This is a genomic window from Glycomyces sp. NPDC048151 (genome assembly GCF_043202775.1).
Lineage (GTDB): Bacteria > Actinomycetota > Actinomycetes > Mycobacteriales > Micromonosporaceae > Glycomyces.
Map to the genome: position 1 here is coordinate 1 of NZ_JBIDBB010000011.1, position 110,844 is coordinate 110,844.

108 protein-coding genes, 1 tRNA gene and 2 pseudogenes (1 of these 111 only partly in view) are annotated in these 110,844 nt (G+C 71.5%); 61 read left to right on the plus strand and 50 right to left on the minus strand.

Annotation, left to right across the window (positions count from 1 at the left end; all coding sequences use genetic code 11):
- Positions 1-257, minus strand: a pseudogene (locus tag ACGGCP_RS23905) (CPBP family intramembrane glutamate endopeptidase); the annotation flags it as partial.
- A 125-nt stretch (positions 258-382) separates the two neighbouring features.
- On the opposite strand from ACGGCP_RS23905, the gene ACGGCP_RS23910 reads away from it, so the two are divergent.
- Positions 383-1,282, plus strand: coding sequence for an aminoglycoside phosphotransferase family protein (locus tag ACGGCP_RS23910; protein ID WP_392970159.1), 900 nt, complete (start codon positions 383-385; stop codon positions 1,280-1,282).
- 124 nt (positions 1,283-1,406) lie between these two features.
- Here the strand turns inward: ACGGCP_RS23910 and ACGGCP_RS23915 are convergent, their stop codons facing one another.
- The 3 genes from ACGGCP_RS23915 to ACGGCP_RS23925 form a co-directional block, all read right to left on the minus strand.
- Positions 1,407-2,342, minus strand: coding sequence for a sigma-70 family RNA polymerase sigma factor (locus ACGGCP_RS23915; protein WP_392970162.1), 936 nt, complete (start codon positions 2,340-2,342; stop codon positions 1,407-1,409).
- A 10-nt stretch (positions 2,343-2,352) separates the two neighbouring features.
- Positions 2,353-3,537 carry an NAD(P)/FAD-dependent oxidoreductase gene (locus ACGGCP_RS23920; protein ID WP_392970165.1) on the minus strand — a complete coding sequence of 395 codons (1,185 nt, stop codon included), beginning with the start codon at positions 3,535-3,537 and terminating at the stop codon, positions 2,353-2,355.
- An 84-nt stretch (positions 3,538-3,621) separates the two neighbouring features.
- Positions 3,622-4,437 (minus strand): SDR family oxidoreductase, encoded by an 816-nt coding sequence (locus tag ACGGCP_RS23925; protein ID WP_392970168.1) that lies wholly within the window; start codon positions 4,435-4,437, stop codon positions 3,622-3,624.
- A 161-nt stretch (positions 4,438-4,598) separates the two neighbouring features.
- Between ACGGCP_RS23925 and ACGGCP_RS23930 the strand changes: the two genes are divergently transcribed.
- Positions 4,599-4,913 carry a winged helix-turn-helix transcriptional regulator gene (locus tag ACGGCP_RS23930; RefSeq protein WP_392970171.1) on the plus strand — a complete coding sequence of 105 codons (315 nt, stop codon included), beginning with the start codon at positions 4,599-4,601 and terminating at the stop codon, positions 4,911-4,913.
- Here the strand turns inward: ACGGCP_RS23930 and ACGGCP_RS23935 are convergent.
- Positions 4,910-5,644, minus strand: a complete 735-nt coding sequence (locus tag ACGGCP_RS23935) for a carbon-nitrogen hydrolase family protein (RefSeq protein ID WP_392970174.1) — start codon at positions 5,642-5,644, stop codon at positions 4,910-4,912. The genes ACGGCP_RS23930 and ACGGCP_RS23935 overlap by 4 nt on opposite strands.
- A 79-nt stretch (positions 5,645-5,723) precedes the next feature.
- Between ACGGCP_RS23935 and ACGGCP_RS23940 the strand changes: the two genes are divergently transcribed.
- Complete coding sequence (locus tag ACGGCP_RS23940) at positions 5,724-6,209, plus strand: cupin domain-containing protein (RefSeq protein WP_392970177.1); 486 nt, start codon at positions 5,724-5,726, stop codon at positions 6,207-6,209.
- On the opposite strand, the gene ACGGCP_RS23945 is transcribed toward ACGGCP_RS23940, so the two are convergent.
- The 8 genes from ACGGCP_RS23945 to ACGGCP_RS23980 all read right to left on the minus strand — a co-directional run bounded on the left by ACGGCP_RS23945 (position 6,206) and on the right by ACGGCP_RS23980 (position 14,540).
- Positions 6,206-6,847 carry a response regulator gene (locus tag ACGGCP_RS23945; protein WP_392970180.1) on the minus strand — a complete coding sequence of 214 codons (642 nt, stop codon included), beginning with the start codon at positions 6,845-6,847 and terminating at the stop codon, positions 6,206-6,208. The genes ACGGCP_RS23940 and ACGGCP_RS23945 overlap by 4 nt on opposite strands.
- Positions 6,837-8,102: a sensor histidine kinase gene (locus ACGGCP_RS23950; RefSeq protein ID WP_392970183.1), complete on the minus strand. Its 1,266-nt coding sequence runs from the start codon at positions 8,100-8,102 to the stop codon at positions 6,837-6,839. The genes ACGGCP_RS23945 and ACGGCP_RS23950 overlap by 11 nt, the downstream gene beginning before the upstream one ends.
- Before the next feature lie 5 nt (positions 8,103-8,107).
- On the minus strand, positions 8,108-8,842 hold the full coding sequence (locus tag ACGGCP_RS23955; RefSeq protein ID WP_392970186.1) for an ABC transporter permease: 735 nt from the start codon (positions 8,840-8,842) through the stop codon (positions 8,108-8,110).
- A 19-nt stretch (positions 8,843-8,861) separates the two neighbouring features.
- Positions 8,862-9,770, minus strand: a complete 909-nt coding sequence (locus tag ACGGCP_RS23960; protein WP_392970188.1) for an ABC transporter ATP-binding protein — start codon at positions 9,768-9,770, stop codon at positions 8,862-8,864.
- A 167-nt stretch (positions 9,771-9,937) separates the two neighbouring features.
- Complete coding sequence (locus ACGGCP_RS23965; RefSeq protein WP_392970191.1) at positions 9,938-10,759, minus strand: RICIN domain-containing protein; 822 nt, start codon at positions 10,757-10,759, stop codon at positions 9,938-9,940.
- 32 nt (positions 10,760-10,791) lie between these two features.
- Entirely contained in the window at positions 10,792-11,496 is a 705-nt protein-coding gene (locus tag ACGGCP_RS23970; protein WP_392970193.1) for an RICIN domain-containing protein, read from the minus strand.
- Positions 11,497-11,563: 67 nt separating this feature from the next.
- The gene (locus tag ACGGCP_RS23975) at positions 11,564-14,191 is read right to left on the minus strand and encodes a hypothetical protein (RefSeq protein ID WP_392970196.1); all 2,628 of its coding nucleotides are present in this window, start codon (positions 14,189-14,191) and stop codon (positions 11,564-11,566) included.
- A gap of 16 nt (positions 14,192-14,207) precedes the next feature.
- Positions 14,208-14,540 (minus strand): hypothetical protein, encoded by a 333-nt coding sequence (locus tag ACGGCP_RS23980; RefSeq protein WP_392970198.1) that lies wholly within the window; start codon positions 14,538-14,540, stop codon positions 14,208-14,210.
- 254 nt (positions 14,541-14,794) lie between these two features.
- On the opposite strand from ACGGCP_RS23980, the gene ACGGCP_RS23985 reads away from it, so the two are divergent.
- The 8 genes from ACGGCP_RS23985 (at position 14,795) to ACGGCP_RS24020 (ending at position 24,251) form a co-directional block, all read left to right on the plus strand.
- Entirely contained in the window at positions 14,795-15,145 is a 351-nt protein-coding gene (locus tag ACGGCP_RS23985) for a hypothetical protein (protein WP_392970201.1), read from the plus strand.
- A 15-nt stretch (positions 15,146-15,160) separates the two neighbouring features.
- The gene (locus ACGGCP_RS23990; RefSeq protein WP_392970204.1) at positions 15,161-15,463 is read left to right on the plus strand and encodes a hypothetical protein; all 303 of its coding nucleotides are present in this window, start codon (positions 15,161-15,163) and stop codon (positions 15,461-15,463) included.
- Entirely contained in the window at positions 15,460-15,810 is a 351-nt protein-coding gene (locus tag ACGGCP_RS23995; protein ID WP_392970207.1) for an ABC transporter permease, read from the plus strand. The genes ACGGCP_RS23990 and ACGGCP_RS23995 overlap by 4 nt, the downstream gene beginning before the upstream one ends.
- A 22-nt stretch (positions 15,811-15,832) precedes the next feature.
- The gene (gene eccD / locus ACGGCP_RS24000) at positions 15,833-17,164 is read left to right on the plus strand and encodes a type VII secretion integral membrane protein EccD (protein ID WP_392970209.1); all 1,332 of its coding nucleotides are present in this window, start codon (positions 15,833-15,835) and stop codon (positions 17,162-17,164) included.
- Between the two features lies 1 nt (position 17,165).
- Positions 17,166-21,113, plus strand: a complete 3,948-nt coding sequence (eccCa, locus tag ACGGCP_RS24005; protein WP_392970212.1) for a type VII secretion protein EccCa — start codon at positions 17,166-17,168, stop codon at positions 21,111-21,113.
- Between the two features lie 147 nt (positions 21,114-21,260).
- The gene (locus tag ACGGCP_RS24010; protein ID WP_392970215.1) at positions 21,261-22,640 is read left to right on the plus strand and encodes a metallophosphoesterase; all 1,380 of its coding nucleotides are present in this window, start codon (positions 21,261-21,263) and stop codon (positions 22,638-22,640) included.
- 35 nt (positions 22,641-22,675) lie between these two features.
- Positions 22,676-23,377, plus strand: coding sequence for an alpha/beta fold hydrolase (locus tag ACGGCP_RS24015; protein WP_392970218.1), 702 nt, complete (start codon positions 22,676-22,678; stop codon positions 23,375-23,377).
- Positions 23,378-23,441: 64 nt separating this feature from the next.
- Positions 23,442-24,251, plus strand: a complete 810-nt coding sequence (locus ACGGCP_RS24020) for an isocitrate lyase/phosphoenolpyruvate mutase family protein (protein WP_392970221.1) — start codon at positions 23,442-23,444, stop codon at positions 24,249-24,251.
- Here the strand turns inward: ACGGCP_RS24020 and ACGGCP_RS24025 are convergent.
- Positions 24,248-24,880, minus strand: coding sequence for a TetR/AcrR family transcriptional regulator (locus ACGGCP_RS24025; RefSeq protein ID WP_392970224.1), 633 nt, complete (start codon positions 24,878-24,880; stop codon positions 24,248-24,250). The genes ACGGCP_RS24020 and ACGGCP_RS24025 overlap by 4 nt on opposite strands.
- Positions 24,881-24,942: 62 nt before the next feature.
- On the opposite strand from ACGGCP_RS24025, the gene ACGGCP_RS24030 reads away from it, so the two are divergent.
- The 11 genes from ACGGCP_RS24030 to ACGGCP_RS24080 all read left to right on the plus strand — a co-directional run bounded on the left by ACGGCP_RS24030 (position 24,943) and on the right by ACGGCP_RS24080 (position 34,140).
- Complete coding sequence (locus tag ACGGCP_RS24030) at positions 24,943-26,202, plus strand: MFS transporter (RefSeq protein WP_392970226.1); 1,260 nt, start codon at positions 24,943-24,945, stop codon at positions 26,200-26,202.
- Positions 26,199-26,813 carry a hypothetical protein gene (locus ACGGCP_RS24035; protein WP_392970229.1) on the plus strand — a complete coding sequence of 205 codons (615 nt, stop codon included), beginning with the start codon at positions 26,199-26,201 and terminating at the stop codon, positions 26,811-26,813. The genes ACGGCP_RS24030 and ACGGCP_RS24035 overlap by 4 nt, the downstream gene beginning before the upstream one ends.
- Positions 26,814-26,829: 16 nt before the next feature.
- Positions 26,830-27,402, plus strand: a complete 573-nt coding sequence (locus ACGGCP_RS24040) for a DUF2165 family protein (RefSeq protein ID WP_392970232.1) — start codon at positions 26,830-26,832, stop codon at positions 27,400-27,402.
- An 849-nt stretch (positions 27,403-28,251) separates the two neighbouring features.
- Positions 28,252-29,001 carry a LuxR C-terminal-related transcriptional regulator gene (locus ACGGCP_RS24045; protein WP_392970235.1) on the plus strand — a complete coding sequence of 250 codons (750 nt, stop codon included), beginning with the start codon at positions 28,252-28,254 and terminating at the stop codon, positions 28,999-29,001.
- Positions 29,002-29,013: 12 nt separating this feature from the next.
- The gene (locus tag ACGGCP_RS24050) at positions 29,014-29,715 is read left to right on the plus strand and encodes an HAD family hydrolase (RefSeq protein WP_392970238.1); all 702 of its coding nucleotides are present in this window, start codon (positions 29,014-29,016) and stop codon (positions 29,713-29,715) included.
- 114 nt (positions 29,716-29,829) lie between these two features.
- A complete protein-coding gene (locus ACGGCP_RS24055; RefSeq protein WP_392970240.1) occupies positions 29,830-30,489 on the plus strand; it encodes a 4'-phosphopantetheinyl transferase in 660 nt (219 codons plus the stop codon).
- A gap of 236 nt (positions 30,490-30,725) precedes the next feature.
- Positions 30,726-32,075 (plus strand): fatty acid--CoA ligase family protein, encoded by a 1,350-nt coding sequence (locus ACGGCP_RS24060; RefSeq protein WP_392970243.1) that lies wholly within the window; start codon positions 30,726-30,728, stop codon positions 32,073-32,075.
- Entirely contained in the window at positions 32,072-32,806 is a 735-nt protein-coding gene (locus ACGGCP_RS24065) for an SDR family NAD(P)-dependent oxidoreductase (RefSeq protein ID WP_392970246.1), read from the plus strand. Before ACGGCP_RS24060 ends, ACGGCP_RS24065 begins: the two co-directional genes overlap by 4 nt.
- Positions 32,800-33,075 carry an acyl carrier protein gene (locus ACGGCP_RS24070; protein ID WP_392970249.1) on the plus strand — a complete coding sequence of 92 codons (276 nt, stop codon included), beginning with the start codon at positions 32,800-32,802 and terminating at the stop codon, positions 33,073-33,075. The genes ACGGCP_RS24065 and ACGGCP_RS24070 overlap by 7 nt, the downstream gene beginning before the upstream one ends.
- Positions 33,072-33,827 carry an AfsA-related hotdog domain-containing protein gene (locus ACGGCP_RS24075; RefSeq protein ID WP_392970252.1) on the plus strand — a complete coding sequence of 252 codons (756 nt, stop codon included), beginning with the start codon at positions 33,072-33,074 and terminating at the stop codon, positions 33,825-33,827. Before ACGGCP_RS24070 ends, ACGGCP_RS24075 begins: the two co-directional genes overlap by 4 nt.
- Positions 33,828-33,831: 4 nt before the next feature.
- Positions 33,832-34,140, plus strand: a complete 309-nt coding sequence (locus ACGGCP_RS24080) for a YciI family protein (protein ID WP_392970255.1) — start codon at positions 33,832-33,834, stop codon at positions 34,138-34,140.
- Positions 34,141-34,204: 64 nt separating this feature from the next.
- Here the strand turns inward: ACGGCP_RS24080 and ACGGCP_RS24085 are convergent, their stop codons facing one another.
- Both ACGGCP_RS24085 and ACGGCP_RS24090 read right to left on the minus strand, forming a co-directional pair.
- Positions 34,205-34,654, minus strand: a complete 450-nt coding sequence (locus ACGGCP_RS24085) for a PaaI family thioesterase (RefSeq protein ID WP_392970258.1) — start codon at positions 34,652-34,654, stop codon at positions 34,205-34,207.
- 65 nt (positions 34,655-34,719) lie between these two features.
- Entirely contained in the window at positions 34,720-35,274 is a 555-nt protein-coding gene (locus ACGGCP_RS24090) for a TetR/AcrR family transcriptional regulator (RefSeq protein WP_392970260.1), read from the minus strand.
- 63 nt (positions 35,275-35,337) lie between these two features.
- Between ACGGCP_RS24090 and ACGGCP_RS24095 the strand changes: the two genes are divergently transcribed.
- Positions 35,338-36,306 carry an alpha/beta hydrolase gene (locus ACGGCP_RS24095; protein ID WP_392970263.1) on the plus strand — a complete coding sequence of 323 codons (969 nt, stop codon included), beginning with the start codon at positions 35,338-35,340 and terminating at the stop codon, positions 36,304-36,306.
- 53 nt (positions 36,307-36,359) lie between these two features.
- Here the strand turns inward: ACGGCP_RS24095 and ACGGCP_RS24100 are convergent, their stop codons facing one another.
- Positions 36,360-37,649 (minus strand): PHB depolymerase family esterase, encoded by a 1,290-nt coding sequence (locus ACGGCP_RS24100; RefSeq protein ID WP_392970266.1) that lies wholly within the window; start codon positions 37,647-37,649, stop codon positions 36,360-36,362.
- 190 nt (positions 37,650-37,839) lie between these two features.
- Positions 37,840-38,472 carry a LysE family translocator gene (locus ACGGCP_RS24105; RefSeq protein WP_392970269.1) on the minus strand — a complete coding sequence of 211 codons (633 nt, stop codon included), beginning with the start codon at positions 38,470-38,472 and terminating at the stop codon, positions 37,840-37,842.
- Positions 38,473-38,674: 202 nt separating this feature from the next.
- On the opposite strand from ACGGCP_RS24105, the gene ACGGCP_RS24110 reads away from it, so the two are divergent.
- Positions 38,675-40,480 carry a hypothetical protein gene (locus ACGGCP_RS24110; protein WP_392970272.1) on the plus strand — a complete coding sequence of 602 codons (1,806 nt, stop codon included), beginning with the start codon at positions 38,675-38,677 and terminating at the stop codon, positions 40,478-40,480.
- 49 nt (positions 40,481-40,529) lie between these two features.
- On the opposite strand, the gene ACGGCP_RS24115 is transcribed toward ACGGCP_RS24110, so the two are convergent.
- The 3 genes from ACGGCP_RS24115 to ACGGCP_RS24125 all read right to left on the minus strand — a co-directional run bounded on the left by ACGGCP_RS24115 (position 40,530) and on the right by ACGGCP_RS24125 (position 43,965).
- Positions 40,530-41,072 carry a hypothetical protein gene (locus tag ACGGCP_RS24115; protein WP_392970275.1) on the minus strand — a complete coding sequence of 181 codons (543 nt, stop codon included), beginning with the start codon at positions 41,070-41,072 and terminating at the stop codon, positions 40,530-40,532.
- Between the two features lie 70 nt (positions 41,073-41,142).
- Entirely contained in the window at positions 41,143-41,970 is an 828-nt protein-coding gene (locus ACGGCP_RS24120; RefSeq protein WP_392970278.1) for an SAM-dependent methyltransferase, read from the minus strand.
- Positions 41,971-42,252: 282 nt separating this feature from the next.
- Complete coding sequence (locus ACGGCP_RS24125) at positions 42,253-43,965, minus strand: cellulase family glycosylhydrolase (protein WP_392970281.1); 1,713 nt, start codon at positions 43,963-43,965, stop codon at positions 42,253-42,255.
- Between the two features lie 269 nt (positions 43,966-44,234).
- Here ACGGCP_RS24125 and ACGGCP_RS24130 point away from each other — a divergent pair, with 269 nt between their 5' ends.
- Complete coding sequence (locus ACGGCP_RS24130) at positions 44,235-44,717, plus strand: MarR family winged helix-turn-helix transcriptional regulator (RefSeq protein ID WP_392970284.1); 483 nt, start codon at positions 44,235-44,237, stop codon at positions 44,715-44,717.
- A gap of 103 nt (positions 44,718-44,820) precedes the next feature.
- Here the strand turns inward: ACGGCP_RS24130 and ACGGCP_RS24135 are convergent, their stop codons facing one another.
- Entirely contained in the window at positions 44,821-45,918 is a 1,098-nt protein-coding gene (locus tag ACGGCP_RS24135; RefSeq protein ID WP_392970287.1) for an NAD(P)/FAD-dependent oxidoreductase, read from the minus strand.
- A gap of 159 nt (positions 45,919-46,077) precedes the next feature.
- Between ACGGCP_RS24135 and ACGGCP_RS24140 the strand changes: the two genes are divergently transcribed.
- Genes ACGGCP_RS24140 through ACGGCP_RS24150 form a run of 3 tightly spaced genes read left to right on the plus strand, consistent with a single transcriptional unit; the run spans position 46,078 to position 48,452 of the window.
- Positions 46,078-47,259, plus strand: coding sequence for a MalY/PatB family protein (locus ACGGCP_RS24140; protein WP_392970290.1), 1,182 nt, complete (start codon positions 46,078-46,080; stop codon positions 47,257-47,259).
- A 33-nt stretch (positions 47,260-47,292) separates the two neighbouring features.
- Positions 47,293-47,742 (plus strand): MarR family winged helix-turn-helix transcriptional regulator, encoded by a 450-nt coding sequence (locus ACGGCP_RS24145; protein WP_392970293.1) that lies wholly within the window; start codon positions 47,293-47,295, stop codon positions 47,740-47,742.
- Entirely contained in the window at positions 47,739-48,452 is a 714-nt protein-coding gene (locus ACGGCP_RS24150; RefSeq protein ID WP_392970296.1) for a VOC family protein, read from the plus strand. Before ACGGCP_RS24145 ends, ACGGCP_RS24150 begins: the two co-directional genes overlap by 4 nt.
- On the opposite strand, the gene ACGGCP_RS24155 is transcribed toward ACGGCP_RS24150, so the two are convergent.
- Positions 48,449-49,168, minus strand: a complete 720-nt coding sequence (locus ACGGCP_RS24155) for an SDR family NAD(P)-dependent oxidoreductase (RefSeq protein WP_392970299.1) — start codon at positions 49,166-49,168, stop codon at positions 48,449-48,451. The two genes, ACGGCP_RS24150 and ACGGCP_RS24155, sit on opposite strands and share 4 nt — an antisense overlap.
- Positions 49,169-49,308: 140 nt before the next feature.
- Between ACGGCP_RS24155 and ACGGCP_RS24160 the strand changes: the two genes are divergently transcribed.
- The 3 genes from ACGGCP_RS24160 to ACGGCP_RS24170 are packed head-to-tail and all read left to right on the plus strand — an operon-like array spanning position 49,309 to position 50,727.
- Complete coding sequence (locus ACGGCP_RS24160) at positions 49,309-49,938, plus strand: TetR/AcrR family transcriptional regulator (protein ID WP_392970302.1); 630 nt, start codon at positions 49,309-49,311, stop codon at positions 49,936-49,938.
- Between the two features lie 53 nt (positions 49,939-49,991).
- Positions 49,992-50,540, plus strand: coding sequence for a MarR family winged helix-turn-helix transcriptional regulator (locus ACGGCP_RS24165; RefSeq protein WP_392970305.1), 549 nt, complete (start codon positions 49,992-49,994; stop codon positions 50,538-50,540).
- A complete protein-coding gene (locus ACGGCP_RS24170) occupies positions 50,533-50,727 on the plus strand; it encodes a hypothetical protein (protein ID WP_392970308.1) in 195 nt (64 codons plus the stop codon). The genes ACGGCP_RS24165 and ACGGCP_RS24170 overlap by 8 nt, the downstream gene beginning before the upstream one ends.
- Here ACGGCP_RS24170 and ACGGCP_RS24175 read toward each other — a convergent pair.
- The 5 genes from ACGGCP_RS24175 to ACGGCP_RS24195 all read right to left on the minus strand — a co-directional run bounded on the left by ACGGCP_RS24175 (position 50,724) and on the right by ACGGCP_RS24195 (position 54,479).
- Entirely contained in the window at positions 50,724-51,170 is a 447-nt protein-coding gene (locus tag ACGGCP_RS24175) for a hypothetical protein (protein ID WP_392970311.1), read from the minus strand. The genes ACGGCP_RS24170 and ACGGCP_RS24175 overlap by 4 nt on opposite strands.
- A gap of 84 nt (positions 51,171-51,254) precedes the next feature.
- On the minus strand, positions 51,255-51,680 hold the full coding sequence (locus tag ACGGCP_RS24180) for a DUF1232 domain-containing protein (RefSeq protein WP_392970314.1): 426 nt from the start codon (positions 51,678-51,680) through the stop codon (positions 51,255-51,257).
- A gap of 45 nt (positions 51,681-51,725) precedes the next feature.
- On the minus strand, positions 51,726-52,286 hold the full coding sequence (locus tag ACGGCP_RS24185; protein ID WP_392970317.1) for a GNAT family N-acetyltransferase: 561 nt from the start codon (positions 52,284-52,286) through the stop codon (positions 51,726-51,728).
- On the minus strand, positions 52,276-53,769 hold the full coding sequence (locus ACGGCP_RS24190) for an APC family permease (protein WP_392970320.1): 1,494 nt from the start codon (positions 53,767-53,769) through the stop codon (positions 52,276-52,278). The genes ACGGCP_RS24185 and ACGGCP_RS24190 overlap by 11 nt, the downstream gene beginning before the upstream one ends.
- Before the next feature lie 38 nt (positions 53,770-53,807).
- Positions 53,808-54,479 carry a GPP34 family phosphoprotein gene (locus tag ACGGCP_RS24195; RefSeq protein WP_392970323.1) on the minus strand — a complete coding sequence of 224 codons (672 nt, stop codon included), beginning with the start codon at positions 54,477-54,479 and terminating at the stop codon, positions 53,808-53,810.
- A 242-nt stretch (positions 54,480-54,721) separates the two neighbouring features.
- Between ACGGCP_RS24195 and ACGGCP_RS24200 the strand changes: the two genes are divergently transcribed.
- Positions 54,722-55,945, plus strand: a complete 1,224-nt coding sequence (locus tag ACGGCP_RS24200) for a serine hydrolase domain-containing protein (protein WP_392970326.1) — start codon at positions 54,722-54,724, stop codon at positions 55,943-55,945.
- A gap of 144 nt (positions 55,946-56,089) precedes the next feature.
- Here ACGGCP_RS24200 and ACGGCP_RS24205 read toward each other — a convergent pair whose 3' ends face one another.
- Positions 56,090-58,465, minus strand: coding sequence for a xyloglucanase (locus ACGGCP_RS24205; RefSeq protein WP_392970329.1), 2,376 nt, complete (start codon positions 58,463-58,465; stop codon positions 56,090-56,092).
- A 242-nt stretch (positions 58,466-58,707) separates the two neighbouring features.
- Between ACGGCP_RS24205 and ACGGCP_RS24210 the strand changes: the two genes are divergently transcribed.
- Positions 58,708-60,627, plus strand: a complete 1,920-nt coding sequence (locus ACGGCP_RS24210; protein WP_392970333.1) for a glycoside hydrolase family 3 protein — start codon at positions 58,708-58,710, stop codon at positions 60,625-60,627.
- A 1-nt stretch (position 60,628) separates the two neighbouring features.
- Here ACGGCP_RS24210 and ACGGCP_RS24215 read toward each other — a convergent pair whose 3' ends face one another.
- Positions 60,629-61,189, minus strand: a complete 561-nt coding sequence (locus tag ACGGCP_RS24215) for a DinB family protein (protein WP_392970336.1) — start codon at positions 61,187-61,189, stop codon at positions 60,629-60,631.
- A gap of 153 nt (positions 61,190-61,342) precedes the next feature.
- Here ACGGCP_RS24215 and ACGGCP_RS24220 point away from each other — a divergent pair.
- Positions 61,343-62,308: pseudogene (locus tag ACGGCP_RS24220) on the plus strand (erythromycin esterase family protein); the annotation flags it as partial.
- A 162-nt stretch (positions 62,309-62,470) separates the two neighbouring features.
- Here the strand turns inward: ACGGCP_RS24220 and ACGGCP_RS24225 are convergent.
- Together ACGGCP_RS24225 and ACGGCP_RS24230 are read right to left on the minus strand one after the other, a co-directional pair.
- Positions 62,471-63,595 carry an NAD(P)/FAD-dependent oxidoreductase gene (locus tag ACGGCP_RS24225; protein WP_392970339.1) on the minus strand — a complete coding sequence of 375 codons (1,125 nt, stop codon included), beginning with the start codon at positions 63,593-63,595 and terminating at the stop codon, positions 62,471-62,473.
- A 61-nt stretch (positions 63,596-63,656) separates the two neighbouring features.
- On the minus strand, positions 63,657-64,550 hold the full coding sequence (locus ACGGCP_RS24230; protein ID WP_392970342.1) for an RNA polymerase sigma-70 factor: 894 nt from the start codon (positions 64,548-64,550) through the stop codon (positions 63,657-63,659).
- 9 nt (positions 64,551-64,559) lie between these two features.
- Here ACGGCP_RS24230 and ACGGCP_RS24235 point away from each other — a divergent pair, with 9 nt between their 5' ends.
- The 4 genes from ACGGCP_RS24235 (at position 64,560) to ACGGCP_RS24250 (ending at position 68,446) form a co-directional block, all read left to right on the plus strand.
- On the plus strand, positions 64,560-65,276 hold the full coding sequence (locus ACGGCP_RS24235) for a YqjF family protein (protein WP_392970345.1): 717 nt from the start codon (positions 64,560-64,562) through the stop codon (positions 65,274-65,276).
- 48 nt (positions 65,277-65,324) lie between these two features.
- Complete coding sequence (locus ACGGCP_RS24240) at positions 65,325-66,101, plus strand: alpha/beta fold hydrolase (protein ID WP_392970348.1); 777 nt, start codon at positions 65,325-65,327, stop codon at positions 66,099-66,101.
- Positions 66,102-66,135: 34 nt separating this feature from the next.
- The gene (locus ACGGCP_RS24245; RefSeq protein WP_392970351.1) at positions 66,136-67,170 is read left to right on the plus strand and encodes a S66 peptidase family protein; all 1,035 of its coding nucleotides are present in this window, start codon (positions 66,136-66,138) and stop codon (positions 67,168-67,170) included.
- Positions 67,171-67,240: 70 nt separating this feature from the next.
- Positions 67,241-68,446, plus strand: a complete 1,206-nt coding sequence (locus ACGGCP_RS24250; RefSeq protein WP_392970354.1) for a nucleotide disphospho-sugar-binding domain-containing protein — start codon at positions 67,241-67,243, stop codon at positions 68,444-68,446.
- A gap of 3 nt (positions 68,447-68,449) precedes the next feature.
- Here the strand turns inward: ACGGCP_RS24250 and ACGGCP_RS24255 are convergent, their stop codons facing one another.
- A complete protein-coding gene (locus ACGGCP_RS24255) occupies positions 68,450-69,103 on the minus strand; it encodes a cellulose binding domain-containing protein (RefSeq protein ID WP_392970357.1) in 654 nt (217 codons plus the stop codon).
- Between the two features lie 215 nt (positions 69,104-69,318).
- Between ACGGCP_RS24255 and ACGGCP_RS24260 the strand changes: the two genes are divergently transcribed.
- From ACGGCP_RS24260 to ACGGCP_RS24275, 4 genes are all read left to right on the plus strand, one after another.
- Complete coding sequence (locus ACGGCP_RS24260) at positions 69,319-71,631, plus strand: FdhF/YdeP family oxidoreductase (protein WP_392970360.1); 2,313 nt, start codon at positions 69,319-69,321, stop codon at positions 71,629-71,631.
- A 109-nt stretch (positions 71,632-71,740) separates the two neighbouring features.
- A complete protein-coding gene (gene fdhD, locus ACGGCP_RS24265) occupies positions 71,741-72,562 on the plus strand; it encodes a formate dehydrogenase accessory sulfurtransferase FdhD (RefSeq protein WP_392970363.1) in 822 nt (273 codons plus the stop codon).
- A 331-nt stretch (positions 72,563-72,893) separates the two neighbouring features.
- Positions 72,894-73,754, plus strand: coding sequence for an LPXTG cell wall anchor domain-containing protein (locus ACGGCP_RS24270; protein ID WP_392970366.1), 861 nt, complete (start codon positions 72,894-72,896; stop codon positions 73,752-73,754).
- Between the two features lie 331 nt (positions 73,755-74,085).
- A complete protein-coding gene (locus ACGGCP_RS24275; RefSeq protein ID WP_392970369.1) occupies positions 74,086-75,795 on the plus strand; it encodes a DUF6055 domain-containing protein in 1,710 nt (569 codons plus the stop codon).
- Between the two features lie 48 nt (positions 75,796-75,843).
- On the opposite strand, the gene ACGGCP_RS24280 is transcribed toward ACGGCP_RS24275, so the two are convergent.
- Complete coding sequence (locus ACGGCP_RS24280; RefSeq protein WP_392970372.1) at positions 75,844-76,419, minus strand: TIGR03086 family metal-binding protein; 576 nt, start codon at positions 76,417-76,419, stop codon at positions 75,844-75,846.
- A gap of 244 nt (positions 76,420-76,663) precedes the next feature.
- Positions 76,664-78,904, minus strand: coding sequence for a carbohydrate-binding protein (locus ACGGCP_RS24285; RefSeq protein WP_392970374.1), 2,241 nt, complete (start codon positions 78,902-78,904; stop codon positions 76,664-76,666).
- A 296-nt stretch (positions 78,905-79,200) separates the two neighbouring features.
- On the opposite strand from ACGGCP_RS24285, the gene ACGGCP_RS24290 reads away from it, so the two are divergent.
- Complete coding sequence (locus ACGGCP_RS24290; RefSeq protein WP_392970376.1) at positions 79,201-79,653, plus strand: hypothetical protein; 453 nt, start codon at positions 79,201-79,203, stop codon at positions 79,651-79,653.
- Here the strand turns inward: ACGGCP_RS24290 and ACGGCP_RS24295 are convergent.
- Positions 79,650-80,468 (minus strand): NAD(P)H-binding protein, encoded by an 819-nt coding sequence (locus ACGGCP_RS24295; protein ID WP_392970378.1) that lies wholly within the window; start codon positions 80,466-80,468, stop codon positions 79,650-79,652. The two genes, ACGGCP_RS24290 and ACGGCP_RS24295, sit on opposite strands and share 4 nt — an antisense overlap.
- A 171-nt stretch (positions 80,469-80,639) precedes the next feature.
- On the opposite strand from ACGGCP_RS24295, the gene ACGGCP_RS24300 reads away from it, so the two are divergent.
- A complete protein-coding gene (locus tag ACGGCP_RS24300; RefSeq protein WP_392970759.1) occupies positions 80,640-81,044 on the plus strand; it encodes a MarR family transcriptional regulator in 405 nt (134 codons plus the stop codon).
- On the opposite strand, the gene ACGGCP_RS24305 is transcribed toward ACGGCP_RS24300, so the two are convergent.
- Positions 81,041-82,069 carry a LacI family DNA-binding transcriptional regulator gene (locus ACGGCP_RS24305; protein WP_392970380.1) on the minus strand — a complete coding sequence of 343 codons (1,029 nt, stop codon included), beginning with the start codon at positions 82,067-82,069 and terminating at the stop codon, positions 81,041-81,043. The genes ACGGCP_RS24300 and ACGGCP_RS24305 overlap by 4 nt on opposite strands.
- 258 nt (positions 82,070-82,327) lie before the next feature.
- On the opposite strand from ACGGCP_RS24305, the gene ACGGCP_RS24310 reads away from it, so the two are divergent.
- The 7 genes from ACGGCP_RS24310 to ACGGCP_RS24340 all read left to right on the plus strand — a co-directional run bounded on the left by ACGGCP_RS24310 (position 82,328) and on the right by ACGGCP_RS24340 (position 88,008).
- Positions 82,328-83,149 carry an SGNH/GDSL hydrolase family protein gene (locus ACGGCP_RS24310; protein ID WP_392970382.1) on the plus strand — a complete coding sequence of 274 codons (822 nt, stop codon included), beginning with the start codon at positions 82,328-82,330 and terminating at the stop codon, positions 83,147-83,149.
- A gap of 143 nt (positions 83,150-83,292) precedes the next feature.
- A complete protein-coding gene (locus tag ACGGCP_RS24315) occupies positions 83,293-84,108 on the plus strand; it encodes an SGNH/GDSL hydrolase family protein (RefSeq protein WP_392970384.1) in 816 nt (271 codons plus the stop codon).
- A 47-nt stretch (positions 84,109-84,155) separates the two neighbouring features.
- Positions 84,156-84,560 carry a YchJ family protein gene (locus tag ACGGCP_RS24320; RefSeq protein WP_392970386.1) on the plus strand — a complete coding sequence of 135 codons (405 nt, stop codon included), beginning with the start codon at positions 84,156-84,158 and terminating at the stop codon, positions 84,558-84,560.
- A 161-nt stretch (positions 84,561-84,721) separates the two neighbouring features.
- A complete protein-coding gene (locus tag ACGGCP_RS24325; RefSeq protein WP_392970389.1) occupies positions 84,722-85,282 on the plus strand; it encodes a TetR family transcriptional regulator in 561 nt (186 codons plus the stop codon).
- 191 nt (positions 85,283-85,473) lie between these two features.
- The gene (locus ACGGCP_RS24330) at positions 85,474-86,214 is read left to right on the plus strand and encodes an SDR family NAD(P)-dependent oxidoreductase (protein WP_392970392.1); all 741 of its coding nucleotides are present in this window, start codon (positions 85,474-85,476) and stop codon (positions 86,212-86,214) included.
- A gap of 87 nt (positions 86,215-86,301) precedes the next feature.
- On the plus strand, positions 86,302-86,823 hold the full coding sequence (locus ACGGCP_RS24335) for a hypothetical protein (RefSeq protein WP_392970395.1): 522 nt from the start codon (positions 86,302-86,304) through the stop codon (positions 86,821-86,823).
- A 186-nt stretch (positions 86,824-87,009) separates the two neighbouring features.
- Positions 87,010-88,008 carry a TerC family protein gene (locus tag ACGGCP_RS24340; RefSeq protein WP_392970397.1) on the plus strand — a complete coding sequence of 333 codons (999 nt, stop codon included), beginning with the start codon at positions 87,010-87,012 and terminating at the stop codon, positions 88,006-88,008.
- A gap of 48 nt (positions 88,009-88,056) precedes the next feature.
- Here the strand turns inward: ACGGCP_RS24340 and ACGGCP_RS24345 are convergent, their stop codons facing one another.
- The gene (locus ACGGCP_RS24345; RefSeq protein ID WP_392970400.1) at positions 88,057-89,166 is read right to left on the minus strand and encodes an MFS transporter; all 1,110 of its coding nucleotides are present in this window, start codon (positions 89,164-89,166) and stop codon (positions 88,057-88,059) included.
- Positions 89,156-89,782, minus strand: a complete 627-nt coding sequence (locus ACGGCP_RS24350; RefSeq protein WP_392970403.1) for an HAD-IA family hydrolase — start codon at positions 89,780-89,782, stop codon at positions 89,156-89,158. The genes ACGGCP_RS24345 and ACGGCP_RS24350 overlap by 11 nt, the downstream gene beginning before the upstream one ends.
- A gap of 59 nt (positions 89,783-89,841) precedes the next feature.
- On the opposite strand from ACGGCP_RS24350, the gene ACGGCP_RS24355 reads away from it, so the two are divergent.
- The gene (locus ACGGCP_RS24355; protein WP_392970406.1) at positions 89,842-91,041 is read left to right on the plus strand and encodes an ROK family transcriptional regulator; all 1,200 of its coding nucleotides are present in this window, start codon (positions 89,842-89,844) and stop codon (positions 91,039-91,041) included.
- A gap of 52 nt (positions 91,042-91,093) precedes the next feature.
- Here ACGGCP_RS24355 and ACGGCP_RS24360 read toward each other — a convergent pair whose 3' ends face one another.
- The 7 genes from ACGGCP_RS24360 to ACGGCP_RS24390 form a co-directional block, all read right to left on the minus strand.
- Positions 91,094-92,512, minus strand: a complete 1,419-nt coding sequence (locus tag ACGGCP_RS24360; protein ID WP_392970408.1) for an FAD-dependent monooxygenase — start codon at positions 92,510-92,512, stop codon at positions 91,094-91,096.
- A 114-nt stretch (positions 92,513-92,626) separates the two neighbouring features.
- Positions 92,627-93,223 (minus strand): TetR/AcrR family transcriptional regulator, encoded by a 597-nt coding sequence (locus ACGGCP_RS24365; protein ID WP_392970411.1) that lies wholly within the window; start codon positions 93,221-93,223, stop codon positions 92,627-92,629.
- Positions 93,224-93,302: 79 nt separating this feature from the next.
- On the minus strand, positions 93,303-93,956 hold the full coding sequence (locus ACGGCP_RS24370) for a hypothetical protein (protein WP_392970414.1): 654 nt from the start codon (positions 93,954-93,956) through the stop codon (positions 93,303-93,305).
- Between the two features lie 108 nt (positions 93,957-94,064).
- Positions 94,065-95,270 carry an MFS transporter gene (locus ACGGCP_RS24375; RefSeq protein WP_392970417.1) on the minus strand — a complete coding sequence of 402 codons (1,206 nt, stop codon included), beginning with the start codon at positions 95,268-95,270 and terminating at the stop codon, positions 94,065-94,067.
- Between the two features lie 98 nt (positions 95,271-95,368).
- The gene (locus ACGGCP_RS24380) at positions 95,369-96,994 is read right to left on the minus strand and encodes a cellulose binding domain-containing protein (RefSeq protein WP_392970420.1); all 1,626 of its coding nucleotides are present in this window, start codon (positions 96,992-96,994) and stop codon (positions 95,369-95,371) included.
- A gap of 220 nt (positions 96,995-97,214) precedes the next feature.
- Positions 97,215-97,288: transfer RNA gene (locus ACGGCP_RS24385), tRNA-Gly, on the minus strand.
- Between the two features lie 43 nt (positions 97,289-97,331).
- Complete coding sequence (locus ACGGCP_RS24390; RefSeq protein WP_392970423.1) at positions 97,332-98,000, minus strand: ThuA domain-containing protein; 669 nt, start codon at positions 97,998-98,000, stop codon at positions 97,332-97,334.
- 322 nt (positions 98,001-98,322) lie between these two features.
- Between ACGGCP_RS24390 and tig the strand changes: the two genes are divergently transcribed.
- The 8 genes from tig (at position 98,323) to ACGGCP_RS24430 (ending at position 106,841) form a co-directional block, all read left to right on the plus strand.
- Positions 98,323-99,717 (plus strand): trigger factor, encoded by a 1,395-nt coding sequence (gene tig / locus ACGGCP_RS24395; RefSeq protein ID WP_392970426.1) that lies wholly within the window; start codon positions 98,323-98,325, stop codon positions 99,715-99,717.
- A 210-nt stretch (positions 99,718-99,927) separates the two neighbouring features.
- Positions 99,928-101,169 (plus strand): hypothetical protein, encoded by a 1,242-nt coding sequence (locus ACGGCP_RS24400; RefSeq protein WP_392970428.1) that lies wholly within the window; start codon positions 99,928-99,930, stop codon positions 101,167-101,169.
- Positions 101,166-102,536, plus strand: coding sequence for an ABC transporter substrate-binding protein (locus ACGGCP_RS24405; protein WP_392970431.1), 1,371 nt, complete (start codon positions 101,166-101,168; stop codon positions 102,534-102,536). The genes ACGGCP_RS24400 and ACGGCP_RS24405 overlap by 4 nt, the downstream gene beginning before the upstream one ends.
- A 2-nt stretch (positions 102,537-102,538) precedes the next feature.
- On the plus strand, positions 102,539-103,408 hold the full coding sequence (locus ACGGCP_RS24410; protein ID WP_392970434.1) for a branched-chain amino acid ABC transporter permease: 870 nt from the start codon (positions 102,539-102,541) through the stop codon (positions 103,406-103,408).
- Positions 103,409-104,452: a branched-chain amino acid ABC transporter permease gene (locus ACGGCP_RS24415; protein ID WP_392970437.1), complete on the plus strand. Its 1,044-nt coding sequence runs from the start codon at positions 103,409-103,411 to the stop codon at positions 104,450-104,452.
- Positions 104,449-105,282 carry an ABC transporter ATP-binding protein gene (locus ACGGCP_RS24420; protein WP_392970440.1) on the plus strand — a complete coding sequence of 278 codons (834 nt, stop codon included), beginning with the start codon at positions 104,449-104,451 and terminating at the stop codon, positions 105,280-105,282. Before ACGGCP_RS24415 ends, ACGGCP_RS24420 begins: the two co-directional genes overlap by 4 nt.
- On the plus strand, positions 105,269-105,976 hold the full coding sequence (locus ACGGCP_RS24425) for an ABC transporter ATP-binding protein (protein ID WP_392970443.1): 708 nt from the start codon (positions 105,269-105,271) through the stop codon (positions 105,974-105,976). The genes ACGGCP_RS24420 and ACGGCP_RS24425 overlap by 14 nt, the downstream gene beginning before the upstream one ends.
- A 40-nt stretch (positions 105,977-106,016) precedes the next feature.
- Positions 106,017-106,841 carry an NAD(P)H-binding protein gene (locus ACGGCP_RS24430; RefSeq protein ID WP_392970446.1) on the plus strand — a complete coding sequence of 275 codons (825 nt, stop codon included), beginning with the start codon at positions 106,017-106,019 and terminating at the stop codon, positions 106,839-106,841.
- Here ACGGCP_RS24430 and ACGGCP_RS24435 read toward each other — a convergent pair.
- The 3 genes from ACGGCP_RS24435 to ACGGCP_RS24445 all read right to left on the minus strand — a co-directional run bounded on the left by ACGGCP_RS24435 (position 106,838) and on the right by ACGGCP_RS24445 (position 108,705).
- Positions 106,838-107,305, minus strand: a complete 468-nt coding sequence (locus ACGGCP_RS24435) for a GNAT family N-acetyltransferase (protein ID WP_392970449.1) — start codon at positions 107,303-107,305, stop codon at positions 106,838-106,840. The two genes, ACGGCP_RS24430 and ACGGCP_RS24435, sit on opposite strands and share 4 nt — an antisense overlap.
- A gap of 406 nt (positions 107,306-107,711) precedes the next feature.
- Positions 107,712-108,092, minus strand: coding sequence for a VOC family protein (locus ACGGCP_RS24440; protein ID WP_392970452.1), 381 nt, complete (start codon positions 108,090-108,092; stop codon positions 107,712-107,714).
- 40 nt (positions 108,093-108,132) lie between these two features.
- Positions 108,133-108,705 (minus strand): TetR/AcrR family transcriptional regulator, encoded by a 573-nt coding sequence (locus tag ACGGCP_RS24445; protein ID WP_392970455.1) that lies wholly within the window; start codon positions 108,703-108,705, stop codon positions 108,133-108,135.
- A gap of 105 nt (positions 108,706-108,810) precedes the next feature.
- On the opposite strand from ACGGCP_RS24445, the gene ACGGCP_RS24450 reads away from it, so the two are divergent.
- Positions 108,811-109,194: a DUF4267 domain-containing protein gene (locus tag ACGGCP_RS24450; RefSeq protein ID WP_392970457.1), complete on the plus strand. Its 384-nt coding sequence runs from the start codon at positions 108,811-108,813 to the stop codon at positions 109,192-109,194.
- Between the two features lie 53 nt (positions 109,195-109,247).
- Here ACGGCP_RS24450 and ACGGCP_RS24455 read toward each other — a convergent pair whose 3' ends face one another.
- Positions 109,248-110,844, minus strand: the 3' portion of a protein-coding gene (locus ACGGCP_RS24455; protein WP_392970459.1) for a hypothetical protein. 86 nt of this gene lie beyond the right edge of the window; only the last 1,597 of its 1,683 coding nucleotides appear in the window; its start codon lies beyond the right edge, outside the window — the gene reads right to left on this strand; it ends in the stop codon at positions 109,248-109,250.

Sequence of the window (110,844 nt, forward strand, 5' to 3'; positions counted from 1 at the left end):
CAGAACAGGCCGAACCAGAGCGGGAAGAGGACGACCATGAGGCCGATGGCCCAGGCGGCGAAGATCGGGGCGCCGATGGCGCGCGAGATCGGCGCGCCGATCCAGGCGTAGGCGGCGACGATGAGTGCGCCGGGGACGAGGTGGAGGGCGATGGACAGCGGGATCGAATGGCGGTCGGCGAGCAGGAGTTCGACGAATCGGTTGCGGGGGCGGGTCTGGGTGGCGGCGCTCTGGGCGGCCGGGGAGTTCGTGTTCATGTGGAGAATATTGATCCGCGCGCCTGTCACAGGCCTGTCCCGCCGCTGTCGCCGAACAGGAAGGGCCTGACAGGTGCCGCACGCTGTGGTGGCAAGCGCCGTCCGTCGACGTGTAGGTTGCGGTGATGGCCGACTTGCAGTTGAGCGACATCGTGATCGACGAAGCCCTCGTGCGGGCGATGCTGCGGGAACAGCACCCCGACCTGGCCGGGCTCGAGCTGCGGGAAGTCGACGGCGGCTGGGACAACCGGATGTGGCGACTCGGCGACGACCTGGCGATCCGCATCCCGCGCACGCCGCGCGGGCCCGAGCTCCTCGAGCAGGAGTACCGCTGGGTCCCGGACCTCGCTGAGCGGCTGCCGCTCCCGGTGCCGACCCCCGTCAGGCTCGGCACGCCAGGCGACGCGTTCCCGGCGGCGTGGCTCGTGACCACCTGGGTCGCGGGCGAGCCGGTCGACCGTAAGCCTCTCGAAAACGGCCCCGAATCGGCCGACGCGCTCGCGGGTTTCCTTGCGGCCCTACACGAGACGGCCCCCGAGGACGCGCCCGTCAACCCGCACCGGAGCCTGCCGCTGCCGGACCACGCCGATGACGTGGAGCAGGGCATCGAAGCCTGGTCGACCGAGGCGAACGCGGCCGCGATGCGCCGGGTCTGGAACGACGCGCTCGCCGCCGACCCTTGGAAGCTTGCTCCAGTGTGGGTCCACGGTGACCTGCACCCGGCGAACGTCCTCGGGACCGACGGCACCCTGACGGGCGTCATCGACTTCGGCGACATGGGCGCGGGCGACCCCGCCGCGGACCTTTGCGCCGCCTGGATGCTCCTGCCCGAAGGATCGGCTGAGCGGTGCTTCGAGGCCTACGCCGACGCGGACGAGTCGACCATCCTCCGGGCGCGCGGATGGGCGCTCATGCGCGCGTTCGGGCTCCTCCAGGTCGGCTACGCGGGCGAACAGGGCTGGGCCGGAGGCAAGATCACCTGGAAGGCGGCTGGAGAGGCGACCCTCGCTCGCCTCCTCGCCTAGCGGCGATGCGGCTCGTGGCCGTCTTCGGCGGAGGCTTTTCCTGAGCGGCGCAATGCCAGTTCCCAGCTCGAGGACTGGCCTGCTCGCCCGGAACGGGGTTGGGAGCCGCCCGGCTCGGAAGTCGCTACCAGTGGCCGATGACGGGGGCCCGGTGTCCGCACCGCTGCCACTGCTCGGTGACGCGGGCGAGGCGGTGGGCGGCGGCCATGGAGACGAGGCCCGCGACCTTGCCGCCGCGCGGGTCGAGGACCACCAGGCCCGCCACGCGGTCGTCCACGACCGCGAGCGCGGCCGGGGCGCCGTTGACGATCGCCGAGTGGAACGTCACGGCCCCGCCCACGAGGTCGCGTTTGGCCGGGGTCGGCTTGAAACCGGCGCGGAGCCAGGCGGCGATCCGGTCGGGGAGGGACTCGTGCCGGAGCTTGTCCATGAGGCCGAAGCCGTCGGAGACGGCCGTCGCGTCGTCGGTCAGCAAGGCCACGAGGCGGTCCGTCTCGCCGGAAGTTGCGGCGGCCAGGAACTCCTCGACGATGCGGTGGGCCGCTTCGCGGTCGACGTGGACGGCGTCGCGTCCGGCCGCGACGTGGCGGCGGGCGCGGAGGGCGTGCTGCTGGCTGGCCGCGACCGTGATGTCGAGGATGTCGGCGATCTCGTTGTGGCTGTAGGCGAACGCCTCACGCAGGATATAGACGGCGCGTTCGACCGGCGAGAGCCGTTCGAGGAGGATGAGGACCGCCATGGACACTGACTCGCGCTGCTCGACCGTCTCGGCCGGGCCGAGCATCGGGTCGCCTTCGAGGAGCGGTTCGGGCAGCCACGCGCCGACCGCCCGCTCTTTGCGCGCCTGCGCCGACCGGAGCCGGTCGAGCGCCAGGTTGGTGACCACTTTGGTCAGCCACGCTTCGGGGAGCCTGATGTGGTCGCGGTCGGCCGCCTGCCAGCGCAGGAACGCGTCCTGCACGACGTCCTCGGCGTCGGCCGCCGAACCGAGCAGGCGGTACGCCAGCGAGGCCAGCCGGGGCCGGCCGGCCTCGAAGCGTTCCACGGTGGCGGCGTCCATGAGCGCCACTCTAGGCGGGCACCGTTTCGGCGGCGCGCACGGACGGGGCGGCCATGCCGTGCCTGCGGGCGGGCATCCCGAACGTCGGGTTCGCGACGCCCCAGGTGGCGCCCGTGAGGATGCCGTTCTTGATGCCCGCTGCGGTGCGGCCGCACATCGCGCCCTTGGTCTTGACGTCGCCGCCGACGACCTGCAGGATCGCGTCCTTGCGGCCGAGGCTGATGTGGTTGCCCACGTAGACGAGTCCCTTGCGCTTGACCGTGCGGCCGGTGAGGTCGCCGATGATCGCGGCGGTCGCCTGCTGGCTCGTGAACCCGGCCGATGCGCAGGACATCGGCAGCGGCCGGCCGTTCTCGCCGATGACGAACGCGGCGTCGCCCGCGGCGTAGACGCCCGGGTGGGAGACCGAGCGCATCTGGCGGTCCACGGTGATCTGGCCGTTCGCTTCGACGGCGAGGCCGCTCGCGGCGGCGATCGGGTGGACCGCGAATCCGGCGGTCCACACCGTCGCGTCCGAAGCCAGGAACCCGTGCGCGGTGTGCGCGCCGCCCGCTTCGACGCGGTCGACGGGGGCGTGCTCGTGGACCTCGATGCCGAACCGGTCGAAGGCCCGCAGCAGGTGGCGGCGCGCCTTGGGGCCGAGCCAGCCGCCGAGTTCGCCGCTGGTGGCGAGGACGACCTTGAGGCCGGGGTGGGATTCGGCGATCTCGGTGGCGCCTTCGATCGCGGTCAGGTTGCCGCCGACCCAGAGCACGGTGCCGTTGCCGCACAAGGCGTCGAGGCGGTCGCGCAGGCGCAGGGCCGCAGGGCGCGAGGCGATGTGGAAGGCGTGCTCGCCGACGCCCGGCACGCCGTGGTCGGCGACGGTGCTGCCGAGCGAGTACACGAGCGTGTCGTATTCGAGCGCGTCGAGGCGGTTCCCGTCGTCGATCACGACGGTTTTCCCGTCGGCGTCGACGGCGGTGACCCGGCCGAGTTCGATGCGTACGCCGGTGCCCGCGAAGATGTCCGCGAGCGGCCGGTGCTTGAGCGTCTGCCCGGCGGCGACCTGGTGGAGCCTGAAGCGCTCGACGAAGTCCGGTTCGGCGTTGACGAGCGTGATCCGGAAGTCGTCGCGGTCGAGGTGGCGCGCGAGGTACCCGGCGGCGAACGTGCCGGCGTATCCCGCGCCGAGGACGGTGATGCGGTGCTGCATGGTCTCGCTCCTGTCTGGTTTCGGTTGACTCCCTTTGAACGGGACGGCCGCCGATTCCATGACAGGAGCGAGCTGTGACCTGCGTTACTTGAATGCGGTGGCGTTGCGCTGCGCCCAGTCCGCGAACGACGTCGCCGGGCGGCCGGTCAGCCGCTCGACCTCGCGGTTGTCCGCGAGTTCGGCCGCGTTCGGGCTGCCGAGCGCATCCAGCGCGCCCTCGGCGATCTCGGGGGACCAGACCTGCGTGAACATCGCGAACGCGTCGTCCCGGGTGAGCTCCATGAACTGCACCGTCTCGCCGATCGCCGCAGCGATCGCGGCGGCCTGCTCGCGCGGGGTCACCGCCGCCGGGCCCGTGATCGTGTAGGCCCGACCGGCGTGCCCGTCCTCGGTGAGGGCGACCGCGGCGACCGCGGCGATGTCGGCCGGGTCGATGAGGCGCAGGCCGACGTCGCCGAACGGGGCGGCGATCGCGCGGGCGGTGCGCACCGGCTCGGCCCACATGAACGCGTTGGAGTGGAACGCGCCCGGGCGGACGAACGTCCACTCCAGGCCGGACGCCTTCACGGCGTTCTCGTAGACCAGCTGCGACGGGTCGTCGCGCGTCTCGGCGCGCTGGCTCGACAGCAGCACCACGCGGCGGATCCCGGCGTCCTTCGCGGCGGCGAGGACCGGGGCGAGGTCGTGGTCGGATTCGCGGGTGAGCAGGAACAGGCGGTCGGCCCCGTCGAAGGCCGGGCGCAGGGTCTCGGGGTCGTTCAGGTCCGCCTGGACGTGCGCGACGCCCTCGGGGAACGCGGCGGCGCTGCGGGAGACGGCGGTGACCTTCTCGCCTTCGGCGAGGAGCAGTTCGACGAGCGGACGGCCGACGTTGCCAGTGGCTCCGGTGACGACGATCATTGGTTTCTCCTTGTGTCGGTGGTGAAACCAAAGCTAGGAGGCTTGCGGCGGTTCCGGAAGGACGCACTTCGAAGTAAGCTCATACCGTGTTGGTTGGAAATCAGGTGGCTTGGCCCAGCGTCCGGGGCGAACGTGAGGTGTTTCACCGTCAGTGCCCGGCCGTGCAGGTCCTCGACCACATCACGAGCCGCTGGGGCATCTGGGTCCTGCTCGCGCTCAACGAAGGCGAGCTGCGCTTCTTCGAGCTGCGCGAGCGGGTCGAGGGCGTCAGCGAGAAGATGCTCTCGCAGACCCTCAAGAACCTCACGGGCGACGGCCTCGTGTGGCGGCACGTCGAGCCCACGGTCCCTCCGCAGGTCACCTACGGCCTCACCGAACTCGGCGAGGGCACCGCGCAGCAGCTCGGCGGCATGTTCGACTGGATCCGCGGCAACGCCGAGACGATCATGGACGCCCGCGCCAAGGCCGAGGGCTAGCCGAACCCCATCTCGGCCTTGACGATCCGGCCCGGCCGCTCGTCGGCGCGTGCGGCGACCTCGCCGTCCGGCGACCAGATCGCCGAGTTCCCCACGGCCTCCGGGTAGTCGCTGCCGGGCCCCGCGAAGCAGGCCTGGACGACCCAGATCCCGTAGCCGCGCGCGATCTGCGGCATCCGCCTGTCGCGCCGGGGAAGCCCCCGCGGCGTGTAGAGCGACCCGGCGATGTACGCGTCGATGCCGCCCAGCCCTGACCGCTTGGCGAACTCGGCGGTCGCCGGCGCGTGCTCGAACATCATGGTGTCGCGGCAGATCGCCAGGCCGAGCCGCCAGCCGTCCAGTTCCAACACGACGTGGTCGCGGGCGGCGCGGAAGCGCCGCGACTCCTCCTCGTCGGGGTGGACCTTCCGGTAGGCGACCGCGACGCCCTCGCCGTCGATGCGCAGCGTCGCGATGTACTCGCCGCCGTCCTCCGCAACGGGCGCGCCCGCCAGGGCGACCGAGCCGGTCTCGGCGCACGCCGCGATGATCCCGTCCAGTGCCGGATCCGCAAGGGCCACAGCCGGAGCCGCCATCGCGTACGACGAGAGCGACAGCTCCGGGAAGACCACGAGCCGCGCCCCGGCCTCCCGGATCGCTTCGGCGTGGGCGGCAGCGTTGGACGCGAGGTCGCCCGCCCGCAGCAGCGGCTGCGCGGCGGCGACGGTCAGGGGCCGGGGGAGTCCGCTCATGGTCCGAGCGTATCCGGGACCGGGGATGGAAGTAGGCTCCAGTCACCGTTACCACCCCGCGATCAGAGAGGCCCTTCGCATGTCATACCCCGAACCGAAGTACTTCGGAGACACCGGCGAAGCCACCGCCGTCGTACGCCGAGGCGACTCGCCCGCCGACATCCTCTTCGACAACGGCCACGCCGACTACCTCGCCAAGGGCGCGGCCACCGGCGGCGAGTTCGGGCTCTACCGATGGAACATGGGCCCCAAGAAGGGCGGCCCCGGCGCGCACTACCACAAGACCATCTCGGAGTCCTTCTACATCCTCGACGGCACCATCACCATCTACAACGGCAACGAGTGGGCCCCGATGAGCAAGGGCGACTTCGTGTACGTCCCGCAGGGCGGCCTCCACGGCTTCCGCAACGACACCGACGAGCCCGCTTCGATGCTCCTGCTCTTCACCCCGGGCGCGGTGCGCGAACCCTACTTCGAAGGGCTCGCGACCATCGGCGAGATGACCGAGGAGGAGCGCGCCGCGTTCTTCATCGAGCACGACAACTACTGGGTCGAGGAGGCCTAGCCGCCGAGCAGGCCCCGCTCGTAGCCCGCCGCGACCGCGGCGGCGCGGTCGTTGACCTCGAGCTTCGCGTAGACGTGCATGAGGTGGGTCTTCACGGTGGCCTCGCTGATGAACAGCTCTGCGGCGGCCTCCTTGTTGTTGCGGCCCTTCGCGACCAGCGCCAGCACCTCCAGCTCCCGCTCGCTCAGCGGGCCGGTGCTCGGCGCAGGCTTGCGCACCCGGTCCATGAGCAGCGAGGCCACGGATGGCGCGAGGACGGTGCCGCCTTCGTGCGCGGACCTGATGGCGCGCTGCAGCTCCGCGGGCGAGGCGTCCTTGAGCAGGTAGCCGCTCGCGCCCGCCTCGATCGCGGGCAGCACGTCGGAGTCGGTGTCGTAGGTGGTCAGGACGAGCACCTTGGCGGCCGCGCCGCGCGCTGCCAGGTCCCGGATCGCCGTCACGCCGTCGGTGCCGGGCATCCGCAGGTCCATGAGGACCACGTCGGGGCCGAGGGCGAGCGCCCGTTCGACCGCTTCGCGGCCGTCCGCGGCCTCGCCCACCACCGTGATGTCCTCGCAGCGGTCGAACATGCCGCGCAGGCCGTCGCGCACCACCGGGTGGTCGTCGACGATGAGGACGCGGATCGGTTCAGACGGCATCGGCCACCGCCCGCGGGACCGCCGGGACGATCGCCGACACCACGGTGCCCGCGCCGGGCTCGGACTCGATCGACAGGCTCCCCGCGAGGCGGCCCACGCGCTGCCGCATCGCCGCGAGGCCGTACCCGCTGCCCTTGGCGGCCTTCGTGTTCGCCGGTTCGAAACCGACCCCGTCGTCGCGCACGTCGAGCGCCAGCTGGTCATCCATGTAGGAGAGCGTAATACCGACCCGCGACGCCCTGCTGTGCTTGGCGGCGTTGGTGAGCGCCTCCTGCGTGACCCGCAGGAGCGTCACCTCGACCTCCGGGTGCATCGGCTGCGCGTCTCCGGTGGTCGTCAGCTCCACCGGCACCTCGTGCTGCGCCGACCACTTCGAGGAGACCTCCGCGAGCGCCTCGGGGAGCTGCGCCGTGTCGAGCGTCGGCGGGCCGATGGCCTGCACGGTGCGGCGGGCCTCGGCCAGGCTCTCGCGGGCGAGGTCGGCGGCGCTGTCGAGATGGCGGCGGCGCTGCGCCGCGTCGTCGGTGCCGTCGGCGGCGTGGAGCTGCGCGATGATCCCGGCCAGGCCCTGGGCGACGGTGTCGTGGATGTCGCGGGCCATGCGCTGGCGCTCGTCGAGGATGCCCGCTTCCCTCGCCTGCGTGAGCAGCTGCATGTGGAGCCCGGCGTTCTCCTCCAGGGCCGCCTCGCGGGCGAGGAGCGCCTCCTCGCGCTGCGTCCGCAGCCGCACCAGCTTCTCGTTCAACCCGAAGCCGGAGCTGATCGCGGCGGTCTGGACGAGGACCACCACGGTGTAGATCACGGCGGCCTGGGCGTCCGCGCCGGGGGAGGTGACGATGCTGGAGTTGACCACTATGGAGCTGGCGCCGATCCCGGCGGCGAGCGCGGGCATGGTCTTCATGTACCCGGCGTGGAAGAAGCCGGTGACCACGAAGATGAAGAACATCATGTCGCGGGCCATGAGCGCCGCGCCCAGCGCGAGCATCACGAACAGGTACACGGCGAGGCGGGCGCTCGAGGCCTCGTCCTTCGACGGGATCCGGGTGAACATGAGGTACACCCACAGGGCCGTGGCGGCGGCCAGTGCGAGGGTCTGGAGCTGGTATTCCAGCGGCCGCTGGGAGATCAGCGAACTGAGGGCCGCGCTGAGCCCGAGCGTCGCGTACGGCATCCAGTCGAGGAGCCGGTGGTACAGGGACTCGACCTTGGAGTGCTGTTCGGACAGCTCCTCGGCGGTGCGCGACACCGGCTCCATGACTGCTACTCCCACTTGAAGACTCGGGCGGCGACGGCTCCGGCGCCGATGGCGGTGGCGGCCATGACCAGGAGCGGGATCGCGGCGGGGGCGGTGCCCGTCCAGGCGTCCAGAAGGGACTGCACGCCCGGGGGCACGTAGTCGCCGACCCGGGCGAGCGCGTCGGGCAGCATGAACCGGGGGAGGTACACGCCGCCGAAGAACATGGCCGTCATGAACAGTACCGTCGCGAGGGTGGTGGCGGCCTGGGACGTCGGCGCGAGGGCCGCGACGAGCATGCCGAGCGCGAAGACGGCGGTGATGCCGAGGACGAATGCGATCGCGAAGCCCAACGCGTGCTGGGGGAGCGGCACGTCGTACACCAGCGCCCCGGAGACGATGACGAGCGCGGCCGACAGGAGCGACCCGCCGAGGTTCACGATGAGCTGGGCGAGCAGCAGTTTCACCGGGTGGACGGGGGTGGCGTGCATGCGGCGCAGCACGCCCTTCTCGCGGTAGCCGGCGAGGACCGTGGGGAGGTTCGTCAGGCCGATGACGCCGACGGCCATGACGATGACGGAGGGCGCGAAGTAGTCGATGAACCGGACCCCGTCCATGTCGGGGGAGGGTTCGCGGAGCATCGGCACGGCGCCGAGGCCGAGCAGGACCGCGCTGGGCAGGAGCAGCCCGACGACGAAGGTCATCGGGTCGCGCAGGAACAGCTTCGCTTCGATCTGGACGAGCTTCATGAGGGCGTGCATGGCGTTCTCCTTGGGGTGCTTAGTTGTCGAGGGTCTTGCCGGTGAGGGCGACGAACGCGTCGTCGAGGCTGACCTGCTCCACGCGCAGGTCCGCGGCCACGATGTGGTTGCGCGCCAGGACGGACGCGACGGCCTGGAGGAGGTTCTCGCCGCCGGTGACGACCACGTGCGGGCCGCTGCGCTCGACGCGGGCGACCTCGGGAAGGTCGAGCAGGAGCGCGTCGGGGAACTCGGCGGAGGGTCGGAACCGGACCCGCTGCTCCTCGCTGACGCGGGCGGTGAGCCCGGCCGGGGTGTCGAGGGCGACGATCTTCCCGGAGTCGACGACGGCGATGCGGTCGCAGAGCCGCTCCGCCTCGTCCATGAAGTGTGTGACCAGGATGATCGTGACCCCGGAGTTGCGGACCTGCTCGATGAGGTCCCACGTGTCGCGCCGCGCCTGCGGGTCGAGCCCGGTGGTGAGCTCGTCGAGGACCGCGACGCGGGGGTTGCCGACGAGCGCGAGCGCGATCGACAGGCGCTGCTGCTGGCCGCCGGAGAGCTTGCCGAACGGGGTCTTGCGCTTCCCGCCGAGGCCGAGCTTGTCAAGGAGCCGTTCGGTGTCGGCGTGCTCGCGGTAGAACGACGCGTAGAGGTCGATGGCCTCGCCGACGCGGATGCGGTCGGGCAGGCGGCTCTCCTGGAGCTGGATGCCGAGGACCTGCTTGAGTTCGGCGCCGTCGCGCTCGGGGTCGAGCCCCATGACCTTGACGCTGCCGCCGTCGCGCGACCGCAGCCCCTCGACGCACTCCACTGTGGTGGTCTTGCCCGCGCCGTTGGGGCCGAGGATGCCGAAGATCTCGCCTTCGCCGACCTCGAACGAGATCCCGTCCACTGCACGGAAGTTCCCGTAGTCCTTGACCAGGTCCTTCACTTCGATGATCGCCATTGCGGCCTCCCTGCTTCGTGTACGTCAACACTCGCAGGAACGGCGGTGCGCGGCATCGACCGCGCGGCTGCGGCACCGGTTGATCCGGCGCATCAACCGATCGGTGGATGCGTTCAGCCGCTGTGGGAACGGCGAAGGGCGCCTGTACGGCACGCCCTTCGCGCGGTTCAGGACAGGGTGAAGCGCTGGGTCGCGTCCCCGGCGTCGCAGGAGTCGGTCGCGGTCGGCTCGCCGGAGCTGGAGGAGCGGCCTTCGAGGATGCCGACGCACATGCCGGAGGCGCTGGTCGCGATCGTGTAGACCCCGCCGCCCTGCGGTTCGAGCTCCCAGAACTGGGTCTCGGTGAACTCGCAGCCGTAGGCGGCCATGAGGTAGCCCTCCTGGTCGGCCGGGGCGTCGGCGCCCATGCACGCGCTCCAGTCGGGGAAGTGGAGGTTGAAGACGTACACGCCCTCGTCCCAGGCGACGACCTGGATGGTGGACGGGTTCGCCGAGCCGCACCCGGCGAGGACGACGACGGTGCGGCCCTCGTTGCCCGGTTCGGGGCCGGTGCTCAGGCAGAGGCCGCTGGCCTCCTGCTTCACCTGGTACCAGCCGTCGCCGGGGTAGGTCGGCGGCGGCGGTTCGGCCTCGGTGGGCTCCTCGCTCTCGCGCGGCTGCTCGGGTTCGTCCTCTTCGGATGGTTCAGCGCTGGGGGAGGCGGACGGGCTGGGGCTCGGCGACGGTGACGCGGACGGGGTCGACGTGGCGTTCATTGCGGTCGAGGCCGGTTCAGTCGCGGCGGCGGGCTCCGGGTCGTCCCCGCCGCCAGCGGCCATGACGGCGGCGACGATCGCGACGAGGAGGACGAGCGCGACGACGGCCGCGACGCCCGCCATGGCCTGGCTGGTGCCCAGCCGCAGGCGGGCCTTCTCCCAGGTCTCGCGGAGTCTCGCGGGCAGATCGGTCCCGGCGGAGTGCCGGGGGACGCGCGGATCTCGTGGTGGCACGGATGGTTCCTTTATGGCGGGATGCGGGGGTTTCAGGGGACCAGGAGCGCGAACCGCTGCTCCGGGTCGTCCGGGTCGCAGGGGGCGGTGGCGAGGGCCGCGCCCGCTTCGGCGGCGGCGTCCTCCAAGAGCCCCAGGCAGAGTCCGGAGGCGACGACACTGAACGTGTAGGAGTCGGCTCCGGCCCCGGTGAGCTGGAACCGCTGGAGGTCCGTGTCGGCGCAGTCCTGCCCGGCGGTGAGGTACCCGGCCTCGTCGGCCGGTTCGTCGGCGCCCCAGCAGGCCTGCCAGTCGTCCGCGGCGAAGTCGAGGCCGACGGTGTAGACGCCGCCGCCCTGGGAGGCGAACGCGAGGCCCGCCGGGTAGGTCGCGGCGCAGTCGCCGAGGACCATGACACTGCGGGCCTCGTTGCCCGGCTCGGGCCCGTTCGTGATGCACAGGCCGGTGGCCTCCTGGCGGGCCAGGTACGCGCCGTCGGCCGGGAGCGTCGGCGCGGCCTCGCCTTCGCTTGCGGCAGAGGAGGTCTCGCCGCCCGCACCGGGCGGGGCGCTCTCGTCCCCGCCGCCGGAGGCGACGACGGCCGCGACGATCGCGACGAGGAGGACCACGGCGACGACGGCGGCCGTGGCGGCGACGGCCTTGTTCGCGCCGATGCGGTCGCGGAGTCCTTCGAGGCCGTGCTGGATGCGGTCGGGCAGGTCGCGCTGCGCACGCTGGCGCGGATCGGTCTGGGTCACAGGGGTTTCCTAGCGGTGGGCGGCGGCGGGGCCGGGCGGCCCCGCCGGGGGCGGCGGGCGGCGCCGGCTACTTGGTGTAGTTCTTCCCGGTGTCGAACCGCTCGATGAACAGGTCCTTCGTGTATGTGTCGTAGCGCTGGTTGTTCTTCCACCCCATGTAGTCGCGGATGTCGCCGAGCGCGTCGGTCACGCTGTAGCTGTTCGGGTCCCGGGAGGAGTAGCCGTCGGTCACGTCCTCGACGGACTTGAGCCGCCATTTCCCGGTGTCGGGGTCCTTCTCGGTGAGGCCGGGGAACGCGTCGTGCAGCTCCTCGACCGTGCGCCCCGAATCCGGGTCGCTGACCAGGGTGTTGACGATGGCGTGCGCGAAGTTGAAGTTCATCTCGTCGTTCGTCACGCCGTCGGCGCCCTTGCCCGGGTTGGCGCCCGGGGAGAACATCCCGCCGCTGGCCTCGGTCACGTTCGGGCCCCACTTGCCGACCTCGAACGCCTCCTTCGCGGCGATCTCCCAGACGATCCTGGCGCCCCTGACCGGTGGCAGCGAGGTCACGATCTCCTTGGCGATGGCGGCGCCGCCGCGCAGCCACGCGGACTCCTGCTTGTTCTGCTTCGTCTCCAGCGCGGCGTCGTCGAGCCCGTCCTTGTAGACGTTCTCGTATCCGGCGTCGAGGAACCCGAGCAGCCGCCCGGTGTACGCGGCGTACTCGGAGGCCCCGTCGCTGTCGCCGGCGAAGCGGTTCTCGGCCTCGCCGTCGTTGTGGCCGTCGATGTCGCCCCAGGACGGCAGGGTCGCGCCGTCCAGATAGACCTTGGCGTAGACGGCCTCGCCGAGGGCCTGCCCCGAGGCCTCCCCGCCCAGGAGGAGCTCGAACATGTTCGCGCGGTCGTGCATCTGGAGGTAGGCGGTGCGGTCGGCGGGGTCGAGCGTCCAGTTGACGAAGGTGCTCTCCTCGACCTTGTCGGAGACCATGTCGGGGTCCTGGGCGTACCAGTCGAGGAACGGGATGGTGGCGCTCGTGAGCGCGTTCGTGATCTCGGGGTTGGCCGCGCCGAGCGGCGCCCTCTCGAAACCGGCCGTCTTCCCGAAGCCGTCGGTGAAGAATTCGAATGCCGACTGGTCCCAGTGGCCGCCCGCCTTCTCGTTCGTCATGGTGTCGACGACGGAGAAGTACGACTCGGCGGCGTCACGCGCCAGGAACGGGTCGGAACCGTGCAGTGCGCCGGGGATCCAGTCGATGATCTTGGACGCGGCCGCGCCCCCGTCCTCCCATTTGCGGCCGAACAGGCCGCGCAGCAGGTGCTCGCGGCTCTCGTCGCCGTACTCGGGGTGCTTGACGAACCCGGTGAGCAGGTCGGCGTTCAGGTCGTTGTCGCGGGTGACGACCTCCATGATGGCGGCGAAGCCCTTGTCGGCGTCCTGCCAGTGGCCGAACTCCTCGACGCCGTTCATCTGGTTGTAGATGTTGCGGTGGTCGGTGCCCGCGTCGGACTGGCGGTCGATCGTGTCGGCGATCATCCAGACGAGCCCGGTCGACAGCTCGCGCCCGGCCTGGAGCTTGTCGAGGCCCTGGCCCGCCGCCGCGCCGAGCATCGGGGCGATGCCCTCGAGCATCTCCGTGTAGTCGTACGGCCCGCCCCCGAACGGCGCCTTGCCGGTGCCGTTGAGGTACTCGACGTGCCTGCGGAGGCTCTCGGGGAGCCGTTCGACGCCGCCGCCGAGGCCGGACTGCGACAGCGCCATGAGCCCGCCGCCCATCGCGCCGAGCAGCAGGGCCTGGTCAGCGCCGGAGTAGCCGTTCTCCTTGAAGTACTCCGGCAGGTAGTAGAGCATGTTCTGCTCGGTCCAGCCGTTGAGGCCGGGCCCGTCCATCCCCGCGAAGAACTGCTCGAGGAACGCCAGCTCGCCCTTGGAGAGCGCGATGTCCTCGCGCCCCTGCAGGTGCTCGGCGCGCTCGGCGAGGGTCATCATGGTCTCGAACAGGGCCCGCAGCTCGGGGGTGAGCTCGTCGCCGTTCTTGAGCGCCGCGGCCAAGGCCTCGGCGAGGTCCTTGCCGTCCGCGCCGACCAGCGGCAGGGCCGCGTCCTTCCCGAACACGTTGAAGCCCATCCAGGTCCCGATCCCGCCCGCTGCGAGGGCCTGGAGGTTCTCGGGAGTGGGCCCGCCCTTGAGCATCCCGCCGATGTCGGCGGCCTGGCCCTTGAACTTCTCGTAGAGGGCCTTGGCCTTCTGGTTCATCTCGGCGAGCTTGAGCGCCCCGGCGGCGGCGGTGGCCTGCTCGGCCTGCTCGGCGCGCTCGGCCTTCGTCAGGTTCGGCGTCACGCCGCCCACTTCGGACTCGCGGATGCCGAACGAGTTGCCCACGGCCGCTTCCCACTCGTCGATGAGGGCCTGCCGGGCGCCTTTGAACTCGGTGACCCACGTGGCCCACCGGTTGGTGACCATGGAGCCGTAGACGGCGCCCTGCATGGCCGTCTGCGCGGCACCCTCGAACTTGCCGCCCTCGCGGGCGAGCGGCGCGGCGACGAGGTCGGTGAACTCGACCGCGGAGGCCCGCATCTGGCCGACGACGTCGGAGCCGCGGCCGATGATGCGGCCGCTGTGCGCCTGGAGGTACCCCGACTCGGCCGAGAGGTCGCCCTCCTGGGCCTTCGTGTCGGGCGGGTCGAAACTGCCGATGGTGGGAATGGTCGCCATGGCTTGCCGTCCTCTGTCAGTTCGCGGAGATGCCCGCGGGGGAGGGTTTGGGGGCGGGGATGTCGACGGTGTCCGCGTTCTCGGCGTCGGTCCCGACGCCGTCGGTCACCGACAGGACGGTGGTGGCGCCGACGCTCTCGCCGTGCGCGGCGGTCGCGTTCAGGTCGGTCGCCCACTTCTCGCCGAAGTCCTCGTAGCCGCCGGTGACCTCGGGCTCGCCGGCGGCGTCGATGCAGCGGCCGACCGCGCCGATGAGGTCGGCGCGCAGGGTCTGGAAGCTCTCGGCGAGGGTCATGGTCTCGGAGCCGGAGGCGCTGGCGGGGTTGGGGTTCGTGCCGAATTCATCCATCGGTCCTCCAGGGGGGGGTGCAGGCGCGGATTCCGGTCAGCGTACCGAGAATCCCTGAGTTTTGGAATAACATCAGGTGAACTGTCTTCGTTGCGCCCCAACAGAAGTGACACAAGTTGATCATGTTCCGGGGTAATGCTCCAGGTGTCCAGAGTGGTGGTCGCGGCCCTTTACTTTCGCTTCACCCGCGTGTCAACATGAACCGATACGCTCCCCCGCACAGGCCGTCCACAGCTCCTTAGGAGGCACCCCGCATGGCCGGAATCGGAACGGAATTCGGGCTCTCAGTAGCCAACGCCCTCACCACCAGCGCCAACAACCACGGCACCTCCGTCGAGGGCCTCACCGCCGACCTGCAGGCCCTCATCGGCGAGATGGAGGCCGACGTCGACGCCCAGCAGGGCGAGTCGCTCGTCGCCTTCCAGCGGGCCAAGGCCGCGTTCGTCGAGGCGTACAACCAGATGGCCGAGAAGTACGGCCTCAGCGCCCTCGCGCAGGGCGCCACCAGTGACGACGGTTTCACCACCGACGACCAGAACGTCGGCGGCTACACCGGCGCCGAGGGCAACCTGCCCGGCATCAAGCCCGTCACGATCCAGATCTAGAAGGGACACTCCACTATGCCTGGTTCAGGGTTCGAGCTCTACGGCAACGTCGGCAACCTGCAGGACCTCGCCGGCGTCCAGCACACCTACCGCGGCCGCTTCGAGGCCATCCTCGGCGAGATCAAGGGCCACGTCACCACCGTGCAGGGCCAGTGGGTCGGCGCCGGCACCGACGGCTTCGGCACGTTCAACACCACCACCGAAGGCGAGTTCACCGAACTCCAAGCCGCCTTCAACCGGCTCGCCACCGCCACCGACGACTCCGCCACCAACTGGTCCGGCACCATGACCCGCATCAACTCCCGGTGGGGCGGGTGACCTCGGAGACCGCCGAGACCCAGGCGAGGCCCGCCGAACCCGGCGCCGACCTCGCCCCGATGGCCATGCGGCGCACCGGCCAGAGCGAACGCTACGTGCTCCAGGCCGCCGCCCTGCGCCGCCGCCAGCTCCGCGCCGCCGTCCTCTACGGATCGGCGCGGAGCTGGCGCCAGCGCCAGCCCCTGTGGCCCGCCGCCCTCATCGGCGCGATCTGCGTCGCCCTCGTCGTCGCCGCCTTCGCGGTCGCCAACGCCTTCGAGAAGCAAAAGCAGCGCGAAGCCGAAGAGGAAGCCGAACGCACCGCCCTGAGCGCGCCGCCCGCCGCCGTGCTCGCCGAAACCCCCTAGCTTCCAAGCGAAAAGGCCCGCCTTGCCCGGTCGATACAGCACCGTCACCGTCGTCGGACCCCGCGCCACCCGCGACCTCGCCCTCCCCGACGACCTGCCTGTCGCCGAACTCCTCCCGCAACTGCTGCGGCACACCGGACCCGAGGAACCCGACGAGGACGGCACCGGCTGGGCGCTGTCCACCATCGACGGCACCACCTACGCGCCCGCCGAGACCCTCGCCGCCCGCCCCGTCCCCGACGGCGGCGTGCTCCTCCTCCACGACGCCACCGCCGCCGCCCTCCCCGACACCGTCGAGGACGTGCGCGACGCGGTCGAAGACGCCGTCGACGCCGGCGGCGCCCGCTGGGACCCCGGCACCGGCCGCCTCCTCGCCGTCGCCACCGCCGGACTCCTCGTCGCCGCCGCCGCGTTCAGCCCCGGCGCCGACCCCGCGATCCTCCTCACCGGCGGCCTCGTCTGCCTCCTCGCCGTCCTCATGTCCTGGTGGTCGGCCCGCCAGCACGACCTCATGACCCACCTCGCGCTCACCGGCGGCGCGCTCTGGGCCGGACGCGTCGGCTACACCGCCGTCGGCGTCCTCGCCCCCGACGGCGCGGCCCACCCGGCCACCCGCCTCATCGGCGCCGGGATCGCCGCGCTCCTCCTCGTCACCGCCGCCCGCGCCGGAGCCCGCCTCGCCACCGCCTACGCCGTCGGCCTCGCCTGCGCCCTCGCGCTCAGCGCCGGGGCCTGGGCGCTGTGGACCCACACCGGACTCAGCGCCGTCCGCGCCCAGACACTCGTCGTCCTCATAGGAATGTTCGTGCTCGCGCTCGTCCCGCGTCTCGCCATGGCCTCCGCCGGGCTCTTCGCCCTCGACCGCGACGTCCGCGCCGGGGAACCCACCACCGACGTCCACCTCGGACGCCGCCTCGAAGCCACCGACGCCCGCCTCACCGGCGCGGTCGGCGGCATCGCCGCGACCACCGCCGCCTCCGCGGCCCTCCTCGCCTCCCAACCGGACCCGTGGGCCGCGCTCATGGGCACGTGCGCCGCCCTCGCTCTCCTGACCCGCTCGCGGATCTTCGAACTCGTCCGCCACGTCGCGCCGCTGCGGCTGTGCGGCATGGCCGCACTCGCCTGGGCCGCATGGCAGTGGATCGGCCAGTCCGAGCCGCTGCTGGCGTGGCTCCCGGCGCTGGCGGTCCTGGCCGGGCTCGCGTACGTGTCGGTCGCGTCGGTGTCGCGTTCGGCGGTGTCGGCGGCCTGGTGGCGGCGGGTCGTGGCCGTCGCGGAGACGATCCTGGTGGCGGGCATGTTCGTGCTCGCCGGGCACCTGGCGGGCCTGTACGCGATGGTCGCCGGGGTCTGACATGGGCACCGACGTCGTCCGCCGCCCCGCGCGGCGCCCCGCGCCCGAGGTCTCCCGGGAGCCGATCACGCTCGCTTCGCCTCCGGCCCTGGGCGAACCGCCGTCGGCGGCGATGGGCGCGCCGATGCTCATGATGCCGCTCATGTCCGGCTCGGGCGCGATGATCATGGTCCTGTCGAACCTGGAACGGCCCCTGTACGCGACGGCGGGCCTGCTCATGCTCGTCGCGAGCGTCGCGATGGGCATCGTCCTGTTCGCCGCCATGCGCTCGGGCCCGAGGCGGAAGCTCCGGCAGGAGCGCGAACGCTACCTCGACTACCTCGAGGACGCCCGGCACACGATCCGCGAGGCCGTGAAGGCCCAGCGCGACCACGCCGCCCGCCGCCACCCGCACCCCGGGCTGCTCCTCGGCCTCGCGTGCGACCCGGGCCGCCGCTGGGAGCGGCGCGCCACCGACGCCGACCTCCTCACCGTCCGATGCGGTCTCGCGGCGGTGCCGCTCTCCCGACCGCTCTCGCTGAAGATCGACGAGCAGAACCCGCTCACCGTCTACGACCCCGTATGCCAGTCGGGCGCAGAGGAACTCGTCGACCAGTACGCGCGACTGGCCGACCAGCCGCTCACGCTCGACCTCGCAGTGGTCGGCGACACCGCGATCGTCGGCGAGTACGCGCGCACCCGCGCCGCCGCACAGGCCATGCTCGCGCAGCTCGCGGTCCTCGTCGCCCCCGAGGACCTGCGCGTGGCCGTCGTCGCCCACCCCGGCATCGCTCCCGAGTGGACGGCGCTCTCGTGGCTGCCGCACCTCCTCGCCGACCCCCGCGAGAGCGAAGCGCCCGTCCCGCTCATCTGCTCCACCACAGCCGAACTCGCCGAACTCCTCGCCGACGACCTCGCCGTGCGCGCCGCCGAACTGCGCCGCCGCCGCGGCGGTCCGCCCGGGCCCGGCTCGCGCCGCCTGCTCGTCGTCGTCGACGGCGAGCACCAGGTGTCCCTGCCCGGCCTCATGGGCGACCTCGAAGCGGCGCACCTGCTCGGCGTCCACGTCTGGACCCTCGTCGCCGAGCAGCGCCAGGAACCCGAGCACACCGCGGCACGCATCAAAGTGGACGACGACACGATCGCGGTGACCCGCATCGAACGGTCCGAAGGCGCCGTCGCCGAGACCACGAGCACCGGCGCGCCGGACCGGATCGACCCCGCCGACCTCGCCGCGATCGCCCGCGCGCTCAGCCCCTGGCGGCTCGCGCTCGACGACGTCTCCCGCGCGCTCTCGGGCGTCCACGGCCTCGCGGACATCCTCGGCGTCGCCGACCCGGCCGAAGTGGACTGGCGCCGCACGTGGGCGCCGCGCGAGGAGTCGTCGCTGCTGCGCGTCCCGTTCGCCGTCGACGCCGACGGCCGCCCCGTCGAACTCGACCTCAAGGAGTCCGCGCTCGGCGGCATGGGCCCGCACGGCCTCATCGTGGGCGCCACCGGCTCCGGCAAGTCCGAGGCCCTGCGCACCCTCGTCGCCGCGCTCGCGGTCCGCCACCCGCCCGAACGCCTCGCATTGCTCACAGTGGACTTCAAGGGCGGCGCGACGTTCGCCGACTGCGACGCCCTCCCGCACAGCGCCGGGGCCATCACCAACCTCGCCGACGACCTCGGCCTCGTCGACCGGTTCGCCGAAGCGCTCTACGGCGAGATGTCACGCCGCCAGCAGCTCCTCAAGGACGCCGGGAACCTCCCCAACGTCCACGCCTACCACAAAGCGCGCCAACAGCACCCCGACCTCGAGCCGCTCCCGCACCTGCTCGTCATCATCGACGAGTTCTCCGAACTGCTCACCGCCAAGCCCGACTTCTCCGACCTGTTCGTCGCCGTCGGCCGCATCGGCCGCTCCATCGGCGTGCACCTGCTCCTCGCCACGCAGCGGCTCGAGGCCGCCCACCTGCGCGGCCTCGAATCGCACCTGTCCTACCGGATCGGCCTGCGCACCTTCTCCGAAGCCGAGAGCCGCGAGGCCATCGGCGTGCCCGACGCCTACCGGCTCCCGCCCGAACCCGGCTCCGGATACCTCAAAGTGGACACCACGATCTTCACGAGGTTCAAGGCCGCCATGGTCTCCGGCAAGTACACGCCGCCGCGCGAGGAAGCCGACCGCGCCCTCCCGGTCCTGCGCTGGCCCGTGCCGCCGGTCGTTGACGTCCTCGACTCCCTCACGGGCCGAACCGAAGAGCGCGAACTGCCCGACGCCGAGCACAGCGTCCTGCGCGTCCTCGTCGCCTCCCTCGCGAGCGCCACCCAGGCCGAGGGCATCGACCCCGTCCGCCCCGTCTGGCTCCCGCCGCTGCCCGAATCCCTGCCGCTCAACCGGATCGACCCAGCCGAGCCCGACGGCACCGTCACGGCCGTCCTCGGCCTCCTCGACCATCCGCGCGAGCAGCGCCAAGGCCCCCTCGAATGGGACCTCGCGGGCGCGGACGCCAACCTCGTCATCGTCGGCGCGCCCGGGTCGGGCAAGTCCACGCTCCTGCGCACCCTCGTCTCCAGCCTCGCCCTCCGCTACCCGCCGCAGGCCGTGGCCGCCTACGTGATCGACTACGGCGGCGGCGCGCTCGGCGGCCTCGCCCGGCTCCCGCACGTCGCCGTCGCCGCCGGACGCGCCGAACCCGAACTCGTCGCCCGCACCCTCGCCGAAGTCCGATCCCTCCTGGACTCCCGCGAGATGCTGATGCGCCGCAAGGGCATCGACTCAGCCGCCGGGCTGCGCCGCGCCGCCGGCGACGGCACTGTGGACGTCCCCGGCGACCTCGTCCTCGCCGTCGACGGCTGGGGCGGCCTCACCGAAGCCAACGAAGACGCCAACGACCTGCTCATGGAGATCGCCTCGCGCGGCCCCGCGCTCGGCGTCCACGCCGTCCTCACCGCCGTGAACTCCTCGCAGGTGCGCGCCCGCCTCGCCGCGTCCTTCTCCGGCCGCATCGAACTGCGCCTCGCCGACGCCTTCGACTCCGTCATCGACCGCAAGCTCATCGAGGAGCTCCCCAAGGAGATCCCCGGCCGCGTCCTCACCGCCGACAAGCGCTTCGGCCACATCGCCCTGCCCCGCATCGACGACCTCGACTCCACAGAGGACCTCACCGACGGTTTCGCCGACCTCGCCCGCGAGGCCCGCCGCCGCTGGCCCGGACCCGGCGTCACCGCCGTCAAAGCCCTCCCCGTCGACATCGCCCTGCGCGAACTCCTCCCCGCGCCCGACCCGCACGGCGACCCCTACGCGCTCGCGCCCGTCGTCGGCGTCGCCGAAAGCGACCTCGGCCCCGCCGTCATCGACTTCGACACCGACCCGCACCTGGTCGTCTTCGGCGACACCCAGACCGGCAAGACCACGCTCCTGCGCACGATCATGCGCCAGACCGTGCGCCGCCCCCACACCGAAGCCGGGATCTTCCTCGTCGACTACCGCCGCTCCCACCTCGAAGAGGTCCCCGAGGAGCACCTCATCACCTACTGCAACACCGCCGCCCACGCAGCCCAGAACGCCGCCGAACTCGCCGAGGCCCTCAAGAAGCGCCTCCCCGGACCCGACGTCACCCCCCGGCAGCTGCGCGAACGCTCCTGGTGGGCCGGCCCCGAGGTGTTCGTCGTCGTCGACGACTACGACCTCGTCGTCACCTCTGCCGGAAACCCGTTGGCGCCCTTGACCGAACTCGCCGCCCACGGCGCCGACCTCGGCCTCCACCTCATCCTCGCCCGACGCACCGGCGGCGCCGGCCGCGCCGTGTACGAACCGCTCATGCGCCAGCTCTGCGACATGTCCAGCCCCGGCCTGCTCTTCTCCGGCGACCGCCTCGAAGGCCGGCTCATCAACGGCACCGCCAGCCGCCAGCTCCCGCCCGGCCGCGCCCTCCTCGCCCGCCGCGGCCAGACCCCCGACCTCGTCCAGATCGCCCGCGCCGACTGACCACCGCCGCCTGCGGCCGAACACGCCCGTATGGGCGGCCCCGGGTAGACTGGCCCGCCGCGCCCGCGGCCGGGAACGTCACCGGGCAGATCCTCCAGTCCAACGGCGGCGCGCTGGCGGGCCGCTGACACCTCCGAACGGGAGCCCATGGCATTCTTCTGGTTCGTCGTGCGGCTCCTGGCCGTCACCGCCGGTTTCGCCGTGCTGCACTACTACCTGTGGTGGCGGCTGTTCCGCGACACCACGAAGCCCGGGTCGCGCTGGCGCGCGACCGGCGCGGTCGCGCTCGGCGTCCTCGCGCTGTTCGGTCTGCTCGCGCGGTTCCTGACGCCTTCCGATGCGCCGCTCGACGTCCAGGCGTTCGTCGGCTACCCGGGCCTGATCTGGTTCGGGCTGTTCCTGTACCTGTTCGGCCTGCTCGTCGTAGGCGAGGCGATCCGGTTCGCCGTGATCCGCCGCGCCCGGCGCGGCATGACCGAGGCCGAGATCGCAGCCGACCGCGCCGACGGCTTCTGGCACCACCTGCGCTCGATCCTCGTCTGGCTCAAACTCTGGAAGCGCCCCGAGACCCCGGGCCCGGAGCCAGAGCCAGCCGAACCGGCACCGGACAACGCCAGTAATACGTCACGCACCACCCCTGCGGGCGAAGGGTCCACACCCGACAAGGCCGGTAGTACATCACATGGCACCGGTCGGACGCGACGGCTGGTCATGTCGCGGGCGATCGGCCTGAGCGCGTCGGCGCTGGCGGTCGCGACCGTGGGCCACGGCCTGTACGAGGGCTACCGGACCCCGCCGCTGAAGCCGGTCCAGGTCAACCTGGCGCGGCTCGACCGGCGGTTCGACGGGTACCGGATCGCGGTCGTGGGGGACACGCACTTCTCGGCGGTGCGCGGGCGCGGCTACTGCGAACGCGTGGTCGACCAGATCAACCGGGCCCAGGCCGACATGATCGCGTTCGTCGGCGACCTCGCCAGCAACGAGGCCGACCAGGTCCGTGACGCCACCGATCCGCTCGCGCGACTGGAGTCCCGGGACGGGACGTTCTTCGTCGCGGGCAACGCCGAACACTATGTGGGCGCGGACGAGTGGTACGACCGCGTCGCCGAGCTCGGCATGATCGGCCTGCCGAACACGCGCGTCGAACTGCCCGCGTTCGACGTCGCGGGCGTGAACGACCTCGTCGTCGAGGAGCGCCACTTCGAAGACGAGACCGGCCCCGATTTCGAAGCGGCCCTGGGCGACCGGGACCCGTCCCGGCCGGTGGTCCTCCTCGCGCACCAGCCGAACGCGGTCGACCGCGTCGCCGGATACGGCGTCGACCTCCAGCTCTCCGGGCACACCCACGGCGGCCAGATGTGGCCGGTGCACTACGCGTCGCTCATCCGCAGCGGCCAGCTCACCGGTCTGGAGCTGCACGGGGACACGCAGGTGTACGTCACGAACGGCGCGGGCACCAACGGCCCGCCGATCCGGGTCGGCGCGGACGCGGACATCACGGTGATGACCTTGCGGGCGGGGAAATAGCGGGGGATGTCGGTGCCCGCCGCTATGGTCGGGCGATGGACGTCATCCTCATTCCCGGTTTCTGGCTCGACGCGTCGTCGTGGGGCGAGACCGTGCCCGCGCTCGAGAAGGCCGGCCACCGCCCGCATCCGATCACGCTGCCCGGCATGGAGTCCCGCGACGCCGACCGGTCAGGCATCGGCCTGCGCGACCACATCGACGCGGTGGTCGCGGCCGTCGACGGGCTCGACGGCCAGGTCGCGCTCGTGGGCCACTCAGGCGGCGGCGCGGTCGCGCACGCGGTCGCCGACGCCCGGCCCGACCGGATCGCCCGCGTCGTCTACGTCGACTCCGGGCCGCTCGGCCCCGGCGGCGTCATCAACGACGAGCTGCCGGTCGTCGACGGCGAGATCCCGCTGCCGGACTGGAACGTCTTCGAGGACGAGGACCTCGTCGACCTCGACGACGAACTGCGGGAGGCGTTCCGCGCCAAGGCGATCCCGACGCCGCGCGGCGTCGCGTTCGACAAGCAGGTCCTCGGCGACGAGCGCCGCTTCGACGTGCCGGTCACCCTGATCTGCTGCGAGATCGGCAGCGCGATGATCCGCGCCTGGATCGAGCAGGGCGTGCCGTTCGTGAAGGAGCTGGCCTCGGTGAAGGACATCGCGTACATCGACGTGCCGACCGGGCACTGGCCGCAGTTCACGAAACCGGCCGAGCTGGCCGACGCGATCGTCTCCGCGGTGGGCCGCGCCTGACGCGCCGACGGTGATGTCGCCTCCCGGCCAGCCACGGGGCGACATCACTGGTTTCATTGTGCGCATGACGAATCCGACTGCCGCCCGCTTCCGCTCCCTTCACACCGCCCCGGCCCTGCGCCTCCCGAACTGCTGGGACGCCGCCAGCGCGGCGGTCATCGCCGCCGCGGGCGCCCCGGCGATCGCGACGACGAGCGCCGGCGTCGCCTGGAGCCTCGGTCGCCCTGACGGCGACGCGCTCGACCGGGACGCGATGCTCGACGCCGTGGCCCGGATCGTGCGGGTCGTGGACGTGCCGGTGACCGCCGACATCGAGTCCGGCTTCGGCGCGACGCCGAAGGAGGTGACCGAGACGCTCGCGGCGGTCGCCGCGGCGGGCGCGGTGGGCGTGAACATCGAGGACACGACCGCCGAGGCCCCCGGTTCGCTCCGGCCCGTGGCCGACCAGGTCGAACGCCTGCGCGCGGCCCGGGAGGGTGCCGGCCCGGACCTGTTCGTCAACGCGCGCATCGACATGTACCTGGCCGGGATCGGCGAGGAGTCGGAGCGGTTCGACGCGACCGTGGCCCGCGCGGAGGCGTACGCGCAGGCCGGTGCGGACGGCATCTTCGTCCCGGGCGTGACCGATCCGGACGTGATCGCCGCGCTCGTGCGGGCGATCCGCCTGCCGCTCAACGTCATGGCGGGCCCCGGCGCGCTCGCGCCCTCCGAGCTCGAACGCCTCGGCGTCGCCCGCATCAGCCTCGGCCCCGGCCTCGCCACGGCCGCATACGAACTCGCCCGCAAGGCCGCGATCGGTCTCCTCCAGGAGGATTCGTACGACCCGATCGCGGGCGGCATCGCCTACGGCACGATGAACGGCCTCCTCGCCTAGGCCTTCGGTTCCGGCGCGTCCGTTCGCAGTGCCGCCTCGGCGAACGACAGGACATGCTGGCGCATGATCTCCGGGTTCTCGCTCTCGTCGGCCCCGAGGATGAGGCGGGCGAGCTGCGGGACGACGCTCGGCCAGGCGGCGAGTCCGATGAGGATGAACAGGGTCGGGGCCGCCTGGAGGCGGCCCTCGGCCGCGCCGAGGGACTGTTCGAGGGCCTTGACCTTCTCGCGGTAGCGCACCTGCCGGTCGGCCTCGCCCGGCAGCGGCTCGGTCCGGTAGTGCAGCGCCTCCCACAGGAGCAGCCGCAGCAGCTGCGGGTGGAGCCGGTGGAACTCGTGCACGCGGTCGACGTACTGGACGAGGTCCTCCCCGGCGGTGAGCGGCACGGCCTCGGCGAGCTCGTCGAGGGCGTCGTTGACGACGGCGTCGAACAAGCCTTCCTTGCTGCCGAAATACCCGTAGACCCGCTCGCGGTTGACCCCGGACCGGGCGGCGATGTCGGAGATGCGGGTGTGCGCCAGGCCGTGCTCGGCGAAGACCTCCCGGGCGGCTCGCAGGAGCTTCTCGCGGGTCGTCAGCGGTGACTGGTCCGCGCTCGTGTCGCGTATGCGAAGTTGTGAATCCGACATGAACGTAATAATACTCCAACTCCGATGTTGACCAACAAACGAGTTGGTGGTGTAATGGGATCATGAGCCAGCAAGCCCAGACCCGACCCGCCGTCTCGCCCGGCGAGGACCGCGGACCCGCCCAGTGGGCTCCCACCGCCCGCACGATGGTGCCGCTGGCCGCGGCCGCCGTCTTCGTCGTCGGCCAGCTCTACGTCGTCATCCCGCTGCTCGGCGAGTTCACCTCCGGCTGGCGCGCGGGCACCGCCCAGGCCGCCTGGATGGTCACCGCCTTCGGCTTCGCCTACGCGACAGGCTTCCTCTTCTCCGGCCCCGCGGCCGACCGCTTCGGCCGCCGCCGCGTGCTTCTGGCCGGCATGGTCGCCTCCGCCCTCGCCACCGCCGCCGTGGGCTTCGCCGACGACCTCACCACCGGGCTCACGCTGCGCGCGATCCAGGGCTTCACGTCGGCGTTCTTCGCGCCCGCCGCGCTCGCCTACGTCGCCGAGCGCATCGCCCCGCCGCGCCGCCCGATCGCGCTCACCACGATGACCAGCGGCTTCATCGCCTCCGCGATCATCGCCCAGGCCGCCGCCACGCTCCTGCTGCCCGCGTTCGGCTGGCAGTCGGCGTTCTTCGGCGGTGCGGTCTGCGTCCTCGGGCTCGCCGCGATCCTCTTCCTCGTCCTCGAACCCGACCCCGCACGCGGCGCGACCGACCGACCGAACCCGCTGCGCGCCATGGGAACGCTGCTCCAACGCCGCGACACACTGCTGCTGTACCTCGCGACGGCCACCGTCCTCTCCTCGTTCGTCGCCGTCTACACAGGACTCGAGACGGTCGGTCCCGAAGGCCTGGCGGGCAACCCCACCGCGATGCTCGTCCTCCGCGCCTCGGCGCTCCCGGCGTTCCTCGCCGCGCCCTGGATCGCCGGACGCCTGCGCCGCTACGCCCCGACCACCCGCGTCGTCGGCGCCCTCGCGGTCGCCGCCGCCAGCGCCTTCCTCGCCGCCGCCGTCTCCGGCCTCGGCGTCTGGGCGATCGCGGTGTGCCTGCTCGAGTTCGTCGGCGGCATCGCGCTCGCCGCGCCGGGGCTCATCGAGGCCGTCGGCTCGGTCGCCGGGCCCGCCCGGGCCGCCGCCACCGCGCTCTACACGTTCGTCCTGTTCATCGGGGCGAGCCTCGGACCCCAGTTGGCGGCCTTCGCCGACGCCGCCGGATTCGTCGGCGTCTGCCTTGCCGCAGGAACGCTTCTCGCCGCGGGGGCAACGATCGCCTTCGCGGCCCGCCGCACCAGGAACAGCACGGCCTTAACGGGCTTCAACACCCAGGAACCCACATGACGCGCACCCACGCCATCGACCTCGCCACCGCACGCAACCTCGAAGCCCAGGCGCTCTTGGGCACCGGGCTCGAACCACCGTCCGATTGGGACGTCGTCGACGTCCGGTCGGGCGACCACGACGGCCTCCCGGTCACCGTGATCCGCCGCCAGCCCGGCCCCTACCGCCTCGGCGGCCCCCACGCCACCGTCGTCGCCGACCGGGACGGCCGCCTCCTCGGCTACACCAGCCTCAGGGCCGCGCCGCAGGCCGGGCTCCCGGAACGGGCCGAGAGCCGCAAAGCGGCGTTCGACCTGATCCGCCGCGCCGCCGGCGCCTACGCCGAAGACCTCGTCGTGCAGTGGATCAAACCGCACGCCGAGACCGTGACCGAGGACGACGGCGCGCACCGCACCGTCACCGGCATGAAAGTCCAGACCCGCCACGCCGACGGCCGCTACACCTGGGCGGTCGTCGGCCCCGGCGGCGTCTGCCTGACCTACGAACGAGGCATCCGCTGGGACGCCGCCCGCGCACGGCGCGGCACCCCGATGTGGCTGCACGACGACTGGATCGCCGCCCACGACGGCGTCGGCCCCGAACTCGATCCCCCCCACGCAAGCGTCAACTGAGAAAGGACCAGACCAGATGTCCACCCCCACGGCGAAGACCGAAGCGGCGCCCCTGCGCGTCGTCCCCGAACCCGAGCGCTCCGGCCGCACCGGGATACTCCTCTTCCAGACCCTGATCCTCACCTGGGCCGCCGCGTGGCTGACCCTCGTGGTCACCAACAACATCAACGACTTCGGGACGAACCGCTCCCTCATCGCGGGGATGCTCACGATGGACGAGCTCGCCGCCGACGACGTGTTCGGCAACGGCATCGAATGGCGCGCCATGCCCGAGGGCCTGGCCGTCCCGGCCCTCATCGGCGTGATCGCCTACCAGCTCCTGTCGATCGTCCTGCTGTGGCGGGGCGCCGTGTTCGCCATCAAGACCCTGGTGCGCCGGGAGCCCGCGCTCGCGGCCCCCGCGCTCCGCGCCGCCAACCTGGGCCTCACGGCGCTCGCCGGACTGTTCGCCGTGTTCCTCTGCGGCGGCATGTGGTTCGGCTACTGGATGAAGATGGGACCGGTCCAGATGGTGCACCTCACCGGACTGATCATCTCCATCCTCGCGGTCATCGTCGTCAACCTCCCCGGGAGCCGGGACCGCTCGTAGCCGACGGAGCCGCCGCGGCCCTCTGCGGGGAGGAGGCCGCGGCGCGCGCCGGAAGTCGCACCAGGACACCGGAACGCATTCGGCTCCAGTCGCATTCGGACTCGGAGGCGACTGCGGTTCAAGGCGTCCCGGACGCCCTGTTCCGCCGATTGAACGCCTCAGTCAGGAGCGCATGGGCAGGGCTGTGCACCGGGACCGCCTTCGGATTGACATCACCATAGAGTGTGGCCATCACCACCATTTGCAACGTCGTCTCGGCACCGAACCGGCGCATGATCGAATCGACCCTCCGCCGCAGGTGGCGGTCCGTGATCCCCAGCCACGCAGCGGCCGTCTGCTGGTCCGGAGCGGCGATGAGGTGTGCGATGACTTCTCTGTCGCGAGGAGACGAACTCGGCGTGCTCGGGTGTTGTGCCGGGGTTGTCAAGACGGTGACCTTCCTTGTCGCATAGAGAAACTGGCTGTGCGGTGGGGACGGAAGTTCCTAAAAATGATACGGGGGCCCGCAATGACCGCGGGTGTTCCCGGCAAACGCGCGCACGCTGCGTGTCCGATTCCGGACATCCGGTGTTGACATTCGGATAAGGCCGGGCAACGATGGTTTGCGGCAACGTCGCCACCACTGTCGACCGGGCGCACTCACCCCGAACCGGACCCTCGCCGGACCCGGGAACCCCCTCCCTCCGAGTGCCGCACCCCTCTCGCAAAGAAGACCCGGAAGCCGCGACGGCGGCACCGGTTCCAGCGGCTTGACCGACCGCGCGACCGGCATCCGGAGACGCCGCGAAACCCGGCGCACCAACACCCAATGACCGAGTCCCCGCGACCAGAGACAGGAGTCGGGCAGACATGCTGGACAGACCACCAGGGCAGGGCTGGGCCGAAGCAGTGTTCAACGTCGCCCTCGGCATCGGCGGCGAACAGCTCCGCACCGAACTCGAACGCATCCTCGCCAGACTCGACCTCGTGCGCAACGTGACCTCGCACGAGAGCCCCGAGATGGCCATCCACACCGCGGCCGGACGCACCGACCCGCTCGGACCCGCTCTCATCTTCCTCGTCCTCGACGAGCTCCGCCCCTCCGCGCTGGCGATGCTCGGCGAGACCGACCTCCGCTCCGTCCTCCTCGTCACCCGCACCGCCGACGTCGACCTCTCCCAGATCGTCCGCGTCCCCAGCGCCGGCATCCTCGACGCCGAGGACCTCACCACCTACGCCGTCCGCGACTGCCTCGAACGCGTCGCCATCGGCGAGGTCCCGATCCCCGCGCGCCTCGCGCAGCGCCTCCTCACCTCCCGGCCCGCCGACACCCGGCGCCCGCCGCGCCTCACCGCCCGCGAACGCGAAGTCGTGCCGCTCCTGGTGGAAGGCATGAGCAACAAGCAGATCGCCCGCCGACTCGCCATCTCGCCGCACGGCGCCAAACGCCTCGTCGGCAGCATCCTGGCCAAACTCGACTCTCCCAACAGGACCTTCGCCGTCACCCGCATCCTCCGCGAGGGCCTGCACACCTCCCGCGCCCCCGCACGCGAGCCGCGCGCCGACGACGACCCCCACCCAGCCGCGCACCACCTACTCGAATGCCAGCACACCACCTGAGACGGAGCCGGAATGGCCAACGGAAACCGACGAGCCGCCTTCTTCGACGTCGACGAGACCGTCATCTCGGTCAAGAGCATGTTCGACTTCCTGCGCCACTGGCTCGAGACCGGTGGCGACGACCGCACCTACGAACAGGCCGCGGGGGAGCTCCACGCACTGGCCGCCTCGGGCGCCCCGCGCTCGGCGGTCAACCGCGCCTACTACCGCGGCTTCGCCGGGACCTCGTACGACCGGCTCCTGGAGGAGGGCCGCAAATGGTATGCGGCGTACCGGCTCCGGCCTGACGCGTTCGTTTCGGCCACATTGGACGCCATCGCCGCGCACCGGAGGGACGGCGACCTCGTCGTCTTCGTGTCCGGGTCCTTCGCCGCCTGCCTCGACCCGCTCGCCGAGGAGCTCGGCGCGGACCTGGCGCTCGGCTCCGTCCCGATCGTCGGAGACGACGGCAGGCTCACCGGCGACATCGTGCGGCCCATGATCGGCGAGGTGAAAGCCCTCGCGGTGCGCGAGACCATCGCCGAACGGGGCCTCGCCGCCGAGGACTGCCGCTGCTACGGCGACCACATGAGCGACCTCGACATGCTCCAGCAGGTGGGCCGTCCGTGCGTGGTCGGCGAGGATCCCGTGCTCGCCGAGCATGCCGAGCGCCTTGGCTGGGACCGGCTCCCGGCGACGCCCGGCCCGCTCCCCGCCCCGCTCGACCACCCGTGACGCCCCGGACGCCGGGGCCCGAGCCGGTCCCGGCGTCCCGATGCGTCACTCCCGCAAGCGAATCGGGGCCTCAGGGGTGCCAGCGGTGAGCAGACCGCGCCAGGACCGTCCGAAGTGATCGAACGAGTGCTCCCTCCGGGCGTCGCCTCCGCCTGGACCGCCCGCGACCCCGAAGTCCGGCTCTTCCCTGAGGAAACGGCGCGCATCGAAGGCGCCGTGCCCTCCCGCCGACGCGAGTTCGCCACCGGACGCCACCTCGCCCGGACGGCGCTCGCGCGCCTCGGCGTGCCCGCCGCGCCCATCCCCACCGGCGACCGCGGGCAGCCGCTGTGGCCCGACGGCCTCACCGGCAGCATCACCCACTGCAAGGGCTACCGCGCGGCGGCGGCGGCGCGCCGCGACCGCTTCCGCGCCATAGGGATCGACGCCGAGGTGCACCTGCCCTTGCACGACTCGCTCATCGGCACGGTCCTGCTCCCCGAAGAGCAGGCCGACCTCGCGCGCCTCGCCGGCGAGCACCCCGGCCTCCACTGGCCCGCGATCGCGTTCAGCGCCAAAGAGAGCCTCTACAAGGCCTGGTTCACGCTCACCGAACGCTGGCTCGGCTTCCACGACGCCCGGCTGCGTTTCGACACTGTGCATGGAGTCGGCGGCTCGTTCACCGCCGACATCCGCGTCAGCGCTCAGACGATCGGTGGAACGCGGGTTCCCCCATTCGCCGGAAACTGGCATACTGACGGATCTGTCATCGTCACGGCGGTCACCGCCGAATAGCGATCGCTTTCGTCGGGAAAGCGGGTATACCCATTCGGGCGGCCCGATCGAGCGGCCCCGAAAGTGGACGTTGCGCCTGGTCGCGAGCGTGCATAGGCTTCTCCCCAATGGATCCCGAAGCAATCTCGCCTTTGCTTCGACAAGGTTGCGGGCGTTGGGCATCCATGTGAACCTGCCATGCGGCACCGGCACTGCGGTCGGGTCTCGGCCGCATTCCCTTCCTACAAGGAGGCGTCATGGGCATTGCCATTGTGAAACAACTCGCGGAACACGGCGACAGCGAGGCCGTCGTATTCCACGGCCACGGCACCACCTACCGGCAACTGATCGCGATGGTCGGCGACTGGCTGCGGTTCCTCGACGGCCACGAGATCCGACCGGGCACCGTCGTCGCTCTGGAAGGGACTTATTCGCCGCTGCTGTGCGCCGCCCTCCTGGCCCTGATCGAGCGCCGCGCGATCGTCGTGCCGCTCAGCGCGCTGCCCGAGGCCAAGCGAGCCGAGTTCCTGGAGGTCGCCGAAGTCGAGGTCGTCGTCTCTGCCGAGGAGAACGGCACCCGCGGCCTGGAGCGCACCGGAACCCGCGCCCGGCACGCCCACTACCAGGCGCTGCGCGAGGCACTCCACCCCGGACTCGTGCTCTTCAGCTCGGGCACGACCGGCCGCAGCAAGGCCTCCGTCCTCGACTTCGCGAAAGTCCTCGGCCGCTACCAGGCGAAAGGCCGCGACCAGCGGATCCTCTCGTTCCTCAGCCTCGACCACATCGGCGGGATCAACACCCTCCTCCACACGCTCGTGCAGGGCGGCACCGTCATCACCATCGCCAACCGCAGCCCCGAGGCCGTGTTCGCCGCCGTCGAGCGGCACCAGGTCGAGGTCCTGCCGACGACCCCCACGTTCCTGAACATGGTGCTCATCTCCGGCGTCCTGGACCGGTTCGACTGCAGCTCACTGGGACTGGTCACGTACGGGACCGAGCCGATGCCGATCCAGACCCTCAAGCGCCTCGCCGCCGCGCTGCCGCGGGTGCGCTTCAAGCAGACGTACGGGCTCTCCGAGCTCGGCATCCTCCCGACCAAGTCCCGCGGCGACGACACGCTCTGGGTCAAGCTCGGCGACGCCGGGTTCGAGCACAAGATCATCGACGACGTGCTGTGGATCCGCTCCGACATGGCGATGCTCGGCTACCTCAACGCCGACGCGCCCTTCGACGCCGACGGGTTCTTCAACACGCAGGACGTGGTCGAGACCGACGGCGAGTGGATCAGGATCCTCGGCCGCCGCTCGGAGATCATCAACGTCGGCGGCGAGAAGGTCTACCCCAGCGAGGTCGAGAACACGATCCTCGAGGTGCCAGGCATCGCCGAAGTCACCGTGAGCGGGCACCCGAGCCACGTCATGGGCATGGTCGTCAAGGCCACCGTCCTGCTCAGCCCCGAGACCACCGAGGACCCCTCCACAGTGCAGCGCCAGGTGCGCGCCCACTGCAAGTCCAAACTGGAGGCGTTCAAGATCCCCGCGGTCGTGGAGGTCTCCCACGAACGCCAGCACTCGGACCGCTTCAAGAAGATCCGGGGCGCGGCATGAGCGCCGCACCGGTCGCGCTCATCAGCGGCGGCAGCCGCGGCCTCGGCATGGTCCTCGCCGAACGGCTGCTCGGCGAGGGCTGGCGGGTCGCCACGTTCAGCCGCGGCGCCAGCGAGTTCACCGACGCCATGGCCGAGAAGCACCCCGAGGACTTCCACTGGGCCGCAGTCGACCTCGCCGACACCGCCGCGCTGCGCGCCTTCGCCGCCGCGGCCCGGCGCCGCTTCGGCCGGATCGACCTGCTGGTGAACAACGCCGGCGTCCTCACCGACCAGGAGCTGTTCCTCACCGTGCCGGGCAAGCGCATCGAGGACCTCATCTCCCGGAACCTCACCGCGCCCATCGCGCTCACCCAGGCCTGCGCGAAGGTCATGAGCGCCCAGCAGAGCGGCCAGATCGTCAACATCTCCTCGATCAACGCCGTCCGCGGCTTCCGCGGCGTCGCGGTGTACGCGGCCGCGAAGGCAGGGCTCGACGGGTTCACCCGCAGCCTCGCCCGCGAACTGGGGCCGCTGCACATCCGCGTCAACTCCGTGGTCCCCGGCTTCTTCGACAGCGGCATGACCGCCGCGGTCACCGCCGAGAACCGCGAGCGCATCCAGAAGCGCACCCCGCTGGGCCGGCTCGCCGATGTCGAGGAGATCGCGAACGCGGTCCTGCTCGTCGTCTCGCCCGGCGCCTCGTTCATCACCGGACAGACCATCATCGTCGACGGAGGAATCACATGCTAGACAAGATCGAAGCCCTGAACACCGTCCGCAACCACATCGTCGACCTCCTCGCGGAAGCGGAGATCGAGCACGGTGCGTTCGACGGCTCGGAGGCGCTGAACGCGGTGGGGCTCAACTCGCTCCTGCTCGCGCGCCTCATCATCCAGCTCGAGATCGAGTTCGGCGCCGACCCGTTCGCCGAGGGCGACCTGGTCATCTCGGACGTCCGCACGATCGCCGCGCTCGCCGACGCGTACGTCGCGGCGACGAACCAGGAGGTCGCGGTATGAGCGCCGACGTCCAGGAGCGGTCGGTCATGGTCGTCGGCGACCGGTTCGAGGACTTCCTCACGCACCCGGGCACCATCGCGGTGTCCGCGCTGCTGGAGTTCCTGCGGACCGGCGGCGGCGACGGCCCGCCGAAGATCACGGTCGGCCAGGGGCTCACGGGGGAGCAGCTCGCCGAACTCGACAAGTTCGCCGACACCGGCCGCTGCGTCCTGGCCACACAGGACCGCGTGCCGCTGCCGGTGGAGCGCTCGGTGACCCACAAGGTCTACGAGAAGAACGTCCTCATCGGCGAGCTCGAGCGGCTCGGCGAGGGCCGCTACCGGACCCCGCTGGTCCTCGACGAGCGCGTGGAGGTCCTCGAGGACCACCTGACGGGACTGCACATTCCGGCGGTGACCCTGCTGGAGGCGGCGAGGCAGACGTGGACGGCCGTCACCGAGCGGCACCTCATCGGCCCCGAGCCGCGCTCGCGGTTCGTCATCAGCCATGTCAACTCGACGTTCCTCAACTTCGTGTTCCCCATTCCGGCGCAACTGGAGTACCGCCTGCGCAGCCGGGAGCAGGGCCCGGTCGGGCACGTCATCGCCTTCACCGTCGAAGTGCAGCAGTCGGGCCGGATCGCCGCCCGCTTCGAGGCGGAGATCCGGGTGATCCCGGAGCGGTTCGCGGAGAAGCAGGAGGCCATGGCCGCGCGCCAGACGCTCCGGGACGAGATCGCGCCGCGGCCGCGCGCCACGGCGATGGGGCGCTGATCCGATGCTCTTCACCCTCCACTGCCTGGACGGCGACGACGGGGCCGAACGCCGGACCGCGCTGACGGCCGCGCACTCGGCCCGACTGCGCACCGCTTCGCCGAAGCCGCTGGTCTACGGGCCGCTGCTCTCGGATGACGGCGAACGCGGCATCGGCAGCCTCTTCATCATCGACGTCCCCGACCGCGCCGCCGCACAGGAATGGGCCGACGCCGATCCGTTCCGCACCGGCGGCGTGTGGCAGGAGGTGCGCGTCCACCGGTTCCGGCAGTCGGCGAACGCGCCCGTGCAGCTCCCGGTCGCGACCGCCTGAGCCGCACGGACAACGGCGCTTCGCGCGCCGCGGACGAGGGGCCGCGGCGCGCGAAGCGCCTTGTCTAGTTCCGGGACGGCGCGTCGCGGACCAGGCAGGTGAGGCGGCCGGTGCAGACCCGGCGGCCCTCCTCGTCGCTCACGACGATCTCGTACGTCGCCGTCGACCGTCCACGGTGGATCGGTGTCGCGACCCCCTCGACGGTGCCTGACCGGACGGCCCGGTGGTGGGTCACGTTGAGGTCCACGCCGACCGCGATCTTCTCGGGCCCGCCGTGGAGCATCGCCCCGATCGAGCCGAGCGTCTCGGCGAGGACCGCGGAGGCCCCGCCGTGGAGCAGCCCGTACGGCTGCCGGTTCCCCTCGACGGCCATCCGCGCCACCACCCGCTCGGGGGCGGCCTCGAGCACGTCGATGCCCATGCGGTCGCCGAGCTCCCCGGCGGAGAACAGCTTGTCCAGGTCGACCCCGGCTCCGGCGAACCGGTCGCGGACCTCTGCGGGAAACTCGGTCATCTCGGGCGGCTCCGTTCACGTCGGTGTGGTTTCGGTGAGCCCAGTCTAGGTTCGCGCCTGTGCGCCTAGCGGAAGACGCCGAGGACCATCGCGATGAGCGCTTCCACGTCGTCCTCGGCCATCGGCTCCCCGTCGATGCCGAGCCGGTGGAGCAGGGTGCCCATGATGACGTCGATGACGAACCGGACGCGCTGCTCGGACTCCCCGAGCGCGTCCTGGAGCACCGCCAGGTACGGGGCCTGCAGCTGCGTCGACAGGATCTCGCGCAGCGCCGGATCGCTGACGGCGTCGGTGAACACGCCCGCGAAGGCCGCACCGACGCCGGGCTCGCTGGTCTTCGCCGCGGCCCACCGGACCGCGGTGGCCAGCAGCTCGTCCCGGTCCTCGCTCACGAGGGGCGCGGGGCCGAACGCGTCCACCAGGCAGGCGGTGATGAGCGCCCCCTTCGACGGCCACCGCCGGTACAGCGTCGTCTTCGCGGCGCCCGCCGCGACCGCGATCCGGTCCATGGTCGCGCCCGCGTACCCGAACTCGTGCACCGAGCGCAGGGTCGCGGCGAACACGCCGGCGTTCAGCTCCGAGCGCGGCCGCCCGGCTCCCGGGGAAGTGGATTCCTGCACGGCAACATGCTAGCCTCTCAATTACGCTACTATTAGTAGCGTAATCAGGAACCGGAGGACCCCATGACCACCAAGGCCCCGATCGGCGCCCGCCTCTTCCTCAAGAACCGGCCCGACTGGCACGACCTCACCGCCGCCGACGTCCTCGCCGGACGCGCCAAGCTCGCCCGCCTGGTCGCCTCGCCCGCCATGCGCCTCATCGCCGGACGCCCCGACCCCCGCGCACACATCGAGACCCGCACCCTCGAACTCCCGGGCCGCCGCATCACCCTGCGCGTCCACCGCCCCGACGGCCGCCACGAGCGCCTCCCGCTCGTCCTCTCCTTCCACGGCGGCGGCTTCATCACCGGCACCGCCGCCCAGAACGACTGGCTCAACAGCGGACTCGCGGCCGCCCTCCCCGCCGTCGTCGCCGCCGTCGAATACCGCCTCGCCCCCGAGCACCCGCTGCCCGCGCCCGTGGAGGACGCCCGCGACACGCTCGACCGCCTCGCCGACGACCCCTTCGGCTGGGGCACCGACCCCGACCGCATCGCCGTCGTCGGCGAGAGCGCCGGAGGCACGCTCGCCGCGCTGCTCGCCCTGCGCTCCCGCGAGACCGGCCCGGCGATCCGCGCCCAGGTCCTCCTCTACCCCGCCCTCGACTGGACCGAGACCATGACCGACTACCCCTCGGTCGCCCGCAACGCGGGCCAGCCCGGCCTCTCGGCCGCCGAACTGCGCTTCGCCCGCGGCTTCGCCGTCTCCCCGGGCTTCGACCCGACGACGGTGTCCCCCTTGAAGACCGCCGACCTCACGGGCCTGCCGCCCGCGCTGGCCGTCGCGGGCGGGCTCGATCCGGCTTACGACCACGGCCGGACCTATGTGGAGCTGCTGAGCGCGGCCGGGAACGACGCCCGCTTCACGGGGTACCCGAACGCGGTCCACAAGTTCATGAGCGTCCCCGGCATCGTCCCGGCCGCCCGGCCCGCGCGCCGCGAGATCGCCGAGTTCCTCGGCAGCCGCCTGCGGGCGACCGCCCCGGCCCGATAGGCCGACGGGGCCGCGAGCGCCTTCGCGCCCGCGACCCCGTTGCGGCCCTTGGGCTAAGCCGGAGTACACGTCACCGCCGGAGCCACCGCCGACCCGGTGCCGATGAAGCCCCACGCGGAGGTCTTGGTCTGGCCCGCCGCGACGGCGCCGTTCCAACCCACGTCCTCGGCGGTGACCGACGCGCCCGACGAGGTCACGGCCGCGTTCCACGAGCTGGAGATCGTCTGGCCGCTCGGCCACGTCCAGGTGAGCTTCCAGCCGCTGATCGCGGCGCTGCCCGCCGTCACGTCCACATTGGCCTGCCAACCGGAGTTCCAGGTGCTGACCACCTTGACGACCGCCGAGCAGCCGCCCGCCGGGCCGCCCGTGGGGCTCGAGGTCGGGGTCGTCGGGACCGTGGTCGGGGAGGTGGTCGGGTCGACCGGCTTGTCGAGCCCGAAGAACTCGAGGGCCTTGGCCGCCATGCCGTTCGCCATCAGGTTGTGGCCGACGCCCTGGAGGCTGATCGCCTCGACCGGGGCCTGGGTCCCGGTGCCGCCGTAGCGGGTGCGGTTCCAGTTGGCCTGCGGCGTGTCGGAGAGCTCGGGCGTCTGGTCGGTGCCGTTGACGTTCGTCCACTGGTCGATCTGCTCCTGGAAGTTCTGGTAGAACAGCACGTCGTCGTTGGTGCCGTGCCAGATCTGCATGCGCGGCCACGGGCCGCTGTAGCCGGGGTTGGTCGCGCGGACCTCGTCGCCCCACTGCTGCGGGGTGCGGTTGACCTGGCCTTGCGAGCACTGCGAGTTCCACTCGGAGCCGTTGTCGGTGCGGAAGCAGGTGTAGGGGACGCCGGAGAAGGCCGCGCCCGCTTCGAAGACCTCGGGGTAGACCCCGAGCATCACGTTGGTCATCATTGCGCCGGAGGAGATGCCGGTCGAGAAGATCCGGTCAGTGTCCACATTGTGCTGTGCGATCGTCCAGTCCATCATGGACTTGATGCCGACCGAGTCGGATCCCGTGCCGCTCAGGGAAGCCGCCGAGGCCACGTCCCAGCACTTGCTGGAGCGCGTGACCGACGGGTAGACCACGACGAACCCGTACTGGTCGGCGAGGCGGGCCCACTCGGTGCCGCTGTAGAACGCGTTCGCGTCGCCGCCGCACCAGTGGATGCCGAGGACCATGGCGGGCTCGGGGGCCACGTTGTCGGGCACGTACAGGTACATCTGCAGGTTGCTCGGGTTGTTCCCGAAACCGGTGATCTGGGTGAGGGACGCGGCGCTGGCGGGCTTGGGGATCATGACCGCGGCGAGCGCGACGGCGGCGACGAACACCGCGGCGGCCGCGGCGATCAGGCCTCTGCGCATGCGGGGGAGGGTGAAGGCTGACATGGGGTCCTCTCTTGGCGCTGCCGGTCGCGCCGTGACGGCCCGGAGCGGGCCGCGTGTGCCGGAAGAAGATCGTTGGGGATCGTCGCAGTGAGGGTCAACACACTATATATCCACGGTTTTCGATATGCAAGCGCTCCCAAGAGGACGCTGGGTCGGACGCGGTGCTTCAGGCGCGTTCGCCCGTTGCCGCTGCGATGCCGAGGCCGATGAGGGCCGTGCCGCCGGTGCGGTTGAGGACGAGCTTCGCGCGGGGGCGGCGGAGGACGTCGCGGGCGGCGGAGGCGACGAGGCCCCAGACCGTGTCGCACGCGGCCGCGAGCACCGCGAACGTCGCGCCGAGCAGCAGCATCTGCACGGTGGCCGAGCCGGCCTCGGCGTTGATGAACTGGGGGAGGATCGCCAGGAAGAACAGGATCGTCTTCGGGTTGAGCATGCCCACGACGAACCCCTCCGCCATGGTCGCGAGCGCCCGCTTCGGGGACCCCGCCTCGTCGGGCGCGGCCATCACGCCCTTGCGGTCGCGGAGCGCCTTGACCCCCAGGAACACCAGGTACGCCGCGCCCGCGTATTTCACGATCGCGAACGCCAGCGCCGACTCCTGGATGAGCGCGCCCAGCCCGACCGCCGCGAGCGTGGCGGCGGCGAACGTCCCGATCGCGTTGCCCCAGGCGGTGAGCACGGCCTGCGTGCGGCCGTAGGCGAGGGCCCGGCTCACGGTGAACATGACCGACGGGCCGGGGATGAGGATGAGGATGAGCGCGGCGACGACGAAGCCCAGGTACTGCGCGGTGCTTGGCATGACCCGATCAAAGCACCCGCCAGCGCAGGCGGCAACCCCATTCCGAAGCGTCCGGGTTTGTGGTGCGTCACGTGTGATATGTGATGTGGCACTGGGGTTCCTAGATGTCCTCTGGGCTGTACGGATGCCCGCTTGATTTCGAGTGGGTGACGTGGCGCATAATTTTCATGACCTCCCACCCTTTATCCATTCAGGAGTGTTCATGGACCACCCGCCCCGGGCCGGCGGACCGCCCCCGTCGTCCCGTTCCGCCCCCGCCCGCATCGCGCCCCAGTTCCTGCCCGCCCCGGGCCGCCCCGCGCCCGAACGACCCAACGGCAGCACGGGCACGACCGGCGGCATCCCCCGGCACGAGCCCGCAGCGTCCGGTGCGTCCGGCGCCGAGCGCCCGCACACCACCGGCCCTGTCGACCTCGACCCCACGTACTCGACCCTGCTGCAGACGCAGAGCGACACCGCCCGCATCGCGCTCGCCGTCCTCCTCCTCGCCGCGCCCGTGGCCGCCGCCGTCACCGCCTACCTCCTGCCGACCGTCCGCACGATCCAGCTCAGCCGCATCGAAGGGCTCAGCGTCTTCGGCTCCGCCGAGACCATCGGCCCCGCGAACTACGAGGAAGTCGCGGCCGAAGGGGCGTTTGCCGACGGGCTCGCCGCCCTCGCCGGCCCCATCGCGGTCATGGTGCTCGTCGGGGCGGTGCTCGCCCCGCTCGCCGCGTGGCTCATCCACCGGTCCGGACGGCGGCTGCGGACCACCGCCACCGTCGTCTGGAGCCTCGCCGCGGTCACCTTCGCCCCGGCCGCCCTCACCGTCGCCTGGCTCATCGCCCGCCTCGTCTCCGGCGGCGACCGCGAAGCGAGCCTCTACGACTGGCCCGGCCTCATCTCCGGCGTCGTCCTCGGCCTCTGCGTCCTCACCGGACTCGCCGCGATGCGCGGCAGCGCGACGGGAGCACCGACCGCAACGCGCGGTGCCGCGAACGGGAAGCCGACCGCGCTGCTCGTCACCGCCTGCCTCGCCGCGCTCGCCGTCACCGCCGCCGGGCTCCAGACCTTCGCCTACGGCACCATCAGCGGCCTCCCGCTCGAGACCGGCACCCCCGTCGCGCAGATCTTCAACGGCCTCTACTCGGGCTTCTCCCCGGGGCTGTCCTCCGCGAAGTCCGTGCTGCTCATGGCCATCCTCGCCGTGCTCGGCATCGGCGCCGCGCTCGTGTTCGCCGCCGCCCGCATCAGGATCGACGTCGGCCCGGTCGACCCGGCACCGGCCCGGCCGCTGGCGGTCGTCCTCGGCGCCGCCGCACTCGTCGTCCTGCTCGTCGCCGCCGGCGCCTACCTCCTTCCGTGGCTCGTCCGCGCGGGCGAGGACACCAGCGAAGGCGCGGACCTGTGGCTCGCGATCCGCCGCACGTGGGGCCCGCCGCTCATCACCACCGCCGTCGCGCTCCCGGTCGCCGCCGCGGGCGGCTACGCCCTCGGCGCCCTGCGGCCCTTGGGGAACGCCTCGCGCTGGCTCCTGCTCCTGTTCGCGCCGTGGCTGTTCACCGGCTCCGGGCCGCTCGGCGCCGCGAACCTCGAAGCGGTCGCGGGCGAAGGCGAGTACATGGTCATCGGCTCGTTCCCGCCCCGCGCGTGGGTCGCGATCCCGCTCCTGTTCCTCTTCACGGCCCTGTTCTGGGGCCTGGAGGACCGTCGCCGCGCCGCGATCCTGCACGGGACCGAGCCCCGCGCGGCCCGCGCCGCGTTCCTCAAAGCGGCCTGGCCCATGGTCGCCCTCATGGGCCTCGCGCTGCTCCTCGTCAACGCCCAGGACCTGTTCTGGCAGCAGCTGACCTTCCAGGACATGCTGTCGTCGGGCCCGATGGTCTCGGCCCTGGAGAACCTGGAGTTCGAGCGTTCCGGTGTGGCCCTGGGCTTCCCGGTCCCGCTCCTCATCGGGTACGCGCTGGCCGCGGCGGCCGCCGCCGTCTGGTACCTGCCGCGCGTGGCCGTCAGGGCCGGCAGGGAGTGAACGCCGAGGGGCCGACGCCATCGTCGGCCCCTCGTTTCGGTGCGTTTTGTCAGCCGCGCACGAACTCGATGTCGTGGAAGCGCCTGGCGGCCGTGTCGTAGTGCAGCCGTGCGCCTTCCATGTACCCGAACAGCGCGCCCCACTCGTCGTGGTCGGCTTCGGGGAACAGCGTCACGAGCCCGCATTCGATGTGCCCGCCGTGGCCGATGACCAGGGCCGCGTCGCCCGGTCCGAGCGGGGCCATGAGGTCCGACCACTGCCGGGCGAGCGCGTGCGAGTAGTCGGACGCGGTGCTGCCGCGGCGGTTGACGAGCCGGGCGAGCCGAGTGAACGGCGCGCCGACGTCGTAGGTGGCGGCCTGCGACTCCTGGAGGAAGCCGTTGACGTTGGGGAGGGTGGGGAGTTCCACGGTCACCGCGAACCCCATCGCGATCGCCGTCTCCCGGGCCCGGGGCGCGACGCTCGTGGCGACGACCTCGAAGGGCCCCATGAGCGTTCCCGACCAGCGGGCCAGTTCGACGCCTTCCTGGGAGAGGTGGACGGCCTCGTCCCCGTCGCGCTTGCTGTGCCGGCGGATCTCGAGCATGGGCATTGGCGGTCTCTTCTCTTCTCGAACACGCTGCGCGGTACCAATCTACGGCTCGGCCGCCGGGCGTCCCGCGTCAGGGTTTGACCGCGATGCCCGCCATCTGCGTGCGCTCGTACGGCTCGAACTCCTCGAATTCGGGGACCTTCCGGTCGGGCTCCTCCGGGTACCAGCGGGACACGTATTCGAGGCCGGGCGGGACCATCGGCATGCCCAGGAAGTGCTTCTGGAGGCGTTCGACCGGCCTGATCCAGCCGTTGCCGAGCGTCTCCAGGCACCCCTGGGAGAGCCCGCGCTGGGCCGGGTCGCCGGTGTCGGGCCAGGCGGTGAGGAACAGGTGCGAGCCGGAGACCAGGGGCGCCATGAGGGCGGCGATGATGTCGTCGGGCTTCTCGTTCTCGTGGATCTGCATGATCATGCCGACGATGACGACCGCGACGGGCCGGTCGAAGTCGAGGTGCGCCCGCACCTCCGCGTTCTCGAGGATGCCGACCGGGTCGCGCAGGTCGGCGGTGACCACAGTGGTGGTGCGGTTGTCGGCGAGGAGCGCGCGGCCGTGGGAGAGGACCATCGGGTCGTTGTCGACGTAGACGACGCGCGTGTCGGGGTTGATCTCCTGGGCGACCTGGTGGGTGTTCTGCTCGGTCGGGAGGCCGCAGCCGATGTCGAGGATCTGGTCGATGCCGGCGCCGCGCACGAGGTACTGGATGCCGCGGATGAGGGCCTTGCGGTTGAGCCAGGTCGCCTCGCGCACTTGGGGGATGAGGCGCTCGAAGACCTCGACCGCCTCGCGGTCGGCTTTGAAGTTGTTCTTGCCGCCGAGGGCGGCGTCGTAGACGCGCGCGGTCGAGGGGACCTCGGGGTCGATCCCCGGCGGCGGCCATTGCGGTGCTGCGTCGTTCAAGGCTTTCCAATCGGCGCTGAATGGGCAGGTGACAGGGGAGCGGGGCGTCGCGTCGGGCAGTCGCGGCGCACTGGGGACGCTGGAGCGCGCTAGCGGTCCCCCGCCGGCGGGGACGTCGGTCCAGACTAGCCCATCGGGGGGTTGAACACGAGCTGCCGCACACCGGTAGTGGCACTCCGTTCCACCCCGGCAGGCTGCGCAAACGCTCCCAGAAACGGACGGAAACGGGGCGCCCGGCAACCGGGCGCCCCGTTCGAACGGTTGTTTATATAGGGCGAGTTCCTAAGCGGCGCTGCCGGTTACGGATGAGCCGGAACGCTCCAGGGTGTACTCGAGGGTCGCTCCGCTCCAGAAGTGGAAGGTGAGCTTCACGGTCGAATTGTCGTTCACCTCGGCGAAGAACGCCTCGGTGAGCGCGATGGTCCCGGCCTCGGCGTCGGGCTCGAACGCGACGGCGAACTCCTTGTAGGCGGTCCAGTTCTGCGGGCCCGCCGGGGTCCCGTCCGGGTAGACCGCCTCCATGGTCGCGAGCTGGTCCCCGTTGAACTGGACCGGGACGGCGAGACCGGCGGTGGTGCCGTCGGCGTCCTGCGCGACCGGCGCCTGGGACGAGATCACGTGGAGCTTCCACGGGACGCCGCCGGAGAACCGGGCTTCGAGCACGGCCCGCTCGCCGAGCCCGCCGTCGCCGACGAGGCGGCCGAGCAGGTCGGCGCTCAGGGTCAGCGCGCCGCCGTCCACCGTGTAGTCGGCGCCTGCGGCCAGTTCGGTCCCGTCGTGCCACAGGCCCGCGAAGGCGAGGCCGTTCTCGTTGAGCGCCACGGTGTGCGCGGCGGGCGCGGCCCCGGCGGGCACGTACACGAGGTCCGACGCGGCCGTGCCCGAGCGGGTCTCCCACGCGGACTCGACGTGCGCGAACAGGTCGGGGTCCTGCCACGTGAACGCCTCGCGGTCGAAGTGCTGGCCGTTGTCCCACCACATCGTGGTGAGGCCGGTCTGCTCCGCGTAGTACCCGAGGTGTTCGAAGAACTTCAGCTTCTCGCCCTGCTCGACGACGCCGACGTGCTTGTCGAAGCCGAGGAGGCCCCATTCGCCGAGGATGACCGGGACGCCCTTGTCGGTGAACGTCGCCTTGACGCGGTCGAAGACCGCCTCGAGGTCGGCCTTCACCTCGTCGTCGAACGTGGTGTACCCCGCGACGTTGACGCTGAAGGGCCAGAACCCGTAGTAGTGCACGGTCGCGGCGATCATCGGGTCGTCCAGGTCGGCGATGCTCTTCGCCGTGGCGTCGAGGCGCGCCTGATCGCTGCTGGTGTGCAGGGTCGGGATGACGAGGAGCCGGTCGGCGTTCCGGCCGCCGGAGCCGCGCACGATCTGGTGGAAGGAGTCGTTGAGCTCGTCGAGGAGCACGTCGCCCTCCTCCTCGCTGACGTCGGCGAACTGGGGTTCGTTGAGGTTCTCGAACACCAGTCGCTCCGGGGCGTCGGCGAAGGCCGCGGCGATCTGCGTCCACGCCGCGTTGTACCGCGCGAGGACCTGGTCGTGCTGGGTCGGCATCTGGTTGACCCACTGCCACGAGTCGTGGTGGATGTTGATGAGCACGTAGAAGCCGTCGTCGAGCGCGAGGTCGACGACCTCCTGCACGCGGGCCATGTAGTCGGCGTCGATCGCGTAGTCGCCGCTCTCGGCCTGGTGCGCGGACCAGGTGACGGGGATGCGGATCGAGTTGAAGCCCTGCGCCCGGACGGCGTCGAGCAGTTCGGGGGTGATGCGCGGGTTGCCCCAGGCGGTCTCGTCCTCGCCGACGGCGTCGAGCGAGTTGCCGAGGTTCCAGCCCGGCTGCATGGCCGCGACGGTCTCGGCGGCGGTGAGCTGCGCCGGTTCCGCCTGCGGGGCTTCGGGTTCGGCGAAGGCGGTCCTGACGGTGAGCGCGGCGGCGGCTGCCGCCGCCACCGCAATCAGGGCAGCGATGAGCCTGATCGGTTTGCGTCGCAAGGGTGATCACTCTTTCTGCGCCGCTGGAGGGCAATGCCGGGTCGGCCTCCGTGCGGCGCACTGGTTGTTGGTTTGCCGGGATGATCCCGTATTGCGGGGTCGAAACGCTCCGGCCATGATTCCAGGGCCAAATGCCGCATGTCAACCTTTTGATTGCCGGTAACAACAAAGAAACTGCCTGTCACGACGGACGCGCCCCGGCCCCGCACGGGGCACTGTGGTGGCCGACGACACCGGCACCGGCCGTGGCCTGCGGGTAAGCTTGGTTCATGGAGGAGTACGCGGGCGAGACGATGAGCATGGGGACCGCGCTGGTGCGGACCGCTTTCGTGGTCGACGCCGTGTACGCGGACTCGGTGCGCGAGTTCGACCTCACGATGCAGCAGGCGCAGCTGCTGTGCGTCCTCATCCCCAGGCCGTACGGGATGTTCGAGCTGGCCAAGACCCTGAACCTCGCGAAGTCGAGCATCTCGGGGCTGGTGGACCGGTCCGAGAAGCGCGGCCTGGTGCGCCGCGAGGCCGATCCGGGCGACGGGCGCGCCTTCCGCGTGGTCCTCACCGACAAGGGCGCCGAGCTCGCCGAGCGGTTCCACGACGAGACGACCAAGCGCGTGGCCGAGCTGCCGCTGGGCCTGAGCGACGAGGAGCGGGACGTCCTGGTCGGCCTGCTCACCCGCATCGTCGCCGACAACCACGTGCCCGTGGTCTTCAGCGAATCGGGTTGCCCGTCCACGAAGGACTGCACCGAGTAGCCAAGGCGCGCAGCGCTTCCGCAAGCACGACGAAGCCCCCGCCGCAGGAGTGCGGCGGGGGCCTTCCCCGTCCAGTGACGATCGAGCGGACGGGGGAGTCTGCTCAGGCGGCGGTCCGATAGAGCGAGTCGAACATGCCGGTCATGAGGTCGCGGCCCTTCCATTCGACGACCGATTCGAGCGGCAGCTGCACCGGGCCGTTCTCGGTGATCATCTGGCCGACGCCGAGGTCGGGGCCGAGCGGGACGATCACCTGGTACGGCGCGGACTGGTACTCCAGCTCCGGCTCCCCGCCGCCGATCTGGGCGATGATGTTGGCGGCCACGACCTCCGCGTGCCGCCCGGCGGCCGCGGCGCGCTTCTCCTCGGGCACGTCCGTGATGTCGCCGATGGCGTACACGTGCCCGTGTCCCTCCACATTGAGCTTCGGGGTGACGGGGAGCTGGCCGCGCCGGTTGAGCCGGGCGATGCCGCCCTCCAGGTACCCGGAGTTGGTGCTGGCCCCGAAGGCGCGGAACCAGATGTCGGCCTCGACGGTCTCGCCGTTCGCGGTGACCGCGACGGCTCCGGCCCGTCCGGGCTCGACGGCGGGCTCGTCGTCGAGGGAGACGCCGAGGCGTACGTCGACGCCGAGCTTCTCCAGCTGCGCGTGGAGTTCGGTGCGCAGTGCCGCCTCGTACCCGGGCATCAGCTCCTCGGACGGGTCCACGATGGTGATCTGCTTGTCCGGCCAGACGGCCTTGATCTCGCCCGCGAGCTCGAGCCCGACCGGCCCGGCCCCGGCGATGAGGACCCGCCCGGCCCCGGCCAGTTCGGCGTGCGTCTCCTTGAAGTGGGCCAGGGCCTCCTCGGTGGAGTCGGTGCGGGTCTTGGCCGGGTACGGGTAGCCCGAGCCGGTGGCCAGGACGATGTAGTCGGCCTCGACGCGCTCGCCGGAGGCGAGGGTCACGCCGCGTTCGTCCACACCGGACGCGTATTCGCGGACATGTCTGCCGCGCTTGAGGAACGCGTCGTACGGGTAGAACATCCGCGCGGCCCATGCCTCGGGCTGCGTCAGCGCCCGGAGCGTTCCGGCGGCGTGGACGAAGGCGTCCTTGGGCTCGATGAGGACCACATCGGCGTGCTCGTCCAGCGCCTTGACGAGGGCGGCCCCGCCGTACCCGCCGCCGACGACCGCCACGGTCTTCCCCTGCTGCGTCATGTCGTTTCCCTCCGGAAATCTAGTTCGTACTACGAACCATAATAGTTCGTATTACGAACTACAAGGGCCGCGCCTGTTCGACCTCCGTGACCCCGCTCACCCGTGAGACCGCAACCGCCACTAGGTGACAGAGCGGAGAAACTTCGCTACCGTTCTGTTATGAGCGCCGTCACAAATGCCTCGAATGACCTGCCCGGCAACCCGCTCCGGCAACTCCACCTCGACCAGCTCCGCCAGCGCACCAGCGCCAAATGGCGGGCCCACCCCGACGACGTCCTCCCGCTCTGGGTCGCCGAGATGGACGTGCCCCTCGCCGAGCCGATCACCAAGGCCGTCACCGACGCGATAGCCGCGGGCGACACCGGCTACCCCGCCGGAACCGCCTACGCGGAGTCCTACGCCGAGTTCGCCGCCGCTCGCTGGGGCTGGGACGACCTCACCCCCGCCCGCGTCCGCACCGTCCCCGACGTCATGCTCGGCGTGGTCGCGATGCTCGACCTCCTCACCGCCCCCGGCGACGCCGTCATCGTCAACAGCCCGGTCTACACGCCCTTCTACGACTTCTGCGCCTTCAATGGCCGCAAGGTCATCGAGGCCCCGCTCGGTCCCGACCACCGGATCGACTTCGCGGCCCTCGCCGAGGCCTTCGAGCTCGCGCTGGGTCGCGGCCGACGCGCCGCCTACCTCCTCTGCAGCCCCCACAACCCGACCGGGACCGTCCACACCAGAGCGGAGCTCGCCCGGGTCGCGAGAGTCGCCGCCTCCTACGGGATCCGGGTCGTCGCCGACGAGGCGCACGCCCCGCTCTGCGACGCCGGCACCGCGTTCACGCCGTACCTCACCGTCCCCGGCGGGGAGGACGGCCTCGCCGTCACCTCCGCCGCCAAGGCCTGGAACCTCCCCGGCCTGCGCGCCGCCCTCGCCGTCGCCGGGCCCGACGCCGCCGTCGAGCTCGCCCGCATGCCCGAGGGGATCGCGGGCAGCACCAGCCATATCGGCGCGATCGCGCAGACCGCCGCGTTCCGCGAAGGCGGCCCCTGGCTCGACGCCCTCCTGGCCGGGCTCGCCGAGAACCGCCGCCTCCTCGCCGACGCGATCGAATCCCAACTGCCGCAAGCGGTCTACCGGCCCCGGCCGGCCACCTACCTCGCCTGGATCGATTGCCGCGCCCTCGGGCTCGGCGACGACCCCGCCGCGCACTTCCTCGCACAAGGCCGGGTCGCCCTCAACTCCGGGCACCTGTTCGGCACCGGAGGCGCGGGCCACGTCCGCCTCAACTACGCCACCTCGCCCGAGATCCTCGCCGAAGCGGTCGACCGCATGGCCGCCTCCCTGAGTTGACAGGTACCTGTCAAACGGCGTAGCCTCGGGGACGTGCAGCTCAGTCCCCGCGGCCTCGCCGTGTCCGAACTCGCCGTCGAGGTCTTCCGCGCCAACGGCGCCCTCATCGCCGCGGGCGACGACCTCGCCCGCCCCGCCGGGCTCACCAGCGCCCGCTGGCAGGTCCTCGGCGTCATCGACCACGCCCCCGCCACCGTCGCCGACATCGCCCGCACCATGGGCCTGCGCCGCCAGAGCGTGCGGCAGACCGCCGACGCGCTCGCCGCCGACGGCCTCGCGTACTTCACCGACAACCCGCGCCACCGCCGCGCGCGACTCCTCGACCCCACCCCCGCCGGGCGCCGCGCCCTCGCCGAAGTCGAACGCGCCCATGCCGTCTGGGCCGACGCCCTCGCCGCACGGCTCGCCCCGTCCCAGATCGAGGCCGCCACGGCCGCCCTGCGCGCGCTCACTGCCGCGCTCCGACCGGAAGGAACCCGATGAGCGGCGAGTTCACCGTCCCCCTGCTGCCGTGCAGGTCCATCGACGAGGCCGCGGAGTTCTACGGGATGCTCGGCTTCCGGCGCACCCACCACCAGACCCGCCCCAACCCGTACATCGTCATGGCCCGCGACGACTGGGAGATCCACTTCTTCGGCGTCGACGAACTCGACCCTGAGACCACCTACGGCACCTGCCTGGTGTTCGTGCCCGACACCGGCGCGCTCTGGGACGAGTTCGCGGCCGGGATGCGCCGGGTCCACGGCAAGGTCCTCGTCTCCGGCATCCCGCGCGTCACCCGCCCGCGCAAGCGCGCCAACACCGGCAACATGGCCGGGTTCTCGCTCACCGACCCCAGCGGCAACATCATCCGGTTCTTCCCGCAGCGCGAGGACACCGAGAAATCCGCTGCGCCGCAGAGCAAACTGGGTCGCACGCTCGTCAAGGCCGTCGTCCTCGGCGAGTCCAAAGGCGACACCGCGCAGGCCGTGAAGCTCCTCGACTCGACCCTCGCCCGCAGCGGCGACGAGGCCCCCAAGCCGGAACTCCTCGACGCCCTCGCCTACCGCGCCGAACTCGCCCTCCGCCAGGGCGACGACGCGACGGCGGCCGCGCTCCTGGAGCGCATCGAGGCGACACCGCTCGACGACGGCGAACGCGAGGCCGCGGCGGGCGCGCTGGCGACCGCCGCGGACCTCGCGAAGCAGCTCTAGGACGCCGCGAACTCGGGGTGGACCTGCTCGACCCGGTCCTGCTTGACGTGCATGTCCCAGTACAGGTCCGCCAGCTCGGCGGGCTCGACGACGGGGAACGCGACCCCGGATTCGGCGACGCTCGCGGCCGCGGCCTCGCCGACCTCGGTGCCCGCGATCATCGCGCCGATGGCGAGCGTGCCGGCGTAGACGCCGGTCCCGGCGAGTTCGCCGTTGAGCGAGTACAGCCAGTTGCGGGCGGCCGACATGAGCGGGCCGACGCCGCTCATGTGCGGCATCGGCACGGCCGCGGAGAGGCCGTGGGTGAGCAGGAACGACCCTTCGCCGCGTTCGGTCCACTCCGGCAGGACCGCTTGGGCGACTTCGAGGGGCGTGAACAGGAGCAGCGGCGCCATGGCCTCGAGCTGGGCCGCGTCGAGCGACCGCGCGGGGATGAACCCCTGCTCGGTGCCGATGGGCCCGTACTCGACGACGTCGATGCGGCCGAAGCGCTCGCGGATGGCCGCGACCAGGGCGGGGACCTCGGCGGGCCGGGAGAGGTCGGCGGGGAACGCGGCGGCTTCGACCCCCTCGTCCGCGAGCGCCGCGACGAGGGCGTCGAGGCGGTCCTTGCGGCGGGCGACCAGGGCGACGCGGAAGCCCTCGGCGCCGAACCGGCGGGCGACTGCGGCGCCGAGACCGGTTCCGGCTCCGAAGACGGCGATGACCTTCGACATGGGTGTGCTCCTTGCTCGTGCGAATAACTTGACCATAGGGTCAACTTCTCGGTCCGACGGTAGCATGGAACTTGACCCCACTGTCAAGTTGATGTGTCCGGGAAGATGGGAGCATTGAGCCCGACCGGAAGGAGCGCCTGATGCGGGCCGACGCCCAACGCAACGCCGACAAGCTGCGGCAGGCCGCGACCGAGCTGTTCCGCGAACGCGGCCTCGACGCGCCGCTCAAGGAGATCGCCCGCCGCGCCGGGGTGAGCCACGGCACCCTCTACAACCTGTTCGGCACGCGTGAAGCGCTCATCAACGCGGTCCTGCCCGACCTCGCGGTCGACCGGCTCGAAGCCGTCGCCACGCGCGCTCTGGACTGCGAGGACCCCTGGGAGGGGTTCGTCGGCTACCTCGAAGGGCTCTGCGAACTCCAGGCCGCCGACCCGGCCATCTCGGACATCCTCAGCGGCCGCTACCCCGGCGTCGGCCCGCTCATGACCGCCTGCGACCGCACCTTCGCCGTCACGCAGCAGATCGTCGAACGGGCCCGCGACGCCGGGGCCCTGCGCCCCGACTTCGCCCCCGAGGACATCCTGTTCATCCTCGGCACCAACGCCGCCCTCGCCCGCGCCGCCGCCGACACCGCCCCCGACGCCTGGCGGCGCTTCCTCGCGTTCATGGTCGACGGCCTCCGCGCCGAAGCGGCCCACCCGCTCCCGGGCGACCCCCTGACCCCCGCGCAGTTCTTCGAGGTCCTCTCCAACTTCCCCGCCAAAGCCTGACCCGGGTCCTCCGCCGAGGTTTAGGCCGCGGCCGATCGCGGTATGCATGAGTCATGCATGACCGATTGGCGAACCTGCTCGGCGCGGCCGCGCTGAACGTGGCCGACCTCGTCGCCGAGGAGCAGCGGAAGACCGCCGACCTGGGCGAGAGCGCGAGCGCCGCCCTGCTCACCCTCGACGAGTTCCCCGGCCTGGCGGTGACGTCGCTCGGCCGGTACATCGGCCTGAGCCAGCCTGCCGCCGCCCGCATGGTCGACGGCCTGGCCGCGCGCGGCCTCGTCGAGCGCCGCACCGGGTCCGGCCGCGCCGTCGCCGTCCACCTCACCAGCGCGGGCCAGCGCGCCGTGACGCGGCTCCTGGAGCGCCGCGAAGGCGTCCTCGCCCCGCTCGTCGCGGCTTTGGATCCCGCCGAACGCGTTGCGCTGGAAGGACTCTTGACGAAGCTGCTGTACGCGGTGCACGACCGCACCGGCCGGGCCGAGCGCGTCCCCGACGACGCCCTAGGGGAGCTGCTGTGCCGCCTGTGCGACCGGGCCGCGTGCATCAGCGGGGGCGCGGCCTGCCCGGTCACGCAGGCCGGAGGAGGCGTCCGCGATGCGTGAGCGCGAGCCCGCGGTCTGCCCGGTCTGCGGTTGGACCGACGACGACGCGGCGGTCGTCTCGCGCCACCACACGTCCGAGGGCGTGATCGTGTGGACCCGCTGCGTCTGCGGCGCGGTGCGGGCCCGCCTGCACCGGCTCGGCCCGGCCGAACCCGTCGCGCGCGCCGAACCGCCCTGGGACGCCTAGTAGTACCTCTTCTCCTTGGGTGCCTTCGGGCTGCGCGCCCGCATGCGCGCCTTGAGCCGCAACGTGATCTCGCGGACCAGGAAGGCGGCGGCCGCCGCGAGCACGGCTGCGAACACGAGTTGGGCCGCACCCCAACCGGTCTCGGTGACGACCTTGTCCGCCACTTCGATGCACAGCACCTGCGTGCCCTCGCCGGTCTCGCACCAGTCCGCGGACTGCACCTCCACGCCCCGGTGGACCAGGGCCGTCTCCTCGCCCGGCAGCGCGACGAGGAGGAACAGCACGGACCCGGCGAGGGTGACGGCGGCGACGAACGCGCTGAACAGCGGCGTGAACGGCAGCGCGATGCGGTGGCGTTCGGCGGTGTCGGGCCTGACGGGGTAGGCCGTGTAGTCGTCGGAGTCGGGCATCTGCTCGAACTCGAAGTGCGCGGAGTCGTTCATGGGGGTGCCTTCGGTGGAGGCCGCCGAGGTGCGGGCCGCTTCCCCGATGCTAACCCGCAGGTCATCCCGGCGGGGTCCAGTCTGTCAGCCGTTGCGCGGCAAGGGGAGTCCGGTGAGCCGGCACAGCACCGCGAACCCGTCGCCGGTGCCGGGCCAGTGGGCGCGGACCGCGTCGATCCCGGCCCGGCGAACGACCGAGCGGAGGACGAGTGCGACGACGACCGCGTCGTCGGCGTAGCCGAGCACGGGGATGAAATCGGGGACGAGGTCGAACGGCAGCGCCAGGTACGCGAACAGCAGGCCGAGGCGGACCCGGACGCCGCGCGGCAGGTCCGGGTCGGCCGCGAGCCGCCGCACCAGCCGCAGCAGGTCGGGGAGGACGCGCAGGGCCTCCTTCAGGAGCGGTCCGCGCGGCCCTGCGACCGCGAGCGCGATGATCGACGCGGCCCAGAGGAGGACGAGGCCTCCGGCGACCGCCAGCAGCAGGTCCGCCCACCACCAGCCGGTCACCGGACGCCTCGCTCACTCATGCGTCGACCTTAGAGCGCCGCTCGTCTACGCCGCGGGCCGCCACATCGGGTACAGCGGCGGGCCGCCCGCGCCGATGCGGAACGGCTCGCCGTGCCGCCGGTAGCCCAGGGACGCGTACAGGGCCGCGGTCTGCGGCGACACCGCCTCCAGGTACGCGGGGACGCCCTCGGCGTCGAGCCGCTCGTGGTGGGCCCGGAGCATCGCGCTGGCGACGCCGCGCCCGCGCGCGTCGGCGCGGACGCCGACGAGCGCCACGTAGTTGTGCGGCTCGGCCGGGTGGTGCTCGTCCATGACCCGGTCGAGCTCGGCGAACCCGTCGTAGTGCTTCCCGCACGCGTCACGAAGGCGCGCATCGTAGTCGGGGATCGGCGGCTCCTCGCGGGTGCGGTCGAACCAGACCACGGCGCCCTCGTCCCCGGCCGTGGCCACGCCGCCGTGGGCGACGGCGTGCTCGACGAGGATCGCGAACTGGCCCCCGACGGCGGCGACGCGTTCGGCCGGGTCCTCGACGAGCCACACGGCGGTCGGCACGTCGACGAACGCCTCGGCGAGCAGCCCCGCCACCTGCGCGGCGTCAGCGGCCACCGGCCACCCCCACCGGCTCGGCCTCCGCCGTCACCAGCGCGGCCTTCGCGCCGTGCCCGATCCCGGCGTACACGTCCGGGCGGCCCCACTTGAGGTACGCGCCCCAGCCCGCGCCGAGGATCGCCAAGGCCGCGAACAGGATCGGCACGAGCACCGGCAGCGTCGATCCCTTCTCGACACCCAGCAGCGTGTGGAAGTGCAGGACCGACAGGTACAGCACCCACAAGAGCGCCGCGACCGACAGGACCGGCGCGATCCTGGTGGCCCACAGCGACTCCCCGCGCCGGTCGCGCCAGAAGTACACGACGACCGCGACCGCGCACGTCGCGATGAGCGCGAGCAGCCCGATCCCGGCCGACGTGCTCATGTAGAAGAACAGGTGCACCAGCGGGTCGAGGCCGAGGGCCGCCCACGCGACGATGACCGCGCCGCTGACGGCGGTCTGGGTGAGCGACGCGGCCGCGGGGGAGGAGGTCCGCGGTGCGGTGCGGCCCAGCCACGCGGGCGCGACGCGCTCGCGGCCGAGCGCGAACAGGTAGCGGGCGGTGGTGTTGTGGAAGCTCAAGGCGGCGGCGGTGACCGAGGTCAGCAGCAGTACCTCGCCGATGACCGCCCACGGGGCGCCGAGCTGGTCGCCTGCGAGGGTGAACATGAGCGAGGGGTCCGCGATGGCGGCCGACACGACCTCGTCCGCGCCGACGGCGGCGATGATCGACCACGACGAGGCGATGTAGATGAACGCGAGGATGCCGACGGTGGCGAGGGTGGCCCGTGCGACCGTGCGGCGCCGGTCCTTCGCCTCCTCGCCGTAGACGGTGGGTGATTCGAACCCGATGAAGCCGGTGACCGCCAGCGCCAGCATGGCTCCGGCCGCTTCGCCGCCGAGCGTGGACGGCGACATCGCCGCGAGCGGGACGCCGTCGGCGGCGTTGGCGAAGTTCGAGGCGCTGAACAGCAGGATCACGGCGATCTCGACGACGAGGAGGGTCGCGAGCACCTTCGCGTTGATGTCGACCGCGCGCGTGCCCAGGAGCCCGATGAGCAGCCACGCGGCGAGCGCGCAGGCCCACCAGGGCGCGTCCAGGCCCGCCCGGGCCAAGACGCTCTCCGCGGTGAGTCCGAGCAGGCCGAAGAGGCTGATCTGCATGGCGCAGTAGGAGGTCGCCGCGACCCACGCGGCCGCGACGCCCGGGACGCGGCCGATGCCGCGCGCGATGAACGCGTAGAACGCGCCCGCGTTGGTGATGTGCCGCGACATCGTCGTGTAGCCGACGCTGAACAGCCACAGGCACGCCGCGATGATGACGTACCCCAGCGGGATGCCGATCTGCCCGGCCAGGGCGAACATGACGACCACGCCGCCGGCGATCACCGTCAGCGGCGTCGCGGCGGTCAGGGAGAAGTGGAGGAGGCTGAGCGTGCCGAGCTTGTCGCGGGCCAGGACGGCTTGCACCGCGCTGGGAGGCGAGGACGGAGTTGACATGGGGGCAGGGACTCCTTCTTCGGGTATTCGGGGGAGGTTCAGCGGCCGCCGGTGATGGCGATGTCCGCCACCGTCGCCGCCAGGTGCGCCAGGACGGCGCGGAGCGCGGCGGGCAGGGCCTGCCGCCGCTGTCCGGCGTACTCGCGTGCGCCGGAGGGGAACTGGTTGTACAGCGGCTTGGAGAGTCCCACCGCCTCGGTGAGTCCCAGCAGGAACACGTCCTCTATGGACACGTCCCGCTCCGCGAGGGACAGGTGGCGGCGCAGACGCGAGAACACCGCGTTCGCGATGAGGGCGTCGCTCGGCTCGTAGCCGACCTCCACGCGCCGGGACCACCGCGAGCGGTACTCGTGGCGGGCCATGATGCCGAGCATCGTCATGTGCTCGGCGGTCTTGGTGTACACGTCCGCGGCGGAGAGGAACTCGAGCCAGTCGCGGACGCTGAGGCTGGTGCGCTCGGCGCGGACGTGCTCGACCAGCCACAGCGCCAAGGAGTCCTCCGGCGGCCGGTACCGCTCGTCGAAGCACACCAGGTCGACTCCCTTTGTGGCCCAGACGATCAGGTGCTGCGAGAGCACGAGTTCGGCCAGGAGCGCCGCGCCGATGCCCAGCCCGGTCACGCGGGTGCCCGTGGCGGGCTTGTACGCGTCGTCGAGGGAGGTGATGAGGAGGGCGTCGTAGACCAGACGAGTGGAGGGCACGTCGGGCACCAGGGGTAGTCCTTCCTATACAGGGCGATTCATGCGATTACCATACCGGTGCCGATCGGCTGTTCGTACTGGGCATTACCGACAGTCCACGACAAGGAACCGCAATCTCCGTGGAAGCGCGCCCGCGGCGGAAGGCGGACGGTACCGCAGCCTGTACCCGAGCCCTCCCGCCTGCGGGTCTCTTCTACTGGAACCGTCCTTTCGCATTGCATCGCACCGCAATCCGGTTTTAGCCTCGGCGCATGCACACCCGAATCCTCACCGCCGCGGGACTGGCGCTCGCCGTCGCCGCGGCCCCCGCCGCCGCCCTCGCGTCCCAGTCCGGTCTCGACACCGCGCTCCTCGACGCGAAACTGGAGGCGTTCGCGGCCGCCGCCGACCACGCCGTCGTCGCCGAGGTGCGCCACGGCGACGAGACCTGGTCCGCCGCCGTCGGCCCGCGCAGCCTCGAACACGACGAGGGCGACGCGAAACCCCAGGACCGCGTCCGCATCGGCAGCATCACCAAGTCGATGACCTCCACGGTGCTGCTGCAGCTCCAGGCCGAAGGCGCGCTCGACCTCGACGACCCGCTCAGCGCGCACCTGCCCGGCGTCCTCCCGTACGAGGACGAGGCCACCGTCCGCGAGCTCATGGGCCACCGCGGCGGCGTGCCGGACTACCTCCGGCGCCTCTACGCCTCGCTGCTCGAGGACGACGACCTGACCGACTTCTACGCCAACTACCGGACCCACTACAGCGCAAGCGAACTCATCGCCATCGGCACCGCGGGCGACCAGGTCAACCCGCCCGGGGACGGCTTCGCGTACTCCAACACCGGCTACACCGCGCTCGGCCTCCTCATCGAGGAGCTCACCGGCGACGACCTCGACGACGTGTTCGAAGACCGCATCTTCGAGCCCGCAGGACTCGACCGCACCTACTTCGGCCGCCCCGGCACCTCCGGCATTCGCGGCCCCCACCTCGACCCGTACCTCACCACCGGCGACCCCGATAAGCCCTATGTGGACACTTCAGGGTTGTCGTACAGCCAACTGTGGGCGGGCGGCAACGTCGTCTCCACGATGGGCGACCTGAACGACTTCTACGCGGCCCTCACCGACGGCACCCTCCTCGACGCCGCCTCCCTCGCCGAGGCCACCGCGTTCGAGGACGCGGGCGGCGTCGGCTACGGCCTGGGCCTCTTCGGCATCCGGCCCGGCTGCGCCGCCGACCCCGGCGCGGTCTTCCTCGGCCACAACGGCGACACCCTCGGCCACGAGGCCAACTCGTTCCACTCCCTCGACGGCGAACGCCAGATCTCGGTCGCCTGGAACATCGTCGACCGCCACGACACCGCCGACCCCGACGCCCTCGAAAAAGCCTGGAACGAACTCCTTTACGCCGGGCTCTGCGGCGAGGACCAGGACGCCCCCGCCGCGGCACTGACGATCGCCCCCGCTCGCCCCGAACCCATGACCGCCTGAGCCGCAACACGACCGAGCCGCAACACGACCGAGCCGCAACACCACCGAGCCGCATCGAAAACGCAGCCGGCCGCGGGACCGAACGGTGGTCCCGCGGCCGGCCGCCGCTCCCCAGAGAGCGTCGAGCAGGGGTGTCCGCAAGTGCTAGGGGGCGATGTCGCCGTAGATCAGGCCGCGCCCGTTCGTCGCGATGTAGACCCGGCCGTACACGTCCGGGTCGCCCGTGACCGCCTTGCCCGTCCACGCCCACTGGTGGGCGTCGTCGTTGATCCGCTGCCAGCTCAGGCCCTCGTCCGTCGAACGCCAGATCCCGCGCTGCCCGCCCGCCTTCGCCGACGTGTAGACCGCCGGGTACCCGCGCCGCCCGCGGCCCTTACCGAAGCCGACCGCGTCGGCCTCCTCGAAGTCCCGGATCCGCCGCCACGACACGCCGCCGTCGGTCGAGCGCCACATGCCGTACACGCCGTCGGCCTTCCCGCCGACGAGCCACAGGTGCTTGCGCTTGCCCGGCACCGCACGCAGATCGACGTCCCCTTCGGACGGCAGGCCCGTCGCGGCCGTGGCGGTGAACGTCAAGCCCCCGTTGCCGCTCGCGTACACCTTCCCGGCCGCGAACGCGTACAGGCGGTTCGCGTCGACCCGGTCGGCGCGGACCTTCGCTCCGGCGGGCAGGCCCTCCACCGGCGTCCACGTCTGACCCAGGTCGGTGCTGAACACCGGCGCGGTCGCGTTGTCGCCCGGCGTCCACACGATGACCGCGCCGTCGGCGCTCACCGCGACGGTGCCCGCGTTCGCGCCGCCCGCGACCCCTTCGAGCCGCTTCGTGGTCAGCCACGTCGCGCCCCGGTCGACCGAGACGCCCACGTGGCCGTCCACGTCGCCGTGCACGTCGCCGGTCCCGACGACCACGTCGGGGTTGAGCGCCGCGAAGTCCACACTGCGCCCCGACGACCAGTCGGGACGGCGGATCTGCTTGCCCGCCTTGCCCAGATCGGTCTGCACGAACCCGCCGAGGTCGCCCGTCGCCGAGACGAGGGTGCCGCCGAGCGCCGCGATGTCCTGCACCGCGGTCTCCTCCAGGCCCTCCGCGCGGACGGCGACGGTGAACTGCTCCACCGGCAGTGCGACCTGGTGCCCCGCAACGGCGTCCCAGCCCACCAGCGGCCCCTGCGCGTCCCATTCGGTCAGCCGCTCCGTGCCCCAGATGGTCGCGCCGGTGCCCCACATGATCCGGTCGGAGTCGTGCGGGTCGATCGCGAGCGCGTCGATCATCCAGCCGTGCTTGACGGCGTACGCGACCCCGTCGTCCTTCGCGCCGAACGACAGCCACTCGCTGCCGGAGGGGTCCATGGTGAACCGGTCGGCGCGGGCGGGCGGCCAGGACCAGTTCGCGTCGAACGCGTAGTCCCAGCTGGTCTCCCAGGTCGCGCCGGAGTCCCTGGAGCGGTAGATGATCTCGTCGGGGTACCAGTTGTTCTCGCTGGCGGCCATGAGGGTGCCGGGCCTCTGGCGGTCGACGGTGACGCCGCCGAAGCCGGGGGTCTTGCCGGTGGGGCTGTAGGCGGGGGTGACGTCGGTCCACGCGCCGGTGGCGAGGTCGAGGCGCCAGACCGCGCCGCCCTTGCCGGTGGCGGGGCCGCCGTTGTAGGGGCCGGGGTCCCAGCTGGTGACGATGAAGAGGTGGCCGTTGGCGTGGTCGATCGCGGCCTGCTTGGGGATGGCCTTGTTGCCGTCGACGGTGCCGATCTGGGCGGCGCCGGGGACGGGCTGCCAGGTCTGGCCGCGGTCATCGGAGACGTAGAGGGGGTCGGCGGGGTCGGCGACGCCGACGAAGATCCTTCCGGCCTGGTCGAACTCGATCCAGACGACGCCCTGGTTGTCGTCGGAGTAGTCGCCGGAGGGGTCCTGCACGAAGTTCCCGGGGTTCGGGAAGTTGTCTACTTCGGACCAGTTGCGGCCGTGGTCGACGGAGCGCCAGAGGCCGTTGCCGTTGGGTGTGCCGAGGTAGACGACGGCGTTGTCGGCGGGGTCGACGGCGAGGCGCTCGCCCATGCCGCGGCCGGGCATGTTGCCGCCCTGCTTGAACGGCAGTTCCGCTGCGCCCCAGGTCTTCCCGTAGTCGTCGGAGTAGAGCACCGCGCCGGGGCTGGGGTCCCAGTCGTTGGTGTAGGTGCCGACGGCGGCGTAGACGCGGCCCGTCTCGACGGGGTCGGTGGCGACGGAGACGACGCCGGACCAGCCCCAGTTGTCCCAGCCGACCCAGTCCAGGAGCGGGGTCCAGGTCTGGGTGTCCTCCTGCCAGCGGTAGAGGCCGCCGATGTCGGTGCGGGCGTAGATGAGGTCGGCCTCGGTCTCGTTGAAGACGATGCTGGGGACGTAGCCGCCGCCGTTGACCACGGCGTTTCGCCAGGTGTAGGCGTCCTCGCAGCGGCCGGAGGTCTTGGCGCCGGCGGTGCCGGGCACGGCGGTGGCGGCCACCGCGGCGGCGCCGAGAGAAGCGGCGAGAGTGCGTCGTCGCACGGGTGCTCCTAGGGGCAAGAGAGGGACGTGAGGGTTGCGGCCCCGGAGGGCCGCCGAAGGGTTAGTTTGGAGACCCAACATAACAGGGGGCGGTGGCTCCCGCAATACGGCGCCGAAAAACTTTCCCCGGCGCCGGTCGCCTCCGAACCTCCAGGGGGCTCTGGACATGGGAGCGCTCTTACACTACAGTCGAATCAGGTTGGGGCCGTAGTCGATCGCTCACCCCTCAAGGAGCCCGCCCCATGGGCGCACATCTGCCCGCAGTCCTCCGTCGTCCGGCCGTCCTCTGGACGGCCCTGTCCGCCGCGCTCGCGGCCGCCGTGATCACGGTGCTCGTGGTCGTCCCGAGCAAGCCCGACGAGTCGGCTTATCTCGACCCCGGCGCGCCGGTCGACGACCGCGTCGCGACGCTCCTCGCCCGCATGACGACCGAGGAGAAGGTGGGTCAGATGACGCAGGTCGCCGTCCCCGCGATCGAGGGCGTCCCGTCCGACATCGCGTCGCTCGGCATCGGCTCGCTCCTCAACGGCGGCTCGGAAGCGCTCCACGACACCCCGGAGGCGTGGGCCGAGATGATCGACGGCTTCCAGAGCAGGGCATTGGAGTCGCGCCTGGAGATCCCGCTCATGTATGGCATCGACGCCGTGCACGGCAACGGCGCCCTTCCGGGGGCGGTGATCTTCCCGCACAACATCGGGCTCGGCGCGGCCCACGACCCGGACCTGGCCGCGCAGGCCGCCGCGATCACCGCCGCCGAGACCCGCGCGACGGGCGTGCACTGGACGTTCGCGCCGTGCGTGTGCGTGGCCCGCGACAGCCGCTGGGGCCGCACGTACGAGTCCTACGGCGAGGACCCGGGCCTGGCCGTCGAGTACGCCGGTCCGGTCGTCCGGGGCTACCAGGGCGAGGACCTGGCAGCGAACACGAGCGTCCTGGCCACCGCGAAGCACTTCGTGGGCGACGGCGGCACCGCGTTCGGCACCTCGACCACCCCGAACGACCTGCTCCCGCCCGGTTCGACGTACCTGCTCGACCAGGGAGTGACGACCCTGACCGAGGAGGAGCTGCGCGCGATCCACCTGGCGCCCTTCAAGGCCGCGGTGGACGCGGGCGTCGGCTCGGTGATGGCGTCGTTCTCCTCGACCGACCTTGGCGACGGCCCGGTGAAGGCCCACGCGGACGGCTACCTCATCAACGAGGTCCTCAAGGGCGAGCTCGGCTTCGACGGGTTCGTCGTCTCCGACTGGCAGGCGATCGACCAGGTCAGCGACGACTACGCCGAGGCGGTGCGCCTGTCGATCAACGCGGGCGTCGACATGGTCATGGTGCCCTTCGAGTACCGCCGCTTCATCGACACGCTCGTGGCCGAAGTGGACGCGGGCCGGGTGAGCGAGGACCGCATCGACGACGCGGTCTCACGGATCCTCACGCAGAAGTTCGCGCTGGGCCTGTTCGAGCAGCCGTTCGCCGACACCTCCGGCGCGGCCGAGGTCGGATCGGCCGAGCACCGCGAGGTCGCCCGGCAGGCCGCCGCCGCGTCGCAGACGCTGCTGCGCAACGACCGGGACCTGTTGCCGCTCAACGGCAACGAGTCCGTCTACGTCGCCGGTTCGGGAGCCGATTCGCTGGGCCGCCAGATGGGCGGCTGGACCGCGTCCTGGCAGGGCACGGTCGAGGCGGTCACGGCGGGCACGACCATCCTCACCGGGATGGGCGAGGTCGCGCCGGACGCGTCGATCACCTACAGCGAGACGGCGTCGGAGCCGGTCGGCGACGCGGACGTCGGGGTCGTCGTGGTAGCCGAGGACCCGTACGCCGAGGGCGTGGGCGACGCGGGCGCGGGGGAGCACGACATGCGCGTGTCCGATGCGGACGCCGCCGCGATCGACACGGTCTGCGCCGCAGTGGACTGCGTCGTCATCGTCGTCTCGGGCCGCCCGATCGAGCTCACCTCGCACCTCGCGGAAGTGGACGCGCTGGTCGCGGCCTGGCTGCCGGGCAGCGAGGGCGCGGGCGTCGCCGATCCGCTGTTCGGGGCCGCGCCGTACGGCGGGCGCCTGCCGGTGACGTGGCCGCGCGCGAACGACCAGGAGCCGATGAACGTCGGCGACACCGGTTACGACCCCTTGTACCCCTTCGGGTTCGGCCTGCAGACCGCGTGAGTCACCGGCCCTCGGCGCGGTAGAGGTCGCGGAGGAGGCAGATCTCCGCGCCGTGGGCCATGACCTCGCGGTTGAGGTGGAGGACGAGCGCGGCCATGGTGTCCTCGGCGAACCAGGCGCCCTTGGGGCCCAGGGGCTGCTCGATCGCGGCGTCGTCGAGGGCGCGTACGCCGTCGCGCCAGTGCGCGTAGGCGGCGTCGACCATGGCGATTGCGTCGGCGGCGGTGCCGGGCAGCGGGTCGGGCCACAGGCGCTGGTCCCACATGTCGGCGTCCTCGAGGCCTTCGTGGGGTCCGAAGAACGCGCGGGCGCGGATGCCGAGCACGTCACGTCCGATGTGGACCATCCGCCAGGCGATGGTGGTGACGGGCGGCGGTTCGGGTGCGGGCTCGGTCTGCTCCATGAAGAGCGCGCCGTCGGGGCCGGGCCGCAGGCTCCAGCACCCGCCGACGGGCTCCCACAGGTACTCGTCGTCGGTGAGCCCTTCCAGCCGGGGCCTGAGGTGGAAGTCCCAGTAGAACTCGAGCTGCCCGATGATCGCCTCGGGCCATCGCATGGTCATGCCCCGAACCCTAGGGCACGCCCCCGACGGTCGCGGCGGCTCGCGCCGGACCGGCCGAGCCCGCCTCCACCCCGGATGGAGGCTTTCGGGCCCGCCGTCGAGGCCCGACCCGTCGCAAGCCTCAACCGAGCTTGCAACGATACGTTTGAGGCCATGACTCAGGATCTCCGCACGTTCGTGACAGCCGCCCACCGCCTCGTCGCCCTCGGCGAGCCCGACCACCGCGAGCCCGCGTTCGGGGCGATCCGCAACGAGCTGTTCGCGCAGCTCGCCGAGGCGGGCTTCCGCTCGTTCGCGATCGAGTCGGACCGGGTGGCCGCGTTCGCGGTGGACGACTTCGTCCGGCACGGCACCGGCTCGCTCGATGATGTTATGGCGCAGGGCTTCTCGCACGGCTTCGGCGCGTTCGAGGCGAACCTGGCGCTGGTGGCGTGGATGCGCGAGTACAACACCGGCCGCGCCCCGGCCGAGCAGCTCGCGTTCCACGGGATCGACGCGCCGTTCGAGTTCACCGCGGAGAGCCCGCGCCGCTACCTCGAGCACGTCGCGGACTACCTGGGGCTCGACGTCGATATCCGTTCGCTCGCGGGCGAGGACGGCCGCTGGTCGGGCATGGAGGCGGTGACCGACCCGTCCAAGTCCCCGGGCGGCACCCCCGAGGCGGCCCGGCTGCGGGTGCTCGCCGACGACCTGCTCGACGAGCTCTACGTGCGCGCGCCGGAGCTCGTCCCGCTGTCGCGGGGACGCTGGGACCGGGCGCGCGTGCACGCGACCACCGCGCTGGGGCTGCTGCGCTACCACGCGGAGGCGGCCCGGCCCGGCGAGGACGGGGTCCGGTGGAGCCGCCTGGGGGCGGTCCGCGACGCGGTGATGGCGCAGAACGCGCTCGACATCCTGGCCCTGGAGGCCGACCGCGGCCCGACGTTCCTCTCCGGGCACAACCTGCATATCCAGCGGAATCCGAGCCGGATGTCGATGGGCGGCATGGATCTGGAGTGGTCGGGGACGGGCGCGATCCTCGCGTCGCTGCTGGGGGAGGGGTACGCGTGCGTCGTGGGCAGTCTCGGCCGCAGCGAGGGCATCGGCGTGCCCGCGCCGGACCCGGGCACTCATGAAGGGCGCCTGCAGGAGCGCTTCGCGTCGTGGGGCCTCGTGGCGGCGGCCGACGTTCCAGCCGGGTCGGACCGGGCCGACCTCACCGCGCCGCAGGGCCCCTTCCCGCTCGACCGGTCGATGCTGGAAGGGGCCGATGCCGTGCTCCATGTGAGCGAGGGCCGCGCGTTAGGCGGGGACCGGGTTGCGGCGGCCGCCGGTGCGCCCGGTCATGCGGGCCGGGATGGCCCGCCGCGACCGGTAGAACTTCAGGGGGCTGCCGCTGACGGCCTCCTTGTAGGCGATGGCGGCCTTCCCCTTGAGGTACCAGCGGCTCGGGGTGTCGTCGTGGTTGGTGAACTGGATGACGGCGTCCTTGCGGCCGAGCGAGACCGGCTGGTGGATGTACCCGAACCGGAACGGCTTGGGCGCCTTGCCTTGCAGGACGCGGGTGACGGACTCGGCGGCGTGCGCGGCCGAGGGGATGCCGCTCTGGCAGGTGCCGTGGATGACGCCGTAGTCCTGGCGGATCGCGGCGGCGTCGCCGATCGCGAACACCTCGGGGTGCGAGACCGACCGCAGTCCCGCGTCGACGAGGACGCGCCCGGCGTCGTCGACGGCGAGCCCGGCTTCGGCGGCGAGCGGTGCGACCCGCACACCCGTCGTCCACAGTGTCGTGTCCGTGGGCAGGCGCTCGCCGTTGTCGAGGACGACCGCGTCGTCGTGGACTTCGGTCACGGTGACGCCGGTGCGGACCTCGACGCCGAGCCGCGCGAGCGCGCCCATCAGGTAGGCGCGGGCCTTGGGGCCCATCATCGAGCCGGGTTCGCCGCGGCTGAGCAGCCGCACCCGCATCTCGGGGTAGGCCTCGGCGATCTCGGTGGCGGCTTCGATGCCGGTGAGCCCGGCGCCGCTCACGGTGAGCACGCCGTCGGGGCGTCCGCGCAGCCGCTCGGCGAGGGCCGGGTCGTCGATCGTGAAGGCGCCCTTGACTTTCGGCGTCGAGCTGCCGATGGCGTAGACGAGCAGGTCGTAGTGGAGTTCGCGCCCGTCGTCGAGCGCGACCTTGCGGGCGGCGGTGTCGACGGCGGCGGCCCGGCCCTCGACGAAGCGGATGCCCGCGGGCGCGACGATGGCGGAGATGCGGTGGTAGCCGAGTTCCTGCCCGGCCGCGACCTGGTGCTGGCGCAGCCGTTCGGTGAACCGGTCGGTCGGGTTGAGGATCGTGACGCGCGCGTCGCGGTTGCGGTGGGCGATGCCGTGGGCGGCCATCATGCCGGTGTAGCCGGCGCCGATAACGAGGATGTCATTCATGCCCCAAGGACGAGACAGCCCCTGAAAACGTGAGTTGCTGTGACCACCGTCACATAATATGTCACATAGCGCCGAGCTTCTCCGGGTTGGACACCAGGTGGATCTCCTCGACCACCCCGTCGACCAGGTGCAGCATGATCACCACCGCGGCCGCCACGCCCGACCGGACCACGACCGCCGGGCCGCCGTTCACCTCCTCGAAGCCCACACTCGGCTCCTCCGGCATCCGCCGCGTGAACGAGATCAAGGCGTTCGCCACCAGCTCCACACCCTCCAGCACCCGCCGCGGCGCCGGAGCCAGCCCGCCACCGTCGCACACCAGCGTCACGTCCGGCGCCAGCACCGCCATCAGCCCCGCCAGGTCCCCGCCCGCCGCAGCCTCCAGAAAGGACTCCGCTGCGCGCCGACGCGTCACCTGATCCGTGTCGTACCGCCGCCGCCGCGACTCCACATGCTCCCGGGCCCGCATCGCCGTCTGCCGCACCGACGCCTCACTGCGGTCCAGGATCTCCCCGATCTCCTTGTGCGAGTAGCCGAACGCCTCACGCAGCACGAACACGGCCCGCTCCAGCGGCGACAACGTCTCCAGCACCAGCAGCATCGCCGACGACACCGTGTCCGCCAGCGCCACGTCATCGGCCACATCCCCGCCCGTGAGCACCGGCTCCGGCAGCCACGGCCCCACATACGACTCCCGCCGCACCTGCGCGCTCCGCAACCGGTCCACCGCCAAACGCGTCGTCACCTTCACCAGGTACGCCGTCGGATCCTCCACCGCGTCCGCGTCGACCCCGCTCCAGCGCAGCCACGCCTCCTGCACGACGTCCTCCGCGTCCGACACCGTCCCCAGCACCCGGTACGCCACCGCCTGCAGCAGCCCGCGCCGCTCCTCGAAAACCTCCACGCCCGCAGCGTAAGGCCCGAACCCCCCGCACCGCCAGCCCGGCCCTGCCATCCTGGACCCATGCACGCGCAGCCCGTCACCCCCGACCCGCCCGCACCGGTCACCCGCCCCTTCCTCACCCAGTCCTGGCTCGACCTCGCCTTCCTCCACTGGCGCATCCCCGTCGACACCGCCGCCCGCCTCATCCCGCCCGGGACCGTCCCCGACACGTTCGACGGCGACACCTACGTCGGCCTCGTCCCCTTCCGCATGCACCGCGTCGGCTGGCTCGGCCTCCCCGGCATCCCCTACTTCGGCACCTTCCCCGAGATCAACGTCCGCCTCTACACCGTCGACGCCCAAGGCCGCCGCGGCGTCGCCTTCCGCTCCCTCGACGCCGCCCGCCTCGTCCCCGTCCTCGCCGCCCGCACCGGCTTCCGCCTCCCCTACACCTGGTCCCGCATGGCCATCCGCACCCGCGGCGACACCCGCACCTACACCACCGCCCGCCGCTGGCCCGGACCCCGCGGCGCCCGCGCCCGCATCACCGTCCGCACCGGCCCGCCCCTCCACGACCCGACTCCGCTCGAGCACTTCCTCACCGCCCGTTGGGGACTCCACCACACGGTCGCCGGACGCCTCCGGTACCTCCGCAACGACCACCCGCGCTGGCCGCTGTACCGCGCCGAGCTCGTCGAATGCGACGAGGACCTGCTCGCCGCGGCGGGACTGCGGGTCGCGGGGGAGCCGATGAGCGTCCTCGCCTCCCCGGGAGTGTCGGTCCGCTTCGGCCGCTGAGGGTTCGGGGGTCAGCGGCGGCCGCGGATCTGTGGCAACGTGGTGGCCATGACGGATTTGTTCTGGCGCGACACCGGGTCGGGCCGCCCCCTCGTCTTCGTCCACGGCGGGTTCCTCGACCACCGCATGTGGGAGGACCAGATCCCGGTGTTCGCGGCCGACCACCGGGTCATCGCCGCCGACGCGCGCGGCCACGGCCGTTCCCCCAACGCCTCCGGCCCGTTCCGCCACGGCGACGACCTCGCCGCGCTCCTGCGCCGCCTCGACACCGGCCCCGCCGTCCTCATCGGACTCTCGATGGGCGGCGGCATCGCCGTGGATGTCGCCCTCGACCACCCCGACCTGGTCGAAGCCGTCGTCGTCTCCGGGACGGGCACCAGCGAACCCGAGTTCACCGACCCCTGGACCAACACGGTCCTCGCCGAGTTCGGCACGCACATGGCCGCCGGTGACGCCGAGGCCGCGATCGCGACGTTCATGCGCTTCACGCACGGCCCCACCCGCACCCTCGACGACCTCGACCCCGAGGTCGTGCGCCGCCTCTTCGAAATGATCCGCGGCTCGTTCGCCAAGCACACCTTCGGCGAGCCGAAGTGGATGGTCCCGCCGGAGGACACCTGGGAGCGCGTCCCCCGCATCGACGTGCCCGTCCACGCGATCAACGGCGCGCTCGACTCGCCCGACCACAACGGCATGGCCGAACGCCTCGTCGCGCTCGTCGGCACCGGCACGGCCCGCGTCGTCGAAGGCGCCGCCCACTACCCCAACATGGAACGCCCGCAACAGTTCAACGACGCCCTCCGCGACCTCCTCCGCACGATCTGACCGCACGGCACCGGTCCGCCGGTAGCCTGTCGGGGTGCTGTACCCGCCGAAACCAGCGCCCGGCGACCGGGTCGCGATCGTCTCGCCGTCCTCGGGCCTGCCCGCCGCGCTGCCCCTGCCGTACGAATTGGGCCTGCGCCGCCTGACCGAGTCGTTCGGGCTCGTCCCGGTCGAGTACCCGGCGACGCGGCGGATGGGCGCGGCCCCGGCCGACCGCGCCGCCGACCTGCACGCGGCGTTCGCCGACCCGACGGTGAAGGCCGTCGTCTCCAGTATCGGCGGCGACGACCAGATCACCGTGCTCCCGCACCTCGACCGCGACCTGATCGCCGCGAACCCCAAGCCGTTCTTCGGGTTCTCCGACTGCACCAACCTGCTCGCGTACCTCGCCGAGACCGGGATCGTCTCCTACCACGGCGGCGCGGTCATGACCGCGTTCGGCCGCCCTCACGCCATGCACCCGGTCACCGAGGCGTCCCTGCGGGCGGCCCTGTTCACCTCCGGGCCGTTCACGCTCGCCGAGCCGGCCGAGTTCGGCGAGACCTCGGGGGACTGGGCCGACCCGGCCACCTTCACGCACCCGCCCGCGATGCGCGCCGCCGCGCCCTGGGAGTGGCGCAACCGTGGCCCGGCCGTCGAGGGCCCGACATGGGGCGGGAGCCTCGAGATCGTGTCGTGGCTGCTCATGGCCGACCGCTGCATCCCGGCCCCGGACGCGTTCGACGGCGCGGTCCTGTTCTTCGAGACCTCCGAGGAGATGCCGAGCGCGGACGACGTGTACCGCGTCCTCCGCGCGATCGGCGAACGCGGCCTGCTCGCCCGCTGCGCGGCGTTCCTCATGGGCCGGCCCAAATCCTCCAGTATGGACCGCAGGCTCGACGAGTCCGACGCCGACCGGTTCCGCGCCGAACAGCGCGAAGCGGTCCTGCGCGCCCTCGACGAGTACGCGCCCTCCACGCCCGCCGTCCTCGGCGTCGACTTCGGGCACACCGACCCGCAGCTCGTCATCCCCTACGGCGGGACCGTCCGCGTCGACGGCGACAACCGCACCCTCACCGCGACCTACTGAACCCGCGCCGCGTTTGCACCCGCGCGCCAGAATGGGCGGCCCGAGCCGAAACCGTTCGAACGGAGGCGCGATGCGGGTGCTCATATCGACCTACGGTTCGCGCGGCGACGTCGAACCGATGGCCGCGCTCGCCGTCGCCCTCCGGGCGCTCGGCGCGGAGGCGGTCGTGTGCGCGCCGCCCGACCCCGAGTTCGCGCGGCTGCTCGCCGCCGCCGACATGCCGATGGTCCCCGCCGGGCGGCCCGTGCGGCCCCTCGTCACCGGCACCGGGCCCCCGCCGACTGGGGACTTCGCCGCACGCACCGACGCGGTCCTCGACGAGCACTTCAATGCGATCCTCACCGCCGCAACCGGATGCGAAATGATCTGCGCGACCGGCATGTTCCCCGCCGCCGCAGCGGCCCGCACCGCCGCCGACGCGCTCGGGATCCGCTACCGCCACGTCAGCCTCCAGCCGACGCTCCTGCCCTCGCGCACCCACCCGCCGCCCGAACGCCCCGGGCGGCCCCTCCCCGCCAGCGGCGGCAACCTCGCACTCTGGGCCCACGACGCCGACAGCATGCACGCCCTCTACGGCGCACCCGTCAACCGGCTCCGGGCCGCGAACGGACTCCCGCCACTCGTCAACGTCCGCGACCACGTCCACACCGGACAGCCCCTGCTCGCCACCGACCCCGTCCTCGACCCGCTCCACCCCGACGACACCGGCATCACCCAGACCGGCCCGTGGATCCTCCCCGATGAGCGGCCGCTCCCCGCCGCACTCGACGCGTTCCTCGACGCCGGACCCGCGCCCGTCTACATCGGATTCGGCAGCATTCCCATGCGCCCCAGGCACGACATCGCCCGTATCGCCGTCGGCGCCGCCCGGCGCAACCACCGCCGCATCGTCCTCGCCAGCGGCTGGGCCGACCTCGCCCCCGTCGACGACCGCGACGACTGCATCACCGTCGACGACGTCAACCAGCAACAACTCTTCCCGCGCGTCGCCGCCGTCGTCCACCACGGCGGCGCGGGCACCACCGCGACCGCCGCCGTCGCGGGCACGCCCCAGACCGTCCTCCCGCAGATCGTCGACCAGCCCTACTGGGCCCGCCGCGTCAGCGAACTCGGCATCGGCACCGCCCACACCGGCCCGACCCTCACCACCCGATCCCTCACAGCCGCAATCGAAACCACACTCACACCGCAGATCCGCGCCCGAGCCGCCGCGACCGCGAAGCTTATCCGCACCGACGGCGCCGCCACCGCAGCGAAACGACTCCTCGACACCTGAACGTCACGACCGCGCCGAGCACGACACCGAACCCGGCACCTCCGCGCCGTCGTCGACCTCAGCCTGGAACCCCGCCACCGCGTCCTCGCCCGGATCCAGGCGCGCGTTCCAGTCCTCGTTGCCGTACCAGCCGCGATCGAGCTCCCGCATGTTCCAGTGGTTGTAGATCGACACGTCCCGCAGGTCCAGATCGACCTCCCACGCCTCCAACGCGACACTCCCGGCGTTGACGACCTCCACCGTCACCTCCACCGAGTCCTCCCACTCCTGCGCCACCGTCAGACTCGCCGTGCACGCCGCCGACCCGCCCTCCTCGACGGCCGCCGACGTCTCCACCGGCGCCGACGGCACCGCGCTCGACGGCGACTCCGACACCGCCGCAGCAGTACTCGGCGCCGCCGACGACGCCGAAGGCGACTCCACCGCCGCACTCGACGCCTGCGCCGAAGCGCTGCCCGACTCGCTCACACCCTCCGGAATGGACAGCGACTCCAGGTCCTCCGCCACGTTCACCGCGTCACGCTCAGGGCCGCTGCCGAACACCCCGAACTGCCACAACGCGACCACCACCGCAACCGCCGACACCCCGCCCAGCACCTGCAGCAGCCGACCGTGCAGACGCCCGCGCCCACCCGGCGCGCCACCGGACTCCTCCACCGCCACCGCCTTCCACAAAGGACCGAAACACGGGACAGGGATGCAGGACCCGCGCCGGCCCGGCCCCCCAGGATACCCGCACCACCACCCCCCGACAGTCCGCGCCGAAACGCCCCGATACCCCCACCTCTGCCACCAAGAGCAGGGATTTCACCCAGAAAACACACCCCCAGAGAACCCTCACCTCCCCGCCCGCCCCGGCATACACTTCCCCGATGAGCAAGGCGCCCGAACACGACCCCGCCCAGGACGACCCCGACGTCCGCCCCCCGAAACACCACGCCGTCGGCCTCCCCGCCGTCGCCAACTCCCTCCGCGTCGTCCACCACCAAGCAGGCGCCCGACGCGGCCTCCCCCTCCTCCGCCGCATCAACCAGACCGACGGCTTCGACTGCCCCGGCTGCGCCTGGCCCGAACCCGCCCACCGCCACCCCGCCGAATTCTGCGAGAACGGCGCCAAAGCCGTCGCCGAAGAAGGCACCCGCCGCCGCGTCGACCCCGACTTCTTCACCCGCCACCCCCTCACCGACCTCGCCGACAAGACCGGCTACTGGCTCGGCCAGCAAGGCCGCCTCACCCACCCCATGCACCTCCCCGCAGGCGCCACCCACTACCAACCCATCACCTGGGACGACGCCTACCGGCTCATCGCCGACGAACTCCACGACCTTGACACCCCCGACGCCGCCGCGTTCTACACCTCCGGCCGCACCAGCAACGAAGCCGCCTTCCTCTACCAGCTCCTCGCCCGCCGACTCGGCACCAACAACCTCCCCGACTGCTCCAACATGTGCCACGAGTCCTCCGGCGCCGCCCTCGCCGAAACCATCGGCATCGGCAAAGGCAGCGTCACCCTCGACGACCTCCACCAAGCCGACCTCGTCATCGTCGCCGGACAGAACCCCGGCACCAACCACCCCCGCATGCTCACCGCCCTCGAACACGCCAAACGCGCCGGCGCCAAGATCGCCACCGTCAACCCCCTCCCCGAAGCCGGCATGCAGCGCTTCAAGAACCCCCAGACCGCACGCGGCCTCGCCGGAAAAGGCACCCAGCTCACCGACCTCTTCCTCCAGATCAAAGTCGGCGGCGACCTCGCCCTCTTCAGCATCCTCAACCGCATGCTCCTGCGCACCGCCCAGACCCGCCCCGACGCCCTCGACCGCGACTTCATCGCCACCCACACCCACGGCTTCGACGCCTTCGCCGCCCACCACGGCGCCGACGACCCCGACGGCGACGCCGCCGCCCTGGCCGACGCGGTCGAGCGCACCGGCCTGGCGGCCGAGGAGATCGAGCGGCTGCTGGCGATGGTCCTGGCCGCCGACAAGATCGTGGTCTGCTGGGCGATGGGCCTGACGCAGCACCGGCACGCCGTGCCGACCATCCGCGAGGTCGTCGCGTTCCTGCTGCTGCGCGGCAACATCGGACGGCCGGGCGCGGGCGTGTGCCCGGTGCGAGGGCACTCCAACGTACAAGGCGACCGGACCATGGGCATCTGGGAGCGGATGCCCGACCGGTTCCTGGACGCGCTGGGCACCGAGTTCGACTTCGCGCCGCCGCGCGACCACGGCCTCGACACCGTGGGCACGATCCGGGCGATGCGCGAGGGCCGCGTCAAGGTCTTCTTCGCGATGGGCGGGAACTTCGTCGCGGCCACGCCCGACACGGCCGCGACGGAGGACGCGATGCGCGGATGCCGCCTGACGGTGCACGTGTCGACGAAGCTCAACCGCTCGCACGTGGTGACGGGCGCGCGGGCGCTCATCCTGCCCGCGCTGGGCCGCACCGATGTCGACGCGCCGGGCGGCAGGGAGCAGTTCGTCACCGCGGAGGACTCGATGGGGATCGTGCACGCCTCGCGGGGTTCGGTTCCGGCGCTGAGCGCGGAGATGCGATCGGAGGTCGCGATCGTGGCCGGGCTGGCCCGCGCGGTGTTCGGGCCGGACGACCCGGTGCCGTGGGAGTCGTTCGCCGCGGACTACGACCTGGTTCGGGAACGGATCGAGCGGGTCGTGCCCGGCTTCGAGGACTACAACGCGCGCGCCCGGGTCCCGGGCGGGTTCGCACTGCCGCACGCGCCGCGCGACGGGCGCGTGTTCCCCACGGCCACAGGGAAGGCGAACTTCACCGTGAACCCGGTGACGTCGCCGGAGGCGGGCCCGGGGCGGCTGCTGCTGCAGACGCTGCGCAGCCACGACCAGTTCAACACCACGATCTACGGTCTCGACGACCGCTACCGGGGCATTCACGACGGGCGGAGAGTGGTGCTCGTCCACCCCGAGGACGCGGCCGAGCTCGGCCTGGCCGACGGCGCGTACTGCGATCTGGTGAGCGAGTGGTCCGACGGTGACCGGCGCGCCCCGCATTTCAGGATCGTCCACTACCCGACGGCGCGCGGCTGCGCCGCCGCGTACTTCCCGGAGACGAACGTGCTCGTGCCGCTCGACTCGGTCGCGGAGTCGAGCAACACCCCGACGTCGAAGTCGATCGTGGTGCGCTTCGAGGCCGACAGCGGCGGGTCGTGAGTTCGGACCTCCTTCCTCGCTGTTCGGCGGCCCGCCGCGCTATACAGGCAAGTACAGCTCGCCGAACCTGAAGGGGAGCTGAAGCCGCCTGAAGGGAACCTGAAGCCGCATGGGTCGCGTCACCGTCCGCCGCAAGACCGTCCGAGTCGCGGGGGAGCACCGGTCCGCGCGGGTCGACACGCTCGCCGTCGAAGAGCCGCTCGAACTGCGGGTCGGGGGCGAATCGCTGCAGGTGACCATGCGCACCCCGGGGGACGACTTCGACCTCGCGGCCGGGTTCCTGCTCGCCGAGGGCGTCATCACCCGGCCGCGCGACATCGTGAGCATGCGCTACTGCGCGGGCGTCGACGCGAACGGCGAGCAGACGTACAACCTCCTCGACATCGTCCTGGCCGCCGACGTGGCGGCCCTGCCGAAGTCGGCGAAGCGGAACACGACGGTGACCTCGGCGTGCGGGGTGTGCGGCAAGGACAGCCTCGAGGACGTCCGCACGAAGGCCGCATGGAGCGTCGCCGAGGACGACACCGCGGTGGACGCCGACACGCTCGCGTCCCTACCGGGTCTGCTCCGCAAGGCGCAGAAGATCTTCGACCGCACCGGGGGCCTCCACGCCGCCGGGCTGTTCTCCGCCGACGGGACGCTCCTCACCGCGAAGGAGGACGTCGGGCGGCACAACGCGGTCGACAAGGTCCTCGGGCAGGCCCTGCGCGAGGACCAGGTCCCCTTGCGCGGCAAGATCCTTGCCGTCTCGGGCCGGGCCTCCTTCGAGCTGGTGCAGAAGGCGGTCATGGCGGGGATCCCCGTCCTCGCAGCGGTATCGGCCCCGTCGTCGCTCGCCGCGGAGCTCGCGGAGGAGTCGGGCCTGACGCTCGCGGGCTTCGTCCGCGACGACACGATGAACCTCTACACCAGGCCCGACCGCATCGTCTGACCCACCGGTAACTTTGGGCAACTAGTACTTTCGGTCAGGCCTGAAGACCTGTTCGGGGGATGCCGACGTGGTGGAAACCATGTTTATCCTAAATCGGAACCATTCGATCCTTGCCTAACGAGTAGATCGTCTTCGATGTGTTCCTACGCCTGACCATCGGTCCCGGCCGTGCATCCTCCGGCTGAGGCCTTCACGGGCGAGCGCCCGCGGCACTCGGCCGCGTAGCGGCGCCCGTTTCGCACGGCGCCGTGCCAGCGATCCGGCGCCGCCGAAAGTTACTGCGCCCATTCGCTTCCGCGTGCCCACGAAGGCACATCCACCGGGAGGCGACATGTCTCTCAAGTCATTCCTGCGGGGCACGGTGTTCGCCGGTGCCTCCGCATTCCTCATCGCGATACCGATGACGGCCAGCGCCTCGCACGGCGAGGACGTCGACGTATCCATCAATCCAGGGAACATCCCAACCACCGCCGAGGACTTCGGCGGCGGCTGCGACAACCTGCCAGAGCTCGGCGAGTTCGAGGACGGCTGGGTGTTCGTGCTTCCAGCGGAAGGCGACCCAGACGCGCACTTCATCTCGCTGTCGGCGACCTTCGAGGACAACGAGGGCAACGAGCAGACGCTCGGCGGGACCCTCGTCGAGGGTTCGGGCGACAACAAGGCGTTCGTCGTCGCCGAGGCGGGCTGGACGCTGATCGGCGCGTCCGCGGTCATCAACACCGTGGAGGGCGGCGCCGACTCGTTCAACCTGACGCACGCCTGCCCCGGCACGGTTCCTCCGCCAGAGGAGCCTCCGCCGGAAGAACCGCCTCCGGAGGAACCGCCTCCGGAAGAGCCTCCGCCTGAAGAGCCTCCGCCTGAGGAGCCTCCGCCGGAAGAGCCTCCGCCCGAGGAGCCTCCGCCGGAAGAACCGCCGGCTGAGGAACCGCCTGCTGAAGAGCCTCCCGCCGAGGAGCCGCCGGCCGCGCAGGAGCCCCCTGCTGAGGAGGAAGCTCCGATGCAGGAAGAGCAGGAGCAGGAGGAGCAGGAGGAAGCTCCCGCTCCCGAACAAGAGGAGTCCGAGCCTCCGGCCCAGCTGCCGAAGACCGGCGAGGAACTCACCGGCCTGCTGCTCGCAGCGGGCGCGCTCACGGCAGCCGGCCTGGGCGCCTACCTCTTCGGCCGTCGTCGCGGCCCCAGCGGTACCAGCTGATCGATCGACCTTCACCAGGCCCCGGCGAGCTGAGTGCGCCGGGGCTTCAACCTGTCCCCAAGGGCGCCATCCGCGCCGACGCGAACCGGGTCCCGCGCTGCCGCACCGGTTAGCCGCCGCCGCACGGCGGGCGCACCCGCGCCCGCCGTGCGCTGAAGCGCTGGCGTCCCCAGGGGAGTTTCCGAAAACCCAATCGCTTGCCCCGTCAGCGGACACCGCGATCTAATATTTACGTCCGTAAATATTAATTGCGGTGCGGGCCCCGGGCCTGCGTGGGCCGCACCGCCCGGCCGAGGGCGCAGCGAAGCGCCCGAGCGAAGGAGCGCCACCCATGGAAGTCACGCGAACCCGGAAACGGCGGCTCGGCGCCGTCGGACTGGCGGTGGGGGCGGTCGTGGCCGCGTCCGTCGCCGTAGTGGCGGCAGCTCCGGCATCTGCCGCCGCCTGCGACGCCGTCCAGTACTCCATCACCTCACAGTGGGGCACCGGCCACAACGCCGCCGTGTCCATCAAGGCCGGATCGGAATCGGTCAACGGCTGGAAGGTCGAGTTCGACCTCCCCAACGGCTCGACCGTCCAGAACGCCTGGAACGTCGACTACACCCAGTCCGGCGCGCACTTCACCGGCGAGGACGTCGGCTGGAACGCCCAGATCACCGCGGGTCAGACCAAAGAGCTCTTCGGGATGACCGTCACCGGCACCGGGACCACCCCGACGAACTTCAAGGTCAACGGCCAGGCCTGCGGCGGCTCCAGCACCCCCACGAACACCCCCACCAACTCGCCCACCAGCAGCGAGCCCACCGGAAACCCCCAGCAGCAGAAGCAGACCCGCACGCCCGCGTTCCTCATCGAGGCCGGGGCCTCCACGTCCAACTTCGTCGAATCGGAGAACTTCACCGTCCGCTGGGGCGACGCGGTCAACGCCGTCACCTGGGGCCAGCAGCACGGCTACAGCAACTACCCGCAGTGGGTCGCCGACCACATGGAGGAGATCTACGACTACTACGTCGACCAGGTCGGCTTCGTCGACCCGGCCGAGCACGACACCGGCTCCCGGTACCGCATCAACGTCTACCTGTGCGGGACCTGGTCGAACGGGTTCCTGCCGCCCGCGAACTGGGCCGGGCCCGACGAGATCGGCGTCGGCCACATCTGCCTGCCCTACGACAAGATCTGGGACGACTGGGTCGAGTCCCACGAGTTCAACCACATCCTCCAGTCCTACGCCGTCGACATCAACATCGACATGGGCAACGGCGGCGGCTGGGGCGCCGGGAACCCGGTCGCCGGGCCCGTCTGGGAGGCCCACGCCAACTACATGGCCCGCATGCAGCGCCCCGAGGTCGTCCTCGGCTCCGGCTACTACCTCGAACGCCAGCACTTCCGCTGGCTCGCGCAGGAGACCTACTACGGCGACTGGCTCATGTTCGACACCATCGCCGAACTCTACGGTGCCGAAGCCGTCGACCGGCTCTGGTACGAAGCGCGCCAAGGCGAGCACCCGATCGACACCATCAAACGCGTCCTCCAGCTCGACCACCAGGAGTTCGCGACCCTCATCGGCGAGATGACCTCCCGCCAGGTCGTCTACGACTTCGACCAGGGCGCCGCGATGCGCACCGACCTGTGGCGCGGCGGCGGCTCCTACCGCCCCCTCCACACCGACCCGCTCACCAGCCTCGGCTCGAACCGGTACCGCATCGCCAACAGCGACGCGCCGCACCAGTACGGCCACAACATGATCCGCCTCAACCCGACCACGAGCAGCGTCGGCGTCCAGCTCACCGGGGCCTCCAGCCTCGCCGGAGCCGACTGGCGCTTCCGCCTCGTCGCCGTCAAGGCCGACTTCTCGGTCCGCTACAGCCCGCTCTACACACCGGGCCAGACCGCGAACTTCTCGCTCCAGAGCGGGGAGACCCACATGATGCTCGTCGTCGCCGCCACCCCGTCCCAGCACCGCAACTACACGATGTGGCAGACCGGCGTCGGCGACCCGTTCCCGTACGAACTCACCATCACCGGCGCCACGCCCTCATAACACCGAACGAACAGGACCGGGGCGGGCCGCACGGCCCGCCCCGGTTTGCTAAGGGCGCCAGAGCGGGTCGCGGCCCGTCAGACCGATGAGGCGGTCCAGCGGGGCGGCGTCCTCCGGGAGGTGCAGCGCCGGGCCGTAGATCCCGTCGCGGGCGGCCTGGTCGTCCGCGTCCTGGGCGACGAACGCCGTGAGCGCGCCAAGCGTGGCGTCGTCGAGCTCATACGGCTGGCCGGTCGCCCGTGCCAGGTCCCAGCCGTGGACCGCGACCTCGTTGAGCGCTACCAGGCCCATCACCGGAGCCGGGAGCGTCACGCCGCCCGCCAGCGCGTCCCCCTCCCAAGCGGATGCCTCGCCCCACGCGTCGGCGAGCACGCCGAGCCTCTGCTCCAGCTCGTCCCGCCATCCAGCTTCGAGGCCTGTGGGCGGCTCGCCCGGAGGCGCGTCGTTGAACGGCCCCGTCTCGCCCCTCGCGGCCGCCGTGAACGCCAGGCACAGGCCGAGCAGGTGGTTGAGCAGCTGCGCCTGCGTGTAATGCCCGCACGGCGTCGGGCCGGACAACAGCGCGTCGGACACGCCGCTGAGCAGGCCCGCGACCCGGTCGGTGACGAGCTTGAAATCGTGCATGTGGAATCGCTCCCCGTTCAATAGGCGCCTTTCGCATAGAGACGACACGGCCCGCGCGGAATCATCGGCGCAGCCCGAACCGCGCGGGCCGCCGCGGGCGTACCGTGGAAGTGAAGGCCACCAGCGTGGAAGGCGGCGACGAACGCATCGGACCCGCCGGGCCCGATCCCGGAGACCGACCTTTCCGTGTGAAGGGCCGGGGCCCGCGCCGACGAGCGCGGGCCCCGGTTCCTCTGGGGGAGGACTACGGCGTCTGGATCGCCGGGAACGGGTAGCTCGTGACGTCGCTGCCGATGTAGAAGCTCGGGTGCGGCGGCTGGTTGTACGCCGTGTTCTGCCACGCGACCGCCACCCGGTACTGCGGGTCGTGCATCAGCGTCGCGATCCGCAGACTCGTCTGGGACGACGTCGCGTAGATCCGCAGGGCGCTGTTGTCGCTCGTGCGCCACACCACCTCCTCGCGCCAGTCCCCGAACAGGTCCGCCGACAGGCCCGGGGTCGCCTTCGTCCCGTTGTTCGACGCGACACCGGAACCCGACAGCAGCGTCCCCGACGGGTAGTTCGCGATCGCGGTCCCGTCGAGCAGCTCCCGCTCGCCGTCCCCGTCCCACCACGACACGAAGTTGATCGACCCCGGCTTCGCCCCGATGTTCGCGCCCGACGCGTTCAGCAGACCGCTCACGTTCGACGACCAGTACTCGGCGCCCGCGTTCGAACCCAGCACGTTCGCCGCCACGCCACGGCCGTTGTCGCCGCTCGCGGACGTCTGGAACAGGATCGACCCGTTTGACCCGTTCAGACTGGAGGACGGCTGGCTGCTGCTCTCGTGCACCATGAACACCTCCTGGCCCGCCCGGGACGGCACCAGGTCGCTCACATGCAGCGCGTCGCCGTGCCCGAACCCGGTGTTCCACAGCGCCTGCCCGTTCGAGCCGACCGCCATCGCCCCGAACACCACGTCCTGGTTCCCGTCGCCGTTCAAGTCGGCGATCGAGAGGCTGTGCGCCCCCTGGCCCGCGTACTGACTCCCGGCGCTGTTCGAGTCGAACACCCACCGCGACACCAGGTCCGTGCCGTTGAAGTCCACCGCCCAGATCACACTGCGCGTGTAGTAACCGCGCGAGAAGACCATGCTCGGATGCTGACCGTCCAGATAGGCCGTACCGGCGAGGAACCGGTCGACCCGGTTCCCGTAGCTGTCGCCCCAGCTCGACACCGTGCCCCGCGCGGGCTGGTAGTTGATCGTGTCCAGGATCGCCCCGTTGGCGCCGTTGAAGATCGTCAGGTACTCGCTGCCGGTGAGGATGTACCCGCTCGAGTTGCGGTAGTCCGCGCTCGCCGAGCCGATCACCTGCCCGGTGCCCGAGACCGTCGCGTCCGAGGTCTTCATCGCGATCTCCGCGTCGCCGTCGGAGTCGTAGTCGTACACCTGGAACTGCGTGTAGTGCGCCCCGGCCCTGATGTTGCGGCCCAAGTCGATCCGCCACAGCCGCTGGCCGTTGAGCCGGTACGCGTCGATGTAGACGTTCCCGGTGTACCCCGACTGCGAGTTGTCCTTCGCGTTGCTCGGATCCCACTTGACGATGTACTCGTACTGCCCGTCGCCGTCGAGGTCGCCCACGCTCATGTCGTTCGCGTTGTACGTGTACGCCTCGCCCGACGGCGTCGTCCCGCCCGCGGGCGCCTGGATCGGGATGTCCTTGTAGCCGCTCGAATTGAACACCGCCTCGGCGCCCGACTGGGAGCCGACCGTCCCGCCGTTCACCGCCGCCACCGTGTACGTGCCGCTGCCGCCGGTGTCGAGGTAGTTGGTGGCGCCCGTGATCGGACTGGCGTTGAGCAGGGTCCCGTTGCGGTACACGTTGAACGCCGTGTTCGACGAGTCGGTGCCCAGGAGCCGCCAGCTCACCAGGTTCCCGCCGCTGGCCGGGACCACGGTGACCCCGCGCCCCAGGTCCTCCATGATCGCCCCGGTCTGGGCCGTGGCGCCGTCGGTGAGCTCGACGTAGTCGATGTTCGCCAGGCCCGCGGCGGTGGTCGCCTCCAGGCGGACGGTGTTGCTCCCGGCGTTGACCTGCACCGTGACGGTCTTCGTCGACCACGCGGTCCACGCCCCGGTCGCGGCGAACGCGCTGGCGGACTGGACTGTGGACCCGTTGACGACGATGTTCGCCGGGCGGGAGTCGGTGGCGCCGTGTGCGTAGCGGATGGCGAGGGTCGCCGTCCCGGCGCTCGAGGCGTTGACGGTGAACTGGGCCGCGGCTCCGACCGCGTTGCTGGAGTTGCAGAAGCCGGAGCCGGAGAACCCGGTGTGGTTCGATTCGATGAGGCCGTCGCACACGGCCGGCGCGGTCTCGGCCTCGTAGCGGACGGTGGCGGCGTTCGCGCCGGTCATCGCTACCACGGCCGTGGCCGCGGCGACCAGCCCGGCGGCCGCCGCCGCGGGCGCCCGCAGGCGCCTGCGCAGCGGGGTGGACTCGTTCATGTTCGCTCCCAATCTGACGTGAGGGGCGCTCCCGCCGCGGCGATGGAACCGCGCGGGGGCGCGCTGCGGCACAAGGGGGAAGGCACGCGGACGCAGCGCCGTGCCGGGGGCGCTCGACCGATTCGAATAGCATCGAAACATTGAATTGAATCGATATAATGGAGTGTTGTCAGGATAGCGTGCGAACGCTTACATCGCAATGGCCGCCTACAGGCGAAGATCCGGCGGGCGGTGGAGCGGGACCCTGCGGTCGCGCTTCGGCCGGTAACGTCTGCTGCAATAATGGAAGGACCCTCATGAAGCTTCGCCCCTCACTGTGGATGGTGCCGATCGTCGGCGCCTTCGGCGCCGCCGTCACGCTCGTCTTCGGTCTCGTCGACTCCGTGCAGGACGGCGACGACCTCTCCGCGGTCCCCGACCTCGCCGCGCTCCTCGAAATCCTCGCCGTGCTCGGCATCGCCGGAGGCGTCTTCGCGCTCATCACCCTGGCCTGCCTCGCGATCCCCTTCGCGAAGGTCGACGAACGCGGCTACTGGGAGGTCAGGCAGGGCGCCGGCATGCAGCTCACGAGGCCCCTCGAGCGCGGCGAGCGCTTCGTCGCCTCCGACCGCCGGCTCTTCGTCCTCCGCCCCGACGGCGAATACGAACGCCTCCGGCTCTTCCGCTGGACCCTCTCGAAACGCACCTGGGCGAAACTCGAGGAGCGCTACCCGTCGGCGCAGTCCGAGAAGGCGGGACCAGTCGGCTAGCCGTTGCCCCGCAGCCATTCGTCGAAGGACCGGGCCGGGTGGCCCGTCACGCGCTCCACATTGTTGTTGACCGTGGCCGGGCGGTCGCCGAAGTTCGCGGCCACCTGCAGGAGCGATGCGAACATCGCCTCGGGGAACCACCCGGGCCGGGCCGCCAGCGCCTCCTCGTGCGTCAGCGCGACCACCTCGATCGGCTTGCCCCGCGCCGCGGCGATCCGGGCGATCACCTCGCGCTGGCTGAGCGACTCGGGACCGGTGAGGATGAGGCTGCGGCCCCGGAACTGCTCGCGCACCAGGAGGTCGGCGGCGACCTCGGCGATGTCGTCGAGGTGGATCGGGTTGACCCGCCACTCGGGGTGGGCGACGGCGACCCTGCCGGCGCGGAGCTGCTCGGCCCAGTCGCGGGCCGGGTTGGTGGCGAGCCAGGACGGGTAGAGGACGGTGTGGCCGAGCCCGGAGTCGCGGACGGCGGCCTCGATCGCCTGGTGCGCGGCGCCGATCGGGCCCGCGTGCTCGACCGGGTCGTACGCGGCGGGGGAGGAGAGCAGTACGACGTGCTCGACCCCTGCTTCGGCTGCGGCGGTGAGGAACCCGGTGATGTCGCCGAAGGTCGGGTAGAGGAAGGCGGTCCTGACGCTCTGCAGGACGGCGGGGTCGGGGTCGGTCAGGTCGAGCGTCGCGGTCGCGACGCCTTCGGGGACGTCGAGCCCGGCGGTGTCGCGGGCGGTCGCCCGGACCCGGTGCCCGGTCGCGGCGAGGCGGGCGGTGAGGCGGGAGCCGATGTTGCCTTTGGCGCCGGTCACGAGGATGGTCATGGGGTTGCTCCTGTTCGGAGGGCATGCGGACGCGAGGCGCGGGGCGCGCCCTCGGTAGCATGGACCTGGAATCTATTTGCTTTGCTTGCAAATATTATTTTATGTCAAAGGTAATTTGGAGGTGGGCGCTTGTCAAGCCCCGACGACGCGATCCGGGAGCTCCTGCTGCTCATGCCGCGCATGGTCGGCCGGGCCAAGCGCCTGCCCGTGCCCGAGCGCGTCCGCTCCCTCGAGCTGAGCCCGCGCCACCTCTCGCTGCTCGCGCTCCTGCTCTTCGACGGCCCGGCGACGGTCAGCGACCTCGCCGTCCGCCTCGAGGTCGCGCCCACCACGGTGAGCCTCATGGTCGCTGAACTCAGCCGCAAGGGCGTACTGGAGCGCCGCGAAGACGAGGACGACCGGCGCCGCCGCATCGTCAGCATCGCCTCCGGGGAGCGCGAGGAGATCGAGGCCTGGCTCGCCGGGAGCGCCGCTGCGTGGCGGAAGGCCCTGGCGCCCATGACGAACGAGCAGCGGCGGCTGTTCGTCGACACGCTGCTCGCCTACGAGCGCGCCCTGGAGGAGCCGGGCGACTAGCGCGGCGGGGCGGTGGACTCGCGGACGACGAGGCTCGTGGCGAGCTGCACGTGGTGGGAGTCGGGGACCTTCCCGGCGGCCAGGTCGAGCACTGTGCGGGCGGCGACGCGGCCCATCTGCCGCAGCGGCTGCTTCACCGTGGTCAGCGGCGGCTCGATCCACATCGCGTTGTACGTGTCGTCGAAGCCGACGACGCTGAGGTCGCCTGGCACGTCGAGGCCCCGTTGCCGCGCGGTGCGGATGACGCCGACGGCGATGCTGTCGCTCGCGGCGAAGATCGCCGTCGGGGGGTCGGCGAGGTTGAGCATCCGGTTCGTCAGGGCCGCACCGGTCTCGGCGTAGAACGTGCCCGAGCCGGTGAGCGCCGGGTCGACCTCGATCCCCGCCGACTCGAGCGCCTCCCGGTAGCCGTGCAGGCGCTCGCGCGCGGGCAGCGACCCGGCCGGGCCGCCCGCGAAGCCGATCCTGGTGTGCCCCAGGTCGAGCAGGTGCCGGGTGGCCTGCACGCCCCCGGCCCAGTTGGTCGCGCCGAGGCTCGTGACGCGCTCGTCGAGCGGGTTGGCCGGGTCGATGACGACCAGTGGCAGGCCCAGCTGCTCGCAGGCGTCCATCTCCTCGGTGGTCAGCTGCGCGGTCACCAGCACCAGGCCTGCGGCGCCCTGCGCGGCGATCGCCTTGATCCGGTCGGTGCCGATCGGGTCGTTGGCGCCCGGCGTCTCGGCCTCCAGGGAGCTGGTGACGATCTCGACGCCGAGCTCCCTGCCGCCGGAGACGATCCCGTCGAGGACGTACACCGCGTACATGTTCAGGAGCGTGTCGAACACGACGTGGACGGTCTGTGGCGCAGGCGTCTCGCGCGGGCCGGTGGTCGGCACGTACTCGAGCTCGGCGATCGCTTCTCGCACGGCCCTGCGGGTCTCGTCGGCCACGCCGGGGCGGCCGTTGAGGACCTTGGAGGCGGTGGCCTTGGAGACGCCCGCGCGCTCGGCCACCTCGGTCAGGGTCGCCCGGGGGCGGTTGCTCATCTGCTGCACCTCTTCGACATGTGTGCCGCCATTCTAGCCGTATCCGGAAACAGTTTCCGAACCGGTTCGGGAAACTTCCCGAAACAGTTTTGCGCGGAGCGGGGCGCAGCGGGCCCGCGCGACGCACGGTCACGCACCGTTCCTATTGCGACACAATGGACTTCGCTGCCTATAATGACGCGGTCCTCCGGCGGCGGACCCTCGTGCCAAGAGCACAGCCGGTCCGCCCGCCGGCCCTGACGACAACAAGGAGACCCTGTGTCCTTCAAGGAAGGCAAGTCGCGCCGCGTCCTCGCCCGCGTCGCCGCAGTCGCGGCCGCCGCGGGCCTCGGCATCGCCGGCCTGGCCGGCCCCGCTTCGGCCGACATCACCATCCAGCAGTACGTCGCGCTCGGCGACTCGTTCGCCTCCGGCGTCGGCGCGGGCGACTACGCCGACGACGGCACTGCCTGCTACCGCTCCGCCAACGCCTACGCGCACCAGGTCAACACCGAACTGGGCGAACGCCTCTGGTTCGAGGCCTGCTCCGGCGCCCGCGTCGAGGACGTCGTCGCCAACCAGCTGGGCCACCTCTACCGGGTCAACACCGAGCACGTCACGATCGGCGTCGGCGGCAACGACGCCGGGTTCTCCTCGGTCCTCACCGCCTGCGCGGGCACCGACACCGCGCTGTGCAAGACCGCGATCACCAACGCGCGCAGCATCATCACCGACTCCCTCCCGGCCGAGCTCGACGACCTCTACACCCAGGTCGAGAACCGCGCCTTCTCCGCCGAGATCGTCGTCGTCGGCAACCCGCGCCTGTTCAACGAGACCGCCTGCTCCGGCGCGCTCGCGATCACCCCGGAGGAGCAGGCGCTGCTCAACGACGCCGCCGACCTGCTCGCCGAGACCACCGCGGCCGTCGCGGCCGACCACGGCTTCGACTTCGCCGACCCGCGCGCTGCCTTCGAGGGCCACGGCGTCTGCTCCGCCGACCCGTGGATCCTGGGCTACACCGGGACCCTCGAGTCCTTCCACCCGAACGCCGCAGGCCAGGACGCGTACGCCGACGTCGTCCTGCCCCAGCTCGACTACTAAAGCAACCTGGGCCGGCCCCGGGGGAGTCTTCCCTCCGGGGCCGGTTCGCGTTCACGGGCATTTTGGACCGCCGCGCATACAATGCCGGGACCCCGACGGGGCGGGCCTCCCGGGCCCGGTCCGCAAACACCAGAAGGAGACCCATGTCCCGACCCTCCACCAAGCGCATCGCGCGCACCCTCGCCGCCGCGGCGGTCGCCGGTATCGCGGCCGCGTCGTTCGCGTCCCCCGCGTCGGCCGGCCACACCTGGTCGCCCCGGTACGTCGCCCTCGGCGACTCGTACGTGTCCGGCGTCGGCGCGGGCGACTACGCCGACGACGGCACCGACTGCTACCGCTCCGCCAACGCCTACCCGCAGCTCGCCGCCGAGGCCATGGGCGCGCGCCTGTCGTTCGACGCCTGCTCCGGCGCGCGCGTCGAAGACGTCGTCGCCGAGCAGCTTGCGAACCTGACCTGGCGCACCCGCGAGGTCTCGATCGGCGTTGGCGGCAACGACGCCGGGTTCTCCTCGGTGCTCGGCGCCTGCGCCGGGACCGACACCGCCCTGTGCCAGGGCGCGGTCGCCAACGCGCAGAACGTCATCACCGGGACCCTTCCGGCCGAGCTCGACGACCTCTACACCCAGGTCGAGGACCTCGCGCCGTTCGCCGACGTCACCGTCGTCGGCAACCCGCGCCTGTTCGGCGGCGTCTCGTGCTCTGGCACCCTCGCGATCACCCCCGAGGAGCAGGCGCTGCTCAACGAGACCGCGGACCTGCTCGCCGAGACGACCGCCTCGGTCGCGGACGAGCACGGCTTCGCGTTCGCCGACGTGCGCGACGCCTTCACCGGCCACGAGGTCTGCTCCGCCGACCCGTGGATCCTCGGCTACACCGGCACGATCGAGTCGTTCCACGCGAACGCCGCCGGCCAGGCCGCCTACGCCGAGGTCGTCACCCCGTACCTCGAAGACTGCTAGGCGCAACCGCCGCACCGGCCCCCGGGCCGGTGCGGCACAATCCTGTGATGCCCAGACGCTCCTGCCCGCCACGCCCGTGCCCGTGCGGCTCCGGCGCCGCGTACGCCGACTGCTGCGGGCCGCTGCACGCCGCGACCGCCAAGGCCGCCACCGCCGAAGCCCTCATGCGCTCCCGCTACAGCGCGTTCGCCCTCGGCGACGCCGCCTACCTCCTGCGCACCTGGCACCCCGCGACCCGCCCCGAACGGCTCGACCTCGCGGGCGACGGCCGCCGCTTCACCGGCCTCCAGATCCTCGCGACCACCGGCGGCTCCCCGCTGCACACCCAGGGCACCGTCCGCTTCCGCGCCGACTACACCGACGCCGACGGGCCCGGCTCCCAGACCGAGGACAGCGCCTTCGAGCGCATCGGCGGCGACTGGACCTACGTCGACGCGATCAGCTTCACCTGAAACGACCTGCCCCGGCTGTCGCCCTGGTCAGCTCCGCCTGCCGCGACGGGTCCCGCCTGAAGCGCGACAGTCGGGCCGTCGAACGACTTGTCGAAGCATCGCCACCCGCCTAACCTCGTCGGGTGAGCCTCCCGACTCCGCCACCCGCCAAAGACCGCCGGGTGCGACGAACCCGCGCCGCCCTCCTGGGCGCCGCGACCGCGCTGGTCAGCGAGCGCGGCACCGCGAACGTCCCGGTGTCCGACATCGCCGACGCCGCCGGGGTCAGCCGCCAGCTCGTCTACCTCCACTACGGCGACCGCGACACCCTGCTGCTGGAGGCGGCCCTCGACCTGGCCCGCCGCGAGCTCACCGAACCGTGGGAGGACGACCCGACCGAGGCGGTCGGGCGCGGCCGGGCCCTCGCGGTCGCCCGCCACTTCGCCGCCCACCAGGGCTTCTACCGCGCGATGTTCGCCACGGCGAGCGCGTTCGCGCTCCACCAGGTCGTGAGCGGCCTGCTCGCGCCGCTGCGCCGCGACGCGCTCCTGGCCCGGTTCGGCGACACGATGGCCCCGCGCATGGCCGACGACCTGGCCGTGTTCATCACCGGCGGTGGCGCGGCGCTCATGAGCGACTGGCTCGCCTCGGGCGAGGACCCGCTCGACCCCGAGTCCATGGCCGACCGGCTCGAGGCCATCGGCCGCCTCCTTGCCGGGGCCTGCGCGACTGCCGCCGACTAGGGCCTCCGCCCGGTCGCGGGATGACCGATCTCATGGCCCGCTCTCTCGCGGGGCGTCTCCACCCGCGTTAATGTTAAGTCAAATGATTGACTTAATCATTGGGATCGAGAGAATCCACCGCTCTGGGCCCGGCCCAGGGGAATACTGCGACACGGGCCGCCGTGGAGGCGGCCGGGAACCGAGGGAGACCCATGGGAACTGCAGACCGCTTCTCCGGCAAGACCGTCATCGTCACCGGCGCGGGCTCGGGCATCGGCCGCGCCACCGCGCTCCGCCTCGCGAGCGAAGGGGCCACCGTGGTGGCCGCCGACGTCAACCAGGAGAGCCTCGACAAGCTCGCCTCCGAGATCGACATCCGCGCCGTCGCGGGCGACCTCACCGCCGCCGACGTCATCGACCAGGTCGTGGCCGCCGCCGACGGGAAGGCCGACGGCCTCGCGAACGTCGCGGGCATCATGGACGGCTTCCTGCCCGCCGCCGAGGTCGACGACGCCACCTGGGACCGCGTCTTCGGCGTCAACGTCACCGCGCCGATGCGCCTGACCCGCGCGGTCCTGCCGCTCATGACCGCCGCCGGTTCCGGCGCGATCGTCAACGTCGCCTCCGAGGCGGGCCTGCGCGGCTCGGCCGCGGGCGCGGCCTACACCGCCTCGAAGCACGCGGTCATCGGCCTCACCCGCAGCACCGCGGTCATGTACGCCAAGGACGGCGTCCGCGCCAACGCGGTCGCCCCCGGCGGCGTCGCCACCAACATCGAGGCGACGCCGAAGTCCCAGCTGGGCATCGAGCGCCTCCAGCCGTACTTCGTCAACGCCGGGGCGCCCGCCCAGCCCGAGCAGCTGGCCGCCGCCATCACCTGGCTCCTCAGCGACGACTCCAGCAACACCAACGGCGTCGTCCTCGCCAGCGACGGCGGCTGGAACGCGATCTAGCGCCGCACCGGGGCGCCGCCCGCCGAAGGCGGCGCCCCCGCCCCCGCGTCGGTACGATGAGGAGCACGGCCGGGACGAGGAGGGCAGATGGACGAAGGCGGACTCAAGTCGATCGCCCTGCTCCTCCAGGAGCGCAACCGGATCGAGGCCCGCATCGCCGACATCGTCGGCCGCCCCCTCGCCCACGGGCACCTCTCGGACTGGATCGCCGCGCAGGTCTTCGACATCGAACTCGAGCCGTCCCGCGCCGTCGACGGCTGGTTCCGCAGCGGCCCCCTCGCCGGGCGCACCGTCAACGTCCAGCACTACGCCCGCCACGAGGGCCTGCTCGACATGGCCGACACCGACGAGCTCGAGTACTACCTGGTCATGACCGGTCCCCGCGCCGCCCGGTCCGGCGCGCACCGGCCCTGGAGCATCGACCACGTCTACCTCTTCGACGCCTTCGAGCTCACCCAAACGCTGCGCGCCTACATGCGCCGCATCGGCGTCGCCACCAGCGTCCGCGCCGAGCAGTGGCAGGCCGCCGAGATCCACCCCCGCGCCGCCGTCGAGGGGTTCAAGCTGACGCCCCGGCAGACCGCCGCGCTCGACGGGTTCCGCTCCTGACGCCCCGGCCCCCGGGCGCGGTAAAAACCGATTCAGCTGCAATGTGACCTTGGTCGTGCTTTGGTCGAGATCACGACCCCGCAGGGGTAGTCGTGACAAACGGGCCCGGGTGCCGTTAGGATGCGGGCACTGCGAGCCTGATGTCAGACTTGCAGTCGTGATGATGGCAATCTGACGGAGGAAGCGTTGCTCGATATCAGCCCACTCACTTGGGCCGTAACCATCGGATTCATCGTCGCCCTGCTGGCGGTGGACCTGATCCTGGCGGCACTGCGACCCCACCACGTCGGCTTCAAGGAAGCGACGGCCTGGTCGGTCTTCTACATCGCCGTCGCGATCGGCTTCGGCGTCTGGTTCGGCATGCAGTACGGCAACGCGGCGGGCACCGAGTACTTCGCCGGCTACATCATCGAGAAGAGCCTCTCGGTCGACAACCTGTTCGTGTTCGTGATCATCATGAGCACCTTCGCCGTGCCCGACCACCACCAGCACAAGGTCCTCACCTTCGGCATCGTGCTCGCGCTCGTCATGCGCGCGATCTTCATCGCCCTCGGCGCGGCCCTCATCAACTCGTTCTCGTTCATGTTCCTCGTGTTCGGCCTGCTGCTCGTCTACACCGCGATCCAGCTGTTCCGCCACCGCAACGAGGACCCCGACATCGAGTCGAACCTGATGGTCCGCGGCGCCCGCCGCTTCCTCCCGATCACCGCCGACTACGTCGACGGCAAGCTCGTCACCAAAGTGGACGGCAAGCGGCTGTTCACCCCGCTGTTCATCGTCCTCATCGCCATCGGCTCGGTCGACCTGCTCTTCGCGCTCGACTCCATCCCGGCCGTCTTCGGCGTCACGCAGGAGGCGTACATCGTCTTCACCGCCAACGCCTTCGCGCTGCTGGGCCTGCGCGCCCTGTTCTTCCTCGTCAAGGGCCTGCTCGACCGCCTCGTCTACCTCTCGGCGGGCCTGGCGATCATCCTGCTGTTCATCGGCGTCAAGCTCATCCTCCACTGGGGCCACGTCGACATCAACGAAGCGATCCCGGAGGTCTCGACCCCGGTCAGCCTCAGCGTCGTCATCGGCGTGCTCGTGGTCGTCACCGTCGCGAGCCTCATCAAGACCCGCATGAGCCCCGAGGAGAAGGCCCACGCCGGCTCGCTCTCGGCCACCAAGAAGAAGGACGAGCAGTAGCACGACCGAAGTCGCGGCCCCGGACCTCCCAGGTCCGGGGCCGTCGCGCTACCGCCGCCGCGACAGGACGAGCAGGACCACCAGGAGCGGGATCGGCAGCAGGAACGCCTCGCGCAGCCCGATCTGCCCGTCCAGCCAGCCGAGCGCGGCGGGCGCCGACAGGATCGCCGTCCCCGACGCGAGCGACCCGATCGACGCCGAGTGCCGCCCGCTCAGGCCCGGGATGCCGACCAGGCGCCCCAGCATGATCGGGTACAGCGGCGCGATGCCCAGGCTCGCCACCGCGATCCCCGCCGTCACCGACACCGGGTCCTGTCCGAGGTAGACCGCGACGGTCCCCGCGGCGATGAGCGCCAGCGCGGCGTGCACCGCCCACGGCCGGTCCACGAAGCGCGGTCCGACCAGGCGGCCGACCGCCATGCCGATCCCGAAGCCCGCGCCCAGCAGCGACGCCGTCCCGAGCGGGACGCCGGTGTCGACCAGCCGCGCCACGCTCCAGATCGAGAAGCAGAACTCGATTCCTACACACAGGACGATCCGCGACCACGCGAGCGCGGCCGGGCCGACCGGGATCCGCCCTCCGTCGGGGACGTCGTCCGGCGGGCCCTGCACGGTGCGGTGCACGACGGCCGCGAGCAGGACCGGGACGGCGCTCAGCAGCGCCCACCGGCCCGGGACGCCGACCGACTCGAGCGCACCGAACATGAGCGGCGCGCAGACTCCGGCCGCGCTCGAGAGGCCCACGAGGACGGCGATGTGCTTCGCCGCGCCGGGCCCGCGCAGCAGGTCCGGGGTCGCCAAAGCGATGGCGGCGCAGCCGAAGCCGACGAGCACCGCGCCCGTCCCGGCGATCGCGAGTTGCGGCGTCGCGGCCATGAGGACCGCGCCGACCGCGATGACGGCGCACGCGATCCGCAGGACCAGGCCCGCGCCCGCGCGGAGCACCGCGGGTCCGGCGGCTGCGGCGAGGACGAGGCCCGCGCCGAACGTCATGGTGAGCCACACGAGTTCGCCGCGCGGGCGGTCGAGTTCGACCGCGATCCCGGCCAGGTACGGCCCGTAGGAGCACACGAGCAGGCCGAGGCCGATCTGCGCGAACGCGACCACGCGGGTCAGGTCGCGGGTCGCGGCCTTCACTGGCGGCGCCTCAACGGTCATCGTGCACCAGCAGCTCCGCGAGGTCCCCGAGGTCACGCAGGCGCACGTCGGCTGGGAGGCCGCGCAGGGACGCGGTCATCGCGCCGGCCGCGCGCCCGGCCGCCAGGCCCGGTTCGGAATCCTCGACGACGAGGCACGCGGCCGGGTCGACGCCGAGCGCCTTCGCGGCCAGGAGGTAGCCCTCGGGGTCGGGTTTGCCGTGCGCGACGTGCTCGAACGTGAACAGGAGCGGCGGCCGGATCCCGGCGGCGTTGAGGCGGGCCTTGGCGAGCCGGTCGTCGGCGCTGGTGACGACGGCCCACGGGATGGCGGTGCGGTCGAGTGCGGCGAGGAGCCGTTCGGCTCCGGCGGCGGGGACGACGTCGGCGAGGTCGTCGTACTGGAGCTTGAGCTGGCGCTGCGCGGCCGTTTCCACCTGGGCCGCATCGAGGTCGGGGCGCAGTCTGGCGGCGGTGACGGAGGCGGGGCTGCCGTGGGCGTTCTCGAGGGCGACGGCGGGGTCGACGCCGTATTCGAGGGCCCATGCGGCCCATGCGCGTTCGACGGCGCCGTCGGAATCGACCAGTGTGCCGTCCATGTCCAGCAGGACGGCTTCGGGGTTGCTGTAGCTTCGCATGAAGCCCTCCGGGGTAGAAATAAACTCGTAACGCGAGGATAATTCCTGGAGGTTCCCGAGTGCAAGCCAGAACCCCTGCTCCCGCAGACGGCCCGGCCGACGGACCCGCGAAGGTCGGGCGCGCCGAGGCGGCCCGCTGGAGCGGCGCGCTCGACCTGCTGCGCCTCGTGCGCTCCCGGCCCGGCGTCACCCGCGCCGAGGCCGCCCGCGCGATGCACGTCGGATCCGGCACCGCGACGGAGATCGCCGCGCGCCTGCGCGCCCTGGACCTGCTCGCCGAGGCCCCCGCGCCGCCTTCGGGCCGCGGCCGCCCCACGACCACGCTGCACGCGCACCCGGACGGGCCGCTCGCGGCCGTCGTCGACGTCCGCTTCGCCGACTGGGTCGTGGCGATCGCCGATCTCGAAGGGGCCCTGGTCGACTCGACGCACGGCCGCCACGCCTCGAAGCGCCCCGAGCGCGTCTTCGCGGACATCCGTAAGGCCGTCGCCGCGCTCGCGGACCGCCACGGCGGCCGCGTCCGGGCCGTCTCGGTCTCGGCGACGGGCACGGTGCGGCGCAACGCGATCGTCCAGTCCAGTGTGCTCGGCTGGCGCGACCTCGAGGTCGCACCGCTGCTTCCCGGTGTGCCCCAGGTGCTCGGGAACGACGCGACGCTCGCGGGGCTCGCGGAGGCGCGGCTCTCGCACCCGGGCCGGAGCGTGCTGTACCTGACGATCGAGGTCGGCATCGGCGGGATCTTCGTCGACGAGGGGCACGCGGTGACGGGCGCGACGGGCGCGGGCGGCGAGTTCGGGCACGCGCCGCTGGGCGATCCGGCCGTGGCGTGCCCGTGCGGCGCGTCGGGCTGCTGGGACGTCGCGGTCGACGGCCGCGCGGTGGCGCGGCTGCTGGGGCAGGACGAGCCGGAGGACCCGCGCGCCTATCTCATCGAGGCCCTGGTGGATCCGGGTTCCCGTGCGGCCGTTGAGGAGTGCGCGGCGGTCCTGGGCCGGGGCACGGCCGGGCTCGCGAACATCCTCGACCCGGAGGTAGTGTGCCTGGGCGGTCTCGCGCCGGAGCTGCGCCGGGCCGCGCCCGAGTCGTTCGCGGCGGCGTACGGCGCGGGTCTCATGGGGTTCCGCCGGGACGACCCGCCGCGCGTCGTCCCCTCGGTGCTCGGCCCGGACGCGCCGCTCCTGGGCGCGGCCGAGGCCGCATGGGACGTGATCCTCACCGAAGGCGGCATCGCCGCTTGGACCGAGCAGCGCGCAGCCTAGGGCCGCAACGTGAACGGCGGCGGGCCGGAGCCCGCCGCCGTGGGTGTTGGAATCAGCTCTGGCCCGCGTGGCTCGCGAGGTAGGCGCGGATCGCGGCCGGGTCGTCCTCGCCCGCCCAGCCGATGTAGGCGTCGGGCCTGACGACCTTGACCTCACCGTCGGGGTGGGCCGAGGCGGCGCTGGCGGTGAAGTCGCCGGTGTAGGTCCCGGTGCTGTCGAGGATGCAGAACTTCCCGCCGCGCAGGGCCTCGTACAGGCGGGTGCCGTCGGCGAGGGCGATGTCGTTGGCGCGGTGGCCGACGAGGGCGTCCTCGCCCTTCCCGTGCCCGTAGTGGATGCCGACGCCGGAGATCATGCCCATGGCCTTGGCCTCGATCGGCTTGATGTGCATGGCGGTGGCGACGGCCGCGCCGCCGATGGCGGCCTTGAGTTTGGAGCGTTCGGCGGCGAGCCGGATGATCGCGCCGCTGGAGCGCAGGACGGCCTTGCCGACGGGGTGGCGTTCGGCGTTGTAGGTGTCGAGCAGGGCCGGGTCGGCGCCGCGCAGGACCGCGGCGAGCTTCCAGGACAGGTTCGCCGCGTCCTGGAGGCCGGTGTTCATGCCCTGGCCGCCCGCGGGGGAGTGGCAGTGCGCGGCGTCGCCCGCGAGGAACACGTTCCCTTCGCGGTACGTGGTGGCCTGGCGCTCGTCGGAGTGGAAGCGGGAGATCCAGCGCGGGTCGTGCATCCCGAAGTCGGTGCCGAAGGAGCGGCGGGCGGCCTCTTTGACCTCGTCGAGCTCGATGGGCTCGTCGTCGCCCTTCTGGTCGGCGCTGTTCCACGCGAAGATCCGCCAGTACTCGTCGCCGAAGGTGGCGACGAAGCAGAACGCGCCGTTGACGCCCTGGATCGCGGGGCTCTCGGCGGGCGGTTCGCTGAGTTTGACGTCGGCCAGCATGATCGACTTCAGGACGGCCTCGCCCGGGTAGTCGATGCCGACGGCCCGGCGCACGGCCGAGTGGATGCCGTCGCTGCCGACGACGTACCTGGCGGTGTAGTCGCCCTGCTCGGTGTGGACGGTGACGCTCTCGCCGTCCTGGGTGATGCCGGTGACCTTGTGCTCGTAGCGGATCGCGACTCCGGCCTTCGCGGCCCGGTTGCGCAGGACCTCTTCGACGTTGTACTGCGGGGTCATGAGGAGGTAGGGGAAGCGGGTCTCGAGGTCGGCGAGGTGGAGGGTGACCCGGTTGAACAGGCGGATGCCGGGCAGCTGCGCGCCGCCGTAGGCGAGGAGCTCGTCGGCGATGCCGCGGGCGTCGAACTCCTCCATGGTGCGGGCGTGGACGCCGAACGCGCGGGAGAGGTTCGAGAGGTTCGCGCCGCGGGATTCGAGGACGAGGACGTCGACCCCGGCTTCGGCGAGGTCGCCCGCGAGGAGGAGGCCGGTGGGGCCGGCGCCGACGACGATGACTTGTGCCTGGTTCGCAGACATGGCATGTCTCCCTTGGGGGTGGGACGGCGACAATAATTCATCGCCTGTTGAATTAAACGGTAGTGGAATTCGGCGGGGACCGGAAGTCTTTCTGGCGCAATGTGACGCAGGGAATCATCGAGTGGCGTCGAACCCGTCCGCGAGGAGCGTCAGGGCCCGGTCGACGAACACGGAGGGGTGGCCTTCGAAGCCCGAGCGCCACCAGTGGCGCATGGCGCCGATCGTCGCGCCGACGAAGGCGTGCACGAAGATCGACGCTTCGGGGCCGTCCGACTGCGGCAGCAGCGACCCGGCGATGGAGCGCGACTTCTCGTAGGAGTGGAGGATGTACGCGCCCTCGACCGCCGGGTGCGTGTGGACGAGGGCGAGGCGGCGGCGGATGAGCCGCAGCTCGGCCTCGTCCATGGCCGCGAAGGCGGCGGCGAGGACCTGCCGGAGCGCGCCGATCGGGTCGGGGGTCGCGAAGAGCGCGGCGAGCGGGCTCGTGGGGTGCTCGTCGGCCTCGTCCCAGATGACCAGCATCTCCTTGGTGCCGAAGTACCGGTACACGGTCCGCGGCGACACCTCGGCCGCCGCGGCGACGGCCTCGATGCCGACCTGGTCGAAGCCTCGCTCCTCGAACAGGTCCAGGGCGGCCGCCTGGATGCGGTGCATGGCCGCGAGCTTCTTGCGGGCCTGCAGTCCTTGCGGCGCAGCCGTTTCGGTCTCCATGGCACCAGTATAGGCAGTCACTGCCAGAAGGCAGTCACTGCCTACGGACTTCAATCGGTCATCGTCCGCCCGAAGGCGCTCACCAGTGCCGGTTGCAGCATTCGACGTGCAGTTCCGCGTAGGTGCGCGAGCGGTACCGGCCCATGGCGATCTCGGCGCAGCAGTGGCCGTCGGGCGCCTCGGCCAGCCGGGCGGGGGCCTCCTCGGCGAGCTCGCGGAGCTTCCAGCCTTCGCGTTCGAAGGCGGGGCGGCTGCCGACGATGAACAGGGTGTCGGCCGCGACCCGCCAGTCGAGGTGGTCGCGGAACCCGTGGTGCCAGCGGACGTCGTGCGGCCCCGACCGGTACGGAGGGAGCCCGCCCGCAGGGAACGTCACCTTCTGGACGTGCGACTCCGCGATCCGGGCGCGGACCCGTTTCCACTCCGACACTCGGAAGGCCAGGCTGTGGTGGAGCAGGACGAGGTCGAGGCGCCGGGACCCCGGAGCGGACCCGCAGTCCGCGTCGCCTGTCCGCAGCGGAAGCCAGACGATGCTTCTGCGGGATCTCGCGGCGAGCCACCAGGCGATCGCGAGATCCACCGTGGCCTGCTTGTCGACCGAGAACTGCATGCCGAAATCGTGGTGGAGCACCCCGTGCGCGGGCGGGCGCTCGGGTCGGATCACGCGATAGGCGGCCGCGCCGAGCCGGACACTGCCGACGCGCACCTTCCACTCCCGGTCGTCGAGTCGCACGCGCCTCCCTCGGTTCTCGTTGCGCCCAAGGCAGTATGACGATCCCAGGAGGCCGAGGCCACCCGGTTTCGCGGCCGGACCGGCGAACCGGGGCTTCCCGGCGGGGTCCTAGACGGCGGCCTTCTCGCGCCTGCGGGCCGGGTCGTAGACCGGGACCCACTTCGCCATCCACGCCGCACCGAACCAGGTGATGAGGCCCAGCGCGATCGCCGCCGCGCCCAGCGGCAGCACCAGTGACACGAGGCTGATCAGGCCCGGCCCGGCGACCCCGCCGAGGTCGCCGCACAGCCGCCACCCGCCGAGGAACTGGCGCCGCCCCTCGTCCGGCGCGACGTCCGCGCCGAGCGTGAGCACGATCCCCGACGAGATCCCGTTGCCCAGTCCCATGAAGCACGCGACGAGCCCGATCGCCACCGCCGTCCCCGACAAGGGCAGCAGCAGGAACCCCGCGCCCATGACGAGCATCGCCGGGAGCGCGACCCACATGCGCCCGAACCGGTCCATGATCGCCCCGCCCGGGTAGAACAGGAGCATGTCGACCCCGGCGGCGATGCCGAAGATGAGGGCCGTGGCCGTCGCGTCCAGGCCCTGGTGCTCGGCCCACAGCGGGATGATCGCCTGCCTCGAGGCGCGGGCGATCATGATGAGGAGGACCCCGGTTCCGAGCGTGGCGAGGACCTTCCGGTGCTCGGCCAGCACGGACCACATCCCGCGCCGCTCCGGGACCGCCGCGGCCGTCCGCGCGGCCGGCAGGTCGGGGAGGGCGAGGCTGAGGAGCCCGCCCGCGAGGCTCGTCGCGGCCGCGAACGCGTACGTCGCGCCGAACGAGTACTGCTCGATGAGGAACGCGCCGACGAACGGCCCGATGAACCCGCCGATGCGGAACGTCCCGCCCAGCGTCGACATGGCGCGGGCGCGGAAGCCCAGCGCCACCGCCTCCGACAGGTACGCGTGCCGCGCCAGCCCGAACACCGCCGCCGACATGCCGATGACGAACACCGTCGCCGCGAGCACCGCGAGCGAACCGGTCCGCGACGCCGTGATCAGCGCGGCCGCCTCGACCACGCACGCGGCCAGCAGCACCCGCTTCTCGCCGAACCGCTGCGCGAGCGCCCCCGCCGGAAGGTCGCCCACGAGCTGCCCGAACCCGACGAGCCCCACGATGATCGCCGCCTGCGTGACGCTCGCGCCCAGGTCGAGCGCCGAGAGGGCCACGAGCGGCATGACCGCGCCCATCCCGATCGAGATGAGGATCGTGGGCCCGTAGATCGGCAGGGCCAGACGCCGCAGGGGGAGGGATCGGGGCTCGGACACGCCCGGAACGTACCAAGCAGTAGCGAGCATCGATCACGTCAAGGGACCGCTATGTGATGAATTCGGGCCGGGGCGCATGCCGCGCCCCGGCCCTCGTGCTAAGCGGGCGTGCAGGTCACTGCCGGTGTCACTGCCGTGCCGCTCGCGACGAAGCCCCACGCGGCCGTCGTCCGCCCGGCGGCGACCGCGCCGTTCCAGCCGACGTCCTCCGCGGTCACCGCCGCCCCCGAACTCGTCACGGACGCGTTCCAGGAGCTGGTGATGCGCTGGCCGCCCGGCCACGTCCACGTCAGGGTCCAGCCGTTGATCGCGCTGGCCCCGGCGGTGACGGCCACGTTGCCCTGCCAGCCGGAGTCCCACTGGCCCACGACTTGGACGGCGGCGGTGCAGCCGGTCCCGGACGGCGGCGGGGAGGTGGTCTGGGCGGGGCTGGTGGTCTCGGCCGGGGTGGTCGTCTCGCTCGGGTTCCCGGTGGTCAGTGTCGGCGTCGTCCAGCTCCTCCACTGGGCGAGGTTCGCGGTCTTGTTGGGGTGCATGGTGATCTGTGCGGGCGGGTTGCCGGTGCCGTGCAGGAACTTGTTGATGCTCTGCTGCAGCGGGGTCCGCCATTCGGTGCGGGTCGCGCAGTGCGTCCCGTTCGACGTGTTGGAGTGGTAGGAGATGTTCGCGCCCGCGCCGAGCGCCTTGTAGACCTCGGCGCCGCCGAGGGCGGCGAGCGCGCCCGAGCGCGCCCCGAGCCATTCGACGTGCGGGTTCTCCATGACGAACAGGCCGCGCGGGGCGATCATGCCGACGATCTCGTGGGTGTCGACCGGGAGCGCGGCAGGGTTGCCGGTGTAGGCGCTGAACGCGTCGCCGAGCCACGGCTGCTCACCGTAGGCGCTGCTGAGCGGCTGCGAGCCGCTCTCCTGCGGGATGGACCGGAACGCGTTGGTGCCGCCGCTGCCGGACTCGATCGGCATCGTCAGGGCGATGCGCTGGTCGAAGGCCCCGGCGACGAACGCGCCCTTGCCGTACCGCGAGCACCCGGTGACGCCCGTGGTGGGCTTCAAAATGCTCCCGCCGGACTGCTCGATGACGTCGATGATGCGGCTCACCCCCCAGGCCTGCGCCATGAGGACGCCGGTGGTGCTGGTGGCGCCGTACAGGTTGTAGAACGCGCCCTGCTTGTTGTTGCGGGGCGTGCCCTCCGCGCCGACCGCGCCGGGGTCGTAGTTGACGACGGCGGTGCCGGTGGCGAGGATCGTCGCCGTGTCGGCCCCGAAGCCGCCGTAGACGATGACGGCGGGGAACGGGCCGGTGCCGCTGGGCAGCTGCACGCTCGCGGAGAAGCTCGTCGTGCGCCCGTTGTCGCTGACGTTGACGGTGATGCGCGATGCGGTCACGGTGCCGGTGGTGCTGTCGGGCTGCGGCTTGTCGCCGTAGACGGCGCGTTCGGCGAGCTCCTTGATCTCGGAGCGGCGGCACTCCCACTGGCTCTGGGAGGTGATGCGGGTGCCGTCGATCCTGGTGAACGGGTCGGGCAGGAGCGAACTGGACGCCCAGCTGCCGGGGACCGCCACGCCGCAGTCCGCGCCGTCCCATTCGGAAGCGGCCGTGACCTGCGCTTCCGCCTGGTTGAGGCGCGGTGCGAGCACGAAGGCGAAGGCGACCGCGAGCGCGGCCGCCAGGACGAGGGCGAATCTGAGTCGGTGTCGGACGGGGGAGTCGATCGATGATGCCATGGCAGATTCCTTGTCTGACCAGAGGCGACAGTCCATCATCGACGGTGAGGAGGGCGCGTGCGCGCGCCGGCGTCAACGGTGAGACCACTCATGCCGGGATTGCGAGTGAACTTCCGTGAGGGTCCCAACAGAATACATTGATGAGTATCGATGAGCAAGCGTGTGCCGGGCCCCGCGGGAACGCAAAAACCCCCGGCCGACGGCCGGGGGTTCCGATGTCTGGAGCGGGTGACGGGAATCGAACCCGCGCAATCAGTTTGGAAGACTGAGACTCTACCATTGAGCTACACCCGCGCTGGCCCGCCGAAGCGGACGCAGACGAGTGTAGCGCATCCGCTCAGCGGGACGGCAGCACACTTCGCAGGCCGCCCTCCAGATGGGCGAGGAACACCTCGTCCTCGTACGCCTCGGCCGCGTGGCCCAGGGCCGTGTAGAAGCACCGGCCCGCCTCGAGGCGGCGGTGCCAGGCGAGCGGGTGCGGGGCCCCCATGGCCAGGCCCGCCGTGTCGTACGTCCCCTCGTCGGCCTCCAGCAGCACCTCCACGTCCTTCGGCCGCTCGTCGAAGCTGTACCACTCGTCGGTCCACGCCCACCGCTGCGGCAGGTGCGCGGTCGCCGGGTGGGAAGGGCCGACGACGTCGATCTCGCCGGGCGTGCACCCCGGCGGGTGGCCGATGAAGCGGGCGCCCACGAGCTCCCGGAAGAACGGCCACGACCGCTCGGCCGTCGACGCGGCGTGCACCCCGCACCAGCCGCCGCCGCCCGTCACGAAGTCGGCCAGCGCCGCCCGCTCGAGCTCGTCGAGGACGTCCCCGGACGGGGAGAGCCACACGACGGCCGCGAACCGGGCGAGGTCGAGCGGGTTGTGCACGGCCGCGTCCTCGGTGTGCTCGAGCTCGCAGCCCAGCCCGGCCGCGATGCGCTCCACCGCCGCGACGCCCGCCGGGATCGAGTCGTGCCGGAAACCGGTCGTCTTCGTGAAGACGAGGATGGCGGGTGCGACCACAGCGTTCACTCCTGTTCGGGGCGGGGCGTCGTTCCGGACGGCCGGAGGACGGGACGTCCGACGCCTCCTGAGAACGATTGCAGGGCGTAGTCTAGGCGATCTCGGCACCGTCGGCCCGGCCCGCCCGGACCGGCCCCCCACAGGTGACGGGCGGCGATATCGACCACACCCGCCGGGGCCCCGCAGGTGCGGCGGCCTAGACTCGCTTCGGAGGGGGTCGATGCTGCGCTGCCGACGGACCGAAGCGGCCACCGCAACCCCCCGCCCCGACGCAAGTCAATGCCGCAGGGCAATCGAGCGAAAACGATCTAGGAGTACGTCTGTGAAGAGCACTGTCGAGACCCTGAGCCCGACCAGGGTGCGGCTGTCGGTCGAGGTGCCGTTCGAGGAGCTGGCGCCGTTCATCAACGAGGCGTACAAGACGGTCGGGCAGCAGGTCCGCGTCCCCGGGTTCCGTCCCGGCAAGGCGCCCCGCCAGGTCATCGACCAGCGCATCGGCCGCGAGTCGGTCTACGCGCAGGCCATGGACCCGGCCGTGCAGGCGAACCTCAACAAGGCCGTCACCGAGAACGACGTCAACGCGCTCGGCCGCCCCGAGCTGACCGAGGTCAAGCCGATCGAGGACGGCAAGCCGTTCGAGTTCGTGGTCGAGACCGACGTGACCCCCGCGTTCGAGCTCCCCGACTTCGCCTCGCTGAAGGTCACCGTCGAAGCCGAAGGCGTCACCGAGGAAGACGTGGACAAGGACCTCGAGTCCCAGCGCCTGCGCTTCTCCTCGCTGAAGACCGTCGAGCGCGCCGCGGCCGACGGCGACTTCGTCGTCCTCGACCTGCGCGCCACCCAGAACGGCGAAGAGGTCGAAGGCGGCTCCGTCACCGGCATGAGCCACGAGGTCGGCTCCGGCAACCTCCTCGACGGCCTCGACGAGGCCCTCATCGGCATGTCCGCCGGCGACGAGAAGACCATCCAGTCCACCCTCGCGGGTGAGCAGGAAGGCGAGACCGCCGACGTCGAGGTCAAGGTCACCCAGGTCAAGGAGCGCGAGCTCCCCGAGCTCGACGACGACTTCGCCGAGATGGCCAGCCAGTTCGACACCCTCGCCGAGCTGCGCGACGCCACCCGCGAGCGCCTGGAGAACCAGGCCCGCACCGGCAAGGCCAACGAGGCCCGCCAGAAGACCCTCGAGGCGCTGGTCGAGGCCGTCGAACTGCCCCTGCCGGAGAAGGTCGTCTCCGAGGACGTCGAGCACGAGCTCATGCACATGAAGGGCGGCCACGACGGCGAGACCGCCGAGGGCCTCGCCCAGTTCGAGCAGTACCTGCAGATGATGGGCAAGTCCGAGGACGAGTTCAAGGCCGACATGATCGCCGACTCCGAGGCGCGCCTGCGCCAGTCGATCATCCTCGGCAAGATCGCCCGCGAGCGCGAGCTCGAGGTCTCCGGCGAGCTCATGACCGCCGAGGTCGTCCGCCAGGCCCAGCAGCGCGGCGTCCCGCAGGACCAGTTCCAGAAGTTCGTCGACGAGCTCCGCACGAACGGCGGCCTCCAGCAGATCGCCGCGTCGCTGCGCCAGCAGCTCGCCCTCGAAGAGGTCGTCAAGGACGCCTCGATCACCGACGCCTCCGGCGCCGCGCTGACCGAGGAAGACCTCTTCCCGGGCCGCAAGGCCGCCGAGGCCGACGCCGAAGCAGACGAAGAGGAGAAGACCGAGGAGTAAATCCTCACCGGTTTTCCCAAGGGGCCCAACGCATCCGCGTCGGGCCCCTTTCGTCTTGCCGGAATGGGAGCGCTTTGCCCCGGTGGATCCCGAAATTTTTGCTACTCACGGGTAGAGACCGCCGTCACTTTGACCTATGGTGTGTATCTACATCCATCAATGCTCAACCCGCCGTGACCACGCCGCCCACCGTCTCGGGAGTGCCCCACTATGATCCCCCGACACCGCACCACACGACCGATCCCGCACGCCGCCGCCGCACTGGCCCTCGCCGTCCTCGCCTGGCCCGCCCCGGCCGCCGCCCAGGACGACCCCGCCGGGCAGGACCTCGCGTTCGACTACGGCGTCGACGGCGTCTCCTGGTACTGGAGCCGCCAGATCGACGAGACCCTCGAACTCGGCTCCATCGCACAGCAGGTCGAATGGCCCAACCCGCAGTCGGCGACGACGATGCCCGTCGCCGTCGAACTCGGCGAGAACACCAAGGTCGCCGCCCTCTCCTTCAACCTCGCCGAACGCGGCGTCACCGAGGGCTCCCAGATCACCGACTTCAAACTCACCGTCGCCGAAGGCGACGACCCGGGCGACTCGCCCACCTTCAACCCCACCGGCAAACTCGTCCAGGCCTGCCCGATCACCGAGGCCTGGTCCTCCGGCGAAGCCGAGATGTGGGACGTGCAGCCGCCAGTCGGCGAGGCCTGCGCCGTCGGCGAACGCGCCGAACCCGACCCAGCCGAGGTCGCCGACGCCGAAGCGCTCATCGCCGCCACCCAGGAGGCCATAGCGAACGGCGGGACCGCCGAGACGCCCGCCGTCGAGGTCCCGCTGCCCACCTGGACGTTCGACCTCACCGCGCTCGCGAAGGACTGGGGCCAGGACCCCTTCAAGAACTACGGCGTCATGTTCATGCCCGTCATGGACGGCGCGACCCCCGTCGACACGTGGCAGGTGAACCTCAAACTGCCGCTGCGAGACGACACCCAGACCCCCGTGAACGAGTACGACGCGACCGCCTACCGGCTCGCCGCCACGTTCGCGTTCACCCCCGGCCAGGCCCCGACCGACGGTGCGACCGACCCCGACTCCGGCTCCACGGGCGGCTCCGGAGGCGGCTCCTCCGGCAGCAGCGGCTCCTCCGGCGGGGGCGGCGGCTCCGGTTCGGACGGCGGCGACGAGCCCGCCGCCGAGGACCCCGCGTCGAGCGAGGAGCTCGCCCCGGCCGCGTACGAACCGATCGAGCCGAAAGCCCCCTGGTACGTGTGGACGCTCATCCCGGCCGCGCTGGTCGGCGCATACGTCCTCCACTCCGTGATGGGCGCTTCTGGGGCGGCCGCGGGCGGCGGCGGCGCGATCGACCGCATCCGCGCGCACAACCTCGACAAGCGCGGCTGGGCCCTGCCGATCCCGGCCGGGCTGTGGCAGAAGCTCACCGGCCGCGGGGACCGCCCATGAGGACGCGGACCACGTTGGCGCTCTTGGCGGCCGCGCTCCTCGTGCTGCCCGCGTGCGGCCAGTTCGAAGGCGTGCACGACGACTTCGTCGCCCAGGGCGGCGAGAACCCCGGCCTCGGCGGCGGCGACGCCGCGAGCAGCGACGGCGCGTCCTCCGGAGCCGACGGCACCGACGCCGCCGGGAACGGCGAGGGCGGCGGCGACTCCTCCGGCGACGGCGGGGGAGGAGGCGACGGCGGCGGCAACGACAACGGGAACGCCGGGAACGGCGACACCACCGGCGTCACCGCCGACACCATCACCATCGGCATCCACGCGCCCCTCACCGGCGCGGCCCCGCTCAAGCAGGCGTCGTTCGAGACCGGCAAGGACCTGTACTGGCAGTACGGGAACGGCGGGAAACCGGTCGAGATCCACGGCCGCACCGTCGAGACCGTGTTCGCCGACGACCAGTACCGGCCCTCCACGGCCCGGCAGGTCTGCCAGACCATGGCCGAGGAGCAGAAAGCGTTCGCGCTCATCGGCGCGGGCGGCACCGACCAGATCCAGGCGTGCGCCCAGTACGCCGCGAGCGAAGACGTCCCCTATCTGTCCACAGGGGTCACCGAGACGGGAATGGGCTCGCTCGACACGTACTTCGCCGCGTCCATGACCTACAAGCAGCAGACGCCGATGCTCGCCGACTACATCAAGAACGAGCTCGGCGTCACCGACGCGTCCAAAGTGGCCGCCGTCGTCACCAACACCCCGAACTTCGACGACGCCGTCGAAGGCTTCACCGGCGCGTTCGACGGCGTCGACGTCTTCCGGCCCGACAAGAACGAACGCGGCTCCTCCGCCGCCGGGAACCTCTGCACCGGCACGGTCAAGAACTACGACGTCGTCTTCGTGCTCACCAGCCCCACCTTCTACCTCGAGATGGCCGCCGCCTCCGGCTGCCGCCCCCAGTACGTCGGCGTCGGCGTCAGCATGGGCCTCGACCAGGTCGCCAGCACCGGCTGCAGCGCCGCGAGCTCCACCGAAGGCGCGCGCTTCTTCAACCCGACCCCGGCGTTCGCCGACGCCGGCGAATACGACGCCGACTTCCTCGCCGCCGTCGACGCCGCCGGGATCGAAGCCGACGACGTCACCTGGATGATGTGGGGACAGTCCAAAGTGCTCCACCAGATGCTCGACAAAGCAGGCGAGGACCTCGACCGGGGCGCGTTCATGGACGCCGTGGCGGGCCAGAAGTTCTCCACCGGCGTCTTCCCCGACCTCGACTACGCGAACGGGCCCTTCGGTGCGACACAAGTCAGCGTCCTTCGCAACGTCTGCGACGGCGGCGGGCACTACGAGACCGACCACGCCTTCGTGAACGGGTTCTGACGATGGGCGCCTTCCTCGCACTGGGCCTCTTCCAAGGCGCGGTCTACGGCCTCCTCGCCGTCGGCATCGTCCTCGTCTACAAGGCCAAACGCGTCTTCAACTTCGCCCAAGGCGAGTTCGGCGGCGTCGCCGCCTTCACCGCGTTCGCGATCGTCGTCGGCGCCGGCCTGCCCTACTGGGTCGGCGTCGTCGGCGGCCTCGCCGCAGCGGTCGCCATGGGCCTCATCGTCGAACGCGTCATCGTCCGGCCCTTGGAATCCTCCAGCCGCACCATCATGCTCGTCGCACTCGTCGGCGTCGCCCTTTTCACCATCGCGATCATCGTCCTTGTCGGCCAACCCATCCCGAGAGTCATGCCGCCTCTGATCACTGGCCAGGGCGTGAACATCCTCGGCGCGGGCATCCTCCCGCAGCAGCTCATCATCATGGCCGTCCTCGCCGTCCTCGCCGCCGCCATGGCCTGGTTCTTCAAGACGGACACCGGACTCGCCGTCCTCGCGTCCTCACAGGACACCCGCGCTGCGCAGGTCGTCGGCATCAGCCCTGTCGCCGTCTCCCGGCTCGTCTGGGGCATGGCCGCGCTCCTCGGCGGCATCGCCGGGCTCCTCTACGCCCCCGTCGGGATCTTCACGCCCGGGTTCATGACCCTCACGATGCTCGTGCCCGCCTTCGCCGCCGCCGTGCTCGGCGGCATGACCAGCCTCCCCGGCGCGTTCATCGGCGGCCTCGCCATCGGCGTCGTCCAGAACCTCGGCATCTACTACCTCGGACAGCAACTCAAGGTCCCCGGAGCAGCCGAACTCGGCGTCTTCGCCCTCCTCATGCTCGTCCTCCTCATCAGACCCCAAGGCCTACTAGGGAAGGAGGCCTAAATGACCACCGCGACCATGGTCCTCACCCGCGTCAAAGTCCAACGCCGCTTCGGCCTCGCCCTCCGCGTCACCCTCATCCTCGCCCTCCTCGCCCTCGCCGCCCTCCCGCTCCTCCTCGGCGGCGACGTCTGGGCCCAACGCATCAGCCGCGCCGCGATCTACGCCGTCATCGGCCTCTCCATCAACACCCTCACCGGCCACGCCGGACAGATCTCCCTCGGCCACCAGGCGTTCGTCGGCATCGGCGCGTTCGCCGCCGCATTCACGGCCTCCCGCCTCGGCGCACCCCTCGGCATCGGCCTCGCCGCCGCAGCCGTCGCCGGAGCCCTCACCGCCGCCGCCATCGGCCTCGTCGCCCTCCGCGTCACCGGCCTCTACCTCGCCCTCGTCACCCTCGCCTTCGGACTCACCGCCGAGACCACCATCTTCAACTGGCGCGAATTCACCGGCGGCGGCGCGGGCGCCCTCGCCCCCAGGCCCGCCGTCCTCGCCTCCGACCACGCCTTCGCGCTCCTGTGCCTCGGCGTCCTCGGCCTCGTCCTCTACCTCGACTGGCGGCTCGTCTCCACCAAGACCGGACGCGCCCTCGCCGCCGTCCGCAACGACGAACGCATCGCCTCCACCCTCGGCATCAACGTCACCGGCTACAAACTCGCCGCCTTCAGCCTCTCCGGCCTCATCGCCGGACTCGCCGGCGGCCTCTTCGCCCACTGGAACCAGATCGTCCAAGCCATGGACTTCGAATTCCAAGTCGCCCTCGTCTGGGTCCTCATGACCGTCGTCGGCGGCCTCCGCTCCCGCCTCGGCGTCATCCTCGCCTCCGCGTTCTTCGCCCTCCTGCCCCTCACCCTCCCCAACTTCCTCTCCGGCCTCCCCTGGCAGCCGCCCTTCCTCAACGAAGCGGTATATCACGTACTACCGCCGTTCATCGTGGTCGTCATGCTCCTCATCGTCCTCCGCTTCTTCCCAGGAGGCTTCGGACAACTCCTCAGACCCGCCACCAAATGGCTCACCGAAGGCCCCCGACACGGAGCACCGCGATGAAACGCCGCCAGATCCTCAAAGTCGACGGGCTCACGCTCCGCTTCGGCGGCCTCCAAGTCCTCAACGACCTCTCCCTCACTGTCCGCGAAGGCCAGATCGTCGGCCTCATCGGACCCAACGGCGCAGGCAAGACCTCCTGCTTCAACTGCCTCACCGGCATCTACCGACCCCAAAGCGGCCGCGTCCACTTCGCCGAACGCGACATCACCCACCTCCCCACCCACCGCCGCGCCCGCCTCGGCATGGCCCGCACCTGGCAGAACCTCGGCGTCATCGACACCCTCACCGTCACCGAGAACGTCATGCTCGCCCAGCACCAGCGCACCGGATACGCCGCGCTCGCAGGCATGCTCGGCCTCCCCGGCACCTGGCACCGCGAACGCGAACTCCTCCGCGACGCCGCCGAGATCATCGACTACTTCGGACTCGCGGACGTCGCCCGCGAACGCACCGGCGAACTCCCGTACGGCATCCGCAAAACCTGCGACATGGCCATGGCCCTCGCCTCCGACCCCCGCATGCTCCTCCTCGACGAACCCGCCTCAGGCCTCAGCCCCGAAGAAGCCCTCGGCCTCGGCGACACCCTCCGCGAACTCCGCGACCGCCTCAAACTCACGATCCTCATGATCGAGCACCACGTCCCCCTCGTCGCCGAAGTCTGCGACTACGTCTACGTCCTCAACTTCGGCGAACTCCTCACCGAAGGCCCGCCCGCCGACATCCAACGCCACCCCGAGGTCATCGCCGCCTACCTCGGCGGCACCGCCGAGACCACCGCACCCCCCGAGTGGCCCCTCAAACCCGAAGGAGCCGCCAATGGCACTGCTTGAGCTCGAGAACCTGCGCGCCGGATACGGCTCCGTCCCCGTCCTCCACGGCGTCACCCTCGACATCCCCGAAGGCTCCAACGCGGTCCTCCTGGGCCTCAACGGCGCCGGGAAGAGCACCACCCTCATGACCCTCGCCGGACTCCTCCCCGCCACCGGCGGCCAGATCCGCTACGACAGCACACCCCTCACCGGCACCCCCGGCGCCCGCGTCCGCGCCGGCATCGTCCTCGTCCCCGAAGGCCGCCACGTCTTCCCCGCCCTCACCGTCAGGCAGAACCTCCGCCTCGGCGCCTGGACCATCCGCCGCGACACCCGCCGCGTCCGCGCCAACCTGCGCGAGGTCTACCAGATCTTCCCCCGCCTCGAAGAACGCGCCGACCAGACCGCCGGAACCCTCTCCGGCGGCGAACAGCAGATGCTCGCCATCGGACGCGGCATGATGAGCTCCCCCCGACTCCTCCTCATCGACGAAGCCTCACTCGGCCTCTCGCCCAAACTCACCGAACAGGTCTTCGCCGCCGTCAAACTCATCAACCAGCGCGGCACCACCGTCCTCATGGTCGAACAGAACGCAGGCGTCCTCGCCCAGGCCGACACCGCCTTCGTCATGCAGCAAGGCCGCATCACCATCACCGGAACCGGCAGCGACACCCTCGGCGACGACGCCGTCCGAGCCGCCTACTTCGGCACCTAAACCCATTGGGCCCCAACCCGACCAAAGCTAATATCGGCCCATGTACCTCGTAACCGGAGCAACAGGCAACGTCGGCGGAGCAGTAGCGGACGCCCTCGTCGAACACGGCCACCCCGTACGCGCCCTGGTCCGCGACGAGACCCGCGCCCCGAAAGGCACCGTCCCCGCCGTGGCCGACCTGAACGACCCGGACTCGCTCACGCCCTGGCTCGAAGGCGTCGAAGCGGCCTTCATGCTCCCCGGCTACCCCGACATGCCCGCCCTCTACGAACGCCTCCGCGACGCCGGCGTGCGACGCGTCGTCCAACTCTCCGGCGGCTCCGCCGGAACCGGCGACAAGACCAACGCCGTCACCGCCATGATGGAAGGCTCCGAAGACGCCGCCCGCGAATCCGGCCTCGCCTGGACCATCCTGCGCCCCAACGCCTTCATGTCCAACACCCTGCGCTGGCTCCCGCAACTGCGCACCGGCGACACGGTCCGTGCGCCCTGGGGCGGCATCCCGCTGGCGTGCGTCGACCCGGTCGACATCGCCGCCGTCGCGGTCGCCGCGCTCCTCGACGACGCCCACAGCGGGGCCGTCTACCAGCTCTCGGGCCCCCGCGCGATGCTCCCCGCCGAGCAGCTGGCGATCCTCGCCCGCGTCCTCGACCGCCCGCTCCGCTTCGAAGCCCTCACCCTCGACGAGACCCGGGCCGAACTCGAAGCCACCATGCCCGCCGAGTACGTCCACGCCTTCTGGGACTTCTATGTGGACGGCAACCTCGACGAGTCCCGGCTCTTCTCCACGGTCGAGCAGATCACCGGCCGCCCGCCGCGCGCCTTCGAGCAGTGGGCCGAAGCCCACGCCGCCGACTTCCGCTAAAGCTCGGCCTGAAGCACCTTCGGCGAGGCCGCGAACCCGTTGCGGCAGTAGACGGGCACGGCCCGCGTGGTCGACTGCACGGTCACCTTCGGCAGCCCGAGCGCCCGCGCCTCGTCGAGCACCGCCGCGACGAGCCGCCCGCCCAGGCCGCCCGAGCGCGCCTCGGGCACCAGGTACACCGACTGCAGGTCGCCAATCGCCCGCGCCATGTTCCCGGGGGTCGGCACCCGCGCGACGACCGCCAGCCAGGCCATACCGACGACGGTCCCGTCGCGGCGCAGCACCGTGCAGCGATGCGACTCGGTGTGCTGCCGTGCCCATGCCACGAACTCCTTCTCGAAGACCTCGCGTGCGACGTCCGGCTGTTCACCGGCCTCGACTTCCCACTGCCACCGCAGCCCGGCGACGGCGGTGAACTCCTCGTCCCGGGCCGGCCGGATCTCGATCGCATCCACGCCGCCCATTCTCCCTGACGCCGCAGACGCCGCCGAAAGGTTATCCACAGGCCGTTGATCAGGCAACAAAAGTGCAGCTCACATAGTTATCCACAGGCAGAAAAGATTCCTTGAGTGTCTTGACTTTCTGTGGGAGGCTGGCTTCAGTTTTGGTGTAGGTCGGCGGTAAGTGGGAGCCGATCGGACCGCCGCAAGACTGGAGGCGCGGGTTGGCACCCGCGTCGCCGGCACCTGCACCAGACGGCCGCGGCAGCGAGGCGGCGGTCGGCCCTAGCCAGGCCGACCGCCCCCGCTACAACAACAGCAAGACAGGCCCGAAGGCCCCAGGCCCCGGGCGAGACCCGGTAGAGCCCGGGCCGGTGAGTCGGTTCGGACTTCGAAGTCCGTGTAGCCCAGGATCATTCGTTCGGCTCGGTCAGGCCGGGTCGAGGCGGCGGCGGAGGAGGCAGAACACGTTGCCTTCGGGGTCTTGGAGGACATGCCAGTCCTCGTCGCCGGTCTGGCCGACGTCGGCGGGCCGGGCGCCCAGGGCGAGGAGGCGTTCGAGTTCGGCTTCCTGGTCGCGGTCGGTGGCGTTGACGTCGATGTGGAGCGGGAGCTTCGCGGGTTTCGGGTCGGCGCTGGGGCTGAGGATCAGCGTCGGCTGGAGGCCGCCGAACCCGGAGGGCGGGCCGATCTCGACGCCGCCGTCGGGCTCGCGGCCGAGCTCGACGTAGTCGAGGACGCCGCACCAGAACGCGGCCAGCGTCTCGGGATCTTCGCAGTCGAGGATCAGTTCGCTGATGCGGGATGCCATGCCCGCCAGTATACGAATGCGGGTGTCGGGAAGGCGATTTTCAGGCTGGGGCGTTCGCGAACAGGGTCACCAGGAGTTCGACCCGCTGCTCCTGGTACTGCTTCGGCATCCGCCCTTCGTTCTGCAGGACTGCGAGGCCGTGCAGTGCGCCCCAGAAGAGCTCGGCCAGCGCGCTGTTCCGGTCGTTCGGGGGACCGAAGGCGCCGACGATCTCGTTGAATCCCGCGCGGAGGGGGGCCGGGGTTTCGGGGCTGCCGAACTGCACTCGGGTGGGGAGGATGAACATGGCCTGGTAGGCGGCCGGGTGTGCGGCGGCGAAGGCGAGGTAGGAGGCGGCGATGGCGCGGATGCCTTCTGCGGCGGGAGCTTCGAGGCGCGCGTCGCGCAGTCGCTCGTGGAGTTCGCCGAAGCCTTCGACTGCGACGGCGTCGCGGAGGGCCTGCATGTTGGCGAAGTGGCCGTAGAGGACTGGTTGGCTGTACTCGACCTTGTCGGCGAGCTTGCGGGTGGTCACCGCGTCCCAGCCTTCGGCTTCGGCGAGTTCGCGGGCGGTGGTGATGATGAGCTGGTGTCGTTCGGCGCGTTGCCGTTCGCGGCGTTCAGTGGCAGTCACCACAAGATTCTAGCACTGCTAGATTTTCTGGCGAGGTTGATATAGCGTTGATCATGGTTCTAGCAATGCTAGATTTTGACTCGCCTCTCGGAAGGGACCACCCCCGTGCTCGCCACCATCGCCACCGTTCTCGCTGCTGTCGTCGCGCTCGCCGTCGTCGCCATGGGCATCACCGGCATGCTCCGGCCCTCGTTCTACGCCGGATTCGGCATCCCCGGCACCGCCGAGGCGCAGGATGATCCGGTCCTGACCGCCTGGCTCACCGTCAAGGGCAACCGCGACCTCGGCTCCGGCCTCATGCTGCTCATCGTCACCCTGCTCGGCACCACCTCGCTCGCCGGGTGGGTCATGCTCGCGGCCGCCGTCATGCCGATCTGCGACGGCCTGACCGTCCTGCGCGCCAAGGGACCCCGAGCGGCCGCCATCGGCGTGCACCTCACCACCGCCGCTTCGATGATGCTGATCGCAGTGCTGCTGTTGCTTGCCTGAGACAGCGCGAAGGCCGGTCCCTCCCACTGGGACCGGCCTTCGCCGGTGATGGTCTAGGCCGCTTGCAGCCGCATCGCGATCCGGTCCGAGGCCGGGATCGGCACATAGACCCGGAGTCCCTGGGCCGCATCGGTTCCCGACAAGTGGGTGTAGTCCTCGCCCGGGTGGTAGCCCGCGCCGGGCCTGCCGAGTTCGTCGACGCTTACTTTGATTCGGTTGTCGCCGAGGCGGTAGGTGAACGACGCGTCCACCGGTTCGAACCCGCCCTCCTTCGCGGGCCGCACACCCTCCAGGCTGCCGCCGTCCCTGAAGGACAGCTCCAGTACCTGCCGGACGCTGCCGGGAGCCGACACCACTCCAAGGCGCACTTCACGTTCGCCGACCACGACCTGCACCTCGGTCTCGAGCGCGAACTCGTCGCGCGGCCGGTGCGCGAAGTCCATCGACGCCGAGAACCGGCCGTCGTCGGCGAGCGCGTACTCGCCGTCGTCGCGCCGGTACGCCGCAGGCATCGGCTGGTAGTACGCCGCCGCCACCCGCTCGGTCAAAATGAAACGTCCGGCGTCCACCTCGAAATCGTCGGCCCGGAATGGCCCCATGCCGAAGAAGTCCCGCGACAGCCGTACCGAATCCAGCACGGCCCCGCCGTTGAACATCCGCAGGAACGTCGGATTGCTCGACAGCCCCGACCGGATCCACCCGTGCCCGGCGTAGTCCGTCCCGCCGAACACCGTCACCGCCACATCGCCGTCCCGCACCACCGCCAGCCCCGCCGAGAAGAACACCGACTCGACTGCCTTCGGCGCCTCCGGTTCCGGCAGCACCCCGGCCAGCGTCGGGTCGAGCAGGATCTCCGCCAGCGCGTCCGCCGGGTACACGATGGGCGATGCGAGGATCCGGTGCACGACGTCCGCGAAGTCCCCTCGCCCGCGCGCGATCGCGTACCGCCGGAACTGCATCAGGAACGGCGCCAACGGGAACGGACCGCCGCGCTGGTCCTGCCGCCGCGAGTGCACGGTCTCGACGGTGCCGTCGGGCAGGGCCGTCGCCTGGATCGCCTCGAGGTTGCGGCACACCGCGTCGAGCAGTTCCGGCCGGTCGAGCAGCGTGCCGATGGCCGTGAGCGACGGGTTCGAGACGTGCAGGGAGTAGTTCGGGCTCCGCTCGGAGTACATCCCGTCGGGGGCGATGTCGATCCCCTCGGCGAGCCACTCGCCGACGCGCGCGACGAGCCGCTCGTCAGGCCAGTGCGCGTTCAGGCGCGCGAGGGCCGCGCTGAGCTCCCACCGGTGGTTCGGGGTGTGGACGCCGCCCAGGCGCAGCGGCCCGGCCGCCGCGACCGCGATGGCCTCGAGCGCTGCCGCCAAGGGCCGCAAGGTGGCCGGTGCGGTGTCCAGCCGCAGGAGCGCGTACGTGTCGCACAGGTCGTTGATCGTGAACGCGGTGTCGGGCGGCGAGGCCAGGTTCTCGCTGTCGAACAGGCCGTTGGAGCCCTGCATCCCGGCCAGGAAGTCGACGAGCCGGGACGCGGCGCGGGCGGCCTCCTCGGAGGCGTACAGCGCCGAGGGCGGGTGGACGGCGCACGCCACGAGCGTCTTCGCGGCGGACATGACGGCCCGGTGGTGCGGCGCGCCTGCCAGGAGGCCGTCC

Bases quoted from the DNA above. Each gene is read 5' to 3' on its own strand.
- ACGGCP_RS23910 (WP_392970159.1), top strand. From the start codon at position 383: ATGGCCGACTTGCAGTTGAGCGACATCGTGATCGACGAAGCCCTCGTG.
- ACGGCP_RS23915 (WP_392970162.1), bottom strand. From the start codon at position 2,342: ATGGACGCCGCCACCGTGGAACGCTTCGAGGCCGGCCGGCCCCGGCTG.
- ACGGCP_RS23920 (WP_392970165.1), bottom strand. From the start codon at position 3,537: ATGCAGCACCGCATCACCGTCCTCGGCGCGGGATACGCCGGCACGTTC.
- ACGGCP_RS23925 (WP_392970168.1), bottom strand. From the start codon at position 4,437: ATGATCGTCGTCACCGGAGCCACTGGCAACGTCGGCCGTCCGCTCGTC.
- ACGGCP_RS23935 (WP_392970174.1), bottom strand. From the start codon at position 5,644: ATGAGCGGACTCCCCCGGCCCCTGACCGTCGCCGCCGCGCAGCCGCTG.
- ACGGCP_RS23940 (WP_392970177.1), top strand. From the start codon at position 5,724: ATGTCATACCCCGAACCGAAGTACTTCGGAGACACCGGCGAAGCCACC.
- ACGGCP_RS23945 (WP_392970180.1), bottom strand. From the start codon at position 6,847: ATGCCGTCTGAACCGATCCGCGTCCTCATCGTCGACGACCACCCGGTG.
- ACGGCP_RS23950 (WP_392970183.1), bottom strand. From the start codon at position 8,102: ATGGAGCCGGTGTCGCGCACCGCCGAGGAGCTGTCCGAACAGCACTCC.
- ACGGCP_RS23955 (WP_392970186.1), bottom strand. From the start codon at position 8,842: ATGCACGCCCTCATGAAGCTCGTCCAGATCGAAGCGAAGCTGTTCCTG.
- ACGGCP_RS23960 (WP_392970188.1), bottom strand. From the start codon at position 9,770: ATGGCGATCATCGAAGTGAAGGACCTGGTCAAGGACTACGGGAACTTC.
- ACGGCP_RS23975 (WP_392970196.1), bottom strand. From the start codon at position 14,191: ATGGCGACCATTCCCACCATCGGCAGTTTCGACCCGCCCGACACGAAG.
- ACGGCP_RS23980 (WP_392970198.1), bottom strand. From the start codon at position 14,540: ATGGATGAATTCGGCACGAACCCCAACCCCGCCAGCGCCTCCGGCTCC.
- ACGGCP_RS23985 (WP_392970201.1), top strand. From the start codon at position 14,795: ATGGCCGGAATCGGAACGGAATTCGGGCTCTCAGTAGCCAACGCCCTC.
- ACGGCP_RS23990 (WP_392970204.1), top strand. From the start codon at position 15,161: ATGCCTGGTTCAGGGTTCGAGCTCTACGGCAACGTCGGCAACCTGCAG.
- eccCa (WP_392970212.1), top strand. From the start codon at position 17,166: ATGGGCACCGACGTCGTCCGCCGCCCCGCGCGGCGCCCCGCGCCCGAG.
- ACGGCP_RS24010 (WP_392970215.1), top strand. From the start codon at position 21,261: ATGGCATTCTTCTGGTTCGTCGTGCGGCTCCTGGCCGTCACCGCCGGT.
- ACGGCP_RS24015 (WP_392970218.1), top strand. From the start codon at position 22,676: ATGGACGTCATCCTCATTCCCGGTTTCTGGCTCGACGCGTCGTCGTGG.
- ACGGCP_RS24020 (WP_392970221.1), top strand. From the start codon at position 23,442: ATGACGAATCCGACTGCCGCCCGCTTCCGCTCCCTTCACACCGCCCCG.
- ACGGCP_RS24025 (WP_392970224.1), bottom strand. From the start codon at position 24,880: ATGTCGGATTCACAACTTCGCATACGCGACACGAGCGCGGACCAGTCA.
- ACGGCP_RS24030 (WP_392970226.1), top strand. From the start codon at position 24,943: ATGAGCCAGCAAGCCCAGACCCGACCCGCCGTCTCGCCCGGCGAGGAC.
- ACGGCP_RS24035 (WP_392970229.1), top strand. From the start codon at position 26,199: ATGACGCGCACCCACGCCATCGACCTCGCCACCGCACGCAACCTCGAA.
- ACGGCP_RS24040 (WP_392970232.1), top strand. From the start codon at position 26,830: ATGTCCACCCCCACGGCGAAGACCGAAGCGGCGCCCCTGCGCGTCGTC.
- ACGGCP_RS24045 (WP_392970235.1), top strand. From the start codon at position 28,252: ATGCTGGACAGACCACCAGGGCAGGGCTGGGCCGAAGCAGTGTTCAAC.
- ACGGCP_RS24050 (WP_392970238.1), top strand. From the start codon at position 29,014: ATGGCCAACGGAAACCGACGAGCCGCCTTCTTCGACGTCGACGAGACC.
- ACGGCP_RS24060 (WP_392970243.1), top strand. From the start codon at position 30,726: ATGGGCATTGCCATTGTGAAACAACTCGCGGAACACGGCGACAGCGAG.
- ACGGCP_RS24065 (WP_392970246.1), top strand. From the start codon at position 32,072: ATGAGCGCCGCACCGGTCGCGCTCATCAGCGGCGGCAGCCGCGGCCTC.
- ACGGCP_RS24070 (WP_392970249.1), top strand. From the start codon at position 32,800: ATGCTAGACAAGATCGAAGCCCTGAACACCGTCCGCAACCACATCGTC.
- ACGGCP_RS24075 (WP_392970252.1), top strand. From the start codon at position 33,072: ATGAGCGCCGACGTCCAGGAGCGGTCGGTCATGGTCGTCGGCGACCGG.
- ACGGCP_RS24080 (WP_392970255.1), top strand. From the start codon at position 33,832: ATGCTCTTCACCCTCCACTGCCTGGACGGCGACGACGGGGCCGAACGC.
- ACGGCP_RS24085 (WP_392970258.1), bottom strand. From the start codon at position 34,654: ATGACCGAGTTTCCCGCAGAGGTCCGCGACCGGTTCGCCGGAGCCGGG.
- ACGGCP_RS24095 (WP_392970263.1), top strand. From the start codon at position 35,338: ATGACCACCAAGGCCCCGATCGGCGCCCGCCTCTTCCTCAAGAACCGG.
- ACGGCP_RS24100 (WP_392970266.1), bottom strand. From the start codon at position 37,649: ATGCGCAGAGGCCTGATCGCCGCGGCCGCCGCGGTGTTCGTCGCCGCC.
- ACGGCP_RS24105 (WP_392970269.1), bottom strand. From the start codon at position 38,472: ATGCCAAGCACCGCGCAGTACCTGGGCTTCGTCGTCGCCGCGCTCATC.
- ACGGCP_RS24110 (WP_392970272.1), top strand. From the start codon at position 38,675: ATGGACCACCCGCCCCGGGCCGGCGGACCGCCCCCGTCGTCCCGTTCC.
- ACGGCP_RS24115 (WP_392970275.1), bottom strand. From the start codon at position 41,072: ATGCCCATGCTCGAGATCCGCCGGCACAGCAAGCGCGACGGGGACGAG.
- ACGGCP_RS24130 (WP_392970284.1), top strand. From the start codon at position 44,235: ATGGAGGAGTACGCGGGCGAGACGATGAGCATGGGGACCGCGCTGGTG.
- ACGGCP_RS24135 (WP_392970287.1), bottom strand. From the start codon at position 45,918: ATGACGCAGCAGGGGAAGACCGTGGCGGTCGTCGGCGGCGGGTACGGC.
- ACGGCP_RS24140 (WP_392970290.1), top strand. From the start codon at position 46,078: ATGAGCGCCGTCACAAATGCCTCGAATGACCTGCCCGGCAACCCGCTC.
- ACGGCP_RS24150 (WP_392970296.1), top strand. From the start codon at position 47,739: ATGAGCGGCGAGTTCACCGTCCCCCTGCTGCCGTGCAGGTCCATCGAC.
- ACGGCP_RS24155 (WP_392970299.1), bottom strand. From the start codon at position 49,168: ATGTCGAAGGTCATCGCCGTCTTCGGAGCCGGAACCGGTCTCGGCGCC.
- ACGGCP_RS24160 (WP_392970302.1), top strand. From the start codon at position 49,309: ATGCGGGCCGACGCCCAACGCAACGCCGACAAGCTGCGGCAGGCCGCG.
- ACGGCP_RS24165 (WP_392970305.1), top strand. From the start codon at position 49,992: ATGCATGACCGATTGGCGAACCTGCTCGGCGCGGCCGCGCTGAACGTG.
- ACGGCP_RS24170 (WP_392970308.1), top strand. From the start codon at position 50,533: ATGCGTGAGCGCGAGCCCGCGGTCTGCCCGGTCTGCGGTTGGACCGAC.
- ACGGCP_RS24175 (WP_392970311.1), bottom strand. From the start codon at position 51,170: ATGAACGACTCCGCGCACTTCGAGTTCGAGCAGATGCCCGACTCCGAC.
- ACGGCP_RS24190 (WP_392970320.1), bottom strand. From the start codon at position 53,769: ATGTCAACTCCGTCCTCGCCTCCCAGCGCGGTGCAAGCCGTCCTGGCC.
- ACGGCP_RS24200 (WP_392970326.1), top strand. From the start codon at position 54,722: ATGCACACCCGAATCCTCACCGCCGCGGGACTGGCGCTCGCCGTCGCC.
- ACGGCP_RS24210 (WP_392970333.1), top strand. From the start codon at position 58,708: ATGGGCGCACATCTGCCCGCAGTCCTCCGTCGTCCGGCCGTCCTCTGG.
- ACGGCP_RS24215 (WP_392970336.1), bottom strand. From the start codon at position 61,189: ATGACCATGCGATGGCCCGAGGCGATCATCGGGCAGCTCGAGTTCTAC.
- ACGGCP_RS24225 (WP_392970339.1), bottom strand. From the start codon at position 63,595: ATGAATGACATCCTCGTTATCGGCGCCGGCTACACCGGCATGATGGCC.
- ACGGCP_RS24230 (WP_392970342.1), bottom strand. From the start codon at position 64,550: ATGGCAGGGCCGGGCTGGCGGTGCGGGGGGTTCGGGCCTTACGCTGCG.
- ACGGCP_RS24235 (WP_392970345.1), top strand. From the start codon at position 64,560: ATGCACGCGCAGCCCGTCACCCCCGACCCGCCCGCACCGGTCACCCGC.
- ACGGCP_RS24240 (WP_392970348.1), top strand. From the start codon at position 65,325: ATGACGGATTTGTTCTGGCGCGACACCGGGTCGGGCCGCCCCCTCGTC.
- ACGGCP_RS24250 (WP_392970354.1), top strand. From the start codon at position 67,241: ATGCGGGTGCTCATATCGACCTACGGTTCGCGCGGCGACGTCGAACCG.
- ACGGCP_RS24260 (WP_392970360.1), top strand. From the start codon at position 69,319: ATGAGCAAGGCGCCCGAACACGACCCCGCCCAGGACGACCCCGACGTC.
- fdhD (WP_392970363.1), top strand. From the start codon at position 71,741: ATGGGTCGCGTCACCGTCCGCCGCAAGACCGTCCGAGTCGCGGGGGAG.
- ACGGCP_RS24270 (WP_392970366.1), top strand. From the start codon at position 72,894: ATGTCTCTCAAGTCATTCCTGCGGGGCACGGTGTTCGCCGGTGCCTCC.
- ACGGCP_RS24275 (WP_392970369.1), top strand. From the start codon at position 74,086: ATGGAAGTCACGCGAACCCGGAAACGGCGGCTCGGCGCCGTCGGACTG.
- ACGGCP_RS24280 (WP_392970372.1), bottom strand. From the start codon at position 76,419: ATGCACGATTTCAAGCTCGTCACCGACCGGGTCGCGGGCCTGCTCAGC.
- ACGGCP_RS24285 (WP_392970374.1), bottom strand. From the start codon at position 78,904: ATGAACGAGTCCACCCCGCTGCGCAGGCGCCTGCGGGCGCCCGCGGCG.
- ACGGCP_RS24290 (WP_392970376.1), top strand. From the start codon at position 79,201: ATGAAGCTTCGCCCCTCACTGTGGATGGTGCCGATCGTCGGCGCCTTC.
- ACGGCP_RS24295 (WP_392970378.1), bottom strand. From the start codon at position 80,468: ATGACCATCCTCGTGACCGGCGCCAAAGGCAACATCGGCTCCCGCCTC.
- ACGGCP_RS24300 (WP_392970759.1), top strand. From the start codon at position 80,640: ATGCCGCGCATGGTCGGCCGGGCCAAGCGCCTGCCCGTGCCCGAGCGC.
- ACGGCP_RS24305 (WP_392970380.1), bottom strand. From the start codon at position 82,069: ATGAGCAACCGCCCCCGGGCGACCCTGACCGAGGTGGCCGAGCGCGCG.
- ACGGCP_RS24315 (WP_392970384.1), top strand. From the start codon at position 83,293: ATGTCCCGACCCTCCACCAAGCGCATCGCGCGCACCCTCGCCGCCGCG.
- ACGGCP_RS24320 (WP_392970386.1), top strand. From the start codon at position 84,156: ATGCCCAGACGCTCCTGCCCGCCACGCCCGTGCCCGTGCGGCTCCGGC.
- ACGGCP_RS24330 (WP_392970392.1), top strand. From the start codon at position 85,474: ATGGGAACTGCAGACCGCTTCTCCGGCAAGACCGTCATCGTCACCGGC.
- ACGGCP_RS24335 (WP_392970395.1), top strand. From the start codon at position 86,302: ATGGACGAAGGCGGACTCAAGTCGATCGCCCTGCTCCTCCAGGAGCGC.
- ACGGCP_RS24345 (WP_392970400.1), bottom strand. From the start codon at position 89,166: ATGACCGTTGAGGCGCCGCCAGTGAAGGCCGCGACCCGCGACCTGACC.
- ACGGCP_RS24350 (WP_392970403.1), bottom strand. From the start codon at position 89,782: ATGCGAAGCTACAGCAACCCCGAAGCCGTCCTGCTGGACATGGACGGC.
- ACGGCP_RS24360 (WP_392970408.1), bottom strand. From the start codon at position 92,512: ATGTCTGCGAACCAGGCACAAGTCATCGTCGTCGGCGCCGGCCCCACC.
- ACGGCP_RS24365 (WP_392970411.1), bottom strand. From the start codon at position 93,223: ATGGAGACCGAAACGGCTGCGCCGCAAGGACTGCAGGCCCGCAAGAAG.
- ACGGCP_RS24380 (WP_392970420.1), bottom strand. From the start codon at position 96,994: ATGGCATCATCGATCGACTCCCCCGTCCGACACCGACTCAGATTCGCC.
- ACGGCP_RS24400 (WP_392970428.1), top strand. From the start codon at position 99,928: ATGATCCCCCGACACCGCACCACACGACCGATCCCGCACGCCGCCGCC.
- ACGGCP_RS24405 (WP_392970431.1), top strand. From the start codon at position 101,166: ATGAGGACGCGGACCACGTTGGCGCTCTTGGCGGCCGCGCTCCTCGTG.
- ACGGCP_RS24410 (WP_392970434.1), top strand. From the start codon at position 102,539: ATGGGCGCCTTCCTCGCACTGGGCCTCTTCCAAGGCGCGGTCTACGGC.
- ACGGCP_RS24415 (WP_392970437.1), top strand. From the start codon at position 103,409: ATGACCACCGCGACCATGGTCCTCACCCGCGTCAAAGTCCAACGCCGC.
- ACGGCP_RS24420 (WP_392970440.1), top strand. From the start codon at position 104,449: ATGAAACGCCGCCAGATCCTCAAAGTCGACGGGCTCACGCTCCGCTTC.
- ACGGCP_RS24425 (WP_392970443.1), top strand. From the start codon at position 105,269: ATGGCACTGCTTGAGCTCGAGAACCTGCGCGCCGGATACGGCTCCGTC.
- ACGGCP_RS24430 (WP_392970446.1), top strand. From the start codon at position 106,017: ATGTACCTCGTAACCGGAGCAACAGGCAACGTCGGCGGAGCAGTAGCG.
- ACGGCP_RS24435 (WP_392970449.1), bottom strand. From the start codon at position 107,305: ATGGGCGGCGTGGATGCGATCGAGATCCGGCCGGCCCGGGACGAGGAG.
- ACGGCP_RS24440 (WP_392970452.1), bottom strand. From the start codon at position 108,092: ATGGCATCCCGCATCAGCGAACTGATCCTCGACTGCGAAGATCCCGAG.